This is a genomic window from Rhizobium fabae, assembly GCF_003985135.1.
Taxonomy (GTDB): domain Bacteria; phylum Pseudomonadota; class Alphaproteobacteria; order Rhizobiales; family Rhizobiaceae; genus Rhizobium; species Rhizobium pisi.
Genome location: NZ_ML133648.1, coordinates 55,243 through 169,469 on the forward strand (window position 1 = coordinate 55,243; position 114,227 = coordinate 169,469).

At 61.9% G+C, this 114,227-nt stretch carries 98 protein-coding genes, 5 pseudogenes and 2 riboswitches (2 of these 105 only partly in view); of the genes and pseudogenes, 53 read left to right on the top strand and 50 right to left on the bottom strand.

The genetic code is table 11. The features are described 5' to 3' along the window. The 3 genes from EFB14_RS08880 to EFB14_RS08890 form a co-directional block, all read right to left on the bottom strand. Positions 1-245 carry the 5' end (the start) of a lysophospholipid acyltransferase family protein gene (locus EFB14_RS08880; protein WP_125847925.1) on the bottom strand. The gene continues 376 nt to the left of window position 1, outside the view, so 245 of the gene's 621 nt are visible here — the first part of the coding sequence; its start codon is at positions 243-245; its stop codon lies off the left edge, out of view. After that, complete coding sequence (locus tag EFB14_RS08885; protein ID WP_126824587.1) at positions 242-877, bottom strand: CDP-alcohol phosphatidyltransferase family protein; 636 nt, start codon at positions 875-877, stop codon at positions 242-244. Before EFB14_RS08885 ends, EFB14_RS08880 begins: the two co-directional genes overlap by 4 nt. 228 nt (positions 878-1,105) lie before the next feature. Beyond that, positions 1,106-1,885 carry a class I SAM-dependent methyltransferase gene (locus EFB14_RS08890; RefSeq protein WP_125847921.1) on the bottom strand — a complete coding sequence of 260 codons (780 nt, stop codon included), beginning with the start codon at positions 1,883-1,885 and terminating at the stop codon, positions 1,106-1,108. A 116-nt stretch (positions 1,886-2,001) separates the two neighbouring features. On the opposite strand from EFB14_RS08890, the gene EFB14_RS08895 reads away from it, so the two are divergent. Further along, positions 2,002-2,868 carry an alpha/beta fold hydrolase gene (locus EFB14_RS08895; protein WP_126825298.1) on the top strand — a complete coding sequence of 289 codons (867 nt, stop codon included), beginning with the start codon at positions 2,002-2,004 and terminating at the stop codon, positions 2,866-2,868. A gap of 86 nt (positions 2,869-2,954) precedes the next feature. Here EFB14_RS08895 and msrA read toward each other — a convergent pair whose 3' ends face one another. After that, positions 2,955-3,464 carry a peptide-methionine (S)-S-oxide reductase MsrA gene (gene msrA, locus EFB14_RS08900; protein ID WP_126824590.1) on the bottom strand — a complete coding sequence of 170 codons (510 nt, stop codon included), beginning with the start codon at positions 3,462-3,464 and terminating at the stop codon, positions 2,955-2,957. A gap of 187 nt (positions 3,465-3,651) precedes the next feature. Here msrA and EFB14_RS08905 point away from each other — a divergent pair, with 187 nt between their 5' ends. The 4 genes from EFB14_RS08905 to EFB14_RS08920 are packed head-to-tail and all read left to right on the top strand — an operon-like array spanning position 3,652 to position 7,625. After that, positions 3,652-4,797, top strand: a complete 1,146-nt coding sequence (locus tag EFB14_RS08905; RefSeq protein WP_126824593.1) for an extracellular solute-binding protein — start codon at positions 3,652-3,654, stop codon at positions 4,795-4,797. Further along, positions 4,797-5,687 (top strand): ABC transporter permease, encoded by an 891-nt coding sequence (locus EFB14_RS08910; protein WP_126824596.1) that lies wholly within the window; start codon positions 4,797-4,799, stop codon positions 5,685-5,687. Before EFB14_RS08905 ends, EFB14_RS08910 begins: the two co-directional genes overlap by 1 nt. Beyond that, positions 5,684-6,511 (top strand): ABC transporter permease, encoded by an 828-nt coding sequence (locus EFB14_RS08915; RefSeq protein WP_126824599.1) that lies wholly within the window; start codon positions 5,684-5,686, stop codon positions 6,509-6,511. The genes EFB14_RS08910 and EFB14_RS08915 overlap by 4 nt, the downstream gene beginning before the upstream one ends. A gap of 34 nt (positions 6,512-6,545) precedes the next feature. Next, on the top strand, positions 6,546-7,625 hold the full coding sequence (locus EFB14_RS08920) for an ABC transporter ATP-binding protein (protein ID WP_126824602.1): 1,080 nt from the start codon (positions 6,546-6,548) through the stop codon (positions 7,623-7,625). Here the strand turns inward: EFB14_RS08920 and EFB14_RS08925 are convergent. The 7 genes from EFB14_RS08925 to EFB14_RS08955 form a co-directional block, all read right to left on the bottom strand. Beyond that, positions 7,622-8,461 (bottom strand): inositol monophosphatase family protein, encoded by an 840-nt coding sequence (locus EFB14_RS08925; RefSeq protein ID WP_126824605.1) that lies wholly within the window; start codon positions 8,459-8,461, stop codon positions 7,622-7,624. The genes EFB14_RS08920 and EFB14_RS08925 overlap by 4 nt on opposite strands. Positions 8,462-8,572: 111 nt before the next feature. Continuing rightward, complete coding sequence (locus tag EFB14_RS08930) at positions 8,573-9,649, bottom strand: ABC transporter ATP-binding protein (RefSeq protein ID WP_125847907.1); 1,077 nt, start codon at positions 9,647-9,649, stop codon at positions 8,573-8,575. 61 nt (positions 9,650-9,710) lie between these two features. Further along, positions 9,711-10,598 carry a carbohydrate ABC transporter permease gene (locus EFB14_RS08935; RefSeq protein WP_125847905.1) on the bottom strand — a complete coding sequence of 296 codons (888 nt, stop codon included), beginning with the start codon at positions 10,596-10,598 and terminating at the stop codon, positions 9,711-9,713. 3 nt (positions 10,599-10,601) lie between these two features. After that, positions 10,602-11,510, bottom strand: a complete 909-nt coding sequence (locus EFB14_RS08940; protein ID WP_125847903.1) for a carbohydrate ABC transporter permease — start codon at positions 11,508-11,510, stop codon at positions 10,602-10,604. 66 nt (positions 11,511-11,576) lie between these two features. Continuing rightward, positions 11,577-12,839 carry an ABC transporter substrate-binding protein gene (locus EFB14_RS08945; protein WP_125847901.1) on the bottom strand — a complete coding sequence of 421 codons (1,263 nt, stop codon included), beginning with the start codon at positions 12,837-12,839 and terminating at the stop codon, positions 11,577-11,579. A 103-nt stretch (positions 12,840-12,942) separates the two neighbouring features. Beyond that, the gene (locus tag EFB14_RS08950; RefSeq protein WP_125847900.1) at positions 12,943-13,842 is read right to left on the bottom strand and encodes a sugar phosphate isomerase/epimerase family protein; all 900 of its coding nucleotides are present in this window, start codon (positions 13,840-13,842) and stop codon (positions 12,943-12,945) included. An 11-nt stretch (positions 13,843-13,853) separates the two neighbouring features. After that, positions 13,854-14,888 carry a Gfo/Idh/MocA family protein gene (locus tag EFB14_RS08955; RefSeq protein WP_126824609.1) on the bottom strand — a complete coding sequence of 345 codons (1,035 nt, stop codon included), beginning with the start codon at positions 14,886-14,888 and terminating at the stop codon, positions 13,854-13,856. 135 nt (positions 14,889-15,023) lie between these two features. Here EFB14_RS08955 and EFB14_RS08960 point away from each other — a divergent pair, with 135 nt between their 5' ends. After that, the gene (locus EFB14_RS08960; protein ID WP_125847896.1) at positions 15,024-16,067 is read left to right on the top strand and encodes a substrate-binding domain-containing protein; all 1,044 of its coding nucleotides are present in this window, start codon (positions 15,024-15,026) and stop codon (positions 16,065-16,067) included. Between the two features lie 65 nt (positions 16,068-16,132). After that, on the top strand, positions 16,133-16,369 hold the full coding sequence (locus EFB14_RS08965; RefSeq protein ID WP_245438222.1) for a type II toxin-antitoxin system Phd/YefM family antitoxin: 237 nt from the start codon (positions 16,133-16,135) through the stop codon (positions 16,367-16,369). 44 nt (positions 16,370-16,413) lie between these two features. Here EFB14_RS08965 and EFB14_RS08970 read toward each other — a convergent pair whose 3' ends face one another. Then, positions 16,414-17,751, bottom strand: a complete 1,338-nt coding sequence (locus tag EFB14_RS08970; RefSeq protein WP_126824612.1) for an LLM class flavin-dependent oxidoreductase — start codon at positions 17,749-17,751, stop codon at positions 16,414-16,416. Positions 17,752-18,071: 320 nt separating this feature from the next. Between EFB14_RS08970 and EFB14_RS08975 the strand changes: the two genes are divergently transcribed. Next, positions 18,072-19,289, top strand: a complete 1,218-nt coding sequence (locus EFB14_RS08975; protein WP_126824615.1) for an SfnB family sulfur acquisition oxidoreductase — start codon at positions 18,072-18,074, stop codon at positions 19,287-19,289. A gap of 80 nt (positions 19,290-19,369) precedes the next feature. Here the strand turns inward: EFB14_RS08975 and EFB14_RS08980 are convergent, their stop codons facing one another. Together EFB14_RS08980 and EFB14_RS08985 are read right to left on the bottom strand one after the other, a co-directional pair. Then, on the bottom strand, positions 19,370-20,578 hold the full coding sequence (locus EFB14_RS08980; RefSeq protein ID WP_125847888.1) for an acyl-CoA dehydrogenase family protein: 1,209 nt from the start codon (positions 20,576-20,578) through the stop codon (positions 19,370-19,372). A 77-nt stretch (positions 20,579-20,655) separates the two neighbouring features. Continuing rightward, entirely contained in the window at positions 20,656-21,702 is a 1,047-nt protein-coding gene (locus tag EFB14_RS08985) for a substrate-binding domain-containing protein (RefSeq protein ID WP_126824618.1), read from the bottom strand. Positions 21,703-21,937: 235 nt separating this feature from the next. On the opposite strand from EFB14_RS08985, the gene EFB14_RS08990 reads away from it, so the two are divergent. The 10 genes from EFB14_RS08990 (at position 21,938) to EFB14_RS09035 (ending at position 33,093) form a co-directional block, all read left to right on the top strand. Next, entirely contained in the window at positions 21,938-23,422 is a 1,485-nt protein-coding gene (locus tag EFB14_RS08990) for a sugar ABC transporter ATP-binding protein (protein ID WP_126824621.1), read from the top strand. Next, complete coding sequence (locus EFB14_RS08995) at positions 23,419-24,480, top strand: ABC transporter permease (protein WP_125847882.1); 1,062 nt, start codon at positions 23,419-23,421, stop codon at positions 24,478-24,480. The genes EFB14_RS08990 and EFB14_RS08995 overlap by 4 nt, the downstream gene beginning before the upstream one ends. Before the next feature lie 16 nt (positions 24,481-24,496). After that, positions 24,497-25,894, top strand: a complete 1,398-nt coding sequence (locus EFB14_RS09000; protein WP_125847881.1) for an LLM class flavin-dependent oxidoreductase — start codon at positions 24,497-24,499, stop codon at positions 25,892-25,894. A gap of 125 nt (positions 25,895-26,019) precedes the next feature. Further along, the gene (locus EFB14_RS09005; RefSeq protein ID WP_125847879.1) at positions 26,020-27,630 is read left to right on the top strand and encodes an ABC transporter substrate-binding protein; all 1,611 of its coding nucleotides are present in this window, start codon (positions 26,020-26,022) and stop codon (positions 27,628-27,630) included. Positions 27,631-27,670: 40 nt separating this feature from the next. Then, positions 27,671-28,660 (top strand): ABC transporter permease, encoded by a 990-nt coding sequence (locus tag EFB14_RS09010; RefSeq protein WP_126824624.1) that lies wholly within the window; start codon positions 27,671-27,673, stop codon positions 28,658-28,660. After that, positions 28,657-29,490 carry an ABC transporter permease gene (locus EFB14_RS09015; RefSeq protein ID WP_125847875.1) on the top strand — a complete coding sequence of 278 codons (834 nt, stop codon included), beginning with the start codon at positions 28,657-28,659 and terminating at the stop codon, positions 29,488-29,490. The genes EFB14_RS09010 and EFB14_RS09015 overlap by 4 nt, the downstream gene beginning before the upstream one ends. Beyond that, positions 29,487-30,272 (top strand): ABC transporter ATP-binding protein, encoded by a 786-nt coding sequence (locus EFB14_RS09020; RefSeq protein ID WP_125847871.1) that lies wholly within the window; start codon positions 29,487-29,489, stop codon positions 30,270-30,272. Before EFB14_RS09015 ends, EFB14_RS09020 begins: the two co-directional genes overlap by 4 nt. Next, positions 30,269-31,051, top strand: coding sequence for an ABC transporter ATP-binding protein (locus EFB14_RS09025; protein WP_125847869.1), 783 nt, complete (start codon positions 30,269-30,271; stop codon positions 31,049-31,051). The genes EFB14_RS09020 and EFB14_RS09025 overlap by 4 nt, the downstream gene beginning before the upstream one ends. Positions 31,052-31,064: 13 nt before the next feature. Then, positions 31,065-32,159, top strand: a complete 1,095-nt coding sequence (locus EFB14_RS09030; RefSeq protein WP_126824627.1) for a pyridoxal-phosphate-dependent aminotransferase family protein — start codon at positions 31,065-31,067, stop codon at positions 32,157-32,159. A 70-nt stretch (positions 32,160-32,229) separates the two neighbouring features. Further along, positions 32,230-33,093, top strand: a complete 864-nt coding sequence (locus EFB14_RS09035) for a glycerophosphodiester phosphodiesterase (RefSeq protein WP_126824630.1) — start codon at positions 32,230-32,232, stop codon at positions 33,091-33,093. Here the strand turns inward: EFB14_RS09035 and EFB14_RS09040 are convergent. From EFB14_RS09040 to EFB14_RS09075, 8 genes are all read right to left on the bottom strand, one after another. Next, positions 33,090-33,914, bottom strand: a complete 825-nt coding sequence (locus tag EFB14_RS09040) for an inositol monophosphatase family protein (protein WP_125847865.1) — start codon at positions 33,912-33,914, stop codon at positions 33,090-33,092. The genes EFB14_RS09035 and EFB14_RS09040 overlap by 4 nt on opposite strands. Further along, positions 33,914-34,918, bottom strand: a complete 1,005-nt coding sequence (locus tag EFB14_RS09045; protein ID WP_125847863.1) for a LacI family DNA-binding transcriptional regulator — start codon at positions 34,916-34,918, stop codon at positions 33,914-33,916. The genes EFB14_RS09040 and EFB14_RS09045 overlap by 1 nt, the downstream gene beginning before the upstream one ends. Beyond that, entirely contained in the window at positions 34,908-35,681 is a 774-nt protein-coding gene (locus EFB14_RS09050) for a glycerophosphodiester phosphodiesterase (protein WP_125847861.1), read from the bottom strand. Before EFB14_RS09050 ends, EFB14_RS09045 begins: the two co-directional genes overlap by 11 nt. Next, positions 35,681-36,736, bottom strand: coding sequence for an ABC transporter ATP-binding protein (locus EFB14_RS09055; RefSeq protein WP_126824634.1), 1,056 nt, complete (start codon positions 36,734-36,736; stop codon positions 35,681-35,683). Before EFB14_RS09055 ends, EFB14_RS09050 begins: the two co-directional genes overlap by 1 nt. Further along, a complete protein-coding gene (locus EFB14_RS09060) occupies positions 36,736-37,578 on the bottom strand; it encodes a carbohydrate ABC transporter permease (RefSeq protein WP_125847857.1) in 843 nt (280 codons plus the stop codon). Before EFB14_RS09060 ends, EFB14_RS09055 begins: the two co-directional genes overlap by 1 nt. 2 nt (positions 37,579-37,580) lie before the next feature. Next, positions 37,581-38,882, bottom strand: coding sequence for a carbohydrate ABC transporter permease (locus EFB14_RS09065; protein ID WP_125847855.1), 1,302 nt, complete (start codon positions 38,880-38,882; stop codon positions 37,581-37,583). 63 nt (positions 38,883-38,945) lie between these two features. Further along, a complete protein-coding gene (locus EFB14_RS09070) occupies positions 38,946-40,292 on the bottom strand; it encodes an extracellular solute-binding protein (protein WP_126824637.1) in 1,347 nt (448 codons plus the stop codon). A gap of 479 nt (positions 40,293-40,771) precedes the next feature. Continuing rightward, entirely contained in the window at positions 40,772-40,996 is a 225-nt protein-coding gene (locus tag EFB14_RS09075) for a hypothetical protein (protein WP_125847851.1), read from the bottom strand. A gap of 269 nt (positions 40,997-41,265) precedes the next feature. On the opposite strand from EFB14_RS09075, the gene EFB14_RS09080 reads away from it, so the two are divergent. Both EFB14_RS09080 and EFB14_RS09085 read left to right on the top strand, forming a co-directional pair. After that, positions 41,266-41,724, top strand: a complete 459-nt coding sequence (locus EFB14_RS09080; protein WP_126824641.1) for a YbaK/EbsC family protein — start codon at positions 41,266-41,268, stop codon at positions 41,722-41,724. Between the two features lie 84 nt (positions 41,725-41,808). After that, entirely contained in the window at positions 41,809-42,813 is a 1,005-nt protein-coding gene (locus tag EFB14_RS09085) for a Tim44 domain-containing protein (protein WP_125847847.1), read from the top strand. Positions 42,814-42,876: 63 nt separating this feature from the next. Here EFB14_RS09085 and EFB14_RS09090 read toward each other — a convergent pair whose 3' ends face one another. Beyond that, the gene (locus EFB14_RS09090) at positions 42,877-43,908 is read right to left on the bottom strand and encodes a hydroxyacid dehydrogenase (RefSeq protein WP_126824644.1); all 1,032 of its coding nucleotides are present in this window, start codon (positions 43,906-43,908) and stop codon (positions 42,877-42,879) included. Between the two features lie 286 nt (positions 43,909-44,194). Here EFB14_RS09090 and EFB14_RS09095 point away from each other — a divergent pair, with 286 nt between their 5' ends. The 7 genes from EFB14_RS09095 (at position 44,195) to cydX (ending at position 52,042) form a co-directional block, all read left to right on the top strand. Further along, entirely contained in the window at positions 44,195-44,794 is a 600-nt protein-coding gene (locus tag EFB14_RS09095) for a HupE/UreJ family protein (protein WP_125847842.1), read from the top strand. A 288-nt stretch (positions 44,795-45,082) separates the two neighbouring features. Further along, positions 45,083-45,661 (top strand): GbsR/MarR family transcriptional regulator, encoded by a 579-nt coding sequence (locus EFB14_RS09100; protein ID WP_125847840.1) that lies wholly within the window; start codon positions 45,083-45,085, stop codon positions 45,659-45,661. A gap of 4 nt (positions 45,662-45,665) precedes the next feature. After that, a complete protein-coding gene (cydD, locus tag EFB14_RS09105) occupies positions 45,666-47,396 on the top strand; it encodes a thiol reductant ABC exporter subunit CydD (protein ID WP_126824647.1) in 1,731 nt (576 codons plus the stop codon). Beyond that, complete coding sequence (locus tag EFB14_RS09110) at positions 47,393-49,084, top strand: amino acid ABC transporter ATP-binding/permease protein (protein ID WP_126824650.1); 1,692 nt, start codon at positions 47,393-47,395, stop codon at positions 49,082-49,084. The genes cydD and EFB14_RS09110 overlap by 4 nt, the downstream gene beginning before the upstream one ends. An 80-nt stretch (positions 49,085-49,164) precedes the next feature. Next, positions 49,165-50,745, top strand: coding sequence for a cytochrome ubiquinol oxidase subunit I (locus EFB14_RS09115; protein WP_126824653.1), 1,581 nt, complete (start codon positions 49,165-49,167; stop codon positions 50,743-50,745). Between the two features lie 6 nt (positions 50,746-50,751). Then, positions 50,752-51,906 (top strand): cytochrome d ubiquinol oxidase subunit II, encoded by a 1,155-nt coding sequence (gene cydB, locus EFB14_RS09120; RefSeq protein ID WP_125847832.1) that lies wholly within the window; start codon positions 50,752-50,754, stop codon positions 51,904-51,906. A gap of 13 nt (positions 51,907-51,919) precedes the next feature. Then, positions 51,920-52,042 carry a cytochrome bd-I oxidase subunit CydX gene (gene cydX / locus EFB14_RS09125; RefSeq protein WP_125847830.1) on the top strand — a complete coding sequence of 41 codons (123 nt, stop codon included), beginning with the start codon at positions 51,920-51,922 and terminating at the stop codon, positions 52,040-52,042. A 44-nt stretch (positions 52,043-52,086) separates the two neighbouring features. Here the strand turns inward: cydX and EFB14_RS09130 are convergent, their stop codons facing one another. The 5 genes from EFB14_RS09130 to EFB14_RS09150 form a co-directional block, all read right to left on the bottom strand. Further along, positions 52,087-54,090 (bottom strand): aldo/keto reductase, encoded by a 2,004-nt coding sequence (locus EFB14_RS09130; protein WP_125847829.1) that lies wholly within the window; start codon positions 54,088-54,090, stop codon positions 52,087-52,089. 37 nt (positions 54,091-54,127) lie between these two features. Next, the gene (locus EFB14_RS09135; protein ID WP_125847827.1) at positions 54,128-55,210 is read right to left on the bottom strand and encodes an ABC transporter ATP-binding protein; all 1,083 of its coding nucleotides are present in this window, start codon (positions 55,208-55,210) and stop codon (positions 54,128-54,130) included. 13 nt (positions 55,211-55,223) lie between these two features. Continuing rightward, positions 55,224-56,060 carry a carbohydrate ABC transporter permease gene (locus EFB14_RS09140; RefSeq protein WP_125847825.1) on the bottom strand — a complete coding sequence of 279 codons (837 nt, stop codon included), beginning with the start codon at positions 56,058-56,060 and terminating at the stop codon, positions 55,224-55,226. Continuing rightward, positions 56,057-56,917 carry a carbohydrate ABC transporter permease gene (locus EFB14_RS09145; protein ID WP_125847823.1) on the bottom strand — a complete coding sequence of 287 codons (861 nt, stop codon included), beginning with the start codon at positions 56,915-56,917 and terminating at the stop codon, positions 56,057-56,059. Before EFB14_RS09145 ends, EFB14_RS09140 begins: the two co-directional genes overlap by 4 nt. 83 nt (positions 56,918-57,000) lie before the next feature. Next, entirely contained in the window at positions 57,001-58,275 is a 1,275-nt protein-coding gene (locus EFB14_RS09150; RefSeq protein ID WP_125847821.1) for an extracellular solute-binding protein, read from the bottom strand. An 86-nt stretch (positions 58,276-58,361) separates the two neighbouring features. Here EFB14_RS09150 and EFB14_RS09155 point away from each other — a divergent pair, with 86 nt between their 5' ends. The 8 genes from EFB14_RS09155 to atzF all read left to right on the top strand — a co-directional run bounded on the left by EFB14_RS09155 (position 58,362) and on the right by atzF (position 69,291). Continuing rightward, positions 58,362-59,282 carry a helix-turn-helix domain-containing protein gene (locus EFB14_RS09155; protein WP_126824656.1) on the top strand — a complete coding sequence of 307 codons (921 nt, stop codon included), beginning with the start codon at positions 58,362-58,364 and terminating at the stop codon, positions 59,280-59,282. A 213-nt stretch (positions 59,283-59,495) separates the two neighbouring features. After that, a riboswitch (guanidine-I (ykkC/yxkD leader) is annotated at positions 59,496-59,603 on the top strand. A 75-nt stretch (positions 59,604-59,678) separates the two neighbouring features. Continuing rightward, the gene (locus tag EFB14_RS09160) at positions 59,679-60,752 is read left to right on the top strand and encodes a putative urea ABC transporter substrate-binding protein (RefSeq protein ID WP_125847817.1); all 1,074 of its coding nucleotides are present in this window, start codon (positions 59,679-59,681) and stop codon (positions 60,750-60,752) included. 62 nt (positions 60,753-60,814) lie between these two features. After that, positions 60,815-61,633 (top strand): ABC transporter permease, encoded by an 819-nt coding sequence (locus EFB14_RS09165; protein WP_125847815.1) that lies wholly within the window; start codon positions 60,815-60,817, stop codon positions 61,631-61,633. Further along, positions 61,630-62,460: an ABC transporter ATP-binding protein gene (locus EFB14_RS09170; RefSeq protein WP_125847813.1), complete on the top strand. Its 831-nt coding sequence runs from the start codon at positions 61,630-61,632 to the stop codon at positions 62,458-62,460. The genes EFB14_RS09165 and EFB14_RS09170 overlap by 4 nt, the downstream gene beginning before the upstream one ends. Further along, entirely contained in the window at positions 62,457-63,278 is an 822-nt protein-coding gene (locus EFB14_RS09175) for an urea amidolyase associated protein UAAP1 (protein WP_125847811.1), read from the top strand. Before EFB14_RS09170 ends, EFB14_RS09175 begins: the two co-directional genes overlap by 4 nt. A 12-nt stretch (positions 63,279-63,290) precedes the next feature. Then, on the top strand, positions 63,291-63,941 hold the full coding sequence (locus EFB14_RS09180; RefSeq protein ID WP_125848011.1) for an urea amidolyase associated protein UAAP2: 651 nt from the start codon (positions 63,291-63,293) through the stop codon (positions 63,939-63,941). A gap of 3 nt (positions 63,942-63,944) precedes the next feature. Then, positions 63,945-67,484, top strand: a complete 3,540-nt coding sequence (uca, locus tag EFB14_RS09185; protein ID WP_126824659.1) for an urea carboxylase — start codon at positions 63,945-63,947, stop codon at positions 67,482-67,484. Between the two features lies 1 nt (position 67,485). Then, positions 67,486-69,291, top strand: a complete 1,806-nt coding sequence (gene atzF / locus EFB14_RS09190; protein WP_126824662.1) for an allophanate hydrolase — start codon at positions 67,486-67,488, stop codon at positions 69,289-69,291. Positions 69,292-69,388: 97 nt separating this feature from the next. Here the strand turns inward: atzF and EFB14_RS09195 are convergent, their stop codons facing one another. From EFB14_RS09195 to EFB14_RS09205, 3 genes are read right to left on the bottom strand one after another with little or no spacing between them, the layout of a single operon-like run. After that, positions 69,389-69,799 carry a VOC family protein gene (locus EFB14_RS09195; RefSeq protein ID WP_125847805.1) on the bottom strand — a complete coding sequence of 137 codons (411 nt, stop codon included), beginning with the start codon at positions 69,797-69,799 and terminating at the stop codon, positions 69,389-69,391. 18 nt (positions 69,800-69,817) lie between these two features. Continuing rightward, positions 69,818-70,903, bottom strand: a complete 1,086-nt coding sequence (locus tag EFB14_RS09200; RefSeq protein ID WP_125847803.1) for a Gfo/Idh/MocA family protein — start codon at positions 70,901-70,903, stop codon at positions 69,818-69,820. 10 nt (positions 70,904-70,913) lie between these two features. Then, positions 70,914-71,924 (bottom strand): Gfo/Idh/MocA family protein, encoded by a 1,011-nt coding sequence (locus tag EFB14_RS09205; protein WP_125847801.1) that lies wholly within the window; start codon positions 71,922-71,924, stop codon positions 70,914-70,916. 369 nt (positions 71,925-72,293) lie between these two features. Between EFB14_RS09205 and EFB14_RS09210 the strand changes: the two genes are divergently transcribed. Further along, on the top strand, positions 72,294-73,454 hold the full coding sequence (locus tag EFB14_RS09210; protein ID WP_125847799.1) for a fumarylacetoacetate hydrolase family protein: 1,161 nt from the start codon (positions 72,294-72,296) through the stop codon (positions 73,452-73,454). Positions 73,455-73,511: 57 nt separating this feature from the next. Here the strand turns inward: EFB14_RS09210 and scpA are convergent, their stop codons facing one another. Next, a complete protein-coding gene (scpA, locus tag EFB14_RS09215; protein WP_126824665.1) occupies positions 73,512-75,650 on the bottom strand; it encodes a methylmalonyl-CoA mutase in 2,139 nt (712 codons plus the stop codon). Positions 75,651-75,772: 122 nt separating this feature from the next. On the opposite strand from scpA, the gene EFB14_RS09220 reads away from it, so the two are divergent. Continuing rightward, a complete protein-coding gene (locus EFB14_RS09220; RefSeq protein WP_126824668.1) occupies positions 75,773-77,131 on the top strand; it encodes an LLM class flavin-dependent oxidoreductase in 1,359 nt (452 codons plus the stop codon). Here the strand turns inward: EFB14_RS09220 and EFB14_RS09225 are convergent, their stop codons facing one another. The 4 genes from EFB14_RS09225 to msuE all read right to left on the bottom strand — a co-directional run bounded on the left by EFB14_RS09225 (position 77,132) and on the right by msuE (position 80,589). Next, positions 77,132-77,785 carry a methionine ABC transporter permease gene (locus EFB14_RS09225; protein WP_125847789.1) on the bottom strand — a complete coding sequence of 218 codons (654 nt, stop codon included), beginning with the start codon at positions 77,783-77,785 and terminating at the stop codon, positions 77,132-77,134. It abuts the gene before it with no gap. Further along, positions 77,766-78,854 carry a methionine ABC transporter ATP-binding protein gene (locus EFB14_RS09230; RefSeq protein WP_125847788.1) on the bottom strand — a complete coding sequence of 363 codons (1,089 nt, stop codon included), beginning with the start codon at positions 78,852-78,854 and terminating at the stop codon, positions 77,766-77,768. Before EFB14_RS09230 ends, EFB14_RS09225 begins: the two co-directional genes overlap by 20 nt. Positions 78,855-78,943: 89 nt before the next feature. Continuing rightward, positions 78,944-79,783: a MetQ/NlpA family lipoprotein gene (locus tag EFB14_RS09235; RefSeq protein ID WP_125847786.1), complete on the bottom strand. Its 840-nt coding sequence runs from the start codon at positions 79,781-79,783 to the stop codon at positions 78,944-78,946. Between the two features lie 245 nt (positions 79,784-80,028). Continuing rightward, entirely contained in the window at positions 80,029-80,589 is a 561-nt protein-coding gene (gene msuE / locus EFB14_RS09240; protein WP_125843400.1) for an FMN reductase, read from the bottom strand. Between the two features lie 321 nt (positions 80,590-80,910). Between msuE and EFB14_RS09245 the strand changes: the two are divergent. From EFB14_RS09245 to EFB14_RS33350, 5 genes and pseudogenes are all read left to right on the top strand, one after another. Continuing rightward, positions 80,911-81,553: pseudogene (locus EFB14_RS09245) on the top strand (tyrosine-type recombinase/integrase); the annotation flags it as partial. 376 nt (positions 81,554-81,929) lie between these two features. Next, positions 81,930-83,144 carry a plasmid partitioning protein RepA gene (repA, locus tag EFB14_RS09250; protein ID WP_125843398.1) on the top strand — a complete coding sequence of 405 codons (1,215 nt, stop codon included), beginning with the start codon at positions 81,930-81,932 and terminating at the stop codon, positions 83,142-83,144. Next, entirely contained in the window at positions 83,141-84,130 is a 990-nt protein-coding gene (gene repB / locus EFB14_RS09255; RefSeq protein ID WP_126824673.1) for a plasmid partitioning protein RepB, read from the top strand. The genes repA and repB overlap by 4 nt, the downstream gene beginning before the upstream one ends. Before the next feature lie 187 nt (positions 84,131-84,317). Next, positions 84,318-85,532 carry a plasmid replication protein RepC gene (gene repC / locus EFB14_RS09260; protein ID WP_126824676.1) on the top strand — a complete coding sequence of 405 codons (1,215 nt, stop codon included), beginning with the start codon at positions 84,318-84,320 and terminating at the stop codon, positions 85,530-85,532. 806 nt (positions 85,533-86,338) lie between these two features. Then, positions 86,339-86,437, top strand: a pseudogene (locus tag EFB14_RS33350) (prevent-host-death protein); the annotation flags it as partial. A 284-nt stretch (positions 86,438-86,721) separates the two neighbouring features. On the opposite strand, the gene EFB14_RS09270 reads toward EFB14_RS33350, so the two are convergent. Further along, positions 86,722-87,924: an MFS transporter gene (locus EFB14_RS09270; RefSeq protein ID WP_126824680.1), complete on the bottom strand. Its 1,203-nt coding sequence runs from the start codon at positions 87,922-87,924 to the stop codon at positions 86,722-86,724. A gap of 354 nt (positions 87,925-88,278) precedes the next feature. Between EFB14_RS09270 and EFB14_RS09275 the strand changes: the two genes are divergently transcribed. Both EFB14_RS09275 and repC (EFB14_RS09280) read left to right on the top strand, forming a co-directional pair. Continuing rightward, positions 88,279-88,734, top strand: a complete 456-nt coding sequence (locus tag EFB14_RS09275) for a helix-turn-helix domain-containing protein (protein ID WP_125843391.1) — start codon at positions 88,279-88,281, stop codon at positions 88,732-88,734. 810 nt (positions 88,735-89,544) lie between these two features. Continuing rightward, positions 89,545-89,796 (top strand): annotated as a pseudogene (gene repC / locus EFB14_RS09280) (replication initiation protein RepC); the annotation flags it as partial. 180 nt (positions 89,797-89,976) lie between these two features. Here repC (EFB14_RS09280) and EFB14_RS09285 read toward each other — a convergent pair. The 3 genes and pseudogenes from EFB14_RS09285 to EFB14_RS09300 all read right to left on the bottom strand — a co-directional run. Next, positions 89,977-91,338: pseudogene (locus EFB14_RS09285) on the bottom strand (IS66 family transposase); the annotation flags it as partial. A gap of 49 nt (positions 91,339-91,387) precedes the next feature. Further along, a pseudogene (locus EFB14_RS33870) lies at positions 91,388-91,561 on the bottom strand (IS66 family transposase); the annotation flags it as partial. Between the two features lie 9 nt (positions 91,562-91,570). Further along, the gene (locus tag EFB14_RS09300) at positions 91,571-92,239 is read right to left on the bottom strand and encodes a GntR family transcriptional regulator (protein ID WP_126824686.1); all 669 of its coding nucleotides are present in this window, start codon (positions 92,237-92,239) and stop codon (positions 91,571-91,573) included. Positions 92,240-92,352: 113 nt separating this feature from the next. Between EFB14_RS09300 and EFB14_RS09305 the strand changes: the two genes are divergently transcribed. Genes EFB14_RS09305 through EFB14_RS09315 form a run of 3 tightly spaced genes read left to right on the top strand, consistent with a single transcriptional unit; the run spans position 92,353 to position 96,435 of the window. Then, complete coding sequence (locus tag EFB14_RS09305) at positions 92,353-93,138, top strand: LamB/YcsF family protein (RefSeq protein WP_125843387.1); 786 nt, start codon at positions 92,353-92,355, stop codon at positions 93,136-93,138. Then, positions 93,131-94,729 (top strand): 5-oxoprolinase subunit B/C family protein, encoded by a 1,599-nt coding sequence (locus EFB14_RS09310; protein WP_126824689.1) that lies wholly within the window; start codon positions 93,131-93,133, stop codon positions 94,727-94,729. The genes EFB14_RS09305 and EFB14_RS09310 overlap by 8 nt, the downstream gene beginning before the upstream one ends. Then, the gene (locus EFB14_RS09315) at positions 94,726-96,435 is read left to right on the top strand and encodes an acetyl/propionyl/methylcrotonyl-CoA carboxylase subunit alpha (RefSeq protein WP_126824692.1); all 1,710 of its coding nucleotides are present in this window, start codon (positions 94,726-94,728) and stop codon (positions 96,433-96,435) included. Before EFB14_RS09310 ends, EFB14_RS09315 begins: the two co-directional genes overlap by 4 nt. Positions 96,436-96,508: 73 nt before the next feature. Here EFB14_RS09315 and EFB14_RS09320 read toward each other — a convergent pair whose 3' ends face one another. The 7 genes from EFB14_RS09320 to EFB14_RS09350 form a co-directional block, all read right to left on the bottom strand. Then, entirely contained in the window at positions 96,509-97,120 is a 612-nt protein-coding gene (locus EFB14_RS09320; protein WP_125843381.1) for a thiamine phosphate synthase, read from the bottom strand. Next, entirely contained in the window at positions 97,117-97,890 is a 774-nt protein-coding gene (locus EFB14_RS09325) for a thiazole synthase (RefSeq protein ID WP_126824695.1), read from the bottom strand. Before EFB14_RS09325 ends, EFB14_RS09320 begins: the two co-directional genes overlap by 4 nt. A 1-nt stretch (position 97,891) precedes the next feature. Next, positions 97,892-98,089, bottom strand: coding sequence for a sulfur carrier protein ThiS (gene thiS, locus EFB14_RS09330; RefSeq protein WP_125843377.1), 198 nt, complete (start codon positions 98,087-98,089; stop codon positions 97,892-97,894). Continuing rightward, positions 98,080-99,060, bottom strand: coding sequence for a glycine oxidase ThiO (gene thiO / locus EFB14_RS09335; protein WP_126824698.1), 981 nt, complete (start codon positions 99,058-99,060; stop codon positions 98,080-98,082). Before thiO ends, thiS begins: the two co-directional genes overlap by 10 nt. Position 99,061: 1 nt before the next feature. Continuing rightward, positions 99,062-100,888, bottom strand: a complete 1,827-nt coding sequence (gene thiC / locus EFB14_RS09340) for a phosphomethylpyrimidine synthase ThiC (RefSeq protein WP_126824701.1) — start codon at positions 100,886-100,888, stop codon at positions 99,062-99,064. Positions 100,889-100,977: 89 nt separating this feature from the next. Beyond that, a riboswitch (TPP riboswitch) is annotated at positions 100,978-101,109 on the bottom strand. Positions 101,110-101,262: 153 nt separating this feature from the next. After that, positions 101,263-101,487 (bottom strand): hypothetical protein, encoded by a 225-nt coding sequence (locus EFB14_RS09345; protein WP_210302760.1) that lies wholly within the window; start codon positions 101,485-101,487, stop codon positions 101,263-101,265. A gap of 80 nt (positions 101,488-101,567) precedes the next feature. Further along, positions 101,568-103,958: a putative bifunctional diguanylate cyclase/phosphodiesterase gene (locus EFB14_RS09350; RefSeq protein ID WP_183604834.1), complete on the bottom strand. Its 2,391-nt coding sequence runs from the start codon at positions 103,956-103,958 to the stop codon at positions 101,568-101,570. Between the two features lie 108 nt (positions 103,959-104,066). On the opposite strand from EFB14_RS09350, the gene EFB14_RS09355 reads away from it, so the two are divergent. Then, a complete protein-coding gene (locus tag EFB14_RS09355) occupies positions 104,067-104,873 on the top strand; it encodes an ABC transporter substrate-binding protein (protein WP_125843369.1) in 807 nt (268 codons plus the stop codon). Between the two features lie 67 nt (positions 104,874-104,940). On the opposite strand, the gene fdhA is transcribed toward EFB14_RS09355, so the two are convergent. Together fdhA and EFB14_RS09365 are read right to left on the bottom strand one after the other, a co-directional pair. Next, positions 104,941-106,131, bottom strand: a complete 1,191-nt coding sequence (fdhA, locus tag EFB14_RS09360; protein WP_125843367.1) for a formaldehyde dehydrogenase, glutathione-independent — start codon at positions 106,129-106,131, stop codon at positions 104,941-104,943. Between the two features lie 413 nt (positions 106,132-106,544). Then, positions 106,545-107,447, bottom strand: coding sequence for a DMT family transporter (locus tag EFB14_RS09365; protein ID WP_125843365.1), 903 nt, complete (start codon positions 107,445-107,447; stop codon positions 106,545-106,547). A gap of 111 nt (positions 107,448-107,558) precedes the next feature. Between EFB14_RS09365 and EFB14_RS09370 the strand changes: the two genes are divergently transcribed. Beyond that, positions 107,559-108,434, top strand: a complete 876-nt coding sequence (locus tag EFB14_RS09370; RefSeq protein WP_125843363.1) for a LysR substrate-binding domain-containing protein — start codon at positions 107,559-107,561, stop codon at positions 108,432-108,434. Here EFB14_RS09370 and EFB14_RS09375 read toward each other — a convergent pair. Next, positions 108,409-109,431, bottom strand: a complete 1,023-nt coding sequence (locus EFB14_RS09375; protein WP_125843426.1) for a GlxA family transcriptional regulator — start codon at positions 109,429-109,431, stop codon at positions 108,409-108,411. The two genes, EFB14_RS09370 and EFB14_RS09375, sit on opposite strands and share 26 nt — an antisense overlap. A 76-nt stretch (positions 109,432-109,507) precedes the next feature. On the opposite strand from EFB14_RS09375, the gene bcoG reads away from it, so the two are divergent. The 4 genes in view from bcoG to EFB14_RS09395 are tightly spaced (at most 10 nt apart) and all read left to right on the top strand, a layout consistent with a single transcriptional unit that may run on beyond the window. Beyond that, the gene (bcoG, locus tag EFB14_RS09380; RefSeq protein ID WP_125843361.1) at positions 109,508-110,410 is read left to right on the top strand and encodes a 3-dehydrocarnitine:acetyl-CoA trimethylamine transferase BcoG; all 903 of its coding nucleotides are present in this window, start codon (positions 109,508-109,510) and stop codon (positions 110,408-110,410) included. Positions 110,411-110,417: 7 nt separating this feature from the next. After that, complete coding sequence (locus EFB14_RS09385) at positions 110,418-111,908, top strand: carnitine 3-dehydrogenase (RefSeq protein WP_126824707.1); 1,491 nt, start codon at positions 110,418-110,420, stop codon at positions 111,906-111,908. A 10-nt stretch (positions 111,909-111,918) separates the two neighbouring features. Continuing rightward, a complete protein-coding gene (locus EFB14_RS09390) occupies positions 111,919-113,079 on the top strand; it encodes an acyl-CoA dehydrogenase family protein (RefSeq protein WP_126824710.1) in 1,161 nt (386 codons plus the stop codon). A 4-nt stretch (positions 113,080-113,083) separates the two neighbouring features. Next, positions 113,084-114,227: the 5' portion of an acetate--CoA ligase family protein gene (locus EFB14_RS09395; RefSeq protein WP_126824713.1), read on the top strand. 911 nt of this gene lie beyond the right edge of the window; the window shows 1,144 of its 2,055 coding nt (coding positions 1-1,144); the start codon lies at positions 113,084-113,086; its stop codon lies off the right edge, out of view.

Here is a 114,227-nt window from a genome sequence, read left to right on the forward strand (position 1 = left end):
CCTTTCTCCGCGATGAAGCGGCGAAAAGCGCTCGTTCCCCAATAGTCGCGCGCCGCGATCGGATGGGTTAGCCGCCGCACCGGCCATGGCAGGGCGGCCATGACGGCGACGGTATCGACATGGCTGTTGTGATTGGCGAAATAGATGCGGCGGCGAGTGTCGGGCGCGCAGCCTCGCCACTCGCTTCGGGCGCCGACCATGATACGGACGAACAGCACGAGAAGGCGACGGATGAGTGCGATCATGATCTCTCCAGGGAGCGGTTGAGCCTGATCGTGCGCGTGATGCAGGTGACGAGGCTTCCGGCCGCGATGATGACCGAGGCGAAGATCAGCGACCAGCGGCTGGCCGATATCGGCGTCTCCAGGCTCTGGGCGAGGAGGCCCGCCGTCAAGACCGCCATGCGGCGCTGCTTTGCCATGATGCCGCTGAAATCCTGGGGAAGGCCCACCGATCCTCCGAAGACCCTGATATAGGCGGTGAGCGCGGCAAGCAGTGCGGACAGCCAGCCGAGCCAGCCAAGGCCGCAGGCATAACCGGCCGCAACGAGAAACAGGCTGTCGGCGATGCGGTCGGGGAACTCGTTGTAGATCGGCCCGCACTTGGTTTTCTTGCCGCCTTCGATTGCGACCATTCCGTCAAGCAGATTGCAGACCAGCCGCAGCTGCACTGAAATCGCGGCGCAGACCATGGCGATCGGATGTGCTGTCAACAGGATGAGCGCTGCGCCGATGCCGGCAAATACGACCGAGAGCAGCGAAATGCCGTTCGGCGTCGCACCGTTGTGCGCCAGCCACGCGCTCATGCCAATCGCCAAGGACGACGACCGGCTCGCGATCGGCCGCCGCGAGGCGCCTTCTTCTTCACCCGTTTTCATTTTCCCCACCCGAAGATTCTGCGGCATCCGGTCGATATCGTGCCTTCAAGGCACGTTGCGGATATCCGGTTCATGGCTCTGGCGACGCAGAGCTATGAACGCCACCAAGATGCTTCAGCGCAATGGCTTCGGCAAGGTCTTCCCGGAGGCTATTTCTCCACCGGACGCTCGTGGCCAGGACGAAGTGATGCGCATCAGCGGATATTCGCGGCGCGGTCAATCTGTGAGCTATCCGTCGGCCCGGCGAGCGGTGATGATCCATGCGCGGGAGTCGAAAAATACGCCCTCGGGGGTCATGTGCACCTCGAGCAAATCGCGCAGCCGCTGCCGCGGTTTGTCAGGCGGTTCATTCGTGCGCGCGAGCGCATCCGTCACAAGATAGAGGTTGCTAAGCGCATCAAACGCCGTATCGACATCCGGTCCATAGAAGACCGGTTCCCGCACGTCGACGAAGGCGATCGAGGTAAAGCCTGCCACGTTCAGAAGGCCGGTCGCAATAGCGGGATCGCCAAGCGAAAACGGATTGGGACCGCCTGCAGAATCCGCAGTTGTGGGCGCCAGGGCTTGGCGGATGGCGTCGGACCACCCGTTACGCTCCCGGCTTTGCCACACCATCCACGCAAGGCGCGCGCCCGGACGCATCGCCCGGCCGATATTGGCAAAGGCCGCCGCCGGATCGGCGAAAAACATGACGCCGAACCGGCTGATGCAGAGGTCGAAACCGGCCGTCGGGAATGCGTGGAATTGCGCGTCGCCCTGTTCGAACGTCACGTTTCGCAACCCCTCCGAGGCGCTCCGTCGCCTTGCGACCTCGAGCATCTCCCCAGAGGTATCCACGCCGACCGCTTCTCCCTGCGCCGCGGCGCGGGCCGCCTCACGTGTTGTTTGCCCGGCGCCGCAGCCGATATCGAGCACCCGATCCTCCGTGCCGACATTCGCAGCAACCCGAAGGTGCCGATTATGTCGCGCCAATTCTGCGTCGTAAAAGTCGGCACGATCCAATGCCATATTCCCTCTCCCTTGGCCTGACATGTGCATTTTCGATTTCGTCGAAAACAGATTGCATAGTGGGATCAGTTATGCAAGATGGAACCAGTTTCAATTTGCAATCAGATAGCTCTGCCATGGAACCTGTGAAGTCGCCTCTCGTCACCGAAAAGATTGTCGAACTCCAGGGTGCAGAACTGCGAACCCAGGCATTCGGCAATCCAACCAGCCCGCCTGTGCTGCTGATCATGGGGGTGATGTCCTCGATGTTGTGGTGGCCGGAAAGGTTCTGCGAGGAACTCGCAGCTCAAGGGCGCTATGTCATCCGCTATGACCAGCGCGACACTGGCCTTTCAACGCATTATCCGCCGGGTAAGCCCGACTATTCGTTCAGCGATCTGTCCGATGATGCCATCGCCATTCTCGATGGCTATGGGATTGAAGCCGCGCATCTCGTGGGCATGTCGATGGGCGGTTTCGTGGCACAGGAGGCCGCGTTGCGCCATCCCCAGCGTGTGCAGACGCTCACCCTGATCAGCTCGTCGCCGGTTGGGGTCGACGGCCTGCCCTCCTCCACCCCAGCATATAAGGAACACTCTGCGGCTGCCGAAAGCATCGACTGGTCCGACCTTGAAGCCATTGCCGATTTCCTGCGTCGAGACGCGGCCATGCTTGCCGGCACCGGGCATCCTCACGATGCCCGGTCGGCCAAAACCTTGATCGCGCGCGACATGGAACGTGCGCCGTCCTTTGTCAGTGCGACGAACCATTTCATGCTGTTGGGTGAGGATGGCGGCGCCAAGCTGCATGCGTCGCGAATAGAGGCGCCGGTTCTTGCAATCCACGGCACATCAGATCCGCTGTTCCCCATCGAACACGGGGAGGCCTTCACCGGTGTCGTTGCGAAAGCAAAACTGCACCGGATTGCCGGCGGAGGACACGAAATCCACGATCGGGACATCGATGAGATGACCCGCGTCATCGCAGGCCATACCGCGTCTTGACGTTTGGAAGTCCGTTCAAGCCGCTCGGCAAAAGCGACGGGCCAGCCCATGCATGCCGGCGTTGGTGCCGGCATGCATGAAGAGTGTCAGGCGATTTTCTGGCGGGCCGGCAGCTTCCAGCTGGGACGGACGAAGTGGCAGGTATAGCCGTTCGGGATGCGCTCCAAATAGTCCTGGTGCTCTGGTTCTGCTTCCCAGAAATCGCCGGCCGGCACGACTTCGGTGACGACCTTGCCGGGCCACAGGCCCGATGCGTCGACATCGGCGATCGTATCCCTGGCGACGCGTTCCTGTTCGGGGCTGACGTAGAAAATCGCAGAGCGATAGCTCGTGCCGACATCGTTGCCCTGGCGGTTGCGCGTGCTCGGATCGTGGATCTGGAAGAAGAATTCGAGGATGTCCCGATAGCTGATCCTTGAGGGATCGAAGATGATTTCAATCGCCTCGGCATGGGTTCCATGGTTGCGGTAGGTGGCGTTCGGCACATCGCCGCCAGTATAGCCGACGCGGGTCGAAATCACGCCGTTGTATCGGCGGATGAGGTCCTGCATGCCCCAGAAGCAGCCGCCAGCGAGCACTGCACGTTCTTCGGTCATTGGGTGTCTCCTTGTTTGCCGAAAGATAGTGTCTCCCGCCGCCGATTTCCATATGGCGGAAATAAGCACAGCTGTGCAATTTCTCTGAAGCACCCTTCATCCTGTCATGCCGATGTTACGCGGCGGGGCTAGCAAAGCCTTGGACAACCCGCCGAGGCAGGGCCTCGACACCTGATGGAGATGGCTTATGAACAGGCGTGAATTTCTGATCACATCGTCGGCTGCGGCCGGTCTTCTGGCTCTTCCGCGTTTCGCATCGGCCGCCGCCGGCACGATCGACCTCTACAGCGGCTCGGATGCCAACATCATCGACCTCTGGAACAACATCATCCGTCCCGCCTTCGAAAAGGCTCATCCGGGCGTTGCTCTGAAGGTGACCGATGCCGGCGACAACAATGGCCTGCGCGCCATCGCCGACCGTGCGCTCGCGGCGCTGAAGACGAAGACCGATCCCCAGGCCGATCTCTTCGAGGTGTTCGATCCGCGCCTGCCGTCCGGCGGCATCGACGCCGGCCTCTGGGTCAAGTTCTCGGCCGAGAACGTCGAAGGCTACGACAATATCAACCCGCTCGCTTTCGACACGCCCTATTCCCTGCCCTATCGCGGTTCGCAGGTCCTGCTCGCCTACGACAAGACCAAGCTCGACCCGAAGGATGCGCCGAAGAGCTGGGATCAGCTCACCACCTGGATCAAGGCCAATCCGGGCCAGTTCATCTATAACAGACCCGACAAGGGCGGCTCGGGTGGCAATTTCGTTCGCCGCGCCATTCATGAGGTCAACGGCCGCGATCCGAAAAAATTCAAGATCGACAATTTCACCGCCGATTTTGCTACCGAAGCGCTGCCGCCGGCCTGGAAGATCCTTAACGATCTCGCCCCCTCGCTTTACGACAAGGGCGCTTATACATCGGGCAACACCCAGTCGATCCAGCTGCTCGCACAGGGCGTCGTCACCATGGTGCCAGTCTGGTCGGATCAGGTGCTGCAGGCCATCTCCCAGGGCGTGTTGCCTGAGACAACCGGCCTGGTCCAGCTCGGCGATCTCGCCCTTTGCGGCGGATTCTCCGGCTTCACCGTGTTTTCGAACGGCGTCAACAAGGATGCGGCGCTGAAGCTTGCGGCCTTCATGCTGACCAGAGAAATGCAGGAAGCTATCATCACTGAGATCGGCGGCTTCCCGGCCGTCTCCTGGGATCACATCTCCGACGACCTCCGCAAGAAATATGCCGACGTCATTCCATCGACCATCCCGACCTTCCCGGGCGGCAATTGGGAAACGGCGATCAACGACGGCTGGTACCGCAACGTCGCTCCCGGCATCAGCCGCACCTGATGTCTGCCGACGCTGCGCCGGCGGCACTGCGCCGTCACCGGTCCATGAAAGGGGGGAGCTCGATCGGGCTCCTCCTCGTCGCCCTGCCGGTTTTCCTGCTCGCATGGCTGATCATCTTTCCGATCTTTTCGGCGGTCGTCGGAACGATCTTCGTCCGGGGCCCCGACGGAGCGACGGAACTCTCCATTGCCTCCTACCGTTTCTTCTTCACCGACGGCTACAGCCTCAGCAATCTGTGGGTGACGCTCTGGACCACCGCTGTCTGCGGCATCCTGCTCCTCACAATCGGCCTTCCGATTGCGCTTTACCTTCGTTTCTCGCAGGGACGTCTTGCCGCCTATGTGCAGGGCCTGGCGATCTTTCCGATGTTCGTGCCGTCGATCATCCTCGCCTATGCGCTGATCAGGACCATCGGGCCGAACGGCACTGTCGACCTGCTGCTGAATTCGGTCGGCCTGCCCAAGCTGCGCACGCCCTATCTGACGCCGTGGGGACCGGTCATTGGCCTCGTTTGGGACAATCTTCCGCTCACGGTGCTGATGCTCACGGCCGGACTTTCCTCCGTTTCCAACAGCTCGATCGAGGCCGCCCGCGATGTCGGCGCGAGGCCGCTTCGGGTCTTCATCTCGATTATCCTGCCGCGCATGGGCAATTCGCTGCTGGTCACCGCGTCCTTCGCCGTGCTCGGCATCTTCTCCGCCTTCACCCTTCCCTACGTGCTCGGCCCGGCATCGCCGGAGATGATGGGACCGTTCATGCAGCGTACCTTCGCCGATATGAACGACCCGCTGAACGCCATGACGCAGGCCGTCATCACATTCGGCTTCTGCCTGGTCTTCGGCATCTTCTATATCAGGTCGATCGCCCGCAGCCGCGAGGCCCGGCCATGAGCGCGGGCAGATTGGGCATCGGCCTCCGCTTTGACTGGATCGGCATGCTCTTCGCATGCCTGCTAACACTGTTCATCGCGTTGCCGCTCATCGTCGTCGGCACATGGGCCTTCACCGAGGTCTGGCGTTATCCCTCGCTGATTCCGCAGCAGTTCGGTCTGCGTTTCTGGGGTCAGACCCTGGCGCGCGCGGATGTCTGGGACGCTCTCTTCCTCAGCCTGCGGCTGACGACGACGGTCACCGTCCTTTCTGCCGTCATCTGCCTTCCCGCGGCTTATGCCTTCGCGCGCATGCGCTTTCCGGGCAGGAACATCCTGTTCCTGTCGTTCCTCGCCTCGCATGCCTTTCCGAAATTCGGCCTGCTTGTCGCCATTGCCGGCATCTTCCTGCAGCTCGGCCTGATCAGCACCTTCTGGGGCGTCGTACTGATCCAGCTCGTGGGTACGCTGATGCTGATGATCTGGATTCCGGTCGCTGCCTTCCAGAACGTCGATCGGCGCATGGAAGAGGCGGCACGCGATGTCGGTGCCACGCCGCTCCGCGTCTTCTGGTCGATCACGCTGCCGCAGGCCGCCCCGACGATATCAGCAGCCCTGCTCCTCACCTTCGTCGGCACTTTCTACGAGACCGAGGGTGCCTGGCTGATCGGCGCCCCTGCGATCCGCACCATGCCGGTGCTGATGATCAGCTTCATCAACAATCAGATCGTCGTGCAGTACGGCGCCGTGCTCTCCGTGATGCTCTGGGTGCCGTCCTTCATCGCGCTGATGTTTGCGCGCCGCGTGGTCGGCACCGGGGCCTTTGCACGAGGCTTCGGCGCGTGAACCGCCGCTTGCCAGTTTAGGGAAGGATTTGAGAATGGCACATCTGGCGATCGAGGGCGTTTCGAAGCTGTTCGGAACTGCCTTTGCCGTTCGCGACTTCTCGCTTGAGGTGGGCGACGGCGAACTCGTCTGTCTGCTCGGCCCCTCCGGTTCCGGCAAGTCGACGCTTCTCAGAATGATCGGCGGCTTCGAGCGCCCGAGCGGCGGTACGATCCGCATCGACGCGAAAGACGTGACGAGTCTGCCGCCCGAGCGGCGGCCGACCGGCATGGTGTTTCAGAGCCACGCGCTCTGGACGCATATGGACGTCTTCAACAACATCGCTTTCGGCTTGAAGCTGCGCCGGCTGCCGAAAGCGGAAATCCGTGCGCGAGTCGAGAGCGCACTTGATCTGGTCGGCCTTGCCGATTACGGGCGCCGGATGACGACGCAGCTGTCGGGCGGACAGCAGCAGCGCGTCGCGCTTGCCCGCTCGCTGGTGCTCGAACCGAAGATCCTGTTGCTCGACGAGCCCTTCGCCAGCCTCGACCAGCACCTGCGCGAAAGGCTGCGGGAAGAGGTGCGTGATATCCAGCAGCGCCTCGGCATCACCACGTTGTTCGTCACCCATGGCCAGGACGAGGCCTTGGCACTCGCCGACCGCATCGTCGTCATGCGCGACGGACGCACCGAACAGATCGCGCCGCCAAGCATCATCTACCGGCAGCCCCAGACGGCTTTCGTCGCTGGTTTCATCGGCTCGATGAATGTCGTCCAGAGCCGTACCAGCAACGGCGTCTGCGAGCACGCGCTCTTCCCGCTTGCCGTTCCCGTCGAGGACGGGCCGGTCACGCTTGCCACCCGCCCCGAAGCGCTGACGATCCGCCCTTCCGACCGGGCGGACGCGGCAACGGTCCACCGCAGCGTCGATTTCGGCACCCACAAGATGGTCGATATCGATCTTGCCGACGGCACCCGCCTGAAGGCGATGGTGGCGCCAAGTGATCGGAGCCGCGCCGGAATGAAGGTCGAGCCGAGTTTTTCCAGCTTCTTCGTCTACCGCGACAACCAGCTCGTTCATCAGTCGGCGCCGGCAACCGGCGCTGCGGAGATCGAAGAACTCCTGCGGATTTAGGCGGTCGCGTTTACGAGGAAACCGTCCAGCAGCCACGAATGCAGCGCCTGGCTGGCGACGAGGATATCGCCACGCCCATCGACTTTGGCGCCGGAGAAACGGGTGACGATGCCGCCCGCCTCTTCGACCATCAGCGCCGAGGCGCCGAAATCATGGATTGCGAGCCCGTCTTCGAAGAATCCGTCCAGCCGGCCGCAAGCGACATAGGCGATCGACAGCGCAGCCGAGCCGAGGCGACGCACGCCTGCCGTGTTGGCCATCAGGCGCTTGATGGCATCGAAATAAGTCTCTTCCGCAATCGCCTTGACCTGGCCGGGGATCGGCAGACCGGCGCCGACCAGCACGTTCTCGATGTCGGCGACATCGGCGCAGCGGATGCGCTCACCATTGAGATAAGCGCCGCCGCCGATCTCGGCGCTGAAGAGTTCGTCCTGCATGGCGTCATAGACGACGCCGGCGACGACCCTGCCGCCTTCGGCAATCGCGATCGTCATGCCGAAATGCGGGATGCCCCAGGCGTAGTTGGTGGTGCCGTCGATCGGGTCGATATAGATGATCGGCGTCTCCGGCCTGCCCGTGCGGTTGCCGACCGCTTCCTCGCCCTGGATGGCATAATCGGGAAAGGCCCTGGTCACGTCCTCGACGATGATCCGCTCGACGGCGACATCGATCTCGGTCTGATAGTCGCGCGGCGCCTTGGCAAGCATTTCCTGAGACGTTCGCCGGCGCAGCGAGGTCCGGGCGGTGTCCCCCGCCTTCAAGACGGTTTCGGCAAGCACCACGAGGCGGGGCGACGCGTTCGGGGAAAGACGCGCGGAAATCGGGGAGGATGTCATCTTAAAAATCCGGATGCTGCAAATATGGCGGGAGTAATCGTGCGGAGCCACTCCCTTCGCAGAGGCCGATGATGGTTTTATGAAGCTGGCCGCACCCTTGCCCGACGGATATTATATCAGGCGCTCGGTTGATGCGTCAAAGAGATGGACCTGGGCCGGATCGACCGAAAGCCCGATTGTCTCTCCGGTTTTGACTCTGTCGCGCCGCGACTCGACGATCGTCAGTTCCGGCTGGGTCGCCGCGACGATGAAGGTCGACGAACCAGTCGATTCGACGAAGGCGATCGGTACGTCGAAGCTGCCATGGCCGGGGGCAACGACCTCGATATGCTCCGGCCGAATGCCCGCGACGAGCTTGCGCCCCGGCTCGACGGCGCGGGCTATCGCAAGCGTCTGCTTTACCGCGCCGAAATCCAGGATCAGGCTCTTTCCGTCATCCCCAACGATCGCGGGAATGAAATTCATCGCCGGCGAACCGATGAAGCCGGCAACGAAGCGGTTTGCCGGCCGGTCGTAGAGATCAAGTGGTGCCCCCTGCTGTTCGATGACGCCGTCGCGCATCACCACCACATGGTCGGCCATCGTCATCGCTTCGACCTGGTCGTGCGTGACGTAAACGAAGGTGGCGCCCAGCCGGTCGTGCAGGGCGCGGATTTCCTTGCGCATCGAGACACGCAACGCGGCATCAAGGTTGGAAAGCGGCTCGTCGAACAGGAAGGCCTGGGGGTTGCGGATAATGGCGCGGCCCATGGCAACGCGCTGTCGTTGGCCCCCCGAAAGCTGGCGCGGATAACGGTCGAGCAGCCGGGAAAGACCGGTGATGGCAGCGACTTCCTCGGCTTTCTGTTTTGCCTCAGCCTTGGGGACGCGGTGCATCTTCAGCGAATAGGTCAGGTTCTGTTCCACCGTCATATGCGGATAGAGGGCGTAACTCTGAAAAACCATGGCGATATCGCGTGCCCGCGGCGGCACGTCGTTCATCACCTTGCCGGCAATCTTCAGCGTGCCGCCGGTAATTTTTTCCAGCCCGGCAAGCGAACGGAGCAACGTGGACTTGCCGCATCCGGACGGACCGACCAGCGCCACGAAAGTGCCCTTCGGAATTGAAAGGTTGACGTTCTTAAGCGCGTGAAAGGCGCCGTAGTGCTTCTCGACGCCCGAGAGTTCGATTTGGATGTCGTGGCTCATACCGAAAACCTTGCTGGTCCCCAACCGGGACCGATGAGATGGTCAAGGGTGAAAAACGTCGTCACTTGACTGCTCCAGCGGCGATGCCGCGCGTTAGCGTGCGCTGGAAGATCAAGAAGAAGATCACGGTCGGTATTATACCCAGGAAAGCGGCCGAGGCCTGCAGCACCGGGTCCGACATGTTCTGACCGCGGGTGAGGCCCATGGCGACCGAGACCGTCTGGTTGTTGTTGGACACCAGCATGACGAGCGGGATCAAGAATTCGTTCCAAGTCCAGATGAAAAAGAAGGTTCCCAGGACCATGAGCGTCGGCCTCAGCACCGGGACGACTACGAACCACAGCGTTTTCCAGTGGGTCGAGCCATCCATCTCCGCCGCTTCGAGGATTTCCTTGGGAAAGGTACTCAGCACGGTCGAGAGCAGGTAAGTCCCGAAAGCGCTTTGCAGGACCGCGAAAATGATGATCACGGAAAGCTGCGTATCGTAGAGGCCGCTCGCTTTCGCCATGTAGTAAAGCGGGTAAATGATGGACTCCTGCGGCACCATAATGCCGAGAAGAAAGATCACCAAAATCACGCGCGAACCCGGCACCTTGCCGACCCCAATCGCATAGGCGTTGAACAGGCTTATCAGTACCCCCAACACCGACACAGCGAGACTGATCACCACGCTGTTGAGGAGCTTGCGGCTGAAATCAGACACCGTCCAGAATTTCTCGATCGCCGTGAGATCGATCGACCGAGGAATCGAAAGCGGTCCGCCGACTGCGTATTCGGCGCTCGCCTTGACGGCGTTGAGCAGAGCAAGGAAAAAGGGAAAGAGCGTAAAGGCGAGAAGTAGAATAAGGATGGCCAGCACCACCCACCGCATGGGATCGCGTCGCGCGCGATCGGCTGCCGCCGTCGCCTTTGCCTTGGTCTTACCATCGCTGAGAACTGAGTAAGCCATGATCTACTCCTTCGACTCCTGCTGGCTCTGGAAGCGTAGGAAAATCACAGCCAAAGCGATCGTCAGAGTCGTTTGCACGACCGCGATGGCTGCGGCATAGCCGACGCGTTGCGTTGTGAAGAAGTGGTAGTAAGTCAGATAAGATGGCACCAGGGTGGAATTGTCGGGGCCGCCGGCGGTGATGACAAAGATTGGCGCAAAGACCTTAAGCGCTGCGATCAGCGTGGTCAGCACAACGACGAAAATCTCCGGCGCCAGGAGTGGAATGGTGAGTGTCACCAGCCGGCTCCACCAGTTTGCCCCGTCGAGGTCGGCAGCCTCGTAGAGAGAAGGGTCGATGCGCGAAAGACCGGCCATGAAAACCACCAGACAATAGCCGACCTGTATCCAGACAATAACGAGCGAGACGGAAGCAAGCGCGTATGTCGCATCGCCGATCCAGTTCTGGGCGAGATTATCAAGGCCGATGGCCTTGAGCGTGATGTTGATGACACCGACGGGATTGAGAATCCAGCCCCAGAGCACGCCCGCGACCGTTACGGGCAGAATCTGCGGTAAGTAAAAACCGGCCCTGAAGAAGCTCGAGACCCATTCCCCGAATTGGTCCCTGACGTAGTCGAACAGCAGAGCGGCCAGCACCAGGCCGATGCACACAGGTATCACGGTCATCGAGACGATGAACAGCAGCGTGTGATACATCGATCCCCAGAATTGATCGTCCGTAAGCAGGCGATGATAGTTCTGCAGGCCGACCGGTCGCGGCGTGCCAACGCCTTTCCATGCCGTGAAACTCAGCCCGATATTAGCAAGCTGCGGTATGAGCACGATCAGAATGAAGCCGATCGCCCCCGGGATGAGGTAGAGGCTATAGCTTCGAGAACCGTCGCTCGATCGCTGGCTGGATATGGCCATATTATTCTTCCTTCAGCCTCCCAGAATGGGCTGCGCCAGAGGCGCAGCCCAGCGTTCAAGGTCGCGCTACTGATTTTCCTGCGCGTCGTCGTAAACCTGCTTGATCTGTTCGACGAACTGTTCCGCAGTCAGACTGCCCTGGAAGAGACCGGTATCCTTCTGATTGAGCACGTCGTAGTAGCCGGGGACCGGCCAGTCAGGATAGAAGCCGAGGCCGTTTTTGTCAGAGATCTGCTTGAAAACCGCTGCGGCGTTCTTGCCAATGGGGTTGGTGATGGCGGAAAGATCAGCGGCGATCGGCACGCCGCCGGCATTGCCGAGTTCAGCTTGGTACTTCGGCGACAAGGTCAGGCTGATCCACTCGGCGGCGAGATCGGGATTCTTGCTACCCTTGGGAACGACCCAGAGATTGCCTGTCGAGCCGACTGAAAATTTCGGCGTCGGAATGACGAACTGACCCCACTTGAAGTCCTTGATGGTGGAGGCAAAGGTCCCAAGATTCCACGTGCCCGAGACGTACATCGGTGCCTTGCCGGAGGTAAAGAGCAGAGCTGCGTCCGGGTCCTTCATGCCCGTGGAGTCCTTGTTGATGTAGCCCTTGCTGACCCAGTCGACCAATGTCTGCGCCGCATACAGGTAGGGCGCGCCGTCGAGGGGGGTCTTCAAACCCTGATAGTTCTGGACCCAGGCGTCATCGGCCTTGGTGTAGGCGAGAGAGGCAAGCAAGTGCTGGCCACTGGTGTCGATGGCACCGAGCGCGAGAGGCGTGAGACCCTTCTGCTTGAAGGCTTCCAAGTCAGCGACCCACTCTTCGAGCGTCGTCGGCGGCTTGAGGCCTGCCTTTTCGAACATGTCAATATTGTAGAAGCACGAAACATATTCCCCGAAGACCGAGACGCCCCAAACAGGGCCGGAGCCATAGATGCCCTTTTCGTCATAACGGCTTAGGACAAAATCGCCTTCGTTAAGGATCTTGTCCCAGCCTTCCTTCTTCACATAGGCATCCAGATTGGTCAGCAATCCCTGGCTTGCAACCAAGCCAGCGGTCGCATTGCCCTTGTTGTACTCGAGCACGTCGGGGGCCTGATCGGAATTGAGGATCATGCCGCCTGAGGCCTGCAACTGCTGAAAGGTCTTCTGCTCGAAGCTGACGTTAATGTCCGGATGTTTCGCCTTGAACTCCTCGAGCGCCTTCTTCCAGACAATGCCCTGAGCCGTGGTCGGCTCCTCGAACCACCAGATCTTGAAGGTCTTCTGTTCGGCATGGCCGATCGATGTCATCAGCATCGCCGTGCCGAGTGCTAGCGCAAGTGTTGCAATTCTTTTCATGCTTTCCTCCCAAAAAAGCGGCTGCGCCGCGAAAAGACCAAGTAGTCAGTCATGGCGCCCCGCCGGGCCTCCCAGCCCGGCGGGGCGCATCTTAGGCGGTTGATCAGGGATCAACAATGAAATCTCCGCCCCGGCATTTCTTTAGATAGTTGAGCCCGTGAACCTGGCCAGTCATTTCGAGTTCGTCGCGATAGACTGGGTCGTGCCAGCCTTCGATGTCGATCGAGCCCGACCAGCCGGCAAGGCGCAGTTCGGAAATGATGTCGGTCCAGTTGCTGTCGCCGAAGCCCGGCGTGCGCATGAAGACGAACTTCTCCTTGCCGAAGATGCCGTGTTCCTTGATGACCTCCCAGCGGATGGTCGCGTCCTTGCCGTGGACGTGGAAGAACTTGTGCGCCCATTTGCGGATCTGCGGCAAGGGGTCGATCAGATAGACCATCTGATGACACGGTTCCCATTCCAGTCCGATGTGGTCATCCGGCGTCTCGTTGAAGATCAGTTCCCAGGCATCGGGATTGTGCGCGATGTTCCAGTCGCCACTTGCCCAGTTGCCGTCCATGGCGCAATTTTCGAAGGCGATCTTGATGCCCTTGTCGGCGGCGCGCTTGGCGAGTTCGCTCCAGATCTGCTTGTAGCGCGGCAGGCTGTCGGTCAGCGGCTTGCCGCGGACGCGGCCGGTGAAGCCGGCGACGCAGGTGGCGCCGAAGTGGTGGGCATTGTCGATGCAGTCCTTCCAGCCCTGCAGGGTCTCCAGGTCGATTGCGTCTTCTTCCAGCGGGTTGCCGAACATGCCAAGCGTCGAAATGGTGATGTCGCGGTCGCCGATCGCATCGAGGCAACGCTTGCCGAGTTCGGCGAGGTTCTGGCCCTTCGTCGTCTGCCAGAAGAAGGGTTCGAAGCTCTCGAAGCCCAGGTCGGCAATCTGGCCGATGCGCGCGGCGGCATCGCCCTTGTTGCCGCTGACCATGGTGCCGATGCGAATGGATTTTGCAGGGTTGCTCACGTCACTTCATCCTATGCTGAAATTTCGATGCGCCGGCCGCTCTTGGCGCTTTCGATCGCGCCGAAGACCATGGCAAGGCTTCTGATATTGTCGGAATTGACGGTCTCTGGCTGTTTGCCGCTGCGGATCGCCGCGATGAAGTCGGCGATGACGCTGGCGTGGCCGTGGGTTTCCCCGTCACGTTCCGGACCGGGAACGTTTACGCAAGTAACGCCACGCAGAAGGCCGGGCTCTTCGCCGGCAATGGCCGCCTTGAAGCCTTCCTCGCCGTCCCAGGTGAGCATTCCTTTCGAGCCGACAAGCCGCCACTGGCTTTCCCAGCTGGTGCGCTCGCCCTCGGCGCACCATGAGCCGCGATAGGTGAAGACGACGTCGTCGGAAAATTCGAAGATGGCATTGGCCGAAGCGCCGTGCCTGTACCAGGAACCCTTCGGATTGCGCTCGACGCAATAGACGGCGAGCGGCTTCTTATCCGCAACGTAGCGTGCCGCATCGAAAGTGTGGATCGCCATATCGAGAAGCAGCACATTGTCCATCTCATCGCGGAAGCCCCCGAAATGCGGCGCGAGGAAGAAGTCGCAATGGATGCCGGTGAGTTCGCCGATCGCCCCACTCTCGACGAAACGGCGCAGGCGCCGGATGCCCGATATGAAGCGGCGGTTCTGGATGACAGCGTGAATGCGGCCGGTTTCTGCCGCGAGATCGATCAGCGCGGCGCCCTCGGCAAGTGAAGCAGCCATCGGCTTTTCGCTGAGTACGTGGCAGCCGGCCTTGAGAGCCGTCGAAACGACGTCGTAACGAGCGGACGGGATGACGATGTCGAAGACCAGGTCGGCCTTCGTCGCGGCGATGACCTCGGAGAGGTCCGAACCAATGACGGCACCCTCAAGGCCGAACTCGGCTGCGAGGTTTTCCGCGGTCTCCCGGTTCAGGTCAACGAGGCCGACGATGGCGATGGAATCTGCCAGGACGGGGTTGGACGCAATGGCGCGCAACCAACCTTTGGACATAGCTCCGCACCCGCACAAAATGGCTCTGAATTTCACGATTTCCTCCGAGGGAATGGCGCCAACTCTCCTGGTGACACGCACTCCGTAAACGTTTACGAATGTAGGCGGAAATATTTTGAGATGTCAATAGAGGTCGATGCGAAAGTGCGGATCGGAGGAAAATCGTCAGCAATGACAGGGATTCGCCAGCTTGCCGAACACCTGGATATTTCGATCGGCACGGTCTCCCGCGCGCTGAACGGCAAACCTGACGTGAACGAGGAAACCCGCCGGCGCGTGCTGGCTGCGGCCGAGGAACTTGGCTATGTCGCCAACCAGTCTGGGCGGAGCCTGCGGCAAGGAGAGACGAAGGTCATCGGGTTGATGATCGAATCCAGCAAAGAGACGGTTGAGAATGCCGACAACTTCTTCCTCGGCGTCACCAGCGGTCTGCAGAGCGTCTTTGCCCGCCACAAGCTCGACCTCGTGATGCTGCCCTGCCCGAGCGATGAGGACCCGCACGAATATCTGAAGCGAATGGTGGCGCGGCGCATCGTCGATGCGATGATCATCTCGGATACGCAACGCGTCGACCGGCGTATCGACTTTCTATCGCGGGCCAAGATCCCCTTCGTCGCGCTCGGCCGCAGCCTTTCGGCCGGGAATTTTCCATGGATCGATCTCGATTTCGAGGGCGTGGCCGATCACGCGGTCGAACGGCTGATTGCGCGCGGCCACCGTCGGATCGCGATCACCGCGCCGTCGAGCGAAGCCAATCTCGGTTATCTCTTTGTCGGAAGCTATCGCCGCGCGCTCGAGCGACACGATATTGCCTTCGACCCGGCTCTCGTCATCCGTGTCAAGTCGAGCGAGCAGGGCGGCTATCAGGCGGCCCATGAACTGCTGCAGCTCGAAGAGCGGCCGACGGCGGTGATCCTGATCTATGAGCTGATGGCGATCGGCCTTTACCGCCGCCTGATGGAATCGGGCATCCTGCCTGGCCGCGACCTTGCTGTGATTGGCTTCCGCGACGCTCCGCGCGCACGGTTCCTGCAGCCGTCGCTGAGCTGCTTCCGAATTTCGCTGTACGATCTCGGCGTCGATCTCGGCCGGATGCTTCTCGCCAACATGCCAGCGTATCGCGATTTCTATCCGGACAGCGGCCGCGACATCATCTGGCCCCTCGAACTGGTGCCGGGAGAAAGCGACGCGTTCGATGTCGGGGCCATAGTCTGAAGGCGGTTGGTTGGGTATAGTCCCTGCTTGATGGAGAGTGGGTGGTTTCGATGAAAATGTCTTTCATGACCGGCGCAGCCTTCAACCGGAATCCGAGCAACGCGAAGAAGGAAGCGAGCGCTCGGCCGCTGCTGATCACTGCTCGCGGCGAAGTAGCCTATGTCCTTGTCAGCTATGCTGAATTTCAAGCGAACTGGACAGCGCCGAAGACGCTGTTTGAGGCATTGCGCGATCCCTCCGGTGATGAAAGGGAATTCGAAGCCGCGCGGCTGGGCTTCAACAACAGGATCGTCGAATTCTGACGGCTACTTGTATCGTCTTTCCGCGCGGGGCTGCCCGCAGCGTGTTACCTACCGGTGGCGAAAAACCGGTTTTCCGGCCGCGGCAATCCGAGGTGTTCGCGCAGCGTCGTGCCCTCGTATTCGCTGCGAAAGAGGCCGCGGCGCTGAAGCTCGGGAACCAGCCGTTCGGTGACGTCGAAGAGACCCTGCGGCAGGTAGGGGAAGACGATGTTGAAGCCATCAGAACCCTCCTCATCCAGCCACCGCTCCATCTCGTCGGCGATGCTGGCCGGCGTACCGACGAAGGCAAGGCCGGCATAGCCGCCGTAGCGCTGGGCCAGCTGACGCACGGTCAGATTTTCTTCCGCAGCAAGCTTCAGCACCTGCACCCGACCAGTCTTGCTGGCATTGGTGTCGGGAATATCTGATGGTAGCGGCGCGTCGGGATCGAAGCCGGACGCATCATGGCCGAGCGCGATCGAAAGCGAGGCGATGGCACTGTCGTAATGGACCAGGCTGTCGAGCGTGGCGCGTTTGGCGCGCGCTTCCTCGATGCTGTCGCCGACGATGACGAAGCCTGCCGGCAGAATCTTCAGGTGATCGCGGTCACGGCCGATCGCTTCCATGCGACCCTTGATATCGGCATAAAGCGCCTTGCCGGCGGTAAGATCGCGCGGCGAACAGAAGACCATCTCGGCGGTTTCCGCGGCAAGCTGGCGGCCGGGGTCCGACTGGCCGGCCTGGACGATGACGGGCCATCCCTGCGGCGGCCGGGCGATATTGAGCGGTCCGCGCACGCTGAGTTCCTCGCCCTTGTGCCCGAGCACATGCATCTTCTCCGGATCGAAGAATAGGCCGCTTTCCCGGTCGCGAATGAAGGCATCGTCGGCGAAGCTGTCCCAGAGCCCGGTCACGACATCGTAGAATTCTCGCGCCCGGTGATAACGCTCGCCATGCTCCACATGTTCGTCCAGCCCGAAATTGAGAGCCGCATCCGGGTTCGATGTGGTGACGATGTTCCAGCCGGCGCGGCCGCCGCTGATATGGTCGAGCGAGGCGAAGCGGCGGGCGATGTGATAGGGCTCGTCGAAAGTGGTGGAAGCGGTGGCGACAAGGCCGATGCGCTCCGTCACCGCTGCCAGCGCCGACAGCAACGTGAAAGGCTCGAAGGAGGTCACGGTGTGGCTGCGCCTGAGTGCTTCGACCGGCATGTTGAGCACGGCGAGGTGATCGGCCATGAAGAAGGCGTCGAATTTCGCCCGTTCCAGCGCCTGCGCGAAGGACTTCAGATGCGCGAAATTGAAATTGGCGTCGGGGTAGGAACCGGGATAGCGCCACGCGCCGGTGTGCAGGCTGACGGGACGCATGAAAGCGCCGAGGCGCAACTGCCGTGAACGAGTCATGACTTTCCTCATGGATCGGGCAAGGCGGCGGCCTGCCCCGCATTGGCGTTCTGTCTGGAACCGCTGCGGCGACGCATCGGATAGCGGTTACGTAGGAACTCGCCGAATTCAAATCGAGGCCGGCTCCGCTAATTTCCGGTAGCGATTTCGGCGCTTTTCCGGCCACGTTTTCGCAAAACCGCCGGACCGAGACACTAATCGCGGCAGCCAGAAGCCGATAAGCAAACACATTTTATTTTCGACCACATCTATAGAATTTGTACTCTTATCTCGGCGTTCGATTTCTTTCACCGATAGCATCGTCAGAATTGGAGACATCGATGAACACCGTGCTGAGGCAAGCAGACCAGATCCGGCCCGTGGCCGCCCGTATCGGCAGTGACGAGGAAGCGATTGCAACCGCCCGCAGACTGGCGGCACAATTTGCCGCGCGCGCCGCCGAGCGCGATGCCGACCGGATCCTGCCGTTTGCCGAACTCGACCTTCTCGCACAGTCCGGACTGCTCGCGATCACGGTGCCGGCCCAATATGGTGGGCTCGACGTCTCCAATGCGGTGCTCGCCGAGATTACCGCGATTCTGTCGGAGGCGGACGGTTCGATCGGCCAGATCCCGCAGAACCATTTTTATATTCTTGAGGCGCTGAGAACCGACGGCAGCGAAGAGCAGCAGCGCTATTTCTTCGGGCGCGTGCTGGCCGGCGATCGTTTCGGCAATGCGCTGTCCGAGCGCGGCACCAAGACGGTCGGCCATTACAACACACGCATCACCCGCGACGGTCCGGGCTACCGGATCAACGGCCGCAAATTCTATTCCACGGGCGTGCTCTTCGCCGACTGGATCACCGTCTTCGCGCTCGATCCGGAGGATCGGCTGACCATGGCCTTCGTGCCGAAGGGCACCGAAGGCGTCGAGATCGTCGACGACTGGGACGGTTTCGGCCAGCGCACAACCGGCAGCGGCACTACGATCCTCGACAATGTCTATGTCAGCGCCGATTCCGTCGTCTCTCACCACAAGGGTTTCGAGCGGCCGACGACGATCGGTTCCGTCGGCCAGATCATTCATGCTGGCGTCGATCTCGGTATCGCGCGGGCGGCTTTCGCCGAAACGCTTGAGTTCGTCAGGACGAAATCGCGCCCCTGGATGGATAGCGGCCTCGACCGTGCCTCCGACGATCCGCTGACCATCGCCAAGATCGGCCAGACCGCCATCCGGCTCGAAGCCGCAACGGCTCTTGTCGAGCGCGCCGGCCACAAGGTCGATGCCGCGCAGGTCGAGACGACGGATGAAAAGGTGATCGCGGCGACGCTTGCGGTCGCCGCGGCGAAAGTGCTGACGACAGAAGTAGCGATCGAGGCTGCGAATACGCTGTTCGAGCTTGCCGGAACCTCGTCCGTGCAGGTCGGCCTCAATCTCGACCGCCACTGGCGCAATGCCCGCACCCATACGCTGCACGATCCCGTTCGCTGGAAATACCACGTGGTCGGCAACTACCATCTGAACGGCGTGACGCCGCCGAAAAACGGCGCGCTCTGACACTTCCATTCCTCCCAAACAAAAACCCCATTGCCGGCCCGGCAATGGGGTTTTTCATATTCGTGGGAGGTGCGGTCGTATCAGCTGTAGAGACTGACCTCCGGTATCTTGTCGTTCAGCACGAATTCGCCGACTTCCTTGGCCTTGTAGAAGACCGGGTCGTGCAGCGTGTGGGTGCGGACATTGCGCCAGAAACGGTCGAAGCGGTATTTGTCGGCCGTCGAGCGTGCGCCGGTCAGCTCGAAGACGCGCGAGGTGATATCGAGCGAAACATGCGTGGCGTGCACCTTGGCTGCATAGGCTTCCGCCGCCGCCTCGCCGCGCTCGCGCGCGGTTACATCGCGGCCGCGGGCAAGACCTGCCTGCACGGCAGTGGCCGCGTTGTCGGCAAGAGCCGTCGAGGCCTTCAGCGCCGCGGTGAATTCGCCGACGCGTTCGAGGATATAGGGATCGTCCGCTGCTCGCTCGACGCCGGAGGTGAGCCAGGGCCGGGTCGTCGTTCTGACGTAGTCAACGGCCGCCTGCAGCGCACCTTCGGCGGTGCCGAGGTAGAAGTTGACGAAGACCAACTGGATGAACGGCGTGTTGAAGGTCGAGAGCACGGGCGGTGCCGCATCGGGTGCGGCGGGCGCACCGACGAAGTCCTCCTCATAGACGGGGAAGTCGCGGAACTCGACGCTGCCGCTGTCGGAGAGGCGCTGGCCGATATTGTCCCAGTCGTCATTGGCGATATAGCCGGGACGATTGGTCGGCACGGCGAAACCGGCGATCTTGTCGTCGAGGGCCGCATTGGCGTTGATATATTCGGAGACCCGCGCCGCCGTGGAGAAGGATTTGCGCCCGTTCAGCACATAGCCGTTGCCGCGCCGGGTGAGCGTCAGCCCCGGATCGCGCGGATTGACGGCCGCACCCCAATAGAGGTTCCTGGCGACCGTCTCGCTGCCCAGCGCATGGGCGCGCGCCGCATCGAGCGCCCAGTAAATATACTGGCTGTTGACATAGTGATAGCCGAGCAACTGGCCGATCGAGCTCTCGCCGCGGGCAAGAATGCGCACCAGCTTCAGCCCATCGACCCAATCGAGGCCACCGCCGCCGATCTCGCGGGGATGCAGCGCATTGAGCAGCCCGGCATTCTTTAACTTGACGATCTCGCCAAGCGGCGGGCGGCCTTCGCGGTCGAGATCTGCGGCGCGCCTGGAAAGATCGGCAGAAATATCCTCAGCACGCGCAAAAAGGTCTTCTCGCGTCGGGTTGCGGCTGGCCGCAAAGACGACATTGGACTGGCTCATGGACGGGGCTCCAATTCTCCAAAAAGATGATCCGGCGGGAACCGAGGCTCCCGCCGGAAGGATCGAGGGTGACCTCCTCAAAAAAGCTTGTCCGGAATCCAGCTTGCGGTTGCCGCATCGCTTGTGCTGAAGGCCGGGATCTTTGCCGCCAGGTCCTCGATCGTCTTGACGCCGGCGGCGCGCAGGCTCTCCTGCGTCAGAAGCGTCGGCTTGATCGTGATCTGGTGGGGAACCGCCTGGCCGGCGATTTCGAGGGCTGCGGCGCGGATGGAGACGGCGCCGACGACGGCAGGATTGGTCGCGACGGTCGCAACCCATGGGCTGCCTACCTCGGTGATTTCCTGAATATCGGCTGTCGAGACGTCGGCCGAATAGATCTTAAGCTTGCTTGATATGCCGAGGCCATTGGCGGCAAGCTTCACGCCGCGGGCGAATTCGTCATAGGGGGCGAAGACGACCGAAATATCGGGATTGGCGGTGAGCGCGGCCTTCGCCTGGTCGGCGGTCGAGGTCGCCGTCGTGTCGCTGACGTTGCCGAAGCGGGCCTTTTCGACGACGCCCTTATTGTCCGACTTGAACTTGTCCCAGACCTCGTTGCGGCGGTCGAGCGGCGCGAAGCCCGCAACATAGACGTAGCCCGCTTTGAAGTCCTTGCCGTTGTCCTTCGCCACCTGCTCGAGAGCCAGCGAGGCAAGCTCGTGGTCGCTTTGCTCTACCTGCGGGATCTTCGGATTGTTGAGGTTGACGTCGAAGGCTACGACCTTGATGCCCTTGTCGAGGGCCTGCTGCACGACGTCGCCGAGCGATTCCGGCAGGCCGTGATCGATGACGATGCCGGAGACGCCGAGATTGATCGCCTGCAGGATCTGCTCACGCTGCTCGGCGGCGTCCTGCCGGCCGGGGAAGATGCGCAGGTCGATATCGAGCGCCTTGGCCTGGGCTTCTGCGCCCGCCTGGTAAGCCTGGAAGAAGTCGCCGGCCGAGATGTAGCTGATCAAAGCTACCTTGACGCCGCCCTTATCGAAGGGGGCTGGAGCGCCGGACAGGCCGTCGGCTTTGGCGCCTTGAATGAAAATGAGCGGAATGACGGCGGCAGACAGTGCAAGCCGTGCGAGGGATTTCATCGTCGCGTTCCTTCTAGCAAACGAAAGCGTCGTCTGACAGGTCCGACAGCCCTCGCGACGCGTCGGATTATTTAGATATAATCTCTATGTTTTTAGTAGAGTAAATGATCCGATTTTGCGGGCTGCGAGAGATTCTTTGTTTCGCCAGCACCGCCCGCCGGGGAAATGCGTGCCTGGAAATCGACCGTCCGGACAGGGCACACTCCGGCTACGAATGCAGTCCCGGACATGAACGATGCCCCTTCTTCACGTTAAAGATATTACCCGCAGTTTCGGGTCGACGCGGGCGCTTGCCGGCGCTGGTCTTTCGATCGAGCGTCGTGAGATCGTGGCGTTGATGGGCGCGAACGGCGCGGGAAAGTCGACGCTGGTGAAGATCCTGTCCGGCGTACTTCCAGCTGATGGTGGCACGATCACTCTCGATGGCCACCCCTTTGCGCCGCGCAGCCCGGCCGAAGCGGCAAAGGCCGGCGTCGTCACCGTGCACCAATCGACGGATTTGGTCGGTGCGGCCGGCCTGGACGTGGCCGATGCCTTGCTGCTCAACCGGTTCGCCGATCGCAGCATGCCCTTCTTCGTCTCGCGGGCCGGCATCCGACGCGCCGCGCAGGCGATGCTCGATGCCGCCGGCTTCAGCCTGCCGCTCGATCGTGATTTCGGCGAGCTCTCCAGCGCCGACCGGCAACTCGTGGCGATTGCCCGGGCGCTCGCTAACCGCGCCGATCTCCTCATCCTCGACGAGCCGACGGCGAGCCTTTCCGGAGAGGAAAGCCGGCGCCTCTTCGATATTCTGCTGAGGCTTCGCAATCGGGGTCTGGCGATCCTTTATATCTCGCACCGCACCGCCGATCTCGAAGCGATCGCTGACCGCGCGCTCGTCATGCGTGGCGGCCGCGTTGTCGGCACCTTCTCGCGACCGATCGATTTTTCGAGCGCCATCGAGACGATGATCGGCCGCAGACTGGATGCCGCCCGGCCGGATGCGCGACCGGCGACCGGACCTGCGATTTTCGAGATGCGCGATATCAGCCTGCTGCCTGCAAGCGCGACCTTCGATCTGTCGCTGCATGAGGGCGAGGTGGTCGCGGTAACAGGCGTGCTCGGCGCGGGCAAGAGCCGGCTGCTCCAGGCGATCTTCGGCGTGACGGCGCTTGCTGGCGGCCAGATGTTCCTCGACGGCCGGCCGTACCGGCCGAAAAACCCTGGTGAAGCGATCGCCGCAGGTGTCGCCATGGCCGCCGAAGACCGTCATTGTTCCTCGCTGATGCCGCCGGCATGGCCGGGCCATTCGCTATCGGCGACGATCAGCCTGCCGCATCTTGGCAAATGGTATCCCAGTGGTTTCCTTGTCGGCGGGCGTGAAAGACGCGAGGCCGAACAGGCAATCGCCCGTCTCGGCATCAAGGCGGCCGGTCCCCTCGCCTCGGTCTGGTCGCTCTCCGGCGGCAACCAGCAGAAGGCGGTGATCGCGCGCTGGGAGGCGGAGCCGAGCCGGCTGCTGCTACTCGACGAACCCTTCCAGGGCGTCGACGTCGGCGCCCGTCACGATATCATCCGGGCAATCCGCGCTCGCACCGACCGGGCGACGCTGATTGCGACCTCCGATCCGGAGGAGGCCTATGAAGTGGCCGACCGCATCCTCGTCATCGACCACCACGTGTTGAGGCCGGCGGCAGACGGCGTCGCTTTTCATTCTGCCATCCAGGGAATATCTGCATGACGACGGTCGATAACGACACCCTTCCACAGGCAAGCGCCCGGCCAAAGGCACTGCAGCAATCAGGCAGCAGCCGTCTCGCCGCCCTCGGAGCGTTCCTCCGGGCGGGCGCGGTGTTTATCCTGCTTGCGGCTCTCGTCGTCGGCTTCACCATCGCCGAGCCCGCCTTCATCAATATCGCCAATCTGATGAGCATACTGCAGGCGGTGTCCGTCGTCGCCATCCTCGGCGCTGGCGTCACCGTCACGCTCGCCGTCGGCGGTTTTGACCTGTCGATCGGCGCGGTCGCCGCGTCGGGCGTGATGGCGGCGAGTTACGCCATGATCGTCTGGCACCTCGATGCCTATGCGACGGTGCCGCTGGTGCTCGCCTTCGGCGCGCTCGTCGGCCTCGTCAACGCCTTCCTGATCGTGCGCCTGAAGGTGCCGGATCTCCTGGCGACGCTGGCGATGATGTTCCTGCTTTCCGGCCTGCAGTTGATCCCGACCGCCGGCCGATCGATCTCGGCGGGCCTTACCCTGCCCGACGGATCGAAGGCGACCGGCGCCTACGACCCGGCCTTCCTGCTGATCGGGCGCTACAGCATCTTCGGCACCCTGCCCGTTTCCGTGGTGCTGATGGTGGCAGTCGCCGTTCTCCTCTTCATCCTCACCGAGCGCACGCGCATCGGCCGGCTGCTGTTTGCGACCGGCGGCAACGAGGTCGCCACCCGGCTTGCCGGCGCTTCGACCGTCAGGCTGAAAACGCTCGCCTATGTCCTGTCGGGCACGCTGGCATCGCTCGGTGGCATCGTCATTGCCGCCCGCGTCGGGCGTGGCGACGTCTCCTCCGGCGGTTCGCTGCTGATGGATTCGGTTGCGGCCGCACTGATCGGCTTCGCCGTCCTCAATCTCAGGCGTCCCAACGTGCTTGGCACGATTGCCGGCGCCGTCTTCGTGGGCGTGCTCTTGAACGGGCTCACCATGCTGAACGCCCCTTATTACACCCAGGATTTCGTCAAGGGCGCCGTGCTCGTCGGAGCCTTGGCGCTGACCTACGGCCTCGGCCGCAGCAATCCCTAATTCCAAGGAAGAAAACATGACCCGCCAAATCAGGCTGAACGCCTTCGACATGAATTGCGTCGGACACCAGTCGCCGGGGCTCTGGCGCCATCCGCGCGACAAATCCTGGACCTACAAGGATCTCGACTACTGGGTGCACCTGGCAAAGACGCTGGAACGCGGCAAGTTCGACGGACTGTTCATTGCCGACGTGCTCGGCGTCTACGACGTGCTGAACGGCAATGTCGATGCCGCGCTTCGCCATTCGGCGCAAGTGCCGGTCAACGATCCGCTGCAGCTCATCCCGACCATGTCCTACGAAACCGAACATCTCGGCTTCGGCCTGACGGCATCGCTCTCCTTCGAGCATCCCTATACTTTCGCCCGCCGCATCTCGACGCTCGACCACCTGACCAAGGGCCGCGTTGGTTGGAATATCGTGACCTCCTATCTCAACAGCGGCGCGCTCAATATCGGCCAGCCGGCGCAGACGAAGCACGACGACCGCTATGATCTCGCCGAGGAATATCTCGAGGTCTGCTACAAGCTCTGGGAGGGAAGCTGGGAGGACGATGCCGTCGTCCGCGACCGGGAAACCGGCATCTTCACCCATCCCGATAAGGTCCACCCGATCCGCCATTCCGGCAAGCATTTCAACGTGCCCGGCATTCACTTGAGCGAACCTTCTCCACAGCGCACGCCGGTGCTTTACCAGGCCGGCGCTTCCAGCCGCGGCAAGGATTTCGCCGGCGCCCATGCCGAATGCATCTTCGTCGCGTCTCCGTCGAAAGCCGTGCTGAAGCGCTACGTCGCCAATGTCCGCGAGGCGGCCGAACGCGTCGGCCGCAACCCGCGCGAAATCCTCGCCTTTAACCTGCAGACCGTGGTGCTTGGTGAAACGGATGCGGAGGCGCAACGGAAGTTCAACGAATACCGCAAATATGCCTCCTTCGAGGGTGCGCTGACGCTGATCTCCGGCTGGACCGGCATCGATTTCGGCCAGTTCGGGCCGGATGAGGTGCTGCGGCACCGCCATACCAATGCGGTGCAATCGGCCGTCGAGACCTTCACGACCATCGATCCCACCAAGGAATGGACGGTGCGCGAGATGGCCGACTGGGTCGGCATCGGCGGTTTCGGCCCTGTCTTCGTCGGCTCGCCGCAGACGGTCGCCGATCTGATGCAGGAATGGGTCGAGGATACCGATGTCGACGGCTTCAATCTTGCCTATGCCGTTACACCTGAGAGTTTCGAGGATGCCGCCGATCTGCTCGTCCCGGAGCTGCAGAAACGCGGCGTCTACAAGACCGAATATGCCAAGGGCACGCTGCGCGAAAAGCTCGGGGGAGCCGGACCGCGGCTTACCGCGCCGCATCCGGGCGCCGGTTATCGCAATCTCTTCGCCGAGCCCAGGCGCCAAGCCGCCAACGGTTGAAAAAATAATGGCTGGGTGACAAAAAAGTGTCTCGCCCAGCCTGACCATTCGAATTTAATTTCTATGATTATCGGCATTTCGCCCTGAATATGGGCATTCGAATTTTCGGGCGATCAGGAGGGGTCATGACTATTCCAGAAATCTCGCGGCGCACGTTGATGAAGGGCACCGCCCTGCTGCTTGCCTCGACGGCGCTTGCCCGACAGGCGCTGGCGCAGGATGCGCCGAAAGGCGGCCGGTTGATCGTTGCGGCCGATTCCGAGCCAAAGAACCTCAATCCGGCCATCGTCGCTTCGAATGGGGTCTTCTTCGTTGCGAGCAAAGTAATCGAGCCGCTGGCCGAAGCCTCCTTCGACGGCAAGGACGGGCTCTCGCCGCGCCTTGCGACCTCCTGGGAGGGTTCGGCCGACGGCCTTTCCGTGACCTTCAAGCTGCGCGATGGCGTTACCTGGCACGACGGCAAGCCGTTCACTTCTGTCGATGTCGCCTTTTCCGCGCTCAACGTCTGGAAGCCGCTGCAGAATCTCGGCCGTCTGGTCTTCGCCAACCTCGAAGCCGTCGATACGCCTGACGATTACACCGCCATCTTCCGTTTCTCCAAGCCGACGCCGTTCCAGCTGATCCGCAATGCGCTGCCTGTCGTGACAAGCGTCGTTGCCAAGCATATTTTCGACGGCACCGATATCGCTACCAACCCGGCCAACAACACGCTGGTCGGCACCGGCCCGTTCAAGTTCGCCGAACATAAGCCCGGCGAATATTACCGGCTGACGCGCAACGAGAATTATTGGGACAAGGACCAGCCGAAACTCGACGAGATCGTCTTCCGGGTATTGCCCGATCGCGGATCGGCGGGTTCCGCGCTCGAAGCCGAGGAAATCCAGCTCGCCGCCTTCTCGGCCGTGCCGCTCGCCGATCTCGACCGCATCTCGAAGGTCGCTGGCATCAAGGTGATTTCGAAGGGCTATGAGGCCCTGACCTACCAACTCGTCGTCGAGATCAATCACCGACGCAAGGAACTGGCCGATCTGAGAGTCCGCCAGGCGATCGCGCATGCGATCGACAAGAAATTCGTGGTCGATACGATCTTCCTCGGCTACGCCGCCGCCTCGACAGGCCCGGTGCCGAAGAATGCGCCGGAGTTCTACACATCGGATGTCGCGACCTATGATTTCAATCCCGGCGCCGCCAACGACATCCTCGACAAAGCCGGATACACCAAGGGGCCTGATGGTAACCGCTTCACGCTGAAGCTCCGCCCCGCGCCCTATTTCAACGAGACTCGCCAGTTTGGCGACTACCTTCGTCAGGCGCTTGCCGCGATCGGCATCAATGCTGAGATCGTCAATGCCGATGCGGCCGCGCATCTGAAGGCGGTTTATACCGACCATGACTTCGACCTCGCGGTCGGCCCGCCGGTCTTCCGCGGCGATCCGGCGATCTCCACCACCATTCTCGTCCAGTCCGGCACCCCTGATGGTGTGCCCTTCTCCAACCAGGGTGGCTACGCCAATCCGGAGCTCGACAAGATCATCCAGCAGGCCTCGGAAACCATCGATACCGCGGCGCGCACCGAACTCTATCGCAAGTTCCAGCAGCTCGCGGTCGCCGACCTGCCGCTGATCAACGTTGCGGAATGGGGCTTTATTACTGTTGCGCGTGACACTGTGCTGAACGTCTCGAACAACCCGCGCTGGGCGGTTTCGAACTGGGGCGATACCGCGCTGCAATCATGATAGGATCGGCGGCAATTCTCTTCCAGAGGCCCTGTCCGGCGTGAAACGAGCCATCATCCTCCTGAGGCGCAGGGCGATCAGCAGCATTCCGGTGCTGCTGATCGTGGTGATTTTCACCTTTTTCCTGCTTGAGTCAGCCTCGGGTGATGCCGTCGACGCCTATCTCGGCTCGATCGGCGGTGGCGATGCGGCGCTGGTGCAGTCGCTGCGAGAGAGCTATGGCCTCGACCGCTCCATGTTTGCGCGCCTCTGGCTTTATCTCTCCTCGCTGGGGCGGCTCGATCTCGGCTGGTCGGTCGCCTTCAACAGGCCGGTCGGCGCGCTGATTGCCGAACGCCTGCCCAATACGCTGCTCCTGATGGGCAGCGCCACGGCACTCTCCTTCGGCCTCGGCTCGGCGCTTGGCATCCTTGCCGGCGCGCGGCCGGGTAGCCTGCGTGACCGGCTGCTCTCGATCGGCTCGCTGATCGTCTATGCCATTCCGAGCTTCTGGCTCGGCCTGGTTTTGAGCATCGTCTTTTCGGTGAAGTTGCGCTGGTTTCCAATTGCCGCTATCGAGACGATCGCTTCGGGAAAGACAGGATTTTCGCGCGCGCTCGACATTGCAGATCATCTCGTTCTGCCGGTCGGCGCTCTCGCGTTGATCTATCTCGCTCTGTTCCTGCGCGTGATGCGCAGCGGCATGGCCGAGGCCTGGAAGCTCGATTTCGTGCTGTTTGCCCGCGCCAAGGGCCTGTCGCGGAGCCGGATCGTGCTGCGCCATGTGGCGCGCAACGCGCTGCTGCCCCTCGTCACCATGCTCGGGCTGCAATCGGCGGCCATGCTCGGCGGCAGCGTGGTGATCGAAAGCGTTTTTGCGATCCCGGGTTTTGGGCGGCTGGCGCAGGAGGCGGTCAATGGCCGCGATGCGCCTCTGCTGATGGGCATCGTCGTCACCAGCGCCGTCCTCGTCATCTCGGTCAATTTCCTCGTCGATCTCGTCTATGCCGCGCTCGACCCTCGCATCGGCGCTTCGGAGGGCAGCGTATGAGCCGCCTGCAGCGCCTGCTGAGCCAGCCGGAAGGCGCGGTCGGGCTTGCGATCCTTTTCATCCTGGTTGTGGCCGGTCTGCTCGCTCCGGTCATCTCACCGGGCGATCCGCTGAGGATTGCCGGCCGTGCCCTGCTTGCGCCGTTCACCGACCCGGCTTCACCGCTCGGCACTGACCGGCTCGGCCGCGACGTTCTGGCGGGACTGCTCTATGGCGCCAGAACCTCGCTTGCCGTCGGCCTCGCAGCGGCGTTTTCCGCCATGATCCTCGGCGTCTGCGTCGGCATGGTGGCCGGTTTTGCCGGCGGGCTCGTCGATGAGGCGCTGATGCGTGTGGTCGATGCGTTCCAGATCGTACCGGCCTTCCTGCTCGCTCTTGCCTTTGTCAGCACCATCGGCGTCTCGACGCCTGTTATCGTTCTTGCCATTGCGCTCGGCACCTGGGCTGACCCGGCGCGGCTGACGCGAGCGCAGGTACTGGCGATCCGCGAGCAGGATTACGTCGCCTCCGCAAGGGTGATCGGTATGCATCCAGCCGAGATCGCCTTCCGGGAGATCCTGCCGAACGCATTGCCGCCGGTGCTGGCGCTTTCGGCCACCATCGTCGCCGGGGCGATCCTGACCGAGGCAGCGCTGTCCTTCCTCGGCCTCGGCAATCCCAACATCGCCACCTGGGGTTCGATGATCGCCGAGGGCCGCAGCGTGCTGCGTTCGGCATCCTATCTCTCCGTCATACCGGGCGCAGCACTCGCCGTGACCGTGCTCGGCGTCCATCTCTTCAGCGAAGGCCTCGGCAAGGCGCTTGGCGATGACGGTGCGAGGGCGGCATGAGCGACATTTTCTGCAGCCTGCGGCAGCTTTCGGTCACCTACGGGCACGGCGCAGCCGCACTCGACCGCATCGATCTCGATATTGCCGCCGGCGAAAGGCTGGCAATCGTCGGCGAAAGCGGCTCCGGCAAGAGCACGTTCGCCCGCGCCCTCGCCGACCTGCTGCCTGAGAGGGCGAAGGTCGGCGGCGAGATGCTCTGGCCCGCACTCGGCCATCCGCCCCGCCCCGGCCGCGATTTCGGCTTCATCTTTCAGGACCCAGGTTCCAGCCTCAACCCCGTGCTCACGATCGGCGAGCAGATCGCCGAAGGCGCCAGGCGCCATCTCGGTCTTAACTGGAAACAGGCCTATGCCAGGGCCGAGGAATTGCTTGGACGGGTGCGGATGCCGCAGCCTGACAAGGTGATGAGGGCCTTTCCGCATCAGCTTTCCGGCGGCCAGCGCCAGCGCGTGGCCATCGCGGCGGCGATCGCTGCGAAACCTCAGCTGCTGATCGCCGACGAGGCGACCAGCGCACTCGATGTCGTCGTCCAGGCCGAGATCGTCCGCCTGCTCGACGGGCTGGTGCGCGAGGATGGCATGACGTTGCTCTTCATCACCCACGATATCGCGCTCGCCTCCGGCTTCGTCGATCGCATCGCGGTCTTCCGCGATGCAAGGCTGGTCGAGGCCGGCCCCGTCCGTTCGGTGCTGTCGGCGCCGCAGAGCGACTATACCGCCGAACTCATTGCCAGCCATCGTGATCTCAGAACGCCGCCGTTGATTGCGAAGGCGGCGTCATGAGCGATGTGCTGCTTTCCATCGACAACCTGTCGAAAGGTTTTTCCTCCTCCGGCCGCCGGGTCGCCGCCCTCGAGAATGTGTCGCTGACGATCGCGGCCGGCGAGACGCTCGGCATTGTCGGTGCCTCCGGCAGCGGAAAGTCGACCCTGTCGCGCATCCTGCTGCGCCTTCTTGCTGCCGATGCCGGCGCAATCCGCTTCGAAGGAGAGGATTGGCTTGCCCTGAGCGGCGCAGCGCTTCGCCGCAAACGGGCACAGATGCAGATGGTGTTCCAGGATCCGCTCGCCGCTTTCAATCCGCTGGCGACCGTGGGTGCTGTGCTGGACGATCCGCTGCGCATCCACGAGGTTGTCCCAAGGCACCGCCGCACCGGCGAGATCGCGATGCTTCTCGAACGCGTCGGCCTGTCTGCCGATTATGCCGGTCGTCCTGTGCGGTCGCTTTCCGGTGGCCAGCGCCAGCGTGTGGCGATCGCCCGGGCGATTGCAACGCGGCCGTCGCTGCTGGTGCTCGACGAAGCGGTTTCTGCCCTCGACGTGACCGTGCGCGGCAGGATTCTGGAGCTTCTGGTCGAGCTGCAAAGGGAACAGGGCATTGCCTGTCTCTTCATTTCGCACGATCTTGCCGTCGTCCGCGCCGTCTCCCACCGCATCGCCGTTATCGACAATGGGCGGATCGTCGAGACCGGTCCGGCGACATCGGTCGTTGTCGCGCCGCAATCCGATGCCGCCCGCGCGCTTGTTGCCGCCGTCCCCCGTCTCGTGACCGATCCGTTCTGAAGGAGCAGTCGTTATGCCCGATCCCGGTTGGAATCCCCTGCACGGCGCCCTCTCCTATCCCGCGGAGCGCTATGCCGCCCTTGCCGACAAGGTCGGCAGGATATTGCTGAGCCGCAACGACATCGTATTCGTGCAGGCTGAGGCTGTGGTGGCGCTGGAAGCGGCAGCGGTCAGCCTTGCCCGCCCTGGCCTTTCGGCACTCAATATCGTCACCAGCCCCTATGGCAGCTGGTTCGGGCAATGGCTGCGGCGGGGTGGTGCGACGGTCCAGGATATCGTCGCCGAACCGGGCCTACCGATCGCGATCGAGGTGGTCGCCCATGCGTTGGGGACCAGTCGTCACATCGATGTACTCGCCGTGGTTCACGCGGAATCCGCGAGCGGCATTCTGAATCCCCTGCCCGAGATACTGGCGCTTGCGCGCGCTCGCCGCATCCTCACCGTCGTCGATGCGGTCGCCTCGGTCGGCGGCCATCGGCTCGATGTCGATGCTCTCGACATCGACATCGCGGTGATCGGCCCGCAGAAGGCGCTCGGCGGTCCGGCAGGGGTATCAGCGCTTTCCGTCAGCCGCCGCGCCTGGGAGCTGATCCTCAGGGATGGCGCACCGCGCGATTCCATCCTGTCGCTGGCCGATCTGAAAATGTGGCTCGATGGCGGCCGGCGCGCCCTGCCGGGAACGCCGGCGCCGCTGGAATTCTTCGCGCTGGAAACGGCACTCGACCGCATCGAGGCCGAAGGCTTGGAGAATATCATTGCCCGCCATGCGCTCGCGGCATCGGCGACACGAGCGGGGCTTGCCGCATTGGGCAGCGGGGCCTGGGTTCCGGCTGCAAAGGCTTCGAACCTGGCGACGGCTGTCCCGCTGCCGGAAGCGCTGGCGCCTGCCACGCTGATCGCAGCCGCTGGGCGGCTGGGGGTCGAGCTGACCGAAGGTGTCGGAACCGCGCCGGCCCGTCTTGTGCGGCTGAACCATACAGGTCCGCGCGCTGCATTCCAGACGGTGCTCTCGAATGTGGTGGCCTACGGGGCTGCTCTCAGGCAGGCCGGCCATCCCGCAGATATCGCTGCAGCGTCCGAGGCAATCTCCGCGGCCTACAGCCGATGAAGCCGTCTTCGGCCCTTGATAATCACGGCCCGTCAAGGCAGGAGAGTGGCATCATGGAGAGCTACTTGAGATGACGAGATTGCTGGATGCTCACGGCCTCGAGATTTTGCACGCGAGGCACCACACCCGCCTGAAATGGCACCGGCTGCGCAAGCGGTTTGCCGATCCGCTGTTTTCCGCCGAAGTGATGGCGGAGGGTTTTGCGGCTGGTGCATCGATGGAGCTCGATCTGCGGGTGCGTGCCGATGGCGGCTTCGTCGTGCTGCACGATAGGAAACTCGAAGGCGAAACGACGGGCCATGGACCGATCACCGACAAGAGCATCGGTGACCTCAGGGGCGTGCTGATGAAGGACGGCGCCCGGCCGCTGATCCTTAGCGAGGATCTCGCCGCCATGATGCAGTCGACGCATCCGGCCGCACTGCTGCAATTCGACATGAAGGACGACTTTGAAGCGATCGGCGCCAAGGGCATTGAGCATCTTGCCGCGCATTTCCGGGATATCGCCGCCTCGGTGATCGTCAGCGGCGGCAGCCTCGACCTTATCGTCGCCGTCAAGGAGAAGCTGCCGCACCTGCAGCGCGGCATCGATCCCACGGACAAGCTTTACGATATCTGGAAGGCGAGCGGCTGGAACGCGGTCGAGACTGAGTTGCGCGCCGACCTCAGCGGCCCGACTGAGCCGGACACGATCTATCTCCACTGGCCACTGATCCTGAATGCCGCCAAAGAGGGGCTGGATATGATTGGGCTCTGCCAGGACCACGGCAAACGCGTCGATGCCTGGACCTTCACCCTGAAGAATCCGGAGACCGGCTTCAGCGAGGAGGAATGGCTGAATTTCTCGGCGCTGATGGCGCTCAAGCCGGACCAAATCACCACCGACGAGGCGCCGGCGACCGAACGCGCCTGGCGCAGGCGGACGGCAGATTAATCCGCGGAGCGCGCCAACCCCTCTACCTCGAGGATAAAGGCGAATTCGCCGGCAAGCCCGGGCGAATGGGCAATGACCGGCCCACCATCCGCAAGCAAACTGTCAACCGGGGGCATTGCCACCATTGCTCCCGCCTCTTCGGCGATCAGCGCGCCGGCGAGCATATCCCACGCGTTGAGATGGCGCTCGTAATAAAGGTCGGCCGTACCTTCGGCGACACGAACGAGATCGATGGCGGCCGCACCCATGCGGCGATAATCCATGCCGCGCTCGTGGAGCCGTTTGGAGAGCGCGAGATGATCGTCGAAACTCGTCTTGCGGGAATGACCGAGAATGACGAGCGCATTGGCCGGATCGGTTGTTGCGCCCGCATGAACCGGAAGCCCATCCTTGAAGGCGCCGCCGCCGCGCACGGCGTGGAAGACCTTGTCCTCGGCAGCGTCGTAGACGACGCCGATCTCGACCTTGCCGGCGACGACGAAGGCGATGGAGACGCCCCAGTGCCGGAAGCCCCTGATATAATTGGTCGTGCCGTCGATCGGATCGACGACCCACGTACCGGCTCCACCCGATCGCCCGCCGCTTTCTTCGCCCATGAAAGTATCTTCGGGAAAACGTGAGAGCAGCCCGTTGCGGATTGCTTCCTCGGCCCTTTTATCGGCAACTGTGACAAAATCCTGAAGCCCCTTGTTTTCGATGGCAAGCGTGCCGGGAGCGGACTCGCGCCGGAACCGTGCTGCCTCCCGCCCGACGTCGAGGGCAATGGCGATCGCGACCTCCGCCCGGGCGCGGATGGCGGCGGCATCGAATGGGGAGTTCATCAGGCAGTCCTTCTTTTGATCAATGTCACGGGCGTGAATTCGACACGCGCCATCAGGTCCGGTTCGGCCATGCGGCTTATCAGCAGGTCGACAGTCTGTTCGGCCTGGAGGTCGCAGGGCTGGCGAATGGTTGTCAGCTCATAGGCGCTCCAGCTCGCCTGCGGGATATCGTCATGGCCGATGATGGGAAGCGGTGGCGCATCCTCGCGGCCGCGGCCTTGCATGATGCGGTCAACGACGCCGCAGGCCATGTAGTCATTGGCGCAAAACAGCCCGTCGATGCCGGAGGCGGCAAGCTCGCCCGCCGCATCGTAGCCGCTCCGGTAGTCGTTGATTTTGACATGCAGAAACTCTGCTTCGACGCCAAGCTGCTTGCAGCGGGCGACGAAGGCCTCGCGGCGCCGGCGGGCCGTGTAAGATATGGCGGTTGCGGCCATGACGGCTGGCTTTCGCGCGCCGGCGTCGATCAGGTGGCTGGCGGCGAGATGGCCGGCCATGCGGTCGTCGGAGATGATGCGGTCGACGAAGGGGATGTCGTTGCCCTTGTTGATCAGCACGATCGGCACGCCTTCGGCGGCGCACTGCTCGCAGATCTCGGTCGGCGGCGCATCCGAGGTGACGATCACGCCCGATACGGCGTAATGCAGCAACTGACCGATGAAGGACGAGGTATCCGCCTCCTGTGAGGTCGGCAGCAGGATCGGGCGGAAATTGCGGGCGAGCAGCACCTTCGCCAGATGCTCGATCTGCAGCGTGCGAAACGGATTGTCGAGGCCGGCGGCAACGAGGCCGACGAGATCGGAGCGTTTGTTAGTGAGGCTTCGGGCAAGATAGTTCACCCGATAGCCGAGTTCCTTGGCGGCCTGATAGACTTTTTCGCGGGTCTTCGGGGAGACGCTGGCATCCGGCGTGAAGGCGCGCGACACCGCGGCGCGCGAGACGCCGGCCACGCGCGCCACGTCGAAGGAGGTTACCTTGCGGGGTCCCTTATCCCTATCTGCCAACTGCTTTTTCCCTCACCGCGGGCCCCCGCATCAGATCGGGCAGATCCGTGCAGATGCCAAGAACCGGAAGCTTCATGATGTCATTGAGAATGGTTTGCCGCTCCTCGTGCCAGAGCACGATTTCGCGGCCTGCCTCAAAGACGGGGCGCATGAGCGCCTCCGTCACCAGATCCTGCGGGCGTTCCCCTGCCCTCTCCCAGCAGAGATGCAGGATATCGGCGCCGGCCTCGTCGCCGAGGGCGTGCGGATCGTGGCCGACGCGGATCAGCACCGAGAGCGGGAAATCGCAGCCCGCGTCACGGAGTTCGCGCACCTGCGCCGTGTCGAAGGAACCAAGGCAGGCGAAACGCTGGTTCATCTCGGCAAGGTGGCGCCAGCAGAGCAAGCCGGTTCCGGGCGCCTTGAGCTCGACATAGAGGCCGGTTCCCGTCTTGCGGCCGAGAGCGGCGACCTCCGAAAAACTCGGCACGTCGACGCCGTCGAGGGCGGCGAGCTCAGCGGCCGTCATTTCGGAAATGCGGCGGTCGATGCCGAAGACCCGCTCGAGATGGTCGTCGTGCGAAACGACGACCACGCCGTCTTTGGTCAGTTGCGTGTCGAGCTCCCACATTTCGGCGCCGAGTTCGGCGGCGCGCCGGAATGCGGCGATCGTGTTCTCGCGTTCATGGCCGCTGGCGCCGCGATGGCCGATGCAGAAGGGCAACCGGCCCTTGGTTGCCGGCCAGCCATAACACTCGAAAAATGCGGAGAAATCGCGGCTCATCACAGCCTCCTGCCGTTTTCATCGAAGACGAACACGCCGCGGCTGTCGATCGCCCAGAAAACATCGTCGCCGACGTGGATATCGTTGCGCACCGGCTGGATCGAGCGCAACAGCGGCCCGCCTGATAGAAGCACGTCGTAGAGGTTTTCGCGGCCTTGCGTTTCGGCGAAGGTGACCTTGCCGGGAACGGCGATATCGCCCGCCGGGGTGAAATGTTCCGGGCGGACGCCGAGCATCAGTTTGGTGCCCTCGGCGACGGCGACAGTGTCACGCAGCGGCACGCGGATCTCGCTTTCCGGGATGGTAAAAGCGCCCTTATCAAGGACGCCGCGCAGGAAGGTAATCGGTGGATTGCCGAGGAAGCCGGCGACGAAGGCGGTTTTCGGATCGTTGTACATCTCGGCCGGCGTGGCGATCTGGACGATTTCGCCTTCCTTCATGATGGCGATGCGGTCGCACATGCTCATCGCCTCCACCTGGTCATGGGTGACGAGGATGGCGGTGATGCCGGTTTCGCGCTGGATGCGGCGGATTTCCGAGCGCATTTCGAGGCGGAGCTTGGCGTCGAGATTGGCGAGCGGCTCGTCGAGAAGCAGCACGTCGGGTTTGCGGATCAATGCGCGCGCCAGCGCCACGCGCTGCTGCTGGCCGCCGGAAAGCTGCGCCGGCCGACGTTCCATGAGATTGCCGATCTGCACGAGGCCTGCGATGCGGTCAACCTCCTTGCGGATATCGGCGGTCGGCATGCCTTTCACCTTCAGCGGAAAGCCGATGTTTTCGGCAACCGTCATATGCGGATAGAGCGCGTAGGACTGGAAGACGACGCCGACGTTGCGAGCCTGGCTCGGCAGGTCGGTGACGTCGCGGTCGCCGAAGAGAATGCGCCCGCCTGTCGGCCTATGGATGCCACAGACCGCAAACAGTGTCGTCGACTTGCCGCAGCCGGAGGGGCCGAGAAGCGCCAGCATCTCGCCGTTACCGACTTCGAGCTGCATGTTCTCGATGACCTTGGTGGAGCCGAAGCTCTTCGAAAAATTGTCGAGAAGGATACGCATCAGCCTTTGTTCCCGCCGCCATAGATGTTCATGAGGTATTTGTTGAAGAGCGCGTAAGCGATCAGCACCGGAACGAGGTAGAAGAGGCCGACCGCCTTGAACATGTTGAAATCGTAATTGTTGTCGTCGGCGAGGAAGCCCGCGAGATAGACCGAAAGCACCTGCACCTCATTACCGGGCGCCAGCACCTGCGGCAGGATGAACTCGCCCCAGCCGGAGAGGAAGGAGAACAGGCCGAGCGCCATGATCCCGGGTTGGACCTGCGGCAGCACGAGGCTGCGCCAGACCCGGAAACGCGAGGCGCCATCGACGACACCGGCCATTTCGATTTCCCAGGGCACGGTGTCGTAGAAGCCCTTCATCAGCCAGATGCCGAGAGGCAGGTCGATCGCCGCCTTTACCAGGATGACGCCGATCAGCGAATTGTAGAGGCCGACCATCTGCAGCACGATGAAGATGGCGATGATCAGCGTCACCGACGGGAATGCATGCAGCACCATGACGCCGGCGAGGAAGAAGCCGCGCGCCGGCACGTTCAATCGCGAGAGAACGTAGCCCGCCATCGACGAGATGATGAGCACGAGACTGGTGGTGCAGGCCGAAAACAGCAGCGTGTTCACCGTCACCTGCCAGATGTTCGCCTTGCCCGCCGTCGTCTGCCACAGGAAGCGCCAGTGCTGGAGCGTCAGGCCGGAGGGCAGCAAGGCCTCCGGCTGCTTCACGGTCACGGTGTCGAGGAAGAGATAGACATACATCAGGAGCAGCGGGAGGCTAACGATGGTGAGCGCCGTCATAACGGGCCAGCTGCTGTAATTTGCCGAAGGCTGCGATCGTTCGGCCATGGTCAATCCTCGATCAGGGGCTTGGCGACAAGCGTGCCGTAGTTGAAGACGCGCAGATAGAGGAGCGACAGCGCCACGCCGATGACGACGAGCACGAGCGCCATGGCGGCACCCAGCCCGTATTCGAGATTGCCGGCGTAATTCCTGAGCGCTGTGTGATAGGCGGCGAGCGCCCAGACTTCGGTCGCGTTGCCCGGTCCGCCATTGGTGGCGAGCAGGATTTCATTGAAGGAGGCGAGCAGCGACAGCGTCTGATAGCAGGTGACGAAGAGGATCGGCCAACGCATCTGCGGCAGGATGATGTAGCGGATCTGCTGCCAGCGCGAGGCGCCGTCGACTTCGCTCGCATAGAACTGGCTCTTCGGAATGGCCTTCATCGCTGAGGAGAAGACCAGCATGCCCATCGAGGCGCCGATGAAGCCGTTGATCAGCACGACGAAGAACCAGGCATGATAGGCGGTGTCGAGCAGGTAGTTCTTCGGGGGATAGCCGAACTTGCCCATCAGGATCGAAATAAAGCCGGTATCCCAGGCAAGCCACTTCCACAGCATGACGTAGATGACGACGGGCGTAATGCGCGGCAGGAGCCAGATGCCGCGGAAGATCGAGGCTGGCGCCGGCGGCATGTAATGCGTCCAGATCGCAAGCAGCAGCGCATAGCCTACATTGAAGAGCGTCAACACCAGTGCGACATAGAGCGCGGTATTCAATAGCACGCGCGCCATGTCGGGCGAGGTGGCGATGCGCGAGAAATTGTCTGTTGTCCAGGTCCAGCCGGTATAGGTGGCCTTGGCGACTGTTTCCTTCTGTTCCGGCGTCAGCTTGAGGCCCAGCGTATCGAGAGCGGAAAAGAGCTGTTCCTTGCTGTCGAAGCGCGTGTTGACAACGGAGCGGTTGAACTGTTCGGAAATCTGCTTGACGTCGCGTGTCGAAGGCCGTTCGGCAAGATCCTTGATCATGCGCTCGGCATCGCGGCGCGTCGGAAAGACCTCGCCATTGTGTTTGGCGCGCAATTCCCCAGCGATGCCAGGCGCCAGCCCAAGGCCCTCGACGGCCTTGAGGCCGGTCTCGTCGATCGCATAGCGCGGTTCGGCCAATTCGGCGGCGATGTCGGGCATCACCGATTTCAGCGTGATCAGCGAATTAGGGGCGATCTGGTAGACCCCGCCTGATATGCCGGTCGCCGTCGTCATGCTGGTCATCGAGAAGACCGCCGTCAGAACGACCGGCAGCAGAAAGAAGAGAATGATCATGATCGCGGCAGGCGCGATCATCACCAGTCCGAGCGCTCTGGACGATTTCATGGAAGCCTCCTCGCGGACCGACCGGGCAGCGGGATTGCCGCCGCCCGGAAAAGTGCTTCGATCTTAACGGATGACGATCTTGTCGCCGAGCGTGCTCTTCAGCTCGCTCTCGGCATCGCCGATGGCGGCGTCGACGGTCTTGTCACCGGTCCAGGATGACTGGAGGTTCTTCCACATGATGTTCCAATAGGTGCCGAAATCGGAATTGTTCGGCATCGCACTGGCATGCGGCAGCAGGCGTTCGGTGGCTTCGCGGGTCCAGCGGTCGGCCGAGTAGAAATCGACTTCCGCTTCCGCCTCGGAAATGCCGAGATGGGCGGATTTGACCGCATGCAGCGCGTTGATGCGCGGCTCGGAGGCGATCGTGATCAGCTGGGCGGCGATATCGGTATCCTCCTTGTCGTGACTGGCGGTCAGGAGGTAGACGAGCGGGTGGGTCAGCGTGTTGGCCTTGCCGCCTTCGCCGGCCGGGATCAGCGTGAAGATCACGTTGCCGAAGAAGTCCTTGAGACCTTCCTGGTTGACGAGGCGGGCATAGTGCCAGGTGCCGCCGTCCCAGATGCCGGCCTTGCCGGTGGCGACTTCCTTCCACCACTGATCGCCCGGCATGCCGATATGGTTCTTCTTGGTGACACCTGCCTTAACGGCGTCGGCGAAGAACTGATAGGTGCGGGTCATGGCGGCCTTGTCGAAAACGAGCTTGCCGTTTTCTTCCATCGTGCCGCCGAAGCTGGTGTAGAACTGCCAATAGTCAGGGCCGTTGCTGGTGCGCGGATAGAAGCCGTAGCCCGGCTGGACGAGGCCCTTGTCCTGCATCTTCTTGGCGTCTTCGAGCAGGTTCTTCATGGTGTATTTGCCGTCCTGAACGCTCTGCGGCAGCGCGTCCAGATCGGCATCGCTGTAGCCGATCGCCTTCATATACGGCTTCCAGAAGAACATCGGGCGGGATTCGGCGTCCTGCGGAATGCCGTAGACGGTGCCGTTGTAGGAGGCGATCTTCAGCAGGTTCTCGTAGATGCCGTTGAGCGGCCAGGAGTCGAGATCGACGTAGTCCTCGATCGGAACGATGAGGCCGGCCTGCGACCACGGCGCAATGTCTTCATGGCCGCTGACGACGATATTCGGGGCGGTCTTGGCTTCGGCGGCAAGGGTCAGCGCCTGCTTGAAGTCGTCCCAGCCGGAATAGGCCTTCTTCTCGACGGTGATTTTCAGGTCTTCGCCCTTGAGGGCGGCTTGGCGCTGCAATTGCTGGGCGGCGATCTCGATGGCGTCGAGACGATAGACGTCGTTCGGGCCGGTGCCGCCGGCCCAGACGCTGATGTGAACGTCCTTGGCGAGTGCAAGAGCGGACGTCGAAGCCAGGATGGCGGCTGCGACGGTAAGGGATTTCAATGTCGGCAAAATGGTCATCTTCTTCGTCTCCCTGGAAGAGCGGTGTGAGGCCTCTTGGCGGGTCATCACCGGTATTGACGACCGTTCCGAAGACCCCGCGAAAACGTGGCGTATCTCGCTCTAGGGGGTGAACGTAACGACCGAGTGACAAAATTGAGCACGTGTGCAAAATTATTATGACGATGTTCTCGGCATGGTCAATTGCCGATGCAGCTGATGGCAATCTGAAGGCCTGAATGAGGTGCCCCTTGCCTCCGTTTTCCCAATCAGCTATTGGTAGTGCAGGAACAAACCAACAATGGAGGCGTGCAATGACAGATATTTCTTCGTCCAACGCCTCTTTGGCATAGGCTTCCGAAGCTCCCTACCCTCGATCATATCCGAGACCTTTCAAGCTTCACCATCCGAAGACGGCACGCGTTTCGCACGCAGCCTCTGCGCACGGCGACGTCCGCGCGACATGGCGCTGCGCTCTTCAGGTTTGAAAGAAGGGCGGTTCAGAATTCTGACCGCGATTGATCATGAACAATCAGCACCCCGGCGAGAGCCTGGCGACATCCATGAGCGAGCTTTGCTCGCGATTTAGCTTTCGAGAAATTCTCCTCGCAATCATCATTGCCCGGTGGAAACGACGTCGCATGGTGAACAGCTTCGACGCCTTTCCATCGTGGCTGCGGTGCGACCTCGCTTTGTCCGATGAATAGATCGGCGTCGTCGCTCATATTGGGGGAATATCCGGCCGGGGTGGCTTCAAGGCAAGACCATCCCGGCCGGCTCCGCCATGAAGGCAGATGATCTCCGGTCATGCCATTACGATCTCTGCATCGGCCACGGGATCCCTCTTTCAGATGGAATCCAAACCCACCATCGCTAAGCGACCGAGCCATGCTTTGATTGAAATATCTGGAACTTTAAGTTACTGAGTTAAACTTGGATTTCCGTATCCATCGCATCATCCATCCTCCGATCATCGTTTTTGCGCGTTCATCTCATGAGCCTTCAATCCGTCCGCGCCTTCCTCAGCACCCACGCACCCGATATCGAAATCATCGAAACCGCCGCGAGCTCCTCGACGGTGGCGCTTGCCGCCGAAGCGCATGGCGTCGAGCCCGCCCAGATCGCCAAGACGATTTGTCTGCGCGTCGGCGATCAGACGATGCTGGTCGTTGCATGCGGCACGGCGCGGCTCGACAACCGCAAGTTCAAGGATACGTTCGGCGGCAAGGGGCGCATGCTCGATGCGGAGGAAGTCGTGGCTGTCACGAGCCATCCGGTCGGCGGCGTCTGCCCGTTCGGCCTGCCCGCGCCGTTGCCCGTCTATTGCGATATCTCGCTCAAACGCTTCGATGAGGTCGTGCCGGCGGCCGGTTCGACGAATTCGGCCGTGCGTATCGCCACCGGACGGCTGGCCAAACTGACAGGCGCCAGCTGGGTCGACGTCTGTCAGTAAAGGGGCCGGAGAGCTTCACATGGCGGAAAGAGTACCTATATTGGATCTCGACATGCCGTGATTGCGCATGACAGGAGATCAGGAATGCCGAGTGCCGTTTCGCGTTTTGCCAAGATTGCGGCGATAGCCGTACTGACGAGCGCTACCGTTTTTGCCACCATCAGCGATGCCGATGCGCGCCGCGCCGGCAGCTTCGGTGGATTCGGAAGCCGCGGCACGCGTACTTTCAGCGCGCCTCCGGTCACCAGCACGGCACCTGCCCCGGTAGCCCCGATCGAACGCTCGATGACGCCGCGCCCGCAGACAACCGCACCCTATAACGCGCAGCAGCCCGGCTATGCCCAGCGTCCCGGCCTCTTCGGCGGCTTCGGCCGTTCGATGATCGGCGGCCTGATCGCCGGCGGCCTTCTCGGCATGCTGCTCGGTCATGGTTTTGGCGGCGGCTTCGGCTTCCTCGGCATGCTGCTGCAGATCGCCCTGATCGGCGGCGCCATCATGCTTGCCATGCGGTATTTCGCCAGCCGCCGCCAGCCTTCCTACGGCGTTGGCGGCCAGGGCCGCTCCTACGGGCAGTCCTACAACATGTCGCCCGCGAGCAATTCATCCTTCCAGATCCCGGCGATCGGTTCGGGTTTCGGCCGGCAGTCGAGCGTCAACCGCCCGAGCGACGAGATCGGGCTGGCGCAGGCCGACCTCGACCAGTTCGAGGAGCTGCTGACAAAGGTACAGACCGCTTATGGCGCGGAGGATTATGGTACTTTGCGCCGGCTGACGACGCCTGAGGCAATGTCCTATCTTGCCGAGGAACTCGGCGAAAACGCCACCAATGGCGTGCGCAACCGCGTCTCGGACGTCAAGCTGCTGCAGGGCGATATTGCCGAAGCCTGGCGCGAAGACGGCCAGGAATATGCGACGCTTGCCATGCGCTATTCATCGATCGACGCCATGGTCGAACGTGACAGCGGCCGCGTCGTCTCTGGAGACGACCGCCGTCCGAGCGAAAGCACCGAGGTCTGGACTTTCGTGCGCAGGCCCGGCGCCGACTGGAAGCTCGCCGCGATCCAGGGCACCGAGCAACGCGCCGCCTAGCACCTTCCCGTATCGGGTAAATCAACCGGCCCAGAACCGCCATGCGGTTCTGGGCCATCTGTTTCAGTTCATCGCGACCGGCTTGGAGCGCATGCGGGAAACGGTCTCGCGTTCCGCCCGCTTGCAGCGCATCGGCGGCAGGCCGCGGTCCATCAGGTCCATATCCTCGAGCACCATGTCGCCCATCTTCTTGAAGGCGCTGTCGAGCGCTCCGGCCCGGTGCGCCGAGCGGAGGAAGCCTTTCAGGCTGCGCACCGGATGGTTGGACGGCAGTGGCTCCTCAGGGTAGACGTCGCTCGCCGCAACGATATGGCCCGACGCGACGGCAGCCATCAACGCATCGAAATCGACGACATCGGCGCGGCTGAGCAGAATGAAGGCCGCCCCCCTGCGCATGCTGGCGAAGGCCTCAGTGCCGAGAAATCCCTTGTTTTCGCTGGTGACGGCTGCGACGACGAAGATGAAATCGCTCTTCGTCAGTACATCCTCCAGGCTTGCCGGCTCGACGCCGTTTTCCTCGAGGATCGAGCGCGGCAGCCAGGGATCGAACACCCTGATGTGCGCCCTGAAACCGGAAAGCACCCGGCGCAGCGCCCGGCCGAGATCGCCGAAGCCGACAATACCGATCTCGGAGCCGGCGATCAGGCGCGCACTCGCATTGCCCTCCCCGCCCCAGAATTCATTGCCCTGCCGGAAAGCGACATCCGCATCGACGATGCCGCGCGCCAACGCAAGCGCAAAGCCGAGGCCGATTTCGGCGACCGGCTCGGCAAACACCTGGCCTGTCGTCACGACATGGATACCGCGCTCAAAGAGCACCTCGTAAGGCATATTGTTGAGAAGATTGCTTTCGACGTTGAGGATCGAGCGCAAGGCCGGCATTCTGGCGAGCGTTTCCGCCGAAAGCGGCGGCTGGCCGATGATGTAGCGCGCGTGGCCGAGGATATCGTCGCCGAGGCCGGCGATATTGTCGGGATCGGCTTCGACGATCTCGTATTTCGCATGCAGTTCAGCGCGCGCCTTGTCGCTGAAGATCAGATCGAGCGTGCGCGGCTCGGGCGCGCTGATCGCCAGCGGCCGTTTGATATTCGTCATGGGCCTCTCCTCCATCGCGGCGGTCTGCGCCGTCTCGGCTCAGCGATTGATAGCTTTTGTGCGGGATGCTTTCCAGCTCAATGGTCCTTCGATGCGTCGATACCAATATGGCGACGCTGTCGAAAGTGGCATTTGCCTATCAGATAAGCAATTGAATTGCCTTGGTATTTCTGAGGGTTTTCGTTGACGGCGCAAACGCCTTGAACTAGCTTGTGCGCGCGACTTTGAACTATGCCTGGTGTTCGGCCGCCGCAGCATATCGAAAAACTCACGAGGGGATCGAACAATGAAATCAGCACTCAAGAGCGGCCTGCTTGCTTTGGCTGCCATAGCGCTCCCGGCCGCAGCCTCCGCCCATCCCGCCATCGGCGAAGCGGCGGGTTTCAGCCATGGTTTTGCCCATCCGATATCAGGTCTCGATCATATCCTCGCCATGGTGATGGTCGGCGTTTTCGCATTTCAGCTCGGCGGTCGCGCCACATGGCTCGTGCCGGCGACCTTCGTTCTGGTAATGGCGCTCGGTGGTGCCCTCGGCGTTGCCGGCATCAACGTTCCCTTCGTTGAAATCGGCATCGCGCTTTCCGTCGTCGTGCTCGGCGCCGTTGTTGCGTTCAATGTCAAGGCGCCGCTTGCGGCAGCGCTCGGCGTTGTCGGCCTCTTCGCCATCTTTCACGGCCATGCGCACGGCGCCGAAATGCCGGAGAATGCGACCGGCGCAGCCTATGCTGCCGGTTTCATGATCGCCACCGCATTGCTGCACGTCGCCGGCCTCGCTCTTGGCTATGTCGTCGGCCGTGCCGGTGAACGGCAAGGTGCCTTCGTGACGCGTGCGGCCGGCGGCATTGCCGCCTTATCAGGCATCGTCATCCTGGCCGGCTTGATCTGACCCTGGCGGCGTTCCAGCCGCCGTCAACAGCACCGAGACATCACAATCCAATCAGGACGCCCGGCATGTGCGACGCATTGCCGGGCGTTTCCGCATCATCGCTGCAAAGTCGCGCGGACTTGATCCAAATCAAATCCGGCCGTGCCGTGTCGGGCTATATCGTGACGCACGATCAACGAACGGACATCCAAATTGACGCAGGGTCGCCTTGCCGATTGTCGGCGGGGTGCGAAAGTCTGTACAGTAATTTCAGAAATTTCTGAAATCACTGACGCAACGGAAACAGCAATGAATCTCCCGCCTCTAGTCCAATCCTTCGTTCTCCATTTCGGCGAAATGGGCTCTCGCTGGGGGATCAACCGCACAGTCGGCCAGATCTATGCCCTGCTTTTCGTCTCTCCCGCGCCGCTCTGCGCCGAGGAGATCGCCGATTCCCTCAGCATCTCGCGCTCCAATGTTTCGATGAGCCTGCGCGAATTGCAGGCATGGAACCTCGTCCTTCTCAAGCACAAGCCGGACGATCGCCGCGATTTCTTCACGACGCCCGACGATGTCTGGCAGATTTTGAGGACACTGGCAGAGGAACGAAAGAAGCGCGAGGTCGATCCGACGCTTTCCGTCCTGCGCGAAATCCTGATGCAGCGGCCGGCGAGCGATGCCGAACGTTACGCGCAGGAGCGTATGAGCGACATGCATACGCTGATCGAACAGCTGACGCATTGGTATGAAGACGTAAAACAACTTGAAACGGAAAGGCTCGCGACGCTACTCTCGCTGGGTGCGAAAGTGACCAAGCTTCTGGAGGCCAAGGACCGGGTCGTCTCTCTCGGCCGGAGCCGCCGGCCGAATCCTGCGAACAAGAGTTAGCGCCATGGGCACTGCTTTCTTCGACGCGACAGACAAGCCCGAAGCACGGCCGCCGAATGGCGAGGTCACTTCGTCCCGCGGTGACGCGACAAAAGGCCGCCTGCGCAGGGCGGCATTGCTGCAGGCATTGGCTGCTACCATATGGATCCCGCAGGCCGGGTTGCTGGCCGTTTCGGTCGGCCGTATCGCCGATGGCGGCGGGCTGCATGACGTTCTCTGGCCGGCCCTGGGCATCCTCGTCCTCGGATTGGCAAGAAGCTGTCTCGACGCGGCTGGCGGTCGCCTGGCCTTTCATGCCGCGCGCGCCGAACTCAGCCGCAGGCGCGAGATTGCCATAGCCGCTCTTTCCCTATCGTCGCCGGTCGATCGCGGCCGGCCCGCCTCCGGCAAAGCCGCAAGCATCATTGGCGAGCAGGCGGAACTCATCGTGCCCTATCTCGCTCGTTTCCATCCCGCGCGGATGAAGGCGAGCCTCGTGCCGCTCGTCATCCTTGCCTTCATCCTTCCCGTCTCCTGGATTGCTGCGCTGGTTCTGCTGTTTGCCGCACCGCTGATCCCTGTTTTCATGGCGCTGATCGGCTGGCGCGCCCAAGCGGCGAGCGAAAAACAGCTCGTCGCGACCGGCGGCCTTAACAGCTTCCTGCTCGACCGCCTGCGTGGACTGGCGACGATCCGCGCGCTCAACGCAGTGGATGCGACCGCCCTCAGGCTGCGAGAGGAGGCGGAGTCGCTGCGCAAACGCACCATGGCGGTGCTGAAGATCGCGTTTCTCTCTTCTGCCGTGCTCGAACTCTTTGCCGCGCTCGGCGTGGCAATGATTGCCGTCTATGTCGGTTTCAGCCTGCTCGGCGAAATCCGCTTCGGCACTTGGGTTGGCCGGCTCGATTTGACCGAGGGACTGTTCATCCTGCTGCTGGCGCCGGCTTTCTTCGAGCCGCTGCGCGAGCTTTCGGCGGTCTGGCACGATCGGGCGGCCGGTGAAGCGGCGCTGAAAGCGCTGGACGCCCTTGCCGTCGGCAGCCTGCCCATCCGGGGATCGGCTGAACCGGCTGTTCCCGCCGGCACCGAGGCGCCGGATATCCGCCTTGAAAATCTCGCCTTTCGTTATGGCGCCGACGAGCCGTTGATCCTTGGTGGGTTCAATCTCGATGTCGCCGCCGGCGAACATCTGGCGCTCCTCGGCGCCAGCGGTTCCGGCAAGTCGACGCTTCTTTCGCTGATGTCGGGGTTGGCGCCCTGCACCGATGGCCGCATCGTCATCGGCGGCGTCGAACTAACGGATGAGACGGCGGCCAGCCTGCGTGGCGGCATGGCGTGGATCGGCCAGAACCCGCATATTTTCGCTGGCACCGTCGCGGGCAATATCGCGCTTGGAAGGCCCGGAATTCTGCGTGCCGAAGTCGCTGAAGCCCTTGATGCCGCCAGACTCCGAAAGGTTGCAGATGCCTATGGCAACCGGCCGCTCGGCGAAGGTGGAATCGGGCTTTCCGGCGGTGAGGCGCTCCGGCTGGCGATCGCGCGCGCGGCCTGCAATCCGCATCTGAAGGTGATCCTTGCCGACGAGCCGACCGCGCATCTCGACGCCGCCACCGCGGCTGAAGTGACCGAGAGCCTGCTTTCGCTCGCGCGGGGTCGAACCCTCGTCGTCGCGACCCACGATCCGCTGCTTGCCGCCCGCATGCATCGCACCATGCGTATCGACGCCGGTCTCATCCTGAGGGAGGCGGCCGAATGAGCGGATTTATAGCGGATATCAGGCCGATCCTGCACCTATTCCTCGCCGAGCGCCGGCGCGCGCTGCTGCTCGGCGCGGTGCTTTCGGCGGCGACGGTGACGGCGGGTATCGCGCTGCTCGGCCTCTCCGGCTGGTTCATCACCGCCACTTCGCTTGCCGGGCTTTCGGCCGCAGCCGCCGTCACCTTCGACGTCTTTGCGCCGGCAGCCGGCATTCGCCTGCTCGCCATCGTCAGGACAGCGGCACGCTATGGTGAAAGGCTTGCAACCCATGACGCAACGCTTGGCGTGCTTGCCGCCCTTCGCGAAAGGCTGTTTCGCGGCTTTGCCGAACGGGGTGCTGCCCGCACGCTACTGCGTCGTCCCGCAAGGCTCCTCTTCCGGCTGACGGCCGATATCGATGCGCTCGACTCCCTCTATCTCCGTATTCTCGTGCCGGCCGCGGTGGCGATCGGCGCGGCATTGGCCGCAAGCGTCGCGCTGGGGCTGATGTATCCCCAGTTCGGCCTGTGCTTTGGCCTCTTCCTCGCCATTGCCGGCCTCGGCCTGCCACTGATCGCAGCTCGGGCGGCGCGCAAACATGCCCGCAGACGCGCCCACGGCATTGAAGCGCTGCGGTCGCGGACGATCGATCTCGTCGCCGGCCAGACCGACCTGCTGATGGCCGGCCGCCTTGCCGCGCAAAGGAGCGCAATCGCCATGGCCGACAGCTACGCCGCCTGTGCCGACGACCGGTTGAACCGCGTCGAAACCGGGCTGACATTCGGCTTTGGCCTTGTTTCCACCCTCCTGTTGACGGGTTCGCTGCTTGCCGTCGCAGCCCTTGCGGAAACAATGGTGATTACCGCGCCTGTCGCAGCACTCGGGCTGCTCGTCGCCTTCGCGGCGGTCGAACCCTTCGCGGCGCTACGCCGCGGCGCCCTGGAACTCGGGCGAACGCTATTGGCGGCAAAGCGCACTGCGCCGCGGCTCGCCGCCGTGGCGGCACCCGAGCCGTTGGCGGCGCCGCGGCCGGGATATGCTTTTTCTCTGGCCGACGTGTCCGCCTTCCATGAAAATTCCACCGCGCCGGCGCTCGAAGGCATCGACCTCGAGCTCAAGAAGGGTGAACGCCTGGCCGTCGTCGGCAGCAGCGGCGCCGGTAAGTCGAGCCTGCTTGCCCTGCTTTCCGGCGAGTTGTCGGCAAGGACGGGAGGCGTTGCCGCAGTGCCGTCGACCCTGCTGACGCAGCGGACGGAACTCTTCGAGGACAATCTGAGCGGCAACCTGAGGCTGGCGAATCCTGATGCAGGCGAGGTCCGTCTCCGTGAAGCGCTCGCCGCCGCCGGTCTGCTTGCCGATATAGAGGCGATGCCGCGGGGGATCGACACAAGGCTCGGCGAAGGTGGTCTCGGCCTTTCCGGCGGCCAGTCGCGCCGGCTGGCGCTTGCCCGGCTCTTTCTGCGCGACACGCCGCTCTGGCTGCTCGACGAGCCGACCGAGGGCCTCGATGGCGCCACCGCCCGCGATGTGCTCAGCCGTCTATCGGCAATGGCGGCAGGCCGCTCGCTTGTCATCGCCACGCATATCCGCCGGGAGGCTGCGATCGCCGATCGCATCGCCATCATCGAAGGCGGCCGCATCACACAAGTTTCGCGCCGGGGAGAGGCGGCGTTCGAAAAGGCGCTCGACCGGCTTCGGCCGGACTGAGCCGTGCATTTGCATGCCCTCAGGAGCCAACCGGCGCTCGAGGAACGTTCTGTACCCCGTGGGACCGTGGGAGAAAGACAATGGAACTAGATATCGTAGCACTTTCGCGCTTCCAATTCGCATTGACGGCGCTTTACCACTTCCTGTTCGTGCCTCTGACGCTCGGCCTGTCCGTGCTCCTGGCGATCATGGAAACCGTTTATGTCATGACCGGCCGCCAGATCTGGCGGCAGATGACGAAATTCTGGGGCACGCTGTTCGGCATCAATTTCGTGCTCGGCGTTGCCACAGGCATCGTCATGGAATTCCAGTTCGGGATGAACTGGAGCTATTACAGCTACTATGTCGGTGACATCTTCGGCGCGCCGCTGGCGATCGAAGGCCTGATGGCCTTCTTCCTCGAGGCGACCTTCGTCGGGCTGTTCTTCTTCGGCTGGGACAAGATGTCGAAGGTCGGCCATCTCGTCGCCACCTGGGCGGTAGCGCTCGGCTCGAATTTTTCCGCGCTCTGGATCCTGATCGCCAATGGCTGGATGCAGAACCCTGTGGGATCGGCGCTCAATCCGCAGACGATGCGCATGGAGATCACGAGCTTTTTCGACGTGGTCTTCAATCCCGTCGCCCAAGCCAAATTCGTCCACACGGTGTCGGCGGGTTATGTCTGCGCCTCGGTTTTCGTGCTCGGCGTCTCGGCCTGGTATGTGCTGAAAGGCCGGCATATCGAGCTTGCCAAGCGCTCGATGACCGTGGCCGCCTCCTTCGGTCTTGCCTCGGCGCTCTCGGTCGTCGTGCTTGGCGACGAGAGCGGTTATCTCGCCACCGAAAACCAGAAGATGAAGCTTGCCGCCATCGAAGGCATGTGGAAGACGGAACCGGCGCCGGCGGCCTTCACCGCTTTCGGCTTTCCCGACCAGGAAGCGCGTGAAACGCATTTCGCCGTCCATATTCCCTGGGTCATGGGCCTGATCGGCACGCGGTCGCTGACGACTGAGATCCCTGGTATCGACAAGCTTGAGCAGCAGGCCGAAACCCGAATCCGCGACGGCATCAAGGCTTATGATGCGCTGATGCAGATCCGCGCCGCGCCGGCACAGGATCAGGTTGCGCAGGAAGTGCGCACTTCCTTCGAGGATCTCGGCCATGATCTCGGTTATGCTCTTCTTCTGAAGCGCTACGTCGACGACCCGCGCCAGGCGTCCGATGAGCAGATCGTCCAGGCCGCGCGCGATACGATCCCGCATGTGCCGACGCTCTTCTGGTCCTTCCGCATCATGGTCGGCCTCGGCATGTTCTTCATCCTGCTGATGACGACCTTCTTCTGGCTGTCGGCGCGACGCCAGCTCGACAAATTCCCGCTGCTCCTGAGGATCGCCGTCCTTGCTATTCCGCTGCCCTGGGTCGCCATCGAATTCGGCTGGGTCGTCGCCGAATTCGGCCGTCAGCCGTGGGTGATCGAAGGCGTGCTGCCGACGGCGGCAGCCGTCTCCAGTCTCGGCGCCAGCACCGTGCTTTTGACGATCATCGGTTTTGCCGCACTCTACACGGTGCTGATCGTCATCGAGATGAGCCTGATGATCAAGGCGATCAGGCAGGGACCGGAACCGGACGACGAGCCGGAAGCCCATCTCATTTCCGAAACCCTCGTCCCGGCCGCGGAGTGAACCGTCATGATCCTTCACGAACTCATCGACTATGAAACCCTACGCGTCATCTGGTGGCTGCTGCTCGGCGTTCTGCTGATCGCCTTTGCCACGACGGGTGGCTTCGACCTCGGCGTCGGTGCGCTTCTGCCTTTCGTCGCCAGGACCGATACGGAACGGCGGGTGACGATCAACACCATCGGCGCCACCTGGGAAGGCAACCAGGTCTGGCTGATCCTCGGCGGCGGCGCCATCTTCGCCGCCTGGCCGCCGCTTTATGCCGTCTCCTTCTCGGGCTTCTATCTGGCCATGTTTGCGATTCTTTTCGCTCTCATCCTGCGCCCGGTCGGCTTCAAATACCGGTCGAAGCGGGAGAGCGCCAATTGGCGCAACGGCTGGGACTGGGCACTCTTCATCGGCGGTTTCGTGCCGTCCCTGATCTTTGGCGTTGCCGTCGGCAACGTGCTGCAGGGCGTGCCTTTCCGATTTGCCGACGATATGCGGATATTTTACGAAGGCTCGTTCTTTGCCCTGCTCAACCCCTATGCGCTGCTCTGCGGCCTGCTTTCCCTCGCCATGCTGGTGATGCATGGTGCGGCTTGGCTGGTGTTGAAGTCGAGCGGCCCGGTTGCGGAACGGGCCAGAAGCTATGGCAGCATCGCCGCCCTTGCCGCGATCGTGCTCTTTGCCCTCGGCGGGCTCTTCCTGTGGATCGGCGTCGACGGCTACCGCATCACCAGCGACATCAGCCCGATCGGGCCTTCCAACCCGCTGTTGAAGACCGTGGCGATCGAAAAAGGCGCATGGCTTGCCAATTACGGCGCCCATTCGTGGATGATCGTCGCGCCCGTCCTCGGCTTTGCCGGCGCGGCCTTGGCCTTCATCGCCATGCGGGCAAGGCGCGAGGTGATGACGCTGCTCTTCAGCAAACTCGCAATCTTCGGGATTATCTCGACGGTCGGCCTCTCGATGTTCCCGTTCATCTTGCCCTCCTCGCTCGACCCGCGATCGAGCCTGACGGTCTGGGATGCGTCGTCGAGCCACCAGACGCTGTTCATCATGCTGGTTGTCTCAGCGATTTTCCTGCCGATGATCTTCGCCTACACGGCCTGGGTCTACAAGGTTCTGTGGGGAAAGGTCGACGAGAAATCCATCACCGACAAAAACAGCCACGCCTACTGAGGGAGACGAAACAATGTGGTATTTTGCATGGATCCTCGGCCTGCCGCTGGCAGCAGCCTTCGCTGTCCTCAACGCCATGTGGTATGAGCTGATGGATGACGCAGCCAGAAACAAGGCCTCCGAAACGCGCAAGTAGATATGAGAAGGGCGCGGTTCGAAACGCGCCCTCTCTCTTTTCCGTCAGCCTTCCAGCCACTTCACCTGATCGGGTGTCAGCTGGATGTCGAGCGCCGAGAGGCTGTCTTCCAGCTCGGCGACGGTGCGTGGCCCGATCAGCGGAATGACCGGGAAAGGCTGGGCGATCACATAGGCAAGTGCGATGTGGATCGGGTTGCGACCGAGCTTGTTGGCAAGCTCGATGGCGCGGTCGCGGCGTCCGAAATTGCGTTCGGAATACCAGACCCGAACGATCTCCTCATCGTCCCTCTTGTCGCGGCCGGCCCGATCGGTAAAGAAGCCGCGGCCCTGGCTCGACCAGGCAAAGTTCGGAATTTGCTTCTCATTCAGCCACTTCTTCCAGTCGTCATCGGAAGCGGCGACGCAGCCGGCCCAGATCGGGTCGAGCATCTCGGCAAGCGAGAAGTTGTTGGAGAGCGCCGCCGGCGCCGCCTTGCCTGATTTTTCGGCATAGGCGATCGCCTCGTCGAAACGCGCGCGCGTCCAGTTCGAGCCGCCGAAGATGCCGCGGATGCGGCCGCGTTTGACTTCGGCATCCATGGCATCGACGAACTCGCCAACAGGCACGTCGGTATTGTCGCGGTGCATGAAATAGACGTCGACATAGTCGGTCTTCAGCCGCGCGAGCGACTGGTCGAGCTGCTTTGCGATCATGTCGGGATAGCAGAGCGGCGAATGCGCGCCCTTGCCGATCAGCACGATCTCCTCGCGCGGCACCTTGCGGCTCGTGTGCCAGTCGCCGAAGATCGTCTCCGTCTTGCCGCCGCCATAGACATAGGCGGTGTCGAAGGCATTGCCCCCGGCCTCGTAGAAGGCATCAAGCGTCAGCGAGGCAGAGGCGAAATTCGGGAAGAACTCGAAGCCGAGTGTGACCACCGAGGCCGGCTTGGAAATACCGGGAATCTGACGCCGCGGAATGCTGCTGCCGCGCGTCACTGTGCCGCCGGCGATGTTCTTCGTGCGCTTGTCTGCTTTCTCGACACCGTATTCAAGGCCGATCGAGGCGCGCCACTGGTCGAGCACGCGCAGGTTTGCGATCGAATCCGCCCAGCTCATGCCGGGAGAGCTGAACTCGGTTCTGCCGGCGCGAATGGCGTCGCCCGCAGAGTCCGCCTCGAAGGAGTAGAGCCAGCGGTCTTCCCTGAGCTCGATCGTTTCCTGTTTGCCGCCCTTGAAGATCTCAATCTTGCCGACGCCGCCCTTGTGGCCGGAGGCGAACCAGAAGTCAGCGACCTCGATGCGGCCCTCGGAGCCGATGATGCGCAACACATTGTCCTGCTGCGCCATGATCGAGCAGGAGACTTCGGCGATGATCTCGTTCGGGAACTTGAGAACGGCGGATGCCCATTCATCGACGCCGCTCTGGCCAAGATGGGCGACGCCCGAAACCTTCTCCGGGTCGAGGAAGGCTTTGCCGTCCGCCGCACCGGCGATCAGTCTGGCCATCGAGACCGGATAACCGCCGACATCGAGAATTCCGCCGCCGGCTGTCTCATTGGCGAAAAGCCGGTGTTCCGGCTTGAAGCTGCCCATGTTGAAGCCGAAGCTGGAGCGGATGATCCGGACAGTGCCGATCACGCCGCTCTTGATGAGCTCGACCAGCTTCTCCGTCTGCGGATGCACGCGGTACATGAAGGCCTCGCCGGCAAAGACGCCGGCCTTCTTCGCTTCGTAATAGACGGCTTCGGCGTCATAGGCCGAAAGTGCGATCGGCTTTTCGATGAGGATATGCTTGCCGGCGCGTGCGGCCTTGATCGCCCACTCGGCATGGCCGGTGTGAGGAGTTGAGATATAGACCGCGTCGATTTCCTTGTCGGCGAGCAGCGCCTCGTAACCGTTGACGATGCGGGCGCCGGGGAAGTTTTCCTGAAGCCCCGGCTTCTCGGGATTGCGCGTGGCGATCGCCACAAGTTTGCCGGTGCGCGAATGGGCGACGCCGTCGGCAAAGGTACGAGCGATGGTGCCGGGGCCGATGATGCCCCAGCGGATCAGTTGATCGGAAGTCATGGAAAGTCCTCTTTCGTCTTTCTGCCTTGGGATTGGTTTAGCGAAGCCGTCTGCCGGCGCCGTCGAAAAGGAAGGTGTGGCTGGCGGGAAGACCGACGGTCAGGGTTTCGCGATTGCCGGCGCTGCGCGACTCCGGCCGTTCGATGATCAGCTGCTCGCTGCCGATGGCGGCGTAGATGTAGCTGGTATTGCCGAGATGTTCGGCGACGTCGATGCTGACGACGAGATCGGCGTCGCCCTCGCCCGCATCGACGAAATGTTCGGGACGAATGCCGAGCGTGACCTTTGCTCCGACTTCGACAGGATCGGCAATGGGCATCGCCAGGCGCGTATCGGCCTCGCTTTCCAGCGCAATCACCACCCTGCCCGGCTGGGTCTCGACTACCACGGCCTTGAGGAAATTCATCTTCGGCGAGCCGACGAAGCCGGCGACGAACTGGTTGGCGGGATCGTCGTAAAGATCGAGCGGCGCACCGATCTGCTCGATATTGCCGGCGCGCAGCACGACAATCCTGTCGGCGAGCGTCATCGCTTCCGTCTGGTCATGCGTGACGTAGATCATCGTCGTGCCGAGCTGCTTGTGCAGCCTGGAGATTTCGACGCGCATCTGTACGCGCAATTCGGCATCCAGGTTCGACAGCGGCTCGTCGAACAGGAAGACCTCGGGTTCGCGGACGATGGCGCGGCCGATCGCGACGCGCTGGCGCTGGCCGCCGGAAAGCTGCTTTGGCCGCCGCTTCATCAGCTCGGCGATCTGCAGGATCTCGGAGACATGGCGCACGCGCCGCTCTGTATCGGCCTTCGGATTGCCGTTCATGCGCAGGCCGAAGCTCAAATTCTCTTCGACGGTCAGGTGCGGATAAAGCGCATAGGACTGGAATACCATGGCGATGCCGCGGTCGGCGGGCTCGACGTCGTTAACGACCCTGCCGCCGATCCGAAGCTCGCCTGAGGTAATGTCCTCGAGGCCGGCGATCATTCGCAGCAAGGTGGATTTGCCGCAGCCGGATGGGCCGACGAAGACGACGAATTCGCCGTCCTTCACCTCCAGATTGGCGCCATGGATGATCTCAAAGCCGCCGAAGCGCTTGACGATATTGCTGAGTGAAAGCTCTGCCATGCGGCCTCCCGGATTATTTGATTGCGCCGGCCGCGATGCCGGCGATGAAGTGACGTTGCAAAGCCACGAAGACAACGAGGATCGGTGCCGTCAGCAGCACGGCCCCGGCCATGATGCCGCCCCATGACACCTTGGTGAGGCCGATCAGCGTTCCAAGTGCCACCGGCGCCGTCATCATTCCTGGTCTGGAGTTGATCAGCAGCGGCCAGAGGTAGTTGTTCCAAGAGGCGAGGAAGAGGATGATCGCGAGCGCCGCCATGGTCGGCCGCGCGAGCGGCAGGGCAATGCGCAGGAAGATCTGCCATTCCTTGACGCCCTCGACGCGGGCAGCATCGAAGAGTTCGCCCGGCATCATCGAGAAGGATTGCCGCATGAACAGCACGCCGAGCGAATTGAAGAGCGGCGGCACGATCAGCGCCACCCAGGTGTTCGCCAGCCGGAATTCGCGCGCCACCATGATGAATTGCGGGATGACGACCACGGAAAACGGCAAGGTGATCGTGCCGAGGATGATGGCGATGATGATCGAGCGGCCGACGAAACGGTAACGCGCCAGCGCCCAGCCCGCCATAGAGGTCAGAAATACGGACAGGAAGGTGTATATGATCGCGACGCCGATCGAGATCACCATCGCGCCGATGAAATCGGTATCGGCCTGCAGGTTCTTGAAATTTTCGACGAAGTTGGTCGACGGCCAGAGCACGATTTCGGGATTGAAGATGGCGTTGTCCGGCATGGTCGAGAAGACAAACATCATCCAGAGCGGAAACAGCCAGATGAGTGCAAGCGGCGCCAGCGCGGCGTGCAGCGCGATCTGCCGCAGCAGGAGGGATTGCGATTTGGATTTCATTTCGGATCTCTCCCGATCCAGAGATTGAGGAACGAGATCGTTACGGCAAGGGCCGCCATCGTATAGGCGATCGCCGAGGCATAGCCGAAATTGAGCGAAGTGAAGCCTTGACGGTAGAGAAAGAGGCCCATCGTTTCGGTGCCGCCGCCCGGACCACCGCGATTGGTGATGAGGAAGGGCTCGGTGAAGAGCTGCATGGTGCCGATGACCGAGAGGACCACACAGAAGAGGATGATCGGTTTCAGGAGCGGCAGGGTGATGTGGAAGAACTGCTGCACCTTGCTGACCCGGTCGAGCGTCGCCGCCTCGTAGACATCATCGGGAATCGCCTGCAGGCCGGCAAGGATGATGATGGCGTTATAGCCCGCCCAGCGCCAGGTGACCGCCAGGATGATGACCGCCATAGCGGCGTTGGCATTGTCGAACCATGACACCGGACTGAAGCCGGCGGCTGAAATCAGCTTGTTGATGACGCCGAAATCGAGGCTGAACATCAGCCGGAACACGGCGGCATAGGCAACCTCGCCGACGACGACGGGCGCAAAGAAGGCGAAGCGGAAGAGCGGGCGCGCTTTCAAGAGCGGCGAGTTGAGCAGGACCGCCATAACAGTCGCAAGTGCGATCATGACGGGCACCTGGATCACCAGGATGACCAGCGTGTTGTAAAGCGCGTTATAGAAAGCCGGATCGTAAAAGAGCCGACCCCAATTGGCCTGAAAACTATATTTCCACGGGTTGATGCGTGTGTTCTGAAAGGAAATCAGGAACGAATCGATAATCGGCCAGACCCAGAAGGCGGCGAAAACCAGCAGATAGGGAGCGAGGAACGCATAGGCGCTCCGGGTTCTGAACGGCATTCAGCCTCCTCCTTACGAAACGAACGAATGACCGGCCGCAAAGCCGGGGGAAGCCGGGCGCCTGAAGCGCCCGGCGTCATCATTCATTGCGCGATCGGAAGGCCGGTCGCAGAAGCGATCTGCTTGGCGGCATCGTCGAGAGCCGCCTTGGCATCGGGGTAGCCGCCGGCGAAGAACTTCGTCTGCGTCGCCCTGAAGATGGCTTCGGCATCGCTCTGGAAGGCGGTGCCGCGGCTCGGCACGATCTTCGGCAGCGTCGCCAGGATATCGGCCCAGACCTTCTGGCCGCCCCAATAGGGCTGTGCCTCATTGACGAAAGGATCTTTCTCGGCCGAAAGCAGCGACGGTACCAGGCCGAATTCCTTCAGCATCGTGACCTGACCCTCGTTGGTGCCGAGGGCGTAGTTGACGAATTTCCAGGCCGCTTCCTTGTTTGCGGACGTTGCCGAAATGGCGAGTGAAGAACCGCCGAGATTGGCGGCATGCGGCCCATCGGCTGTCAGGCTCGGCATTCTGTAGACGCCCCACTTGCCCTTGAGATCGGGTGATGTCGAGCGCACGGTGCCTTCATACCAGCCGCCATACATCTGGCTTGCGGCCTTGCCGGCGGTATTGGCCTGGATCTTTTCGTCCCAGTTGGCCGCCGTCAGCGTGCCGGCGTCCTTCATTTCCTTCACTTTTTGAAGCGAGGCGACGCAGGCCGGCTGGTTGATGGTGATATTCTGGCCGTCGGTCGAGAAATAGCCGCAGCCCTGCTCGTTGGCGATCATGCGGAACCATTCGCTGTCGCCGTTGAAATCCGCCTGCGCCATGATGACGCCGGGATTGGCAGCGGAAATCTTCTTGCCGGCGGCAATGAAATCGTCCCAGGTGCTGATCGTGCTCGGATCGACGCCGGCCTTTTCGTAGAGGTCGCGGCGGTAAAAGATGGCAACGGGGCCGGAATCCCACGGCATAGCGTAAGCGACATCGCCGACCTCAAGTTCGGTGCGCTTGAAGTCAGGGAATTTCGCCTGGATGTCGGGGGTGTAGCCGAGCTCCTTCAGGTTTGCGAAACAATCCGGGAAGCGGCTCCAGAAGATTTCAGCCTCGAAATTCTCGATGCTGACGATATCGGGCAAGCCGTCGCCGCCGGCAGCACACGCTGCGAGCGTTTTGTCGAAGACCTGGCCGTTTCCAAGGTCCTCGACGGTGATCTTGATATCGGGATATTGTTTGTTGAAGCCTGCAAGCGTGGACTTCAATGCCGATGCGGCGACATTCCAGCTCCAGATGGTGAGATTGGCCGACTGCGCGAATGCGGAGCCGGATGCGAGCAGTGCGACAGCAGTGGTCGCAGCAAGAAGTTTGAAGCGCATTGAAAATCCTCCCTTTTCAATTGCCGATCTTTCACGAACGGGCTTAAACTATCTGCAAGGGAGCGATTGTCTCCTAAAAAGGGAACATGGATTTGGCGGAAAGTAAGGTCGATACGCGTGCAATCTACCAGCCCGGCGCAAGCAGCATTGAGGGTTCGCCGACAGCGCTGCAGATGTTTCAAGCCCATCCGCCTATCATGGCCATGCCCCACTGGCACGCTCAGGTTGAGGTCAACTATGTGATGCGCGGCACCGTGCATTACCTCATGAACGACCACGAATTCCGGCTGAACGCTGGTGAGATGTGCCTCTTCTGGGGAGGCCAGCCGCATCAGATGGATGAATCCTCGGATGATTCGCTCTATGCCGGTGCGCACCTGCCGCTCGTCTATTTCTTCCGGCTGCGGCTGCCGATCAACATCTCAAGCCGGCTGATGACGGGCGAGACGCTGCTGACCTCGGCAACGGATGCCGCCGACAACGAGAATTTCACCCGCTGGGTCCGATATGTGAACTCGGGTGATCCCGCCAAGGCCCAGCATGCCGTCGACGAGTTGCTGCTGCGCATCGAGCGCATCGCGCTCGAACCCTATTCGATGACGACGTCGAAGACGGCCGTCAGTCTCGAAAGCGATCAGCCGCAGCCGCATTCGTCGCGGAGCGTCGCGCGCATGTGCGATTTCATCGCCGCCAACTTCCTGCAGGATATCGATTCGGTCGATATCGCTCGCGCCGCCGACCTGCATCCGAAATATGCGATGAACCTGTTCAAGCGATCGACCGGCATGACGCTCAGCAAATATGTGACACTGCTGCGGCTCTCGCGTGCTCAGGCGATGCTGATGAGCGAAGGCGCCAACGTGCTGCAGGTGGCGATGGACAGCGGCTTCGGCTCGATCAGCGCCTTCAACAAGTCCTTCCGCCACATCGCCGGCATGTCGCCGTCGGATTTTCGCCGCGATATCAGGCTGGTGACGACCATCCCCGCCGGCGCTTTCCGGAACTAGCGCGAAGGCCGTTCGCAGATCGGCATTCTGATTTCTCTCTGCTCTCCTGGCTTTTGACGGAGCATAGGAGATCAGCGCCCAAGCTGATGGCATGAGGCGCACATTTTCTGTGCAAGTGCATGCACTGTGCGACTTCCCAAGGAATGAGACTGACTGTCCGCTCAATAAAATCAATGCTTTGTCATTTGGCACGCCTTTTGCTGCGATAGTTGCAGAGTTGGTGGCTAGGGTTCCGACGTCGCGAGGCGTGACTGGTCCGAGAGCTGCCGCCGGTGGGGAGACATCCCGCTGGATGCACGGCGGGACAAAAGCCCGGGAGACCTCGTAAGCCAAGGGATTGGCGGCGCGATGGTCTTTGCCGATCCCTTTTTGAGAAAAGCAAAAGGGGAATTTCAAATGCAGACTTTTTCGAAGCTTCTTTCCATCACCGCCTTGACTGCCTCCCTGATGCTGGGCTTGGGCACCTGGGCCGATGCAGCGCAGAGGACCGATTTCAAGGTCGCCTGGTCGATCTACGTCGGCTGGATGCCCTGGGGCTATGCGGCCGATCACGGCATCGTCAAGAAATGGGCCGACAAATACGGCATCAAGATCGAGGTCACCCAATTCAACGACTACGTCGAGTCGATGAACCAGTATACGGCAGGCGCGTTCGATGCCGTGACCCTCACCAATATGGACGGCCTGTCGATCCCGGCTGCCGGCGGCGTCGATACGACGGCCGTCATCGTCGGCGACTTCTCGAACGGCAATGATGCCGTCATCCTGAAGGACAAGGCGAGCCTTGCCGACATCAAGGGCCAGAACGTCAACCTCGTCGAATTCTCCGTCTCGCACTACCTGCTGGCCCGCGCGCTCGAAGGCATCAAGATGACTGAGCGCGATGTGAAGGTTGTGAACACCTCCGATGCCGATATGGTCGCCGCCTATAAGACGGCTGACGTGACCGCCGTCGTCACCTGGAACCCGCTGGTCTCGACCATTCTCGAAGATCCCACGGCCAAGAAAGTCTTCGACAGCTCGCAGGTGCCGGGCGAGATCATCGACCTGATGGTCGCCAATACGGGCGTGCTGAAGGACAATCCGAATTTCGGCAAGGCACTTGCCGGCATCTGGTATGAGACCGCAGCACTCCTGACGGCCGACAGCGCCGACGGCAAGGCTGCGCGGGAGGCAATGGGCTCGGCATCGGGCACGGATCTCAAGGGCTTCGAAGCCCAGCTTGCCGCCACCAAGCTGTTCGCCAAGCCGGCCGATGCCGTCGCATTTACTGCGTCGGGCAGCCTGCCGAAGACGATGGATCTCGTCCGCAACTTCCTGTTCGAAAAGGGTCTGCTCGGCAATGGCGCGCCGTCCGCTGATGTGATCGGCATCGAAATGCCGGACGGCAAAATTCTCGGCGACAGCGGCAACGTCAAGCTGCGCTTCACCGAGAGCTATATGAAGGCTGCCGCCGACGCTTCGCTCTGAGCGATGTTTAAGCAGCGGCGCGGCTTGCCCGCGCCGCCATCCTTTATAAGCGGAGCTTCCCTATGCGCTGGATCAATACGAGGCCGAGCCGGGGCGCGCAGCTTGCCCTGACGCTGCTGCCCTTCGTGCTGCTGATCGTTGCCTACACTTTCGGCTCGGCGGCGCGGCTGGCGGAAAACGCCAACGATAAGCTACTGCCCGGTTTTGCCGGTTTTGCCGATGCGATTGATCGCCTGGTCTTCGTCGCCGATCCGCGCACCGGCGAATATCTGCTCTGGTCCGACACTGGGGCGAGCTTGGTGCGCCTGTTTGCCGGCCTCGGCATCTCCACGATCACCGCGCTTGTCATCGGCATGCTGATCGGCATGTTGCCTTATATGAGGGCGCTGCTCTCGCCTTTCGTCGCTGTTATTTCCATGGTGCCGCCGCTGGCGCTGCTGCCGATCCTCTTCATCGCCATGGGACTTGGCGAAGCCTCCAAGATCACGCTCATCGTCATCGGCGTCGCACCGACAATGATCCGCGACCTCGCGTTGAAGGCGCTGGAACTGCCACGCGAACAGATCGTCAAGGCTGAAACACTCGGCGGCTCGTCCTGGCAGATCGGCCTTCGCGTCGTGCTCCCGCAGGTGCTGCCCCGACTGATCACCTGCCTCAGACTTCAGCTCGGCCCCGCCTGGCTGTTCCTGATCGCCGCCGAAGCGATCTCGTCGGATTCCGGTCTCGGCTACCGCATCTTCCTCGTCCGCCGCTATCTCTCGATGGATATCATCTTTCCCTATGTCGTCTGGATCACGCTGCTCGCCGTGGTCATGAACTACATCCTCGATCGCATCCGCATCGCCGTCTTCCCCTGGTCTGAGCTGGAGAAGCAGGCATGAGCGAATTGGTGATCGAAAAGGTCTGGAAGGAATATGGCAACCAGATCGTGCTCGAACAGGTGTCGCTGACGGTCGCCTCGCGGGCCTTCGTCGCCCTTGTGGGCCCGTCCGGCTGTGGCAAGACGACCTTCCTGCGCATGCTGCTCGGCCAGGAGCGGCCGACGCGGGGCACGATCCTGCTTGACGGCGAACCCCTGCCGGCCGAGCCGGGACCGGATCGTGGCGTCGTCTTCCAGCGCTATTCCGTTTTCCCGCACCTGACCGTGCTCGGCAATGTGCTGCTCGGGCGGGAATTCTCCGCCTCCCGCTACAAGGCGAAGCTTTTCGGCGCCGCTCGTCGCAGCGCGGTCGACGAGGCTCGGCGGCTGATTGCCGAAGTCGGCCTTTCCGGCGCCGAGGACAAATATCCGGCGCAACTATCCGGCGGCATGCAGCAGCGCCTGGCGCTGGCGCAGGCCCTGATCATGAAGCCGAAGGTGCTGTTGCTCGACGAACCCTTCGGTGCGCTCGATCCCGGCATTCGCGCCGAAATCCATACCTTGATGAAGCGGCTCTGGCACGAAACGCAGATGACCGTCGTCATGGTGACGCACGACATGCGCGAGGCCTTCACGCTGGCGACGCGCGTCGTCGCCTTCGAGCGGCGGCGTGACCGCCCGGAAGAGAAGGAGCGCTACGGCGCGACCATTACCAAGGACATTTCGATCTGGCCGCCGAGGCTTGCCGGCGCGCCCTCCGTCTTCAGCCCCGACCGGGACGGCCCGGTCATTTCTCTGGGCCTTCGCCGGGACGACCCGGCTTCCAGTCCGTCAGGAGAAAAACCATGATGCATGTCAGGCGTTCGCCCGAAGAAATCGCCGCCAACCGGCAGCGTTACGAGGAACATCAGAAGAAGGGGTTGGAATTCGCCCCGAAGGCCCTGCCGGCGCCGAGCCCCCTGCCCGCGCCCGCCATCGATGCGGCCGCGATCATCCACCAGGAAACCATCCCCGGCGGCTGGTACTGGTCGACCGCGCTGAAGTGCGGCGAGGCGCTCCGTATCGATCAGGGCGAAGGCGGATCGACCGTGGCGCTTGTCGCCTGGAACGCTGCCGACACCAGCGAAAGGCTCAATCTTGTCGATACGGTCAAGGTGCAGTGGACGACTGCTCTCGGCAAGGGCCGCGTTATCTTCTCGGATATGGGTCGGGTGATGTTTTCGCTGATCGAGGATAGTTCCGGTGCCCATGACTGCCTGATGGGCGGCTCGACGGCGGCTTCGAACGCCGCAAAATATCCCGGCGCCAAGACCCGCAACACCCGCGACAATCTCGTGCTCGTTGCCGGCAAGCTCGGTCTTGCCAGGCGCGACATTCCTGCGATTCTCAATCTCTTCGCTCCTGTCCGCGTCGACGATGACGGTGGCTTCCACTGGCGCGGCAAGCTCTCCAACAGCGGCGATTATGCCGAGCTGCGCGCCGAGATGGACATGATCGTCGGCTTCTCGAATTGCCCGCATCCCCTCGATCCCGACCCGGTCTATGCGCCGAAGCCTGTCATCGTCACGCGCTTTCGCGCATCCGTGCCCGCAGTCGACGATCTCGCACGCACGGCGACCGCCGAAGCCCTTCGAGGCTTCGAGAACAACGCCGCGATGCTGGCCTGAGGAGAGACGATGATGAACGATTTCATCAAGACTTCAGCTTCGCGCAGCCTCGAAAATGCCGTTCAGGATCATTTCATTCCGGCCGAAGCGCCATGGTCTGGCATCGTCCGCAAGGGCCAGACGATCCGCATCGAAGACAGCTATGGCCAGCAGGCGATCGACACGCTGTTCTATCGCGCCGATGATTTTGCCGAGCGTTATTCCAACCAGGATACGATGCGGGCACAAGGTGGCGCCTATATCGGCACCGGCACGAAGATTATCTCGAACGAAGGCAACGTCATGCTTGTCATGACAGCCGACAGCTGTGGCCGGCACGATACCTCAGCCGGCGCCTGCTCCTGCGAGAGCAACACCGTGCGCTTCGGTCACGGCACGAAATACCTGCATGCCTGCCGCGACAATTTCGTCCTTGAGGTGACCAGGCACGGCATGAGCAAGCGCGACATCGTGCCGAACATCAACTTCTTCATGAACGTGCCGATCAAGCCGAATGGCGAGATGACCATCGTCGACGGCATTTCTGCGCCTGGGGACTATGTCGAGCTGGTGGCTTACATGGATGTGCTCTGCGTTATCTCCAATTGCCCGCAGATCAACAATCCCTGCAACGGTTTCGATCCGACGCCGATCCGGGTGCTGATCTGGGACGGCGAGGACTGATTGATGTTCACCAAGGTCCTCATCGCCAATCGCGGCGAAATCGCCGTCCGGGTTATCCGGACATTGAGGCGGATGGGCATCGCTTCGGTTGCCGTCTATTCCGATGCCGATCGGTTTTCCAAGCCGGCGCTGACTGCCGATGAGGCCGTGCGCCTCGGCCCGGCGCCTGCCGCTGAGAGCTATCTCAATGTCGATGCCGTCATCGCCGCCTGCAAGGTGACGGGGGCTGAGGCCGTGCATCCAGGCTACGGCTTCCTCTCGGAGAATATCGGCTTTGCCGAGCGGCTCGCCGCCGAAGGCATCGCTTTCATCGGCCCGCGACCGGAGCATCTGTCGGCCTTCGGCCTGAAGCACACGGCGCGCGAACTGGCGAAAGCGAGCGGCGTGCCGCTGCTGCCCGGCACCGATCTCTTGCAGAACGTCGAAGAAGCGCTGTCGGCCGCAGAGACCGTCGGCTATCCCGTCATGCTGAAAAGCACGGCCGGCGGCGGCGGCATCGGCATGCAGCTCTGCGCCGATGCGGCAGGTCTCGAAGCCGCCTTCGAAAGCGTGCAGCGAACCGCACGAGCCAGCTTCGGCGATGCGCGTGTCTATATCGAGCGTTTCGTTGCGGAAGCGCGCCATGTCGAGGTGCAGATCTTCGGTGACGGCAAGGGCAGAGTGATCGCGCTCGGCGAGCGCGACTGTTCATTGCAGCGGCGAAACCAGAAGGTGGTCGAGGAGACCCCTGCCCCCGGCCTTTCCTCGGAAATACGGGTGCGGCTGCACAAGGCGGCGGTCGATCTGGGACGCTCGGTTTCCTATGAATCGGCCGGCACCGTCGAATTCATCTATGATCCCCTGCGCGAGGAATTTTATTTCCTCGAGGTCAATACCCGCCTGCAGGTCGAGCATCCCGTCACGGAAGCCGTCTTCGGCATCGATCTCGTCGAATGGATGATCCGGCAGGCGGCGGGCGAGGACGTACTCTCGGGTGCGGGAGCCCTGAAGCCGAAGGGTGCTGCGATCGAGATGCGGATCTATGCCGAGATGCCGCATGCCGATTTCCGCCCGAGTGCCGGCCTGTTGACCGAGGTCGTTTTCCCCAATGATGCCCGCGTCGACGGCTGGATCGAGACGGGAACCGAGGTGACGCCCTTCTATGACCCGATGCTTGCCAAGTTGATCGTGGCGGCGGAAGACCGGCCGGCGGCGATCGAGAAGCTGAAGGCAGCGTTTGCGGCGACATCGATTTCAGGCATCGAGACCAATCTCGACTATCTCAGGACCATCGCCGCGTCCGAACTTCTTGCCGGCGCCAAGGTCGCGACAACGGCGCTGCGCGACTTCGCCTTCGTTCCCGATGTCGTCGAGGTACTCGCTCCGGGTGCGCAATCGAGCATTCAGGAACTGCCGGGCCGGCTCGGCCTCTGGCATGTCGGCGTGCCGCCGAGCGGACCGATGGATGAGCGCTCCTTCCGCCATGCCAACCGGTTGGTCGGCAATACCGATGTGACGGCCGCACTGGAACTGACCGTTTCCGGCCCGACACTGCGGTTTTATGCCGATCAGACGATCGCGCTTGCGGGCGCCCGGATGTCAATGACATGCGATGGCGTAAAACTGCCGCACGGCGAACTAGTCACGATCCAGGCCGGCCAGGTTCTGTCGATCGGCACGATCGAAGGACCGGGGCAGCGCGCTTATCTCGCCGTCGCCGGCGGTTTTGCAGCACCCGTCGTGCTTGGCTCGCGCGCGACATTCGGCCTCGGCCAGTTTGGCGGCAACGCCACCGGCACACTGAAGATGGGGCATGTGCTGCATTTTGCCCGGCAGGCGCCAGCCGAACCGGCTAACCCAGCTGTCGAGCCCGCCGCCTTGACGCGCGAATGGGATGTCGGCGTGGTCTACGGCCCGCATGGGGCGCCTGACTTCTTCGAGGACAGCGATATCGAGACGCTGTTTTCGACGGCCTACGAGGTGCATTTCAACAGCGCCCGCACCGGTGTTCGCCTCATCGGCCCGGCCCCGCAATGGGCGCGTAGGGATGGCGGCGAGGCCGGGCTGCACCCCTCCAACCTGCATGACAATGCCTATGCGATCGGGGCGATCGATTTCACCGGCGACATGCCCATTATCCTCGGTCCGGATGGTCCGAGCCTTGGCGGCTTCGTCTGTCCGGCTGTGATCGCGCGTGAGGAGCAGTGGAAGATGGGCCAGTTCAAGCCCGGCGACCGCATCCGTTTCCATGCCGTGGCGCGTCCGGAAGACCCGATTGCCGGTCCGGCGGTGCGGCGGGCCGCAGAAGAGACGGGTTCGCCGATCGTCGGCGTCGGCGAAGACGGTCCGGTTTCCGTCGTCTATCGCCGCCAGGGCGACGACAATCTGCTCGTCGAATATGGCCCGATGACGCTCGATATCGCGCTGCGGCTGCGGGTGCACCTGCTGATGCAGGCAGTCATCGAGGCCCGCCTGTCCGGCGTCATCGACCTCACCCCCGGCATCCGCTCGCTGCAGATCCACTATGACGGCACGCAGCTGACGCGCCGTCGCCTGCTCGGCCTGCTCTCCGAGATCGAGGCGACGCTTCCCCCTGCACAGGAGGTCAAGGTGCCAAGCCGCATCGTGCATCTGCCGCTCTCCTGGAATGATCCGGATGCGGAGCTTGCGATGCGCAAGTATCAGGAACTCGTGCGCCCGAACGCGCCTTGGTGCCCGTCGAATATCGAGTTCATCCGCCGCATCAACGGTCTTCCCGACGAACAGGCCGTCCGCGATATCGTCTTTAATGCGAGCTATCTCGTACTCGGTCTCGGCGACGTCTATCTCGGAGCGCCGGTTGCGACCCCGACCGATCCGCGCCATCGCCTCGTGACGACGAAATACAATCCCGCCCGCACCTGGACGCCTGAGAACGCCGTCGGCATCGGCGGCGCCTATATGTGCATTTACGGCATGGAGGGACCGGGCGGCTATCAGCTCTTCGGCCGCACCATCCAGGTCTGGAACACATGGCGGGAGACGCCGGCTTTTGCCAGAGGAAAACCCTGGCTTCTCAACTTCTTCGACCAGATCCGTTTCTTCCCGGTCAGCAATCAGGAGCTGACGGAGGCGCGTGCCGCCTTCCCGCATGGCGGCTATCCGGTCAGGATCGAGGAGACGGAATTCTCCTATGCCGCCTATGAGAAAGAATTGCAGGCGAACGCGGCATCGATCGGCCGCTTCAAGGCAACCCAGCAGGCCGCCTTCGATGCCGAGCGCCAGCGCTGGAAGGAAGAGGGGCTCGACAGCTTCGTCACCGATGAAGGTACGGGTGCAAGCCCGGATGGGGATATTCCCGACGGCTGCTTCGGGGTTGCCAGCGCCGTGCCCGGCAATATCTGGAAATTGCTGGTCGAGCCGGGCGCCCCGGTTGCGGCCGGCGATACACTTGCCATCATCGAATCGATGAAAATGGAAATCAACGTCACCGCCCATGCGGCAGGCCGCGTCCGCGACCTGCGCGCTGGGCCGGGAAGAAACGTCAAAGCCGGCGATATCATCGTCGTCCTGGAGGAATGCTGACATGCTGCCGACCATTCTCGATCTCTCAAGCCTTCGCGCCGCCTATCAATCTGGCCTGACGCCGCTCGACGCCATCGAAGAGGTGATTGTCCGTCGCGCCGCCTCTAGAGATGCGGCAATTTTCATTACGCCGGTGCCCGACGAAGAACTGCGCGCTGCCGCGAAAGACTTGATGGCACGCGCGCCTGAGGCAAACAGCCTGCCGCTCTGGGGCGTACCCTTCGCGGTGAAGGACAATATCGACGCCGCAGGCCTGCCGACGACCGCCGCCTGCCCCGCCTATGCGTATCGGCCGAAGGCGGACTCCACCGTTGTCGCGCGGCTGAGAGCAGCCGGCGCCATCGTCATCGGCAAGACCAATCTCGATCAGTTCGCGACCGGCCTCAACGGCACGCGCTCGCCCTATGGCGCGCCGCGCTCGGTCTTCGATGCGGCCTATATCTCGGGCGGCTCAAGTTCCGGATCGGCGGTCACGGTGGCCTCCGGCCTTGCCGTCTTCGCGCTCGGCACGGATACGGCGGGCTCCGGCCGCGTGCCGGCCGCCTTCAACAATCTGGTCGGCATCAAGCCGACGCCGGGTCTCCTGCCGAATACCGGCGCTGTCCCTGCCTGCAAGAGCGTCGACTGCATCACGATCTTTGCCGCGACCGTCGGCGACGGCGTCGCGATCCGCAAGGTCGCCGAAGGCTTCGATGCCGCCGATCCCTTCTCGCGCCGCGCCAAGCCGGCGAACTTGCCGGTATCGGGCCTGCGCATCGGCGTCCTGGCAGGCGCCGAGCGGGAATTCTTCGGCGACACGGAAGTGGAGGCGCTCTACGACCAGGCAATCGAGCGCGCAAAGGCGCTCGGGGCAACCATCGTTCCCTTCGACTACACCCCATTCCGCGAGGCTGCCGCTCTGCTCTACGACGGGCCGTGGGTCGCCGAGCGACTGGCCGCGGTCGAGGATTTCCTCGCCACCAACGCCGCCGATTTCGATCCGACCGTCAGAGGAATCATCGAAGGCGCCAAAGGCAAGACCGCGGTCGAGGCCTTCGACGGCCGCTACCGGCTGGAGGAGCTGCGCCGCAAGACCGAAGCCGAATGGGAAAAGGCGGATGTGCTTCTTCTGCCGACCGCACCAACCACCTACACCGTCGCCGATATGCTCGCCAATCCCGTCGTGCTCAACGGCCGCCTCGGCCGTTACACCAATTTCGTCAACCTGCTTGATTGCGCCGCGATTGCCGTTCCGGCCGGGTTCGGCAAAGGCGGCTTGCCGGGCGGCGTCACCGTCATCGCACCCGCCTTCACCGATGACGCGCTGGCGCCGCTTGCCGATGCGCTGCATCGCGCCGCAAGCTCCGGCATGGGCATCGACCGGCGGGCTGTTATCCCCGAGACGAGCCGTGTTGCGCCTGGCGATGACGGTTTCGTCGAAATCGCAGTCGTTGGCGCGCATCTGACCGGCATGCCGCTCAATCATGAGCTGACCGGCGCTGGTGCCCGCCTAGTCAAGACCTGCAACACATCAGGCGAATACCGTCTCTTCGTGCTGCCGGACACCGTGCCGCCAAAGCCCGGTCTTGTCCGTGAGCCGGGCTACAAGGGCCGCGGGCTGGAGGTCGAGGTCTGGGCGCTGCCCGCCGATGCTTTCGGCCGCTTCGTCCAGAAGATCCCGGCGCCGCTCGGCATCGGAAAAGTGGCGCTCGATGACGGCACGAGCGTTTCCGGTTTTCTCTGTGAGGTCCATGCGGTGAAAGATGCCGAGGAAATCACGGCGCTTGGCGGCTGGCGCAACTATATCAGCGCCAAGCGGGCAAGCTGAAGGGAGCTGTCGATGACAGCAAAGCTCATCCGGCGCCTGATCAATCTGCTGCGGGACGGTCTGACCGCCCGCGGCGAAGCGATCGGCAGGACCTGCGTCAACCCTGGCGGCTCTGAGAGCGTTCGGCAAGCTCGACGATGATGCCGTCGGGATCGCGAACGAAGGCGATCTTGTTCAGCATCTCGGAATGGACGGCGAGCCGCGGACGCTCCTTGATCTCGACGCCCGCCTGTTCAAGTCGGGCGAAGGTCTCGTCGACATTGTCGAAATGGAAGGTAAGGTGCCGGACGCCGGCCGTATCTTCAGGCACGTCGACCGCCCTCGATGCACCGCCGAGTGGGGCGAATACCTCCAGCATGCCGCCGCCTGCATCGAGGAACGCCACCTGCATGCCATTCGCCATCGTCTTGCGCAGCACGAGGCTGAGACCAAGCAGGCCGCAGTAAAAATCGATGGCGCGGTCCATGTCGCCGACCGTCATGCCGACATGCTCGAAGGATTTCAGCATAGGAGGGCCCTCCCCTGCTCAGACGCTGCGTTCCTCTTCGGGGAGCCAGGAGCGGTAGAGCGGATGATCGGCGGCGATCGGCATCGACGTCGGCCGGCCGGTGCGCTGCGAGAAATAGGCTGCGGTTACCAGCTCCAGCGAATTGCGGGCATCCTGCAAAGTCACCGGTGGTTCCTTGTCCTCAACGATCGCCTTGTGGAAGAGTTCGAACTGACGGGTGTAGCCATCCTCGCCGGGCACGTAGGTGGCGAGCGCCTCGTCGATCCGCGCCCGATGTTCCTCTGTCCCCGCGACGAACGTCCACGGATCGCGTCCCATCGTATAGGGTTCGATGATACTTTCGGCGACGAGATCGTTGAAGCAGAAGCGCAGTCGCGAGATCTCCTTGCGTGACCCGAGCGTCATCGACAGCGTCGCCAGCGAGCCGTTCTGCATCTTCACCGAAAGGGCGGCCGTATCTTCGACCTGGATCGGATTGACCAGCGTGGCGCCATAGGAAAACACCTCGGCGCAGGGGCCATGCACATAATTCAGCATGTCATGGGCGTGGATGGCATGGCCGAGAAGGCCGCCGCCGAGCTCGGTTGCCCACTTGCCGCGCCACGGAACGGCATAATAATCCGGGCCGCGCCACCAATGGGTCTCGATCGTCGTCAGGAACGGCTTGCCGGCGAGGCCGCGCTCGATCAGCAGCTTCAGCTTCTGCAGGCCGGAGCCGTAGCGATACTGGAAGATCGGCATCAGCTTCCTGCCGGGGAAGCGCGCAAGGATGCGTTCCATCTCGTCGACCTCGGCGATCGAGCCGAAGAGCGGCTTCTCGCAGATCACGTGCTTGCCGGATTCGATACCCTTGCGGCAGAGTTCGAAATGCGAGCTCGGCGGCGTTGAAATGTCGATAATGTCGAGGTCGTCGCGAGCAAACAGCGAATCGGCATCCTGCGTGTATTCGACGATCCCGAATTCCTCGCACAGCGCCTTGCCGCGCTCCTCGTCGAGCGAGCAGAGGACCGGAACCTCGAAGAGCTCCTTGTTCCAGCCGAAGCCGGTCAGATGCCGCGCAGCGATGCCTGCGCCGATGACCCCGACGCGCAATTTCCTGGTCATGATATCCTCCTCAGCGAGCGCCGATGCGCGCGGCTTTCGCCTGGGCTTCGAGCGAAAGGCGGCAGACTTCGAACACGTGCTCGTGCGTCATCGCCGTCTGGGTGCGATTGCCGACGTCGGCAGTGAAAGCATCGAAATAGTCGAGTTTTTCACCACTGCAGTCGATGTGGGTCATTTCCTTGCCGTTGACGAGGAAGAGGTGATCCTTGCCCGGCCGGCCGGCGATATCGATATATTTGCGCAGCTCGATATAGCCTTCGGTGCCAAGGATGGTGAGGCGTCCGTCGCCCCAGGTCGGTAGCGCCTCCGGTGTGAACCAGTCGACACGGACATAGCCCGCTGCCCTATCGGAGCGCAGCAGCACCTCGCCGAAATCCTGGAAGGCGGGCTTGTCGGGCATGCCGAAATTGCCGATCGAGCTGGCGATGACCTCGCCCGACGTCGAGCCGGTGTAGAACAGGAACTGGTCGACCTGGTGGGAAGCGATATCGACGATAATGCCGCCGAAGGCTTCCGGATCGAAGAACCAGTCCGGCCGGGTCGGCAACTGCAGCCGGTGCGGACCGACGCCGAGCGTCTGGATCACCTTGCCGATCGCGCCCTCGGCGACGAGTTTGCCGGCCTTGACGGCAGAGCGCACACAATGGCGCTCGGAAAAGCAGATGGAGAAGATCTTGCCGGTCTCGGCAACGGTCTTCTTGACTTCCTCAAGCTGGGCGAAGGTTGTCACGCCAGGCTTGTCGGTCATCACGTCCTTGCCCGCCTTCATCGCGCGGATGGCAAGACCGGCGCGGTCGCGCGGGATTGCGGCAATGCAGATAACGTCGATCGACGGATCGGCAAACAGCTTCTCCCGGTCGATCTGCGGCACATCGGGATAAGTCTTCTCGAAGGCCTCGCGCAACGCCGGCACCGAGGTCTGAGGGCAATAGCCGACAAACTCGCCGCCTGAGGCGAGCAATCCCTTCACGTGATCGAACGTATGCCCATGGTCGATTCCGACGACGGCAAATCTCAACATCGCTGCAATATCCTCCCTGGATTGTCTTGGCGCCGGCCGACGCCGGCATCATCCATGTCGGCCAAAACAGATAACGAAAGTTGGCTCCTGTCAAGGCAAGGTGAGAGGTGAAATCGCTAGTGTGTGTATCTAACCATCTGTAAAACAATGATTATTATGTATCTAAATAGTTATTTACGCCTTTCGCTCACTGGAATTCCGATCGCCGACCACCCATTCGATCCGATCCGGCGAAAGTCTTTTTCCCCGACCTACCTTGCTCCATCTCCGTGAATGTGATCGATTTCGACCGCTGCCGGGCTGGAGGGCGGCAACGACCTCAAAATTTATAAAGAGCGCTCCCCCGCTCGCCTGCGACGGAAGATCACCATGTCTCATTCTCTTCTCGATGCCGCTGCTTGGGCCGGTCTTTTTGTCGGCCGTGTCTGGAACCCCGAGATTGCCGGCCCGAGCATCGTTACGCTTCGGGAGGGAATGCTCATCGATATCACGTCGCGCGAAACGCCGACGCTGAGCGTCCTGCTGGAGAGGCAGGATGCCGCCGGATTCGCCCGAGCCGCAAATGGCAAGGCGATCGGTTCGCTGGAGGAGATCGCCGCCAACAGCACAGGAGCGCCGGATGCGGCGCATCCCCACCTGCTTGCACCCGCCGACCTGCAGGCGGTCAAGGCCTGCGGCGTCACCTTCGCGCAGTCGATGATCGAGCGCGTCATCGAGGAGAAGGCAGCCGGCAATCCCGATCGCGCCGCCTCGATCCGCGAGCGCGTCAGTGCGCTGATCGGCGGTAGCCTCACCAATCTCAAGGCCGGTTCGCCCGAGGCGGCCAAGGTCAAGCAGGCCCTGATCGACGAGGGCATGTGGTCGCAATATCTCGAAGTCGGCATCGGTCCTGATGCCGAGGTCTTCACCAAGGCGCCGGTGCTCTCCTCAGTCGGGTGGGGCGCGGATGTCGGCCTGCATCCGATCTCGACCTGGAACAACCCGGAGCCGGAAGTCGTGCTCGCGGTCAACAGCCGCGGCGAGATCAAGGGCGTGACGCTCGGCAACGACGTCAATCTGCGCGACGTCGAGGGCCGCTCGGCGCTCTTGCTCGGCAAGGCCAAGGACAACAATGCTTCCTGCTCGATCGGCCCCTTCATCCGCCTGTTCGATGCCGGTTACGGCCTGGATGACGTGCGCAAGGCCGAGCTCGACCTGAAGGTCACTGGGCAGGATGGTTTCGTGCTGCATGGCAAGAGTTCGATGTCGCAGATCAGCCGTGACCCGACCGATCTCGTCAAACAGACGCTCGGCCCCCACCACCAGTATCCTGACGGTTTCATGCTGTTTCTCGGCACGCTGTTTGCGCCGACGCAGGATCGCGACGCGCCGAAACAGGGCTTTACGCACAAGATCGGCGACGTAGTCGAGATTTCTTCGGCGGGGCTCGGTACGCTCGTCAACACGGTGCGCCTCTCCACCGAATGCCCGCCCTGGACCTTCGGCATTTCGGCGCTGATGAGCAACCTCGCGAAGCGCGGGCTGCTCTAAGCAATTCCGCAAAAGTGCGCAGCGGTTTTGCGTCCGGAATTGCGCAAATGTTATGAGCTATTGGTTTCGCCGCCTGCCCTGCAGCAGGTCGAGGACGGAGTTCGCCGCTTCGAGAACGTTCGTCCCCGGCCCGAATACGGCCGCAACGCCGTGTTCGTGCAGGAATTCATAGTCCTGCCGGGGGATGACGCCGCCGCAGACGACGATGATATCGCCGCCGCCCTGCTCCTTCAGTCTGTCGATCAACTGCGGCAACAGCGTCTTGTGGCCTGCCGCAAGCGATGAAACACCGATGACATTGACTGTTTCGCCGATCGCCATCCTGGCTGCTTCGTCGGGCGTCTGGAACAGCGGTCCGGCGAGCACGTCAAAGCCGATATCGCCGAAGGCCGATGCGATCACCTTGGCGCCCCGGTCGTGTCCGTCCTGGCCGAGTTTGGCGACCATGATCTTCGGCCGATGCCCCATCGTCTCCGTCACCTCCGCCATGCGGGTTTTCAACACGGCAAGCTCCGGCTCGTTGCGATAGGCCTCGCCATAGACGTCCTTGATGACCTCAGGCGTTGCGGCGTGATCGCCAAAGGCCTGCCGCATCGCATCCGATATCTCGCCGACGGTAGCGCGTGCGCGTGCCGCCTCGACGGCAGCGGCGAGCAGATTGCCCCGCCCGCTGCGGGCGACGTCCGAAAGAGCGTGAAGCATTTCGGCCGCTTTCGCGCCATCGCGGCGACGCTTCGTTTCTTCGATCCGCCTGATCTGGGCGCCGCGTACCGCCGCATTGTCGATCGCCAGGATGTCGATCTCTTCCTCGGTCTCCAGGCGATACTTGTTGACGCCAACAATGACTTCTTCGCCCTTGTCGATCGCCGCCTGGCGGCGGGTCGCGGCCTCTTCGATCAACCGCTTCGGCAGCCCCTCATTGACGGCTTTCGTCATGCCGCCGAGCGCCTCGACCTCTTCGATCAGCGCCCAGGCCGTGTCAGCCAGTTCCTTCGTCAGGCTTTCGACGTAGTAGGAGCCGGCAAGTGGATCGACCACCTTGGTGACGCCGGTTTCATGCTGCAGAATGAGCTGGGTGTTGCGGGCGACGCGGGCTGAAAATTCCGTCGGCAGCGCAATCGCCTCGTCGAAGGAATTGGTATGCAGCGACTGCGTGCCGCCGAGCACTGCCGACATCGCCTCGAAAGCGGTGCGGATGATGTTGTTATAAGGGTCCTGTTCCTGCAGCGAGACACCCGACGTCTGGCAATGGGTGCGCAGCATCAGCGAGGAAGCCTTCTTCGGCTGGAACTCCTCCATGATGCGGGTCCAAAGCAGCCGGGCGGCGCGCAGCTTGGCCGCCTCCATGAAGAAATTCATGCCAATCGCAAAGAAGAAGGAGAGCCTTCCGGCGAAGTCATCGACATGGAGGCCCTTGGCGATCGCCGCGCGGACATATTCGCGGCCGTCCGCAAGCGTGAAGGCGAGCTCCTGCACCAGCGTCGCGCCGGCCTCCTGCATGTGATAGCCGGAGATCGAGATCGAGTTGAATTTCGGCATCTCCCTTGCGGTATATTCGATGATGTCGGCGACGATCCGCATCGAGGGTTCGGGCGGATAGATATAGGTATTGCGGACCATGAACTCCTTGAGGATGTCGTTCTGGATGGTTCCGGACAGTTCGGCCTTCGGGACACCCTGTTCCTCGCCCGCCACGATGAAGGAAGCGAGGATCGGGATGACGGCGCCGTTCATCGTCATGGAGACGGAAATCTTCTCCAGCGGAATGCCGTCGAACAGGATCTTCATGTCCTCGACACTGTCGATTGCCACACCGGCCTTGCCTACATCACCCTCGACGCGGGGATGGTCGCTGTCATAGCCGCGGTGGGTCGCGAGATCGAAGGCTACGGAGACACCCTGCTGCCCGGCAGCAAGCGCCTTGCGGTAGAACGCATTCGACGCCTCGGCGGTGGAGAAGCCGGCGTATTGGCGGATCGTCCAGGGTCGGCCGGCATACATCGTTGCGCGCGGCCCACGGGTAAAGGGCGCAAAACCGGGAAGCGAACCAAGGTGCTCGGCGCCCTCGAGATCCTCGGCCGTATAGAGCGGCTTGACGGCAATGCCTTCCGGCGTGCGCCAGGTGAGCGTCTCGGGCGCGGCATGCAGTTCCTTCTGCGCAAGTTCCTCCCAATCCGACAGCGTCTTCTTCGTCATGCGTTTCCTCCGGCTTTTTTCATCCGTAGCCTACCATTTCACAAGCACCTCGTGCGATACAGACTTAGGATAAATAAAGCAGCAAATCATTGATTTCTATCGCCGGCCTTAGGACCTGCCTCATGAAGACAATGCAGATCTATGCCTTCGACATGAATTGCGTCGGGCATATCAATCACGGCCTCTGGACGCATCCGAGCGACCGTTCGATGCACTATACCGATCTCGCTTATTGGACGGAGTTTGCCGAGACCGCTGAGCGCGGCAAGCTCGACGGCATCTTCCTGGCCGATATTGTCGGCGTTTATGACGTCTACAAGGGCAGTCCGGCGCCGGTCATCGAGGCGGCTGCACAGATTCCTGTCAACGATCCGCTGATCCCGATTTCGGCGATGGCCTATGTAACGAAGCATCTGGGCTTCGGCGTCACCGTCAACACCACCTATGAGCCACCTTTCCTGCTGGCGCGGCGCATGTCGACGCTCGATCACCTGACCAAGGGACGGATCGGCTGGAACATTGTCACCGGTTATCTCGATAGTGCTGCTCGCAGCATGGGTTTCGACAGGTTGCCGGAACATGATGCGCGTTACGACGCAGCCGAGGAATATCTCGAGATCGTCTACAAGCTCTGGGAGGGCAGTTGGGACGACGACGCGGTCTCGCGCGACAGGGCGAGCGGCATCTATGCCGATCCGTCGAAGGTGCGCGCCGTTCGTCACGACGGCAAATATTACAGGATGGAGGGCATCCATCTTTCCGAACCCTCTCCGCAGCGCACCCCCCTGCTCTTCCAGGCCGGCGCCTCGGCGCGCGGGCAGGATTTTGCCGCTCGCCACGCCGAATGCGTCTTCATCGCCGCCCCGAACCCCAAGGCGGTTCGGCCAACCGTCGACGCGCTGCGGGCGAAAGCGGAGACATTCGGCCGCGGCGCCGGCGCTTTGAAGATCCTGAACCTAATCACCCCCGTCGTCGGGCGGACGGAGAGGCAGGCACAGGAGAAGCTGGAGGACTATCGACGCCATGCCAGCGTCGAAGCTTCACTTGCGCATTACTCCGCTTCCGTCGGTATCGATTTTTCAAAATATGGTCCGGACGACGTCATCGACCAGAGTTCGACGAACGCCAACCAATCGGCGCTCGCGGCAATTACCAAGCGTGCGGCAAAGCCGGTGACGAAGCGTGACATCATCGACCAGATGGTGCTCGGGAGCCGGATGAAGCCGATCGTGGGCTCGCCGGAGCAGATTGCCGATCATCTCAAGACTTGGATCGAGGAGGGCGACATCGACGGTTTCAATCTTGCGCGGACGGTGGCGCCGGAGAGCCTGCGCGATTTCGTCGACCTGGTGGTGCCTGTGCTGCAGGAGCGCGGCGTCTATAAGGCGGATTACAGCGAAGGGCCGCTGCGGCAAAAGCTCTTCGGCGGCGAGAGCGGCAGGTTGCCCGCCGCTCATCCCGCCGCCAGATTCCGGCGCTGACTATTTGTGGTCGAGCCCGGCGACCAGCTGGTCGCCGAGCCACTGGATGCCGCAGACCAGAACGATGAGAACGGCCACGACCGCGATCATCACATTGGTTTCGAAGCGCTGATAGCCGTAGCGAATGGCGAGATCGCCGAGGCCGCCGGCGCCGATCGCGCCCGCCATGGCAGAGGCGCCGATCAGAGTCACCAACGTCACCGTAAAACCGGCGACAATGCCAGGCAGCGCTTCGGGTACGAGCACCTCACGAATGATCGTCCAGCGATTGCCGCCCATGGCGCGCACGGCGTCGATCAGTCCGCGGTCGACTTCGCGCAGCGATACTTCGGCGATGCGCGCGTAGTAGGGCGTTGCGGCGATGGCGAGCGGCACGATGGCCGCCCATGTGCCGAGCGCGGTGCCGACGATCAGCCGCGTCAGCGGGATCAGCGCAACCAGCAGGATGATGAAGGGCACCGAGCGGAAACCGTTGATGACAGCGCCGAGGGCGCGATTGATCGAAAGGTTTTCGGCGATGCCGCCGCGCGCCGTTACAACGAGGGCAAGCCCGAGCGGCAGGCCGGCAACGAGCGAGATCACACCCGAGGCGACGGTCATCAAGACCGTCTCCCAAAGCGAGCGAAGAAGCAGTTCAAACATGATCGGTGTCATAACCAAGCACCTCCACCCGGGCGGACCGGGCTGTCAGAAATTGCTCGACCTTTCCGGCAAGCCCGGAGTCGCGCGTGGGAATGGCGATGAAGAACCGCGCCACCGGCTGGTTCTGAATGTGATCGATGCCTCCATGGACGAGGCGGAAGGAATGCGGCAGAGCCGCCGAGAGCTCGGCAAAGAGCGCACCTTGCGCTTCTGGTCCGGCAAGATCGACGCTGAGAATGGCTTCGGTTCCTGCGATTGTCGAAAGCCGACGGGCGATGTGGTCGGGAAGCTGTGGGCGGATGCCGCCGAGCAAGCTCCTGGTGATATCAGCCTGCGGGTCGGCGAAGACCGACCAGACCTGCCCTTCCTCGACGATCCGTCCGGCATCGATGACGGCGACGCGATCGGCAATGCCGCGCACAACTTCCATCTCGTGCGTGATCAGCAGAATGGTCAGGCCAAGTTTACTGTTGATGTCCTTGAGCAGCGCCAGAATCGACCGGGTCGTCTCGGGATCGAGCGCCGACGTTGCCTCGTCGGAGAGCAGCAGCGCCGGGCGCGCGGCGAGCGCGCGGGCAATGCCGACACGCTGTTTCTGGCCGCCGGAGAGCGACGCAGGATAGGCCTTGGCCTTATCGGCAAGGCCGACGAGATCGAGCAGTTCATGCGCCCGCTTCAAGCGCTCGTTCTTTGAAACGCCCTCGATCTTCAGCGGCAGAGCGACGTTTTCCTCGACGGTTTTGGCGGAAAGCAGATTGAAATGTTGGAAGATCATGCCAATGCGACGGCGCAGCGGCTGCAGCTCCTGTTCTGCAAGTCCCGTGATGTCGCGGCCTTCGATGAAGATCTCGCCGCTGTCGGCGCGCTCCAGGCCGTTCAGGCAGCGGATCAGAGTCGATTTGCCGGCGCCGCTGCGGCCGATGATGCCGAGGATCTCGCCCCTTTTCACAGTCAGTGAAATGCCGTCGAGCGCTGCGGTGACTCCGAACCGCCGCTTGACGTCGGTAAGTCTCACCACCTCTTCGGCCGCGACGGCTTGCTGCTGTCCCTCGATCGCCGTGGTGGAAACAAACGAATTCATGTGCTTTTCCTTACAAACACTGAAGGCGGTCCGGGCAAGGAACGCCCGGACCGCCTCTTGGCAGGCCTTAACCCCGGCCTTCTCTTGGATCAATAAGCGCTGAGGCCCGTTCCCTTGTAGACCTTTTCGAATTCGGCCTTCACGGTGTCGTTCTGATAGGAAGAGACAAGCGTCTTGACCCAGTCGGCATCCTTGTTCTCGTCCTTGACGGCGATGAAGTTGCGGTACGGATTGTCGGCGACCGGCTCCTGCGCAATGCGCTCGGCCGGCGAAAGACCGCTCTTCAGCGCCCAGTCGGTGTTGACGATCCCGGCATCCAGATCGTCGATCGAGCGGCCGACGATACCGGCGTCAAGTTCCTTGATCTCGATCTTCTTCGGGTTATCGGTGACATCGGCAACGGTCGCCAGAATGCCGGTGCCGTCTTTCAGCTTGATCAGGCCTTCCTTCTGGAGAACGCGCAGCGCTCGGCCTTCGTTCGAGGGGTCATTCGGCACACCGATGACCGCCCCTTCCGGGATCTCGGCAACGGACTTGTGCTTCTTGGTGTAGAGGCCGATCGGCCAGACCCCGGTATAACCGACGCGAACGATGTGATAGCCGTGCTGCTTGATCTGGTTGTCGAGATAGGGCTGGTGCTGGAAGGCGTTGGCATCGATTTCGCCGCGCTCCAGCGCTTCATTCGGCTGAGTGTAGTCGTTGAAGGTGATGGTCTCGATCTTGAGGCCCTTCTTGGCCGCCTCGCTGGTGACCACACGCCATACATCCTCCTCTTCGCCGGCCATGATGCCGACCTTGATCGACTTGTCCTCGGCAAAGGAAGGCGCGGGTGCTGCAAAATTAAAAAGCGCGGCAGCAGAAACGGCGACGGCAGCAAGAGCCGCGCGACGCGAAAGGTGGAAGCCGTGAAGATTTTTGTTCTTGGTCATTGTTATATCCCGTCTGACTGAATGAGGCCGAACGCCCCGAGCAGGCTGATCATGGCAAATGGGCGGACTGCGAGCGAAGTACGAAAGTCTGATGTGGGGGAAAGGTCGGGAAAACTCTTGCCTTGCCATCCATATAGGCAGGATAAATTTCTATCAAATTTATGGATTAATCGCAGCATGTGAGTATCTGCTAAAAACGAAAAACGGCGCCTCAGGGGCGCCGTCTCGAACCATTCCGGCAATCTTCACTCGGCAGCGATAAGTGCCTGATTGCGAAGGGGAAAGAAGGCCGAAATCTCGCTGACGACGTCTCCGATCCGCTTGGAAAGCGGTTCGGATGAGACGCGGTAATCGGTGAAGTCGCGGTCGGACGCGTAGATGGCGGTCGGCAGTGTGTGAGACATGAAAAAGCCGAAGAGCGGACGGAGCTGATGCTCGACCATCAGCGCATGCCGATCGCCGCCGCCTGTCGCGGTGATGACGATCGGTTTAGCGCGTAGTTCATGTGGGTCGATCAGGTCGATCAGATGCTTGAAGAGACCGGGATAGCTGCCCTTGTAGGTCGGCGCTCCGATGACCAGCACGTCGGCATTGACGATATCGTCGACGACCTTCTTTGCACGACTGTCGAGATCGTCACGGCGCAGCGTCTGGCCAAGCGAGGGGCCGACATCGGTCAGGTCGTAGAGGGTATTGTCGAAGCCGTATCTCTCAGCGGCGAGGCCAGCAACATTTTCGATAAGCGCGAAGGTCCTCGAGGGACGGTTAAAGCTACCCGCGAGGCCGACCAGTTTGAGAGCAGACATGCCATTTCCTTCCAATATCGTGCCGAAACCGATGTCATTCTCCAATGAATATTATCTATAAAAATAGTGGATTAAAGGAATGGTGATCCCTCTTCCTCATATGAGAAGAAAAATACGTTCGTGCCCGTCGCGATAGCGACGCGCGAAATCGCATAATGCGTCGAGCCCGGAATTCCCGAGGGATATCCGGGCTCATGCATTATCTGCAGGCGACCGACCTAAGCCGATTTCTGCTTGGGGATGCGCGGCAGGAAGACCGTCAGGAGACCGATCAGCGGCAGGTAGGAGCAGATGTGATAGACGAAGTCGATGCCGTGGGTGTCGGCGATCCGGCTGGCGGTACGCGCCGTAGCACGGCCACGTCGCCGCAAGAGCGCCAAGGCGGTGACAGGCGAGGTGCTGGCCGGGCTGCTCGCAACCTGCAGCAGCGACAGTCTGCGCGACATTCGGGATCGAGCCTCCGGTGGACGCCGGCACAGCGAGGTGGCCGGTCTGCGCAAGGAGCAGTTGACGATCGAGGCGCCGGTCCGCGGTGAGGACGGAAGTCCCTGCCCTCTCTTTCCACCCACCTCGGCCACACCAAGAATTCTGGCGCCGGCCAAGATGAAATCGCTTATCTGAGCGGCCGGCCGGTGGACGCGCTGAACGTCTGGTTGACGGGTGCAAAGATCGACAGCGGCAGCATATCCCGTGCGATCGATCGTTGGGGCGATGTGTCCCGTCGTGCGCTCGACCCAAAAGCGGTCAACGATATCGTCAAGCAGACGGTGGCAGCGGCTGGTTTAGAGGTGAGCGAATTTTCCGCGAACGGGTTGCGGTCGGGATATCTGACGGAAGCGGCAAACCGTGGCGTCCCGCTCTAAGAGGCAATGGAGCAATCTCGGCATCGATCAGTGCAGCAGGCGTCAGCTATTACAACAGCGCTACCCGACGGCCTGGGCGCGCCGCGCGATTGTTCTCGTAATCTTTTGTTTTCTCAATATCGCCATCCGCGGTGCCTTTGAAGTCGAATAATGTTTTCGGCTGGACATGCCACTGTACTGAGTCGCTTGGTTCTCCATCCGAAAGTAGGCACCGACGCAGGGACACGAGGCATTCGCCTCTAATATCAACTGCTTTTTGCGAGGATCTTCGTATGTGCGCCCGAATACGTCAAACGCTTGTTTCGCTTGGAAGTTTTGGGGTAAAGAGCGGCGATTTTCCTTCAAGACCAGGAGGTTCGTTAAGAATTCCTTTACCATAAATAGCTTGCCCGCCCACCAGAATCGGGGCTTATTGCAACAGCGGTGTAAATCGGTTTTGGCCGCCTCAAAGCGCTGTTGTGAAATATCGGGCTGAAAATGAAGCGACCGGCTGGAAATAAATTGGCGGCACAGGAGACATTGGTCGAACTTATCGAACGGCATTCGTCAGCGCTTGCAACGCAGCTTCAAGCACATCACCTGAGCACTTTCCCACCGGTTGCCGAAAAAGGGATTCGGCATTTCCAGCCATCAGAAGCTGCTAAGCTCGTGGGTGTCAAGGAAGTCTACCTTCGTCAGGTGTCAAACGACATCGAGGATCTCGAGGTGAGCACGACGGCGGGCGGTCGCCGCTCCTATTCGGTCGAAGACATCGACAAAATCCGCAGGCATCTCGATCGTGTCGGCCGCGCCGACAGGCGGTATCTTCCGCACCGGCGCGATGGTGAAGCGCTGCAAGTTATATCGGTTATGAACTTCAAGGGTGGCTCCGGCAAAACCACAACGGCAGCGCATCTGGCGCAGCATCTAGGATTGCGCGGGTACAGGGTTCTTGCCCTCGATCTGGATCCTCAGGCCAGCCTTTCGGCGCTCTTCGGCAACCAGCCCGAACTCGATGTAGGCTCCAACGAAACCATGTACGGCGCTATTCGCTATGATGACGAGCGCCGGCCCATCCAAGAGATCATTCGCTCGACATACATTCCCGATCTTCACCTAATCCCGGGCAATCTGGAACTCATGGAATTCGAGCACGATACCCCGCGAGCGTTGATGAAGCGCCAAGTGGGCGATGTGATGTTCTTCGACCGGGTTCGCCAGGTTTTGGACGAGGTCGAAAGCAACTACGATGTGGTCGTCATCGACTGCCCGCCGCAGCTTGGCTATCTCACGCTGTCCGCCCTCACCGCAGCGACGTCGGTGATCGTGACGGTTCATCCCCAGATGCTGGACGTTATGTCGATGAACCAGTTCCTGGCGATGGTTGCTGAACTTCTTCGGGAGGTCGCCACAGCAGGGGGAAATGTCGACTTTTCATGGATGCGATACCTGATTACGCGCTTTGAGCCTGCCGATGGGCCGCAGAACCAGATGGTGGGGTATTTGCGCTCGATCTTTGGTTCCCACGTCCTAAATTTCCCCATGCTCAAGACCACGGCCGTTTCTGATGCCGGACTGACCAACCAGACCCTTTACGAGGTCGAGAGGGGTCAGTTTACGCGCAGCACATACGACCGTGCGCTCGAGGCGATGAACAACGTCAACGAGGAAATCGAGACCCTGATCAAGAAATCCTGGGGGAGAGCCGTATGAGCCGAAAGAACCTTCTGAACCTCGTACAGGTCGACGCAGCGCGTCCGGCAAAGACGCAGGGTCGTCCGCTGCTTTCGCCGTCTCTGCAGTCCGACGAATCCTCGGCGGACAACAAGTTGGTCAAGCAGGTCGGGTCCACCATCCGCGAGGAAAAGGCCCGTCAGGCCCGTGCAGATGAGATCGAACGGCGACTTGCAGAGGGCCAGACAGTGATCGAGATCGACCCAAGCGAGGTCGAGCCTTCCTTTGTACAAGACCGCATGCCCGGCGATATCGACGGGCTGATTAGTTCGATTGAGGAACAAGGCCAGCAGGTGCCGATTCTTGTCCGCCCTCACCCAGACCAGGCCGGCCGCTATCAAGTGGCGTTTGGTCACCGTCGGCTTCGCGCCGTTCAGGCGCTTAAACGCCCGGTCAAGGCAATCGTTCGCGATTTGACGGATGAGCAACTCGTTGTGGCGCAGGGCCAGGAGAACAACGAGCGCGAGGATCTTACCTATATCGAGAAGGCCCTCTTCGCCGATAATCTGCAGCAGCGCTTTTCCAGGGACGTCATCATGTCAGCGCTGTCTGTCTATAAAAGCGATCTGTCCTACATGCTGTCCGTCGTAGTCAGGATCCCCAGGGATCTGATCAATGCAATCGGTTCCGCCCCGGGTGTAGGGCGCCGGAGTTGGGTTGAGCTCGCAGACCTGCTTGCCAAGGACGGATCGCTCGACTTGGCCAAGCTGTTTCTCGAATCGGCGGCGGTCAAGTCCCTTCCCTCGGAGGCACGCTTCAAGGCTGTTGTCGCGCACTTGAAACCGCGGGCAGTTCCGGTGGCTGTTGACGTGTGGACCGCCGCCGACGGAAAGCGCCTCGCGAAAGTGCTGAACACGGACGGAAAACTGGAAATCGCCATCGACCGGAAAGAAGCGCCTGAGTTTGCCGCGCTCGTCCTGGAGAAGCTTGAGGAACTGTATCGCGAGCACCGCTCTGCGAAATAGCACGCTGGATCAACGAACCACGGAGTGAAACCCGCAAAAGAAAAGAGCCCCCTGAACGTCGCCGTCCTGGAAGCCCTTATCTGTTCTGTAGCAAGACAGAGAATCGCATTTCCATGAATCTTCGTCAAGAGTCTTGGCGCCGTTTTTGGTGAGCGGATTTCTTTTGCCTTCTGAAAGGTGAAAGACGATGCATACGGGAAGTGTGACGACGCCGTTTGGGCGGCGGTCGATGACGCTTGCCCTCGTGAAGCGGCAGGTGGCCGCGAACGAGATCAAGCCTGGTAAGTCTGTCGAGAAGTGGAAAGTCTTCCGTGATGTTGCTGAAGCCCGGGAAACGCTTGGCCTTCAGGATCGCAGCGTCGCCATCCTGGATGCGCTTCTAACCTTCCTTCCGACCAATGAATTGCGACAGGATGGGCAGATGATCGTCTTTCCTTCGAATGCCCAGCTGACACTGCGCGCCCACGGCATTGCGGGAGCCACGCTTCGGCGCCATCTCGCAATCCTCGTCGACGCCGGTCTGATTGTGCGAAAAGACAGCGCCAACGGAAAGAGATTTGCACGGAAGGATCGTGATGGCGACATCGAAACGGCCTTCGGCTTCGACCTGTCTCCGCTTCTGGCACGGGCTGAGGAACTTGCTCTGATGGCGCAGGAGGTCGTGGCTGCCCGTGTTGCGTTCAGAAGAGCCAAGGAGACACTGACAATATGCCGAAGGGACGTTCGGAAACTGATTAGCGCGGCGATGGAGGAAGGCGCGGAGGGCGATTGGCAAACGATCGAGGACATCTATCTCAATTTGATAGCACGCATCCCTCGGACACCTTCGCAGGCAGACGTGCATAACCTGCTCGATGAAATGCAGCTCCTCTACTCCGAAGTACTCAGCCGCCTGAATAGTCACGAAGAAACCGAAAATATTAGCGCCAATGATGCTCGCAATGAGCGCCACATACAGAATTCAAAACCCGAATCCATCAATGAACTTGAACCTAGCTCTCGAAAAGAGCAGGGGGCAAAGTCTGGTGGAACCGATTTACCGCCGCGCCCGGCGACTACATCCTTCCCGTTGAGTGTTGTACTGAAGGCTTGCCCGCAGATCTGCGATTATGGACACGGCGTTGCGGTGGGAGGCTGGCGTGATCTGATGTCGGCTGCCGTTGTGGTCAGATCGATGCTGGGTGTGAGCCCATCGGCCTATCAAGATGCTTGCGATGTGATGGGACCGGAAAATGCGGCAATCGCGATCGCCTGTATTCTCGAGAGGGCGAACTTTATCACGTCGCCTGGTGGCTATCTGCGCGACTTGACGAGGCGCTGGGAACGAGGAGAGTTTTCACTCGGGCCGATGGTCATGGCGCAGTTGAAGGTGAACAGTGGGGGAGCAGTTAGGCGCGCCTAGCCCTGCCCCGAGATTAAGTCGCGTATTGTTTCGATCTCGTGGCGTCAGATCCTAGCCGTTTGATGCGTTTCCCGTTGTCCCGGGACCAGCCTCGCGAAATTCCCCTCGGGGTGATTGTACCTCAGGGGTTTAGTGCATCGGTGTCGAGCCGGGTCCTCGCGTCGATTTGGAAATGCGGAGTTGGCCGGTGTGTCAAATCGGCAGGGAGACGCGGTGTCGAGGTTGTTTGGTGCGCGTAACAATGCGTACTCAGATATCTGAGCTTTGGACATATTGGTGTCGGCGCGACGATCATCGCAACTCCGAGCGCTGCCGGTATCGGCGGTGTTTCTGATGGGGCACTGCGGAAGGGCGAAGTTCGAACTGAGCGCGCGGCCCCTTACTTGCTCTGCGATTGCAAGTTAGGCGCGCCTAACTTGCCTGTCTCGATGGTGAGCGCAACATGGATCCGACTTCCGTTTGTCCGTCGTCGTTTAAGATGGGTTGAACATTCACAGTTGATGCCAAGAAGGGGCGCGAAAATTGAGCAGGCTAACGTAGGACGGGTGCCTTGAAGCGTACAAGTGGTGGGCGCCAACGAGTTAGGCGCGCCTAACTTCAAGCGTGTCGACGCACGCCGTTTGCTGACCATGGTGGGCGCAGCGGTGCGAGAGAGTTAGTGAGGCGCCGCACCGGAACCTCCTGTTCGTGAAAGCAGGGCGGCGCGGATCTTTTCATCTTTGCTTGGCATTATAGCCGAGACATTGTCATCAACCGTAGCAGGCGAGCGTGATTCTTTGTCTCGCCTCAAGGTCATAAAACGCTCCCCGGCCGAAGTTGGGATACGCCCCTTCGGCCTGCTGCGCCAGCGGGGTCTGCCCGACGATCTGTTCGGCGACGTTGATCCGCGGCAAGCGGCCATCGACCATCTCGAAGCCCGGTCTTTAGTCGCGACCGGAGCCCTCCTGCCCTGGAGGGCGACGCAGGCGCTGGCGCTGGTGCTGAAACTCGCCGCCCATCAGCTCTGGGATCCTAGACAGTGCGAGGCCAACGCGGACCACTGCATGCCGGCCTATGTTGAGGACACTTTGAGGCACGGTGGGTTCCTAATATCGACTGACCGCAGTCGGCCGTGCAAAACGTCAAGGCTGGCCTAGCGTGGAATATCGGGAAAATCCTGGGCTGAGGTATTCCGTGCTGACCACACCCTTCAGGCCGGCTTCTGCCCCGGGATGCGTGGCAGGAAGATCGTCAGCAGGCCGAGCAGCGGCAGGTAGGAGCAGATGCGATAGACGAAGTCGATGCCGTGGGTATCGGCGAAATCTCCTAGCAGTGCCGCCCCTAGCCCCCCTGCTCCGAAAGCGAAGCCGAAGAAGACGCCGGCGATCAATCCGACGCGTCCCGGCACCAGTTCCTGGGCGAAGACGACGATCGCCGAGAAGGCTGAAGCGAAGACCAGCCCGATGACGATGCTGAGCACACCGGTCCAGAAGAGGTTCGCATAGGGAAGCAGGAGGGCGAAGGGAATGACGCCGAGGATCGAGAACCAGATGACGAAACGGGCGCCGAAGCGATCGCCGATCGGCCCGCCGAGGAAAGTGCCGACGGCAACCGAGCCAAGGAACAGGAAGAGCATCAACTGCGCCTGCTGCACGCTGAGTGCGAACTTGTCGATGACATAGAAGGTGAAATAGCTCGACACGCTCGCCATGTAGACATTCTTCGTTGCCGTCAAAAGCACGAGGATCAGCAGCGCCCAGACGACCCGGTTCTGCGACAACGGCAGGGTACGGCTGATCGCATGCCTGCCGGCGTTCTGGCGTCTGTGGCTCATGTACCAGTTGCCGACCCAGCTCAGCACGATCATGCCGACCATGGCGATGACGGCAAACCAGGAGACGCTGTGCTGGCCGAGCGGTAGCACGATGAAGGCGGCAAGCAGTGGGCCGATCGCCTGGCCTGCATTGCCGCCGACCTGGAAGAAAGACTGCGCGAAACCATGGCGGCCGCCGGAGGCAATACGCGCGACGCGCGAGGACTCGGGATGGAAGACGGCCGAGCCGAAGCCGATCAGGCTTGCGGCGAAAAGCAGCAGGGCGAAACTGCCGGCATTGCCGAGCAGGACGAGGCCGCAAAAGGTGCTCGCCATGCCGACCGGCAGCGAATAGGGCATCGGCCAGCGGTCGGTGACAATGCCGACCACCGGCTGCAGCAGCGAGGCCGTGACCTGGAAAGTCATGGTGAGGAGGCCGATCTGGACGAAATCGAGATCGTAATTCGCCTTGAATAGCGGGTAGAGCGACGCGAGCAGCGACTGCATGATGTCGTTCAGCATGTGGCAGAAGCTGACCGCTATCAGGATGGACATCGCTGCCTTTTCGAAACGGGGCGCGCTCTCAGCAACAGTTGCCATGAATACTCCTCCTGCACACAGGCATGGTCGGTGCCGTGCCGCGTCTTTTTCGATGGATTTTCGGGGCGATCGGGGCCGGGAAGTTTGTCGAGCGGCGGTCGCTAAAGTGCATTTAGCGCAAGGCTGGCGACAATCACAGCCCAGTTTCCCCGGGATCGGTACGGCATTTGTTCGATTTGCTGTTCTGCCGGCGGATTATGCAGGGTCCCTGTCGCCCGGATGGGGGCTTTCATACCACAGTCGGTCGCGATCATCGCATCTTGAATAAGCTATGTGAAAACAATCATGGAAAATCGACGCGGGGAATAATAGAGCTGCGCCGATGGAAAATGCGATTGAGGCTGAAAAAACACGATGAATGTCAAGACACCGAATGCGATAGATGGCTATGTCGGAGCGCGCATAAGAATGCGCCGGCAGTTGCTCGGAATGAGCCAGGAAAGGCTTGCCGAACAGATCGGCGTGACCTTTCAGCAGGTTCAGAAATATGAGAAGGGCGTCAACCGCATCGGCGCGAGCCGTCTGCAGCGCATCGCAGATGTGCTTCATACGTCAGTGGGCTTTTTCTTCGAACAGGGAGATTCCGAGCCGTTGACGTCGCGCGGGCTGGAACTCTCGATGAGTGGAGATCCGGTCGCGGAATTTCTACGGACGAAAGAGGGCTTGGTGCTCAATCGCGCCTTTCTGAAGATTGCCGACCGCAATATCCGTGAAACGATCATCGCGCTGGTGAAGGCGATGGCGCAGGCTGAAAGTCACGACGCACCGCTAGGATTTTCCGTGGCGGAGATCGCCCTTCTCGGAGAATAGCCGGGCAATCTCTGCGTGAAGCTCCGGATCGAGTCATTTGGTGAATTGCGACCGATCGACTCGACCGACAACGAATAACGGTCCTTGAAAAGATGCTACGTGCGATTGTTTTCTGCGCGGATCAGCTAAAAGCGCATATCTGCGCGCCTTTGAGGGTTACGGCCCGTCCAAGAAATTGCTCTGCGCAACTACGAGCCCATACGCGGTCGGGATCGGTCGCGACGTCGCCCTCTCCTCCATTGCATATGCCCCAGACGTCAATTGGGGGTCGATATTTTACGACACATTCTGATCGGCTAGAACGCCGGTGACGCCGGCTGACCTCTTGCGATTCGGTCAGCGAATGTATGGCTGCGCCCTTTGATGACTCAGCGGCAACCTGTGCAGGCCTTTGAAAAAGACTGGACAACCTCGTGATAGGGTCTTGATTGCCCTGCCTACAAGGGTTGGGGCGGAAATGATCGAGAAGATTACTGCAGTAAACTAGGACGAGGCGCTGGTAGGTGGGGGGTAGAAAACCCCTTTCCGGCCTGACGGACGATCGCAAAAGTTTACTGCGGTAAACGCGGTAAACATTGAGGTCGAATCGCTCCATAATGACGAAAAACAGCATCTCACCTATAGGGGGATCGGTGCGCTCGGTGCCGTCACGCGGCACGTGCGTGGCAAACGGTGGAGGATCGATCGTCAGGTCGGGCCGAACCGATAGCGCGCCTGTTGACGGATGAAGCGGGGGGGCGAACCATCGCCGGGCCATTCTACCCTCACTGCCAACGGTGGGCTAAAATCATTTCCCCTTGGGTGGGCCCGGTGCTTCAGGCTTGCCCGGAGATCGCAGCCTGTGGTCCGCAGGCTTCGATCGGCACTTGGCGCGATCTGATGGCGGCGGTCGTGTTGGTTCGCTCGATGCTCGGCGTTAGCCCATCGGCTTACGAACAGGCCTGCGAGATCACGGGACCTGAAAATGCCGCCACTGTCATGGCCTGCGTCCTTGAAAGGGCAGCGGTATATCAACTCCGCCGGCGGCTATCTGCGCGGGATCTGACACGCCGTGCCGATCGACCATCAGGCCGATGTTGATGGTCCCTTGGCTGCACGAATTCGCCAATCAGGGAAGGACGGGATGACGGACTCCACGGTACGAGTAGTTATGGTTAACGAACCGTGACGGAAATGAAAGTCGAGATAGCTTCTTGTTGGCTGCTTCTTGATTATGAATCAATAAGTTACAGGGGCAGCGCAGAACGACAGGCCGAGCTTTTGGCAGGTCTTCATCAGGCCGAGCATGCTGTCACGCGCCTGACGACCGTTGCGACTGACCGTGCCGCCGGAAATCTTTCGCTTGATGACAAATCCGCGGAGATCTCTTTCCGACGCATTGGTGTGGAGCGGGGTTTCAGGCCGCTCCAGAACCCGCAGCAGTTCTTCCTTGCGGCGGCTCAGCCGAAACAGCAGTTTGTCCAGATCGCCATAACCGGTGCGGATGGAAAAAATCCGATCGAACCGGGCCTGAATGCCCCGGGCTGCACGGGGATCAGGTCTTCGCTGATAGGCTTTCAGGGCCTTGTAAAAGCGCCAGATGAGATCCCGCAGGGTTTCGACATGCCGTACTTGGCCGGGTGTCGCCGGCATCAGTTTGTGCAGCAACCGTTCGGCGTGGACCCAGCACAGCGCATGGGTGCCGACGCGGAACTGTCCGGCATCGTCGGAGACAATCACCGCATTGCCGACCAGACCATGATGGCGGATGGCGCCCCTGATGCCGGCCTCGGCAAACGGGCGGACTATGTCCTTGTCGAAGATGTCGACACCATTGGCGGCCAGATATTCGAGAAACGGAACCTGATTGGCAAACCGCCGCGGTTCGCGTGTCATCAACCGCGCCAGAAGGGCGGGGTCGACCTGACGGTCTTCCAAAAACCGGATGACCTGGCGTTTGGTCGCGATCATCGCTAGCGATGACCCTGTAATCTCGACACCGACATCGTTCAGCAAGGTCGTCAGTCGCTGCCTTGTCACCTGTCCACGGCTATGAAGCATCAGGCAGAAGCGACGCAGACTGGCGCCGTAGCCGCCCTTTATCCCTGCTGGCAGCGGTGCAATGATCGTGCGTCCTTCCGGTGTCAGCCAGCATTCGCGGCGATAGCGCACCACTTCGGCCCGCACGACCAGATCCCGCACCACTCAATCCTTGTAGCCTTTAAACCGCGATCCAGGTGGGGCTCTGGCAGGCAGCACCTCTTCGCGCGTGGCGCTCCTGGTGTCGCCCTTCGGCCCGCGACGCCGCGCAGGCTTTCGGCTGCCGGCAACCGCCTTGTCACTCGTTGCCTGTTCCATGCCCGATGGCCTGAACGGTGGGCGTGGCGGCAGGTTTTTAAGTCGCGCAATCTCGTCGCGCAGAAGCTGGTTGTCGACCTTCAGCCGGGTGTTCTCGATCCTCAACTGATCGTTTTCTTCTCGAAGCTTTCGGTTGTCAGCCTCGAGCGCCTCAATCCGGATCTCTGCCCGATCAGCCCGCTCCACCAGACCAGTCACGAGCTCGCGCAACGCCTTCAGCGACAGCGTATCGGCATGCTCCGGCTGGGGGAGACGGCGCTTCGTCATAAAGGAAGTGAAATCGGAATCCCCCGTGCCTCCAGATCTGCTCCAGTTACCGGCGTTCTTTCAGGTAATCGAACGCGGCATCGTTAAGCTCATAATCCTGGTAGCCGCCGCGCAGTAGCGACAGGAAATTCAGGCGAGACTTGGATTTTGTGGTGCGAAAGACAGTAAAATTCGGGCCGCCGATGTGTGTGGCGTAATACGGACTATGGGAATGTCGGGCGCCGCGGCTCCATTATCCTTTCTTCCGCTGCATGGCGGCAAGAACCGATCTTTCCGATTTGAGCAGATAGGCTTCGAGGAAATCGATGGCCTCCGCAGCCTTTTCCGCCTCGATCAACTGCAGAAGGCTTGTGTTCAGCTCAATGTAGGGTTCGTGGAGATGACCCGTGTATTCCAGCAGGCCGAAGACAAGCCGAAGTTCGGCCAGAACGAGATCGAAACACAGTGAAAGCCGCGGACTGTCGCACAGGCTCACCATCGCGCGGTGAAACTCCATATTGACCGTCCCGACCTGCTGCCAGTCGTTGCTGGAGCGGGCGGCATCTGCCTGTTGCGTAAGAGCTGTCATCCTGGCCAGGGACGGATGCCCGCGGCTTGCCGCCTGGATGGCTCCCTTTTGAATGACCCATCGCACGCGGTAGATGTCCATGACAGCGGATTCATCGGGTGAAACGACGAAGACCCCGCGGTTGGGTATATGCGTCAGCAGCCCTTGGCTGGTCAGCAGCCGAAAGACTTCCCGCAGGGTATTGCGCGATATGCCGAACTGTCCGGCAACCTGATGTTCGGAGAGCTTTTCACCTGGCGTGAAGCGCCCCTGGATCAACATTTCCCGGATTCGTAAAGCCACTTTTTCGGAAAGCGGCTGATCAGTCTGCTCATCCAAATTCACCAAAGCCATGAAATTGCTCACTCCGACGACCTGTCCGGACGATCATAGACAAATTTATATTGTTGAACAATCTGGAATATGTTATTCAACAATCTCAACGCTATCAATCAACAGGCTATGATATGGTGACCGTCGATCTCAACAGCGATCTTGGTGAAAGCTTTGGTCCGTGGCCCATGGGCGACGATGTCGCGATGCTCGACATCGTGACGAGCGCGAATATTGCCTGCGGCTTCCATGCCGGTGACCCTGCCGGCATCCTGAAGGTACTGCGGGCGGCGGCGGCCCGGGGCGTGATGGTCGGGGCGCATGTCGGATATCGGGACCTCGTTGGATTCGGCAGGCGCAACATGGATCCGTCGAGCGAAGAGCTGGTCGGTGATACGATCTACCAGATCGGCGCGCTTCAGGGCCTGGCGAAAGCGGCAGGTACGAAGGTACGCTATGTCAAACCGCACGGGGCGCTCTACAACACCATTTCGAACGACGCCCGCCAGGCGGGCGATGTGATTGCAGGGATAAAGGCTATCGATCCCTCCCTCATTCTGATGGCGCTCGCCGGTGCTCCCATCGTCAAACGGGCCCGCGCGGCCGGGCTGACCGTCGTCTGCGAAGCCTTTGCCGATCGCGCCTACAATGCCGACGGCACCCTCGTCAGCCGCCGCGCGCCGGGCGCGGTCATCCACGATCCGGATCAGGTCGCCGAACGGATGCTGCGTTTGGTGGGCGAAGGCCGGATCGCGACGATCGACGGCGACGATATCGAACTCGAAGCGCAGACGATCTGCGTTCACGGTGACACTCCGACGGCAGTCGCGTTGGCGCAAAGATTGCGAGAGGTCTTTACCGGCCGCGGCATCCGATTGGCCGCTTTCGCCGACGTGACGGACGGTGCGGTCCGTGGGTGAGCTGCTGCGGTTCCTCCCTGCGGGCAGCGACAGTTTCCTGATCGAGCTTGCGGATCTCGAAACGGCGCAAGCACTGTTCGACAGGCTGCAGGAAAAAGGGCTTTCGGGCGTGAAGGAACTCATTCCGGCAGCGCGCACCGTCATGGTTCGGTTCGATCCTCTGGAAACCGACCGCGCGCAGCTGGCGGATCTGATCGCGGGAATGGACCTCTCCGTGCGCATGGCACGCGAAGGTTCCTTCTTCGAAATTCCCGTGGTTTATGACGGAGAGGATTTAGGAGATGTCGCCGGATTGCTCGGCTGGACGGTCGAGGAGCTCATACGCCGGCATAGCGAGGCGATCTTCACCGTCGCCTTCACCGGTTTCGCTCCGGGTTTTTCCTATATGACCTGCGACGATCCTGCCTTCGATGTCCCTCGCCGGAAAAGTCCGCGGGTGCGAATCCCGGCGGGCTCAGTCGCAATCGGCGGCCGCTTCGGCGGCATCTATCCGTCCGATAGTCCCGGCGGCTGGCAACTTCTCGGGACGACTCCGTGGCGCATGTGGGACACCCAACGGGAGCGGCCCGCTTTGCTGGCCCCCGGAGACCGCGTGCGCTTCCGTCGTCTTTCGGCGCAGCAGTCCGCCCCGGTCAGCATGGCATCGGCCAAGCCGACGGCACCGGCTCCGCCGGAGAGCGGCCTCACTATTACCCGATCGGACCGACCGGCATTGTACCAGGACCTCGGTCGGGCCGGCAGGGCAGACCAGGGCATTTCCGAATCCGGGGCCCTGGATCGCTTTGCCTTGTCGGAGGCCAACCTCTGTGTCGGAAACCCGCGCGATGCGACCGTGATCGAGATCACGTTCGGCGGCCTTTCGCTGCTGGCGGATCGTCCGGTGACTTTGGCGGTTACCGGCGCGCCCTGTCCGTTGACGATTCATCGCAGCGATCGCCGGGACGTTGTTGTCCCCTTGGGAAGACCATTCGCGCTGGATGCGGGGGACGAACTGAGAATCGGCCTGCCGCCGGAAGGCATGAGGAGTTACCTGGCTTTGCGCGGCGGATTTCAGGTGGCGGCCGTCATCGGTTCGACCTCGACCGACACGCTGGCAAAAGTCGGCCCCGAGCCTATTGCGCCGGGCGATATTCTTGTGCCCGCGGAGCGCCGATCGATGGCGGTCGACCCCTTCAGGCCCTTGCCGTGGCCGCTTCCGCGCAGCGGCGAGACCGTGACGCTCGACACCATCCTTGGCCCTCGCTCGGACTGGTTTACAGATAAGGGGCTGGAGACCCTCGTTTCGCAGAGTTGGCAGGTTACGGCGGAATCCAGCCGCGTCGGCATGCGCCTGTCGGGTTCCATTCCTCTCGAAAGGCGTGACGCGGCCGAACTTGCCTCGGAAGGCACGGCTCTCGGCGCCATACAGGTCCCGCATAGCGGCCAGCCGGTCTTATTCCTGGCGGACCACCCGCTGACCGGGGGATATCCTGTGATCGGTGTGATTGCGGCCCATCACCTGGATCTCGCCGGCCAGCTGCCGATCGGCGCAAACATCCGGTTCAATCCCATTGCTCCTTTCGATCCGCTGGTGAAGGAAACCATCCGATGAAAAAGCTGCTCATCGCCAATCGCGGTGAAATCGCCATTCGCGTCGCCCGGGCTGCGCGGGACTACGGCGTCACGTCGGTCGGGATCTATGCGGCGGCAGATGCCAACGCGCTTCATGCGGAACTGGTCGACGAAGCCTATGGGCTCGGTGCGGGCCGGCCCGCCGACACTTACCTCAACATCGTAAAGATCCTCGACATCGCCCGCCGTGCCGGGGCCGACGCCGTCCATCCCGGCTATGGTTTCCTGTCGGAGCGTGCGGAATTTGCGCAAGCCGTCATCGATGCGGGATTGACCTGGGTCGGCCCCTCCCCCGGCGTGATCACGGCGCTCGGCGACAAGGTGGAAGCCCGGCGGATCGCGGCGAAGGTGGGAGCACCTCTCGTCAAAGGTTCCGACGGTCCGCTGCAGACCGCTGCCGATGCCGTGGCATTCGCCAAGAAGGTGGGGCTTCCGATTGCCATCAAGGCCGCCTTCGGTGGCGGCGGGCGCGGTATGAAGGTTGCGCGGCGGCTCGAAGAGGTCGGCGAGCTTTTCGAATCCGCGGTCCGCGAGGCGACGGAAGCCTTCGGCCGCGGCGAATGTTATGCCGAACAGTTTCTCGATCGGCCGCGCCACATCGAAGCGCAGATCATCGCCGACAGTCACGGCAACACCGTCGTGCTCGGCACGCGCGATTGCTCTCTGCAGAGACGAAATCAGAAGTTGGTCGAAGAGGCTCCCGCTCCGTTCATCAGTGACGAGCAGCGGAGCCGCATTCACGACGCTGCCCGCGCGATCTGCGCCGCGGCAGGCTATACCGGGGCCGGAACGGTAGAATTCCTGCTGTCGCAGGCAGGCGCCATATCCTTCCTCGAAGTCAATACGCGGCTTCAGGTGGAACATCCCGTCACGGAGGAGACGACCGGCGTCGACATCGTTATCGAGCAGTTGCGCATTGCCGATGGATTGCCGCTTTCCCTCACCGACACGCCGCAACCACGCGGCCACTCGTTCGAATTTCGCATCAACGCCGAGGATCCAGGGCGGGGATTTCTGCCGACCCCGGGCCGGATCACCCGCTTTCGCGCGCCGGCAGGGCCTGGTGTGCGCCTCGACGCAGGCGTCGAAACCGGTTCGGAAATTCCCGGGCTGTACGACTCGATGATGGCGAAGCTCATCGTCACCGCGCCGACCCGAGAGGAAGCGCTCGTGCGCGCCCGCCGGGCGCTTGCGGAGTTTCAGATCGAGGGGGTCGCTTCCGTACTGCCTTTCCAACGTGCCGTCGTGAACGAGCGCGATTTTACCGGTGAGGACGGTTTCCGCGTCTTCACCAATTGGATCGAGACCGAATTTCGCGGCGTGGAGCCCTCCCCTCGAGTTGATCCGGTCGAAGGCGAGCTTCTGCGCAGCTTCATCGAGATCGACGGCAAGCGCCATGTGCTGGGGCTTCCGGCTGCGCTCTTTTCTGGCGCCGTCGCTGCTCCCGCAGCGAAGCCTCCTTCTCAAGCGGCAAGCGAAGGCGCGATGACCGCGCCCATGCCCGGGACGCTGCAGCGATGGCTCGTGGAAGACGGAGCGCAGGTTGCGGAAGGCGACGTCGTGGCATTGATTGAGGCGATGAAAATGGAAACTCGGGTTGTCGCACCGAAGTCCGGTCGCATTCGCCTGAAAGTCGAGGCGGGCAGCACCGTCGCACTCGGCATCGAACTCGCAACGATCGAATAGGGACAACAACGTCGCGATCTCGCAGATCTCCTGATGAACATCTGCGAGATGTCACGCCCGACCTTCATCCGGATCACTTGGTCCCCGATCCGCGGGTCGCTGCAATCCATTCGAGGGTTCGTCGCTCGGGATCGGAATTGCGCGTGATGTCGGTCACGACGGCAGCACTGTCAGCCCCATTTTCGAACACACCGGCAAGACGTTCCACGGTCAACCCGCCAATGGCGACAAGCGGCAGCGAACCGATGCGGCTTTTCCAGCTATGGAGGCGGTCAAGACCTTGCGGCGCCCAGGGCATGGCCTTGAGAATGGTAGGGTAGATCGGACCGAGTGCGATATAATCAGGGCGCGCCGCAAGCGCGATTGCCAATTCCGCCTCGTCATGCGTGGAAAGCCCTAATTTCAGTCCGGCCTTACGGATGGCGGCAAGATCGGCCACAGCCAGATCCTCCTGGCCGAGATGGACGAAGTCGCAGCCTTCCTCGATGGCAAGCTGCCAGTAGTCATTGACGATCAACTGGCATCCATGCGCCTCGCAGACTGCTTTTGCCCGCCGGATGTCCGCGCGTATGTCAGGCAGCGACCGTTCCTTGATGCGCAGTTGCACGAGTTTGACACCAAGCGGAACCAGTCTTTCGATCCAGGCGGCGCTGTCGACGATGAGATAGAAAGGATCGAGCCTCACGCGAAGACCGCCGTTCCGATCACGGGTGTGGAGGGAACCGCCATGTCACGCGGTTCCAGCATTCCGGCGCCGAATGCCTGCCTGCCGGCACCGATCGCCTTGGCAAAGGCTTCCGCCATGGCGGCAGGATCGCCCGCGCCGGCAACGGCTGTGTTGAGAAGGACCGCATCAAAGCCCATCTCCATCACGATCGTTGCATGCGAGGGCCGGCCGATCCCCGCATCGACGATCAGCGGCACATCGGGAAAGTGCGCGCGCATGGATCGAAGAGCGGAAAGGTTGAGCGGCCCCACCGCCGTTCCGATCGGTGCGCACCAGGGCATCAGGACCTTGCATCCCGCCTCCAGCAGGCGCTCGGCCACCACCAGATCGTCCGTCGTATAGGGAAAAACCTCGAAGCCTTCGCTGCAGAGGATCCGCGCGGCCTCCACGAGCGCAAAAACGTCAGGCTGCAGCGTGTCGTGATTGCCGATCACCTCGAGCTTGATCCAGTTGGTCTGAAACACCTCGCGCGCCATCTTGGCCGTCAGCACCGCCTCGGACACGCCATGGCAGCCGGCAGTGTTGGGGAGCACGCGCGCGCCGAGCGCGCGGATCATGTCGAAAAATACGCCGCCATTGCGCCCGCCGGCCGCTTCACGCCGCAGCGACACGGTGACGATTTCTGTCCCGGATCGCTTGACGGCGTCGGCAAGGACGGCCGGCGAAGGATAACGCGCAGTGCCGAGAAGAAGTCGCGACCCGATCTGGGTTTCGTAAAGATCAAGCATGTCAGCCTCCCTGCATCGGGGTCAGGATTTCGATCCTGTCATCGTCGTTCAGAGCGTGACCTTCACGGTCTTCGCGATGAACGAGTTCGCCGTTGACGGCGGTTGCCAGCCACTCGCCTTCATAGTCGAGTGCGGCCAACAGCTGCGAAAGGGTGGTGGCGGCGGTTGTCTGAGGTTCGCCATTGATGATCAGACGCATTGGGAGCTCCTTTGCTTCGTCCGTCCGGAAAAGACGAGATCTGCGGCTTGTGCCGCCATTGCGGGCGCCAGGAGAAAACCGTGGCGATAAAGGCCGTTGAGGACGACGGCATTGCCTTCCCACACGACCCGCGGAAGATTGTCGGGGAAAGCCGGACGAATGCCGACGCCGGTTTCGACGAGGGCAGCGTCGGCAAAGGCCGGATGCAGCGTGTACGCCGCGTTCAGCAATTCCATCAGCGAGCGTGCGGTAATGGGTCCGTCGAAATCGGTCTCGATCATGGTGGCGCCGACCATGAAGAGGCCGCCGCCGCGAGGCACGACATAGACCGGGATGCGGGGATGAAGCAGGCGAACGGGCCGTGAAAGCTCTATTTCATCGGTACTCAGATAGAGCATCTCGCCCCTCACGCCGCGCAGATCGCCAACCTGCCCGATGCGCGCGGCACCCGTGCAATCGACGATATCGGAGAAACCGTCTTCTTCGATATCGCCAGCTGCAAAAACAACGCCCAGCGCCGTGAGTTTTTCTTTCAATTCGCGCAGCGCATGCCTGGGATTCAGATGGGCTTCCTGCGCGAAAAACAGGCCATGCCGGAACCGCCCGGCAAGCACCGGCTCCAGCGCTGCGATGTCTTCCTCATCGACCCATCGATAACCGCTCGTCCGGCCGGCAAAGCGTTTCAGCTCCCCCTGGTCGCGCGCCGGCGCGACCACCAGCGTCCCATTGCGGGCGACGTGTCCTGGCAGGATGGCATCCCAACGATCGGCCGCCTGTGCTCCGAGCCGGAGCACAGCGTCGTCGGCGCTTTCCCGCTCACACCAGGGCGCCAGCATGCCACCCGCCAGCCAGGACGCGGCGCGATCGAAGTTTGCGTGCGGATCCAGGACTTTTACCTCGGCGCCACGGGCATGCAGTTCGTGCGCCACGACGAGGCCGGCGACGCCGGCCCCTTTGACAAGGACGCGCATCTCAAGCACCCGGGGCTTCGATGGAAGAGACCTCGACATAGAGGTCGCCGCCGTCGCGGTAACGGGCGGCCATGGCTTCGAGACCCTCCTTCTGCGCTTCCGACCGGATATCGTGCGATATGCGCATCGAGCAGAATTTCGGGCCGCACATCGAACAGAAATGGGCGACTTTGTGTGCCTCCTTCGGAAGCGTCTCGTCGTGGAAGGAGCGGGCTGTCTCCGGATCGAGGGAAAGATTGAATTGATCTTCCCAGCGGAATTCGAAACGGGCGCGCGACAGCGCATCGTCGCGAATGCGCGCGGCAGGATGGCCCTTGGCGAGATCGGCGGCATGGGCGGCGATCTTGTAGGTGATGACGCCGGTCTTGACGTCGTTGCGATCCGGCAGGCCGAGATGCTCCTTCGGGGTCACATAGCAGAGCATGGCCGTCCCGAACCAGCCGATCATCGCCGCGCCGATCCCCGAGGTGATGTGATCGTAGCCCGGCGCGATGTCGGTCGTCAGCGGTCCCAGCGTGTAGAAAGGCGCCTCGCCGCAGACGGCGAGCTGTTTGTCCATGTTCTCCTTGATCTTGTGCATCGGCACATGGCCGGGCCCTTCGATCATCATCTGGCAGTCTTTCGCCCAGGCGATCCTGGTCAGCTCGCCCAGCGTCTCGAGTTCGGCAAATTGCGCCGCATCGTTGGCGTCGGCGATCGAGCCGGGGCGCAGGCCGTCGCCGAGGGAGAAGGAGACGTCATAGGCCCGGCAGATATCGCAGATTTCCTCGAAATGCTCGTAGAGGAAACTCTCGCGGTGATGATGCAGGCACCACTTCGCCATGATCGAGCCGCCGCGCGAGACGATGCCTGTGACGCGGTTGACGGTCAACGGGATGTAGTGCAGCCGCACGCCGGCATGGATGGTGAAATAGTCGACACCCTGTTCGGCCTGTTCGATCAGAGTATCGCGATAGATTTCCCAGGTGAGGCTTTCGGCGATGCCCTCGACCTTTTCCAGCGCCTGGTAAAGCGGCACGGTGCCGATCGGCAGCGGCGAATTGCGGACGATCCATTCGCGGATATTGTGGATGTTGCGGCCGGTTGAAAGATCCATGACGGTATCGGCGCCCCAGCGGGCGGCCCAGACCATCTTCTCGACCTCCTCCGCCATCGACGAGGTGACGGCCGAGTTGCCGATATTGGCATTGATCTTCACCAGGAAATTCCGGCCGATGATCATCGGTTCCGATTCCGGATGATTGATGTTGGCGGGAATGATCGCACGGCCGGCGGCTATTTCCTGGCGGACAAATTCCGGCGTCACGTGATCGGGAATATGGGCGCCGAAGCTCTCGCCATCGCGAAGCATCGTGCCTGCCTGCGCTTTGCGGCCGAGGTTTTCGCGGATGGCAATGAATTCCATCTCCGGCGTGACGATACCGGCACGCGCATAGGCAAGCTGCGTGACCGCCTTGCCGTCCTTGGCCCGCAGCGGCTGACGTTTTGTTGGAAACTCCGGCGTCAGCCGGTCGCCGCTGGCAAAGCCGTTGTCCTCGGGGCGGACGCGACGGCCCTCATAGGGCTCGACGTCGCCGCGGGCGAGCACCCAGTCGCGGCGCAATGCGGCAAGACCCTGCTCGATACTTATATCGGCGCCTTCGATCGTGTAGGGGCCGGAGGAATCATAGACGGTCACCGGCGGTTCGCCTGAGGTCGGATGGAGGCTGATCTGCCGCATCGGCACGCGGATATCCGGGTGCAGTTCTCCTGGGACGAAAATCTTGCGGGATGCCGGCAAAGGGCCGGTCGTGACGGTCGGGTGAAGGTTCTTGGCGACAATTGTCATGGTGAGGCTCCAATTTGGTTTGGAGACCCAGTCCTCACGCCGGAATGATGAAAAGACGCCAGCCCGGATTCGAAAACGAATCCAATGCCTTTCGAGCGCTTGCACCGTCCCTACGCCAGTATGAACTGGATCAGGTTCAACGGGTCACTGCGCCACAACAGGCAAAGCCGTATTGTCCAGCAGTATCTCAGCCCCTTGCCGGGACCCCCCTGGTGAATGCTGCGGAGGCTACGTCCTCGGTCGAGCCCATGTCAAGCCTGGAACCGAGAGGGACGTGATGAAGGCAGATCGACATGCGCGATGGTTCGATGCGACCCGACAGGCCTGCCTGAAATGCTCGATTTTGTCTTTCCGTCAGCGGCGGCCGGGGCGGCTTACCGCCACTTGCGGGCATCTGCGCTATCCTGGCAGCCATAGGGCGGCAAGGCGCCACCGAACGTAGCGTGCAGTGTGACGCATCCCCATTTGTTGATCGGGGCGGGCATTCGGCTGTTCAACTCGATGCCGACTTCATCATACGGGCTTTCCGCATTGGTGACATAGCGGTACCAGCGAAAGCCGATGACCACGGCCAGGACGATGACAACGGTCAGCAACAACCGAATGGCTCGACGTAATATATTCTCCTCCAAAATCAATGATATCAGGCCCGGCGTCTTATCTCGCAGGGCAACGCCTTTCACGCAACGGCTATTGGACCGATCGTGCGCGGCCCGGCGGCGTCCTCAGGCTGGCGGAAACAATCGAGTTCGCGAAGCGGGGCCGGTTTGGAAAAGAAATAGCCCTGGAGGTCGGTGCAGCCGAGGGCGGTCAGGAAGTCGCGTTGATATTCGGTCTCGACCCCTTCGGCCGTCGTCGAGATGCCGAGGTTGCGGCTAAGCGCGACAATGGCGCCGATGATGGCTGCCCCGTTGGCCTTCGTGCCGAGCAACGAGACGAAGGATCGATCGATCTTGATCCTGTCGATATCGAAGCGCATCAGGTGGCTGAGACACGAATAGCCGGTTCCGAAATCGTCGAGTGAAATCTGAACGCCGCGGCCGCGGAGCGATGTCAACACCGTATAAACGTCGGAGTTATCCTCGATGAGCGAGGATTCGGTGAGCTCGAGTTCAAGCCGGGACGGCGCCAGCCCGGTCTCCTGAAGCACGGCGAATACTTCCTCGGCAAATTTTGGCCTCCTCAACTGGGAGGGAGATACGTTGACCGCAACGAAGCTGTTTTCAGGCCAGTTGCAGGCGGCTGTGCAGGCCTCTCGCAATACCCAGAAACCGAGCGCGTCGATCAGGCCGCCCTCCTCGGCGACGGCGATGAAGCTCGCAGGCGTCAACAGCCCGCGTTGGCTGTGACGCCAGCGCACCAGGGCTTCGGCACCCGATGCCTGATATCCCTCCTCAGCGCGGTGTATCGCCTGATAATGGACTTCGAGCGATCCGAAATCCGGCCTGCTTGCGCACGGATCGGGTTGCATGCCACCGCTGGATGAGGCCGCGCCCTTGGCCAGAACTTCCCGCAATTCGTTTTTGAGAATGTCGCGCGCGTTCCTGCCGCCGTCCATGGATGGCGAATAGGCGCGCCATTGACCTCTTCCGCCGACCTTTGCCTCGTAAAGCGCGACGTCGGCGTAGCGCATGAGGTCATCGGCGTTCCGCCCGGCGTCCGGCACGACAGTCACGCCTATCGAGCCGCCGACCTGCGCGACTGCTTCACCCTTCAGAAGCGGGAAGGGTTTACCGAGTTCGGCAACGATCGCTTCGCATATTGCCGGCAAAATTTGATCGTCGCTGATATCCCGGAGAAGCAAGGCAAATTCATCCCCTCCGAGCCGGGCAAGCGTGTCATCGGGGCGAAGCACCGACCGGATCCGCTCGGCGGCCATCCTGATCAGTTCATCGCCGGCGGCATGGCCGAACGTATCGTTCACGGCTTTGAATCGGTCGAGGTCGAGAAGCGCCACGGCGAAGCGTTCGACCGAATTCTGCGTATCGGCCAGGCACTCGTCGAAGCGCATCGCAAACAGCGCGCGATTGGGAAGGCCGGTCAGCACATCATGCAGGGCAAGCTGCCTTGCATGCAGCTCGCTTTTCCTCAAATCGCCGAGACTGCTGCGCAGACGCACGAGCAGGAACGAGAACAGGACCGCGATCACCAAGGCGGCAATCGAAAGCGCCGGCATCAGCCGGCCGATCACCCTGGAACCCGGAAGGTCGGGCCGCCATACGATGAAGCCGATCGGTTCGCCGTTTGCCGTCGCGTCGATCTGAAACGCAACCTCGTTTTCGTCAGCATCGGCCGTGCGCGCGAAGCGTGCGCCGTTGAGGCCCTGCTGCCGGCTCAATTCGTCCAGTGCCGCGCCGTCGATGAACCGCACGACGATGAGGAATTGCCGCGCCGGCTGCTGCTGTCCCTGAGGCGCTTCGTCGATGGCCACGACCCCAACGATCGTCGGGCGACCTTCCAGCCGCATCAGATTGGCCAGCGCACGGTTGGGCTGCGCTGCGCTCGCACGGCGGCTTTCTATTGACGACGACAGTCGTTCGTTGGAAGCCGCGCCAGGGCTCGCGGCAAGGCGGGCATCCTGAAGGAGAGGCAAAAGGAGAGGCTTCATCCAGCGAAAACGCTTCTCCGTTTGGGCGTCTGCCATCATCAGCAGTTGGGCCTTCTCGTCGACGACGAAAGCCTGGTCGTAGCCGAAGGCGGACATTGCGGTCTGGCTGATCGCGCTTCCCGTCGCCGCCGTCAAAACCATGTCGAGGCTGGAGGAAACTCCGGCCGAACGGGAGGCAGGATGGACTCGTGCGAGATAGCCATTGCCGAACTGGCCAATGACATGGGCTACCTGAGTGACCTGTTCCCGCAGGCGCGCATTGACCAGCTGGCGCTGACGATCGAGAGCCGCAGCGTCGCTCTCGGTTCCCGCCCACAGCGCCGACAGCACGACAAGCCCGATCGCGCCAAGCCCGCTGACGGCGATGAGAAAGAGAATTCTGCCCGAAGCGATCCAGGATTGCTGAAACGTATTGGAACTGGAAGGACGAACGATGTGCAAGCCTAGACCCCTGAACACCACTAGAAGCGGGCGTCGTCCACCGACAGTAACAAGGAAGCGTTCACGTAGAATTAAAAGCTAAGGCGCACTATTGGCAGAGATCGACGACGCCCCAAGGAGTTTCCGACGATGCTGCGCATGTCCATTCAATCCATATTGCGCGGAACGCTGATGGCGGGCGGCGTGGCGATCCTTTTGGCCGCGGCCTCGCCGCTCCCGGCGGCTGCGCAGGATCCGACACCCATGAGAATTGCCGTTGAAGGCGCATTTCCGCCCTTCAACTATCTCGATGCGAACAACAAGCTTCAGGGCTTCGACATCGACATCGCCAACGCCCTCTGCGAAGTTGGCAAGTTCGAGTGCCAGTTCGTCATCGAGAAGTGGGACGATATGATCCCGGATCTCATTGCCAGCAAATACGACGCGATCGTCTCATCCATGTCGATGAGCCTTGAGCGGCGTCAAAAGGTTGCCTTTACTGAAAAATACTACAACAGTCCGACGGTATTCATCGCTCGCAAGGATTCGCCGATCAGCGATATCAGCCCCGCTGCCTTGAGCGGCAAAAACCTCGGGGTGACGTCGTCGACGGCGCAGGAATCCTACGCCAAGCACTTTTATCCCGAAATGAAGAAGACGGTTTTCCGGTCATCGCCGGAATTGTACAAGGGGCTGTCGGACGGAAGAGTCGACATTATCCTCGAGGATAAGCTTGCCATCTACGACTGGATCGCCAACACGAAGGCGGGAACGTGCTGCGAGTTCAAGGGACCGGATCTGGTCGATGTGACCTATTTTGGCGAAGGCGCCGGAATTGCTGTGCGTCCGGATGACGGCGAACGTCTAGCGCGCCTGAACGCAGCCTTGAAGACGATCAAGGAAGACGGGACTTACGACATGATCAACGCGAAGTATTTCCCGTTCAGCATCCAATAGCTCAGACCATGTGTGATGGATGCAAGATGGCCGGCTTTGCCGGCCATCTCTGTTTCGGTCCTAGACGTCAGGCGGCTTTCGCGACGTCTCCATGCGGGTCGAGGACAAATTTCGTCGCCGCTCCATGGTCGAAGCTCTCGTAGCCCTCAGCGGCTTCGTCAAGCGGGATGACCTTGGCGTTGACGATATCGGCGATCGGCAGCCGGTCGTGCAGGATCGCCTGCATGAGCTGACGATTGTACTTCAGCACCGGCGTCTGGCCTGTGTGGAAGGACTGGGCCTTGGCCCAGCCGAGGCCGAAGCGGAGCGAAAGATTGCCGTGCTTGGCGGCGTTGTCGACGGCGCCCGGATCCTCGGTGACGTAGAGGCCGGGAATACCGATCGAACCGGCGGCGCGGGTGATTTCCATCATCTGGTTGAGCACGATCGCCGGCTGTTCCCCGCCCGAGTGACCGCGCGCCTCGAAGCCGACGGCGTCGATGGCGCTGTCGACTTCATTGGTGCCGACGACCTGCGCGATCATGTCGCCAAGGCGGTCGCTCTTGGACAGGTCGATCGCTTCGAAGCCAACCTTTGCCGCATGGGCCAGGCGGTCCTTGTTGAAATCGCCGATCATGACGACGGCAGCGCCGAGAATGCGAGCCGAAGCCGCAGCCGCAAGCCCGACAGGGCCGGCGCCGGCGACGTAGACGGTTGAGCCGACCCCGACGCCCGCCCGCACCGCGCCATGGAAGCCGGTCGGCAGAATGTCGGAGAGCATGGTGAGATCGCGGATCTTCGCCATGGCCCTGTCCCGATCCGGGATCTTCAGCAGGTTGAAGTCTGCGTAGGGAATGGTGACGTAGCGCGCCTGTCCACCGATCCAGCCGCCCATGTCGACATAGCCGTAAGCGCCGCCGGCACGAGCCGGGTTCACCGTCAGGCAGACGCCGGTATCCTGGGACTTGCAGCAGCGGCAACGGCCGCAGGCAACATTGAAGGGCACCGAGACGATATCGCCGACTTCGAGCATCTCGACATCGATGCCTTTCTCGATGATCTCGCCGGTGATTTCATGACCGAGGACCAGGCCCGGCATCGCGGTCGTGCGGCCGCGGACCATGTGCTGGTCGGAGCCGCAGATGTTGGTCGATATGACCTTGAGAATGACGCCGTGCTCGATGCGGCGGCCATCGGGCGCTTCCAGCTTCGGGTCGTCGATGTCGCGAACCTCGACCTTGCCCGGACGGAGATAAACGACGCCTCTATTCTTGCTCATGGATTCCTCCCACGTTTGAAATACCTCGACCCGCAACCAATGCAGCCGACGGCAAGCTTTTCTTCCGGCCTGCCTCCTCTGCAGCCCGGCATGTCCATATCGCCGCATCGGGCGATACTCGAATTCTGCAAATAGGCGGAGACGGATTGAATGGAAGGGAGGAGCGAACGCTGAAGGTTCAGCCTGTCCTGTTCGGCTCGTGATCGCCTGCCGCAATCTGTCGATCTGCTGCGCAAAGAGCTGGTTTCCGGGCTCCAGAACCTCCTTTCGGTCGATCTCGGTTCCTCTGCCGCCTTAAACACCCTCAGCAAACCACGCCTTGCGCAAAACAGCGCTCATGAAAACGACAGGGCGCAACTCAAAGACGACAGTCGGCAAAGACGTGGATAATCTTCCTGCAAGGCGATGACGCCTCAGGAACGCTGCCGCTGCCCGCGCTTAAAGTCCATGGCCGTGTGCCAGAACACGGCGCCGAGAATGATCACCCCGCCGAAATAGGTGGCGACAGGCGGTTGTTCGGAAAACAGCAGCCAGACCCAGAAGGGCGTGAGCACGATTTCCATCGTGCCGATCAATGCGGCTTCCGCCGGCGGCATCCGCTTCGCCCCCGCCAGGAAGAGCACCAGCGCGAGCGAGAAATTGGTCGCGCCGAAAGCGGCAAGGACGATCCAGTTGTGCAGGTCGAGCGAACCGACCGAGCCGAACGGAGCGAAGATGAGGAGGGTCAGGAAGGCGCTGACGACGGTTGGCGGCAGGCTCGGCACGCCGGGATTGATGCGCGGAATGATGATGACGAGCGCGAAAGACGCGGTCATGCCGAGTGCCAGCACGTCGCCCCACCCCGTGCCGCCGCCGATCGAGGAGGCGACGATGACGGCCACGCCGAGGAGCGAGATGCCTCCGGCAATCAGCGTCCGCCTGCCGACCCTCTCCCGAAGGATGAGCCAGCCGAACAAGGCCGCGATGAACGGCGTTGTCGCATAGATCATCGCCACGTTGGCGACGGTGGTCATGTAGAGCGCACCGATGAAGCATCCCTGACTGAAAGTCTGGCATGCGATCATCGCAAGACCTGTGGGATGAAAGACGGAACGCCATTGTTGCCGCGAGATGCCCCCTTCGAGGAAAAGGCAGGGGATCAGCAGGAACAAGCCGCCGAACAACGACCGCCAGGCGATCGCCGTCCATACGTCGGTGGTCAGGAGCCGCGAGTAGACGCCGCTGGCGCTCCAGGCAAGCGTCGCGGCAACGATGAGAAGCACACCCTTCTCGTGCTCGCTGCCTGCGAGTGGTCTGGCCGTATTTTCAATGGTCACGCAGATATTCTCAAAGAAGGAAGTCGAACGCGGATCATTTCTGCGCCGGGAATTGACATTAGACAAACGAATAGTAGTGATGGCTATCATCGATTTTTTCTATGGCTTTCCATGCACGAACCGATCGAGAGCGACCTCCTGAGAACCTTTCTGGTCGTCGCCGAGACGTCGAACTTCTCCGCGGCTGCCCAGCGCATCGGCCGGACGCAATCGGCCGTCAGCACCCAAGTCAAGAGGCTCGAGGCGGCGATCGGGGAAACGCTGTTCGAGCGCGGCGCCCGCGGCGTGCTACTCACACGCCAGGGCATACAGCTCGTGCCCTATGCCCGCAGGGTCATCGATCTCCTGAACGAGGCCGCCGCGACGATCCGAAGCAAGCCGCTTGATGGGCCGGTGCGTATCGGAATTCCCGAGGAATACAGCCAGACGGTGCTGCCGGCAGCCCTTGCGGCTTTCGCCGTGCGTCATCCGGCGGTCGAGGTCACCGTGTCCTGCGACTATACATCCCGCAACATTGCCGCCCTGGAGCGGGACGAACTCGATCTTGCCGTCGTGTTCGACTGGAGCGACCAGAGGCAGGGCGAGGTTCTGTGCATCGACCCGACCGTCTGGGTCACGTCGATGGTCCACCGGCTGCATGATATGGACCCCCTGCCCATTGCAACCTATCGCAACTCCACTTGGTCACGCGATTTTGCGCTCCGGTCGCTCGAGCAGATCGGCCGCAATTACCGGATCGCTTTCATCGCCGATACGGGTTCGGGGCTGAAGAACGCCGTGATCGCCGGCCTTGCCGTCACCACGCTTTCGCGCAGCAGCATTCCGTCCGGCTGTCGGGAACTGACCGCCGAAGACGGTTTTCCGCCGGTCGATTCCTCGAAGGTCGTGCTTCGCCGGAGCACCTATCGCTCCAGCGAGGCCATACGCGAGCTTGCCGAAATGGTGCGGGAGGCGTTCCAGCCTATGCCGGCGCTTTCGATGGTGTGATGCGGCGGCGCAAACGGCGCCTGGTTTCGGATGGACTCTCGGAAAAGCTCGCCCGGTAGCTTCTCGCAAAGGCCGAAGCCGAATTGAAGCCGGTCGCTGCCGCGATGTCGGCGAAGGAGGCTGTCGTCTCGATCACCTTGCGGCGCGCCGTGTTCAAGCGCAGGGCGAGATAATGCACATGCGGCGGCGCGCCGATGCTCTGCTGGAAGAGATCCTGCAGATGCCGGGCGCTGACGCCCACCCTGCGGGCGAGCCGTGCAAGGGTCAGGGGCTGCTCGATATGCTCCTCCATCAGCCGTACCGCCTGCGTCACGCGCGGATCGTGCATGCGCAGTCCCGCCGAGGCTGCGGAAAGCGGTTCGTCGGCGTGGAAGGAAGGCTGCTCGTAGCGGAACAGCCGGCTGACCTCGAGCGCCAGCGAATAACCCTGCCGCTGCCTGATTATCTCCAGCATCAGGTCCACGGTCGGGAGCGACCCCGATGTCGTCAGACGCTTGCCGTCGATGACGAAACGGTCCTTGACGGCCCGCACCTCGGGATAGGCAAGCGCGAAATCCTCGTAGTCCTCCCAGTGGACGGTGGCGGGCAGCCCATCGAGCAGGCTTGCCTCTGCAAGCAACCATGTCCCGGATTCGATGCCGGCGATCACCGTACGGTGGCGCGCGGCCTGGGAGAGCTGCATCTTGAGTGCGGGCGTGGCGCTTCCGCGCCAATTATAGCTGGCAAGCACGAACAGAGGCCGATCCTCGGTCGTCGCCCGGAAGATCCCCTCGACGGGAACGGCGATATTGCTGGTGGTCGGGACCGGCGCTCCATCAGGCGTCAGCAGCCGCCAGCGATAAAGTTCGCTGCCCGAAATACGGTTGGCGCCACGCAGCGGTTCGATGACCGACGCGATCAGGATCAGGTTCGTGTCCGGCAGGACGAGAAGATCGATATCGAGCCGTTCCGTCGATCGCTGCAGCAAGGTTACCTCCCAAGATTTCTGATAATGTATCGATAACTTCTGAAAATGCAAAGCATCGCTGCCCAACCTGTCGCGTAATGCTAGTTAAGACGGGGAGAACAAAAACATGCCTCTTGCGATGAACCGCGATGTTTTCATCACCTGTGCCGTCACCGGCGCCGGCGATACGATCTCAAAATCCAGCCACGTGCCGATCACTCCCAAGCAGATCGCCGATTCCGCGATCGATGCGGCAAAGGCCGGTGCGGCGGTCGTTCACTGCCATGTCCGCGATCCGGAAACAGGGAGTGCCAGCCGCCGCAACGATCTCTACAAGGAAGTCACCGACCGCATCCGCTCGGCGGATGTCGACGTGGTCCTCAATCTCACCGCCGGTATGGGCGGAGACCTGATCTTCGGGGATGTCGAAAGTCCCCTTCCCCTCAATCCCAGGGGCACTGACATGGCGGGCGCCACCGAGCGCGTCAGCCATGTCGCCGAATGCCTGCCTGAAATCTGTACGCTCGACTGCGGCACGATGAACTTCAACCTCGGCGACTATGTCATGACCAACACCCCGGCCATGCTGCGGGCGATGGCGAAGAAGATGACCGATCTCGGCGTGCGTCCCGAGATCGAGGCCTTCGACACCGGCCATCTCTGGTTCGCCAAGCAGCTCGCCGAGGAAGGCCTGATCGAAGACCCGGTGCTGATCCAGCTCTGCATGGGCATTCCGTGGGGCGCGCCCGACGATCTCAATACCTTCATGGCGATGGTCAACAACGTGCCGCAGAGTTGGACCTTCTCGGCCTTCTCGATCGGCCGCAACGCCATGGCCTATCCCGCCGCAGCGGTTCTGGCCGGCGGCAACGTCCGCGTCGGCCTGGAAGACAATCTTTTCGTCGGCAAGGGCCAGCTCGCCACCAATGCGCAGCTCGTCGAAAAGGCGGTGCAGGTGGTCGAAGGCATGGGCGCCCGGATCATCGGCCCGGAAGACGTTCGCAAGAAACTCAAACTGACGAAGCGCTGAGGGCGGCATGACAGGGATCAACAAGGCAGCCTGTATCGGCGGCGGCGTCATCGGCGGCGGATGGATCGCCCGTTTCCTGCTCGCCGGCATCGATGTTGACGTGTTCGATCCGCATCCGGAGGCGGGCCGCATCGTCGGCGAAGTGATTGCCAATGCCGAAAAAGCCTATGCCATGCTGACCGGCGCACCGCTGCCGCCGCGCGGCAGGCTGAGGTTCTGCAAAACGCTGGAGGAAGCCGTCGCCGGTGCCGACTGGATCCAGGAAAGCGTGCCGGAACGGCTCGATCTCAAGCGTGGTGTACTGACACAAATTGATGCCGCGGCCCGTCCTGATGCGCTGATCGGTTCTTCCACCTCGGGTCTGCTGCCGACCGATCTGCAACGGGACATGAAACATCCCGAGCGCCTCTTCGTCGCCCATCCCTATAATCCCGTCTACTTGCTGCCGCTCGTCGAAATCGTCGGCGGCGAAAAGACCTCGGCGGCGACCATTGAAGCGGCGATGGACAGGCTGGCGCCGATCGGCATGAAGGGCGTCCATATCGCCAAGGAGATCGAGGCCTTCGTCGGCGACCGGCTGCTCGAAGCGCTGTGGCGCGAGGCTCTGTGGCTGATCCATGACGACATCTGCACCGTCGAGACGCTCGATGACGTCATCCGCTACTCCTTCGGCCTGCGCTGGGCCCAGATGGGCCTGTTCCAGACCTATCGCATCGCCGGCGGCGAGGCCGGGATGCGCCACTTCCTCGCTCAGTTCGGCCCTTGCCTCGCCTGGCCCTGGACCAAGCTCACCGATGTGGTCGATCTCGACGACGCGCTGATCGAAAAGATCGGCCGGCAATCCGACGAGCAGGCAGCCGGCTTGTCGTTCCGTGAACTCGAACGCATCCGCGACGAAAACCTCGTCGGTATTCTGCAGGCCCTCAAGGGCGGCCATGGCGGCAAGGGCTGGGGTGCCGGCAAGCTGTTGAAGGATTTCGAGCAATCGCTCTGGGCACAAGGCGGCGGGACACCCAAGTCTTTCGATCCGTCGAAGCCGCTGAGGCTCGTCGAGACGAAGGTCAGCCCGGCCTGGGTCGACTATAACGGCCATATGACCGAGCACCGCTACCTGCAGGTCTTCGGCGATACGTCAGACGCATTGCTGCGCCTCATCGGCGTCGACCTTGCCTATGTCGAGGCGGGGCAAAGCTATTACACGGTGGAAACCCACATCCGCCATCTCGGCGAGGCGAAGCTCGGTCAGGCGATCCATTCGACCTGCCAGGTGCTTGGTGTCGACGAAAAGCGACTGCACGTCTTTCACACGCTTTGCGACACGGAGACGGGCGAGACTCTCGCCACCGCCGAGCACATGCTGCTGCATGTCGACAGCAAGGCCGGCAAGGCCACGCCGGCGCCGGCCGCCGTGTTCGACAAGGTCAAGGCGATCGCGGAAGCACATGCGACTTTGGCGGCGCCCGAAGGCGTCGGCCGTCACGTCGGTCAGAGGCGATAGGGGGATCGGCATGAATTTTGGTCTCAGCGAAGAACAGGAAATGATCGTCGAGACGGTTCGCGCCTTCGTCGAAACCGAAATCTATCCGCATGAGAACGAGGTCGAGCGCAGCGGCATCGTGCCGCCGGAGCTCGGGCGCGAAATCCAGCGCAAATGCATCGATCTCGGCTTTTACGCCTGCAATTTCCCAGAGGAGGTCGGCGGCGCCGGTCTCGACCATACCACCTTCACGCTGGTCGAGCGGGAACTCGGGCGCGGCTCGCTGGGGCTGACGGTGTTCTTCGGCCGGCCATCCGGCATTCTGATGGCCTGCGAGGGCGAGCAGCGCGAGCGCTACCTCCTGCCTGCGGTGCGCGGCGAGAAGATCGATGCGCTTGCGATTACAGAACCGGACGCCGGTTCCGATATGCGCGGCATGAAGTGTGCTGCCCGCCGCGACGGTGGCGACTTTGTCCTGAACGGCACGAAACATTTCATCTCCCATGCCGATGTCGCCGATTTCGTCATCGTCTTTGCCGCGACGGGTGAAGAGGAAACGCCGAAAGGCATCAAGAAGAAGATCACCGCCTTCCTGGTGGATCGCGGCACGCCGGGGTTTGAAATTCTCAAGGGGTATGATTCCGTTTCGCATCGCGGCTACCATAACTGCACCCTCAGTTTCACCGATTGCCGGATTCCCGAAGCCCAAGTGCTGGGCGAGGTGCATCGCGGCTTCGATATCGCCAATCAGTGGCTTTACGGCACGCGGTTGACGGTTGCCGCCACCTGTGTCGGCCGGGCGCGGCGTGTCTTCGACCTGGCCCTGCCCTATGCCGCCGAACGCAAGCAATTCGGCAAGCCGATCGGCGCCAATCAGGGTGTGTCTTTCAAGCTCGCCGACATGATCACCGAGATCGACGCAGCCGATTGGCTGACGCTTGCCGCCGCCTGGCAGGTCGATGCCGGCCGCCCCGCAGACCGGCAGATCGCTTCGGCCAAGCTCTACGCCTCCGAAATGCTGGCACGCGTCACCGACGAGGCGATCCAGATCTTTGGCGGCATGGGACTGATGGACGACCTTCCGCTCGCCCGCTTCTGGCGCGATGCGCGCGTCGAGCGCATCTGGGACGGTACCTCCGAAATCCAGCGGCACATCATCAGCCGCGACCTGCTCAGACCCCTGGGAGCGTGAGCCGATGACATCTCGCCCGCTCGACCGCCTGCTCAGACCGCAAACGATCGCCGTCTTCGGCGGCCGCGAAGCGCGCAGGGTGATCGAGCAGTGCGACCGCATGGGCTTTGCCGGCGAGATCTGGCCCGTCCATCCCAAATTGGACGAAGTGCTCGGGCGGCGCTGCTATCGCTCCCTCTCCGATCTGCCCGCAGCCCCGGATGCCGCCTTTGTCGGCGTCAACAGGGTGCTCACCGTCGACATCGTGCGCGGCCTTTCGCGGGCTGGCGCCGGGGGGGCGGTCTGTTATGCATCGGGCTTCAGCGAGGCGACGGCAGAACTTGCCGACGGCGCCGAGCTGCAGCAAGCTCTTCTTGAGGCCGCCGGCGACATGCCGATCCTCGGACCCAATTGCTACGGGCTGATCAACGGTCTCGACGGCGCTCTGTTATGGCCCGATCAGCACGGCATGCAGCGGGTCAAACGCGGTGTTGCGATCCTCACGCAGTCCTCCAATATCGCCATCAACCTGACCATGCAGACCCGCGGGCTGCCGATCGCCTATGTGGTCACTGCCGGCAACCAGGCGCAGACATCGCTTGCCGATGTCGCCTGCGCGCTGATCGACGACCCGCGTGTGACGGCCATCGGCCTTCATGTCGAAGGGTTCGGTGATCTCGCCGCCCTCGAACGTCTTGCCGCCATTGCCCGTCGCTCGAGGAAGCCCGTCGTCGTCCTGAAAGTCGGCAAGTCGGAGCAGGCAAAACACGCGGCCGTCTCGCATACCGCCTCGCTTGCCGGCAGCGATGCGGTTGCCGATGCCGTGCTCGCGCGCCTCGGTCTCGGTCGTGTCCAAAGCCTGCCGGCGCTGCTCGAAACGTTGAAACTCCTGCATATCGCCGGCCCGCTTACAAACCATTCGATCTCGTCCATGAGTTGCTCCGGCGGCGAGGCCTCGCTGATGGCGGATGCCGCAGTCGGCCGCAAAGTGGAATTCCCGGCCCTCCAGCCACGGCAATTGCCGCGGCTGCGCGAGGTCCTGGGCGAGATGGTGGCGCTTGCCAATCCGCTCGACTACCACACCTTCGTTTGGGGCGATCTCGCCCGTCAGACGGAGGCCTTCAGTGCTATGTTCGAGGGTGGCTGCGCTCTCAATCTCGTCGTTCTCG

Excerpts from the sequence above, each read along its gene's own strand:
- EFB14_RS09170 (WP_125847813.1), top strand. The coding sequence starts at position 61,630 with ATGAGCGAATTGGTGATCGAAAAGGTCTGGAAGGAATATGGCAACCAG.
- EFB14_RS09220 (WP_126824668.1), top strand. The coding sequence starts at position 75,773 with ATGAAGACAATGCAGATCTATGCCTTCGACATGAATTGCGTCGGGCAT.
- EFB14_RS08935 (WP_125847905.1), bottom strand. The coding sequence starts at position 10,598 with ATGGCTTACTCAGTTCTCAGCGATGGTAAGACCAAGGCAAAGGCGACG.
- thiO (WP_126824698.1), bottom strand. The coding sequence starts at position 99,060 with ATGCGCGTCCTTGTCAAAGGGGCCGGCGTCGCCGGCCTCGTCGTGGCG.
- EFB14_RS09160 (WP_125847817.1), top strand. The coding sequence starts at position 59,679 with ATGCAGACTTTTTCGAAGCTTCTTTCCATCACCGCCTTGACTGCCTCC.
- EFB14_RS09020 (WP_125847871.1), top strand. The coding sequence starts at position 29,487 with ATGAGCGACATTTTCTGCAGCCTGCGGCAGCTTTCGGTCACCTACGGG.
- EFB14_RS08925 (WP_126824605.1), bottom strand. The coding sequence starts at position 8,461 with ATGACATCCTCCCCGATTTCCGCGCGTCTTTCCCCGAACGCGTCGCCC.
- EFB14_RS09135 (WP_125847827.1), bottom strand. The coding sequence starts at position 55,210 with ATGGCAGAGCTTTCACTCAGCAATATCGTCAAGCGCTTCGGCGGCTTT.
- EFB14_RS09270 (WP_126824680.1), bottom strand. The coding sequence starts at position 87,924 with ATGGCAACTGTTGCTGAGAGCGCGCCCCGTTTCGAAAAGGCAGCGATG.
- uca (WP_126824659.1), top strand. The coding sequence starts at position 63,945 with ATGTTCACCAAGGTCCTCATCGCCAATCGCGGCGAAATCGCCGTCCGG.
- EFB14_RS09370 (WP_125843363.1), top strand. The coding sequence starts at position 107,559 with ATGCACGAACCGATCGAGAGCGACCTCCTGAGAACCTTTCTGGTCGTC.
- thiC (WP_126824701.1), bottom strand. The coding sequence starts at position 100,888 with ATGACAATTGTCGCCAAGAACCTTCACCCGACCGTCACGACCGGCCCT.
- EFB14_RS09000 (WP_125847881.1), top strand. The coding sequence starts at position 24,497 with ATGACCCGCCAAATCAGGCTGAACGCCTTCGACATGAATTGCGTCGGA.
- EFB14_RS08960 (WP_125847896.1), top strand. The coding sequence starts at position 15,024 with ATGACAGGGATTCGCCAGCTTGCCGAACACCTGGATATTTCGATCGGC.
- EFB14_RS09050 (WP_125847861.1), bottom strand. The coding sequence starts at position 35,681 with ATGAGCCGCGATTTCTCCGCATTTTTCGAGTGTTATGGCTGGCCGGCA.
- cydB (WP_125847832.1), top strand. The coding sequence starts at position 50,752 with ATGATCCTTCACGAACTCATCGACTATGAAACCCTACGCGTCATCTGG.
- EFB14_RS09110 (WP_126824650.1), top strand. The coding sequence starts at position 47,393 with ATGAGCGGATTTATAGCGGATATCAGGCCGATCCTGCACCTATTCCTC.
- EFB14_RS08915 (WP_126824599.1), top strand. The coding sequence starts at position 5,684 with ATGAGCGCGGGCAGATTGGGCATCGGCCTCCGCTTTGACTGGATCGGC.
- EFB14_RS09300 (WP_126824686.1), bottom strand. The coding sequence starts at position 92,239 with ATGGCTTTGGTGAATTTGGATGAGCAGACTGATCAGCCGCTTTCCGAA.
- repA (WP_125843398.1), top strand. The coding sequence starts at position 81,930 with ATGAAGCGACCGGCTGGAAATAAATTGGCGGCACAGGAGACATTGGTC.
- EFB14_RS08945 (WP_125847901.1), bottom strand. The coding sequence starts at position 12,839 with ATGAAAAGAATTGCAACACTTGCGCTAGCACTCGGCACGGCGATGCTG.
- EFB14_RS09115 (WP_126824653.1), top strand. The coding sequence starts at position 49,165 with ATGGAACTAGATATCGTAGCACTTTCGCGCTTCCAATTCGCATTGACG.
- EFB14_RS09225 (WP_125847789.1), bottom strand. The coding sequence starts at position 77,785 with ATGACACCGATCATGTTTGAACTGCTTCTTCGCTCGCTTTGGGAGACG.
- EFB14_RS09390 (WP_126824710.1), top strand. The coding sequence starts at position 111,919 with ATGAATTTTGGTCTCAGCGAAGAACAGGAAATGATCGTCGAGACGGTT.
- EFB14_RS09070 (WP_126824637.1), bottom strand. The coding sequence starts at position 40,292 with ATGACCATTTTGCCGACATTGAAATCCCTTACCGTCGCAGCCGCCATC.
- EFB14_RS08905 (WP_126824593.1), top strand. The coding sequence starts at position 3,652 with ATGAACAGGCGTGAATTTCTGATCACATCGTCGGCTGCGGCCGGTCTT.
- scpA (WP_126824665.1), bottom strand. The coding sequence starts at position 75,650 with ATGACGAAGAAGACGCTGTCGGATTGGGAGGAACTTGCGCAGAAGGAA.
- EFB14_RS09200 (WP_125847803.1), bottom strand. The coding sequence starts at position 70,903 with ATGACCAGGAAATTGCGCGTCGGGGTCATCGGCGCAGGCATCGCTGCG.
- EFB14_RS08995 (WP_125847882.1), top strand. The coding sequence starts at position 23,419 with ATGACGACGGTCGATAACGACACCCTTCCACAGGCAAGCGCCCGGCCA.
- EFB14_RS09075 (WP_125847851.1), bottom strand. The coding sequence starts at position 40,996 with ATGAGCGACGACGCCGATCTATTCATCGGACAAAGCGAGGTCGCACCG.
- EFB14_RS09060 (WP_125847857.1), bottom strand. The coding sequence starts at position 37,578 with ATGGCCGAACGATCGCAGCCTTCGGCAAATTACAGCAGCTGGCCCGTT.
- EFB14_RS08975 (WP_126824615.1), top strand. The coding sequence starts at position 18,072 with ATGAACACCGTGCTGAGGCAAGCAGACCAGATCCGGCCCGTGGCCGCC.
- EFB14_RS09095 (WP_125847842.1), top strand. The coding sequence starts at position 44,195 with ATGAAATCAGCACTCAAGAGCGGCCTGCTTGCTTTGGCTGCCATAGCG.
- EFB14_RS09180 (WP_125848011.1), top strand. The coding sequence starts at position 63,291 with ATGAACGATTTCATCAAGACTTCAGCTTCGCGCAGCCTCGAAAATGCC.
- EFB14_RS08910 (WP_126824596.1), top strand. The coding sequence starts at position 4,797 with ATGTCTGCCGACGCTGCGCCGGCGGCACTGCGCCGTCACCGGTCCATG.
- EFB14_RS09100 (WP_125847840.1), top strand. The coding sequence starts at position 45,083 with ATGAATCTCCCGCCTCTAGTCCAATCCTTCGTTCTCCATTTCGGCGAA.
- msuE (WP_125843400.1), bottom strand. The coding sequence starts at position 80,589 with ATGTCTGCTCTCAAACTGGTCGGCCTCGCGGGTAGCTTTAACCGTCCC.
- EFB14_RS09175 (WP_125847811.1), top strand. The coding sequence starts at position 62,457 with ATGATGCATGTCAGGCGTTCGCCCGAAGAAATCGCCGCCAACCGGCAG.
- EFB14_RS09090 (WP_126824644.1), bottom strand. The coding sequence starts at position 43,908 with ATGACGAATATCAAACGGCCGCTGGCGATCAGCGCGCCCGAGCCGCGC.
- EFB14_RS09155 (WP_126824656.1), top strand. The coding sequence starts at position 58,362 with ATGGATTTGGCGGAAAGTAAGGTCGATACGCGTGCAATCTACCAGCCC.
- EFB14_RS08895 (WP_126825298.1), top strand. The coding sequence starts at position 2,002 with ATGGAACCTGTGAAGTCGCCTCTCGTCACCGAAAAGATTGTCGAACTC.
- atzF (WP_126824662.1), top strand. The coding sequence starts at position 67,486 with ATGCTGCCGACCATTCTCGATCTCTCAAGCCTTCGCGCCGCCTATCAA.
- EFB14_RS09140 (WP_125847825.1), bottom strand. The coding sequence starts at position 56,060 with ATGAAATCCAAATCGCAATCCCTCCTGCTGCGGCAGATCGCGCTGCAC.
- repC (WP_126824676.1), top strand. The coding sequence starts at position 84,318 with ATGCATACGGGAAGTGTGACGACGCCGTTTGGGCGGCGGTCGATGACG.
- EFB14_RS09085 (WP_125847847.1), top strand. The coding sequence starts at position 41,809 with ATGCCGAGTGCCGTTTCGCGTTTTGCCAAGATTGCGGCGATAGCCGTA.
- EFB14_RS09230 (WP_125847788.1), bottom strand. The coding sequence starts at position 78,854 with ATGAATTCGTTTGTTTCCACCACGGCGATCGAGGGACAGCAGCAAGCC.
- EFB14_RS09030 (WP_126824627.1), top strand. The coding sequence starts at position 31,065 with ATGCCCGATCCCGGTTGGAATCCCCTGCACGGCGCCCTCTCCTATCCC.
- EFB14_RS09150 (WP_125847821.1), bottom strand. The coding sequence starts at position 58,275 with ATGCGCTTCAAACTTCTTGCTGCGACCACTGCTGTCGCACTGCTCGCA.
- EFB14_RS09055 (WP_126824634.1), bottom strand. The coding sequence starts at position 36,736 with ATGCGTATCCTTCTCGACAATTTTTCGAAGAGCTTCGGCTCCACCAAG.
- EFB14_RS09205 (WP_125847801.1), bottom strand. The coding sequence starts at position 71,924 with ATGTTGAGATTTGCCGTCGTCGGAATCGACCATGGGCATACGTTCGAT.
- EFB14_RS09195 (WP_125847805.1), bottom strand. The coding sequence starts at position 69,799 with ATGCTGAAATCCTTCGAGCATGTCGGCATGACGGTCGGCGACATGGAC.
- cydD (WP_126824647.1), top strand. The coding sequence starts at position 45,666 with ATGGGCACTGCTTTCTTCGACGCGACAGACAAGCCCGAAGCACGGCCG.
- EFB14_RS09315 (WP_126824692.1), top strand. The coding sequence starts at position 94,726 with ATGAAAAAGCTGCTCATCGCCAATCGCGGTGAAATCGCCATTCGCGTC.
- bcoG (WP_125843361.1), top strand. The coding sequence starts at position 109,508 with ATGCCTCTTGCGATGAACCGCGATGTTTTCATCACCTGTGCCGTCACC.
- EFB14_RS09005 (WP_125847879.1), top strand. The coding sequence starts at position 26,020 with ATGACTATTCCAGAAATCTCGCGGCGCACGTTGATGAAGGGCACCGCC.
- EFB14_RS09210 (WP_125847799.1), top strand. The coding sequence starts at position 72,294 with ATGTCTCATTCTCTTCTCGATGCCGCTGCTTGGGCCGGTCTTTTTGTC.
- EFB14_RS09035 (WP_126824630.1), top strand. The coding sequence starts at position 32,230 with ATGACGAGATTGCTGGATGCTCACGGCCTCGAGATTTTGCACGCGAGG.
- EFB14_RS08990 (WP_126824621.1), top strand. The coding sequence starts at position 21,938 with ATGCCCCTTCTTCACGTTAAAGATATTACCCGCAGTTTCGGGTCGACG.
- EFB14_RS09130 (WP_125847829.1), bottom strand. The coding sequence starts at position 54,090 with ATGACTTCCGATCAACTGATCCGCTGGGGCATCATCGGCCCCGGCACC.
- fdhA (WP_125843367.1), bottom strand. The coding sequence starts at position 106,131 with ATGAGCAAGAATAGAGGCGTCGTTTATCTCCGTCCGGGCAAGGTCGAG.
- EFB14_RS09235 (WP_125847786.1), bottom strand. The coding sequence starts at position 79,783 with ATGACCAAGAACAAAAATCTTCACGGCTTCCACCTTTCGCGTCGCGCG.
- EFB14_RS09385 (WP_126824707.1), top strand. The coding sequence starts at position 110,418 with ATGACAGGGATCAACAAGGCAGCCTGTATCGGCGGCGGCGTCATCGGC.
- EFB14_RS09080 (WP_126824641.1), top strand. The coding sequence starts at position 41,266 with ATGAGCCTTCAATCCGTCCGCGCCTTCCTCAGCACCCACGCACCCGAT.
- EFB14_RS09355 (WP_125843369.1), top strand. The coding sequence starts at position 104,067 with ATGCTGCGCATGTCCATTCAATCCATATTGCGCGGAACGCTGATGGCG.
- repB (WP_126824673.1), top strand. The coding sequence starts at position 83,141 with ATGAGCCGAAAGAACCTTCTGAACCTCGTACAGGTCGACGCAGCGCGT.
- EFB14_RS08890 (WP_125847921.1), bottom strand. The coding sequence starts at position 1,885 with ATGGCATTGGATCGTGCCGACTTTTACGACGCAGAATTGGCGCGACAT.
- EFB14_RS09305 (WP_125843387.1), top strand. The coding sequence starts at position 92,353 with ATGGTGACCGTCGATCTCAACAGCGATCTTGGTGAAAGCTTTGGTCCG.
- EFB14_RS09065 (WP_125847855.1), bottom strand. The coding sequence starts at position 38,882 with ATGAAATCGTCCAGAGCGCTCGGACTGGTGATGATCGCGCCTGCCGCG.
- msrA (WP_126824590.1), bottom strand. The coding sequence starts at position 3,464 with ATGACCGAAGAACGTGCAGTGCTCGCTGGCGGCTGCTTCTGGGGCATG.
- EFB14_RS08965 (WP_245438222.1), top strand. The coding sequence starts at position 16,133 with ATGACCGGCGCAGCCTTCAACCGGAATCCGAGCAACGCGAAGAAGGAA.
- EFB14_RS09015 (WP_125847875.1), top strand. The coding sequence starts at position 28,657 with ATGAGCCGCCTGCAGCGCCTGCTGAGCCAGCCGGAAGGCGCGGTCGGG.
- EFB14_RS09165 (WP_125847815.1), top strand. The coding sequence starts at position 60,815 with ATGCGCTGGATCAATACGAGGCCGAGCCGGGGCGCGCAGCTTGCCCTG.
- EFB14_RS09025 (WP_125847869.1), top strand. The coding sequence starts at position 30,269 with ATGAGCGATGTGCTGCTTTCCATCGACAACCTGTCGAAAGGTTTTTCC.
- EFB14_RS08985 (WP_126824618.1), bottom strand. The coding sequence starts at position 21,702 with ATGAAATCCCTCGCACGGCTTGCACTGTCTGCCGCCGTCATTCCGCTC.
- thiS (WP_125843377.1), bottom strand. The coding sequence starts at position 98,089 with ATGCGTCTGATCATCAATGGCGAACCTCAGACAACCGCCGCCACCACC.
- EFB14_RS08980 (WP_125847888.1), bottom strand. The coding sequence starts at position 20,578 with ATGAGCCAGTCCAATGTCGTCTTTGCGGCCAGCCGCAACCCGACGCGA.
- cydX (WP_125847830.1), top strand. The coding sequence starts at position 51,920 with ATGTGGTATTTTGCATGGATCCTCGGCCTGCCGCTGGCAGCAGCCTTC.
- EFB14_RS09040 (WP_125847865.1), bottom strand. The coding sequence starts at position 33,914 with ATGAACTCCCCATTCGATGCCGCCGCCATCCGCGCCCGGGCGGAGGTC.
- EFB14_RS09325 (WP_126824695.1), bottom strand. The coding sequence starts at position 97,890 with ATGCTTGATCTTTACGAAACCCAGATCGGGTCGCGACTTCTTCTCGGC.
- EFB14_RS09145 (WP_125847823.1), bottom strand. The coding sequence starts at position 56,917 with ATGCCGTTCAGAACCCGGAGCGCCTATGCGTTCCTCGCTCCCTATCTG.
- EFB14_RS08885 (WP_126824587.1), bottom strand. The coding sequence starts at position 877 with ATGAAAACGGGTGAAGAAGAAGGCGCCTCGCGGCGGCCGATCGCGAGC.
- EFB14_RS08920 (WP_126824602.1), top strand. The coding sequence starts at position 6,546 with ATGGCACATCTGGCGATCGAGGGCGTTTCGAAGCTGTTCGGAACTGCC.
- EFB14_RS08940 (WP_125847903.1), bottom strand. The coding sequence starts at position 11,510 with ATGGCCATATCCAGCCAGCGATCGAGCGACGGTTCTCGAAGCTATAGC.
- EFB14_RS08970 (WP_126824612.1), bottom strand. The coding sequence starts at position 17,751 with ATGACTCGTTCACGGCAGTTGCGCCTCGGCGCTTTCATGCGTCCCGTC.
- EFB14_RS09275 (WP_125843391.1), top strand. The coding sequence starts at position 88,279 with ATGAATGTCAAGACACCGAATGCGATAGATGGCTATGTCGGAGCGCGC.
- EFB14_RS08930 (WP_125847907.1), bottom strand. The coding sequence starts at position 9,649 with ATGAGCCACGACATCCAAATCGAACTCTCGGGCGTCGAGAAGCACTAC.